114 protein-coding genes, 2 tRNA genes, 3 rRNA genes and 1 riboswitch (2 of these 120 cut by a window edge) are annotated in these 115343 nt (G+C 55.9%); of the genes, 89 read left to right on the top strand and 30 right to left on the bottom strand.

Going from position 1 to position 115343, the window contains the following annotated elements:
* A protein-coding gene (gene eat / locus CPA59_RS20600; RefSeq protein WP_038665023.1) for an ethanolamine permease crosses the window boundary here: on the bottom strand, positions 1–84 show its 5' end (the start). It extends 1284 nt beyond the left edge of the window; 84 of the gene's 1368 nt are visible here — the first part of the coding sequence; the start codon lies at positions 82–84; the stop codon falls past the left edge of the window.
* A gap of 373 nt (positions 85–457) precedes the next feature.
* Between eat and CPA59_RS20595 the strand changes: the two genes are divergently transcribed.
* On the top strand, positions 458–1474 hold the full coding sequence (locus tag CPA59_RS20595; protein WP_049854280.1) for a phosphotransferase enzyme family protein: 1017 nt from the start codon (positions 458–460) through the stop codon (positions 1472–1474).
* Positions 1475–1626: 152 nt separating this feature from the next.
* Positions 1627–2670 (top strand): AraC family transcriptional regulator, encoded by a 1044-nt coding sequence (locus CPA59_RS20590; RefSeq protein WP_038665028.1) that lies wholly within the window; start codon positions 1627–1629, stop codon positions 2668–2670.
* Between the two features lie 69 nt (positions 2671–2739).
* On the opposite strand, the gene CPA59_RS20585 is transcribed toward CPA59_RS20590, so the two are convergent.
* Positions 2740–2958, bottom strand: coding sequence for a protein SlyX (locus tag CPA59_RS20585; RefSeq protein ID WP_038665031.1), 219 nt, complete (start codon positions 2956–2958; stop codon positions 2740–2742).
* 213 nt (positions 2959–3171) lie between these two features.
* Here CPA59_RS20585 and fkpA point away from each other — a divergent pair, with 213 nt between their 5' ends.
* Positions 3172–4032 (top strand): FKBP-type peptidyl-prolyl cis-trans isomerase, encoded by an 861-nt coding sequence (fkpA, locus tag CPA59_RS20580; protein ID WP_038665034.1) that lies wholly within the window; start codon positions 3172–3174, stop codon positions 4030–4032.
* A gap of 144 nt (positions 4033–4176) precedes the next feature.
* Here fkpA and pmrB read toward each other — a convergent pair whose 3' ends face one another.
* The 3 genes from pmrB to eptA are packed head-to-tail and all read right to left on the bottom strand — an operon-like array spanning position 4177 to position 7609.
* Positions 4177–5304: a two-component system sensor histidine kinase PmrB gene (gene pmrB, locus CPA59_RS20575; RefSeq protein ID WP_107760589.1), complete on the bottom strand. Its 1128-nt coding sequence runs from the start codon at positions 5302–5304 to the stop codon at positions 4177–4179.
* On the bottom strand, positions 5301–5969 hold the full coding sequence (pmrA, locus tag CPA59_RS20570) for a two-component system response regulator PmrA (protein WP_038920404.1): 669 nt from the start codon (positions 5967–5969) through the stop codon (positions 5301–5303). Before pmrA ends, pmrB begins: the two co-directional genes overlap by 4 nt.
* Positions 5966–7609: a phosphoethanolamine transferase EptA gene (gene eptA, locus CPA59_RS20565; RefSeq protein ID WP_038920403.1), complete on the bottom strand. Its 1644-nt coding sequence runs from the start codon at positions 7607–7609 to the stop codon at positions 5966–5968. The genes pmrA and eptA overlap by 4 nt, the downstream gene beginning before the upstream one ends.
* 182 nt (positions 7610–7791) lie before the next feature.
* On the opposite strand from eptA, the gene CPA59_RS20560 reads away from it, so the two are divergent.
* The 40 genes from CPA59_RS20560 (at position 7792) to CPA59_RS20365 (ending at position 29785) form a co-directional block, all read left to right on the top strand.
* Positions 7792–8514 carry a transcriptional regulator gene (locus CPA59_RS20560; RefSeq protein WP_013319711.1) on the top strand — a complete coding sequence of 241 codons (723 nt, stop codon included), beginning with the start codon at positions 7792–7794 and terminating at the stop codon, positions 8512–8514.
* Positions 8514–8903: a sulfurtransferase complex subunit TusD gene (gene tusD, locus CPA59_RS20555; protein WP_107760587.1), complete on the top strand. Its 390-nt coding sequence runs from the start codon at positions 8514–8516 to the stop codon at positions 8901–8903. Before CPA59_RS20560 ends, tusD begins: the two co-directional genes overlap by 1 nt.
* Positions 8904–8918: 15 nt before the next feature.
* The gene (tusC, locus tag CPA59_RS20550; protein WP_049854209.1) at positions 8919–9278 is read left to right on the top strand and encodes a sulfurtransferase complex subunit TusC; all 360 of its coding nucleotides are present in this window, start codon (positions 8919–8921) and stop codon (positions 9276–9278) included.
* A gap of 11 nt (positions 9279–9289) precedes the next feature.
* Positions 9290–9577 carry a sulfurtransferase complex subunit TusB gene (tusB, locus tag CPA59_RS20545; RefSeq protein ID WP_038920400.1) on the top strand — a complete coding sequence of 96 codons (288 nt, stop codon included), beginning with the start codon at positions 9290–9292 and terminating at the stop codon, positions 9575–9577.
* Between the two features lie 132 nt (positions 9578–9709).
* Complete coding sequence (gene rpsL, locus CPA59_RS20540) at positions 9710–10084, top strand: 30S ribosomal protein S12 (RefSeq protein WP_012768095.1); 375 nt, start codon at positions 9710–9712, stop codon at positions 10082–10084.
* Between the two features lie 96 nt (positions 10085–10180).
* Positions 10181–10651, top strand: a complete 471-nt coding sequence (gene rpsG, locus CPA59_RS20535; RefSeq protein ID WP_013319707.1) for a 30S ribosomal protein S7 — start codon at positions 10181–10183, stop codon at positions 10649–10651.
* A 92-nt stretch (positions 10652–10743) separates the two neighbouring features.
* Positions 10744–12858 (top strand): elongation factor G, encoded by a 2115-nt coding sequence (gene fusA, locus CPA59_RS20530; RefSeq protein ID WP_038920399.1) that lies wholly within the window; start codon positions 10744–10746, stop codon positions 12856–12858.
* Positions 12859–12929: 71 nt separating this feature from the next.
* On the top strand, positions 12930–14114 hold the full coding sequence (tuf, locus tag CPA59_RS20525; protein ID WP_012882957.1) for an elongation factor Tu: 1185 nt from the start codon (positions 12930–12932) through the stop codon (positions 14112–14114).
* A 128-nt stretch (positions 14115–14242) separates the two neighbouring features.
* Positions 14243–14437 (top strand): bacterioferritin-associated ferredoxin, encoded by a 195-nt coding sequence (gene bfd, locus CPA59_RS20520; RefSeq protein WP_013319705.1) that lies wholly within the window; start codon positions 14243–14245, stop codon positions 14435–14437.
* Positions 14438–14511: 74 nt separating this feature from the next.
* A complete protein-coding gene (bfr, locus tag CPA59_RS20515) occupies positions 14512–14985 on the top strand; it encodes a bacterioferritin (RefSeq protein WP_038920398.1) in 474 nt (157 codons plus the stop codon).
* A gap of 289 nt (positions 14986–15274) precedes the next feature.
* Positions 15275–15586 (top strand): 30S ribosomal protein S10, encoded by a 312-nt coding sequence (gene rpsJ / locus CPA59_RS20510; RefSeq protein WP_001181005.1) that lies wholly within the window; start codon positions 15275–15277, stop codon positions 15584–15586.
* Positions 15587–15618: 32 nt separating this feature from the next.
* Positions 15619–16248, top strand: coding sequence for a 50S ribosomal protein L3 (gene rplC, locus CPA59_RS20505; RefSeq protein ID WP_013319703.1), 630 nt, complete (start codon positions 15619–15621; stop codon positions 16246–16248).
* A 10-nt stretch (positions 16249–16258) separates the two neighbouring features.
* Positions 16259–16864, top strand: a complete 606-nt coding sequence (gene rplD / locus CPA59_RS20500; protein ID WP_013319702.1) for a 50S ribosomal protein L4 — start codon at positions 16259–16261, stop codon at positions 16862–16864.
* Positions 16861–17163: a 50S ribosomal protein L23 gene (rplW, locus tag CPA59_RS20495; RefSeq protein ID WP_009111205.1), complete on the top strand. Its 303-nt coding sequence runs from the start codon at positions 16861–16863 to the stop codon at positions 17161–17163. Before rplD ends, rplW begins: the two co-directional genes overlap by 4 nt.
* 18 nt (positions 17164–17181) lie before the next feature.
* On the top strand, positions 17182–18003 hold the full coding sequence (rplB, locus tag CPA59_RS20490) for a 50S ribosomal protein L2 (protein ID WP_038665071.1): 822 nt from the start codon (positions 17182–17184) through the stop codon (positions 18001–18003).
* A 16-nt stretch (positions 18004–18019) separates the two neighbouring features.
* Positions 18020–18298 carry a 30S ribosomal protein S19 gene (gene rpsS, locus CPA59_RS20485; RefSeq protein WP_012764044.1) on the top strand — a complete coding sequence of 93 codons (279 nt, stop codon included), beginning with the start codon at positions 18020–18022 and terminating at the stop codon, positions 18296–18298.
* Positions 18299–18312: 14 nt separating this feature from the next.
* Positions 18313–18645 carry a 50S ribosomal protein L22 gene (rplV, locus tag CPA59_RS20480; protein ID WP_033570830.1) on the top strand — a complete coding sequence of 111 codons (333 nt, stop codon included), beginning with the start codon at positions 18313–18315 and terminating at the stop codon, positions 18643–18645.
* A gap of 17 nt (positions 18646–18662) precedes the next feature.
* Positions 18663–19364: a 30S ribosomal protein S3 gene (rpsC, locus tag CPA59_RS20475; RefSeq protein ID WP_012768105.1), complete on the top strand. Its 702-nt coding sequence runs from the start codon at positions 18663–18665 to the stop codon at positions 19362–19364.
* Between the two features lie 13 nt (positions 19365–19377).
* Positions 19378–19788, top strand: coding sequence for a 50S ribosomal protein L16 (rplP, locus tag CPA59_RS20470; RefSeq protein ID WP_012768106.1), 411 nt, complete (start codon positions 19378–19380; stop codon positions 19786–19788).
* On the top strand, positions 19788–19979 hold the full coding sequence (rpmC, locus tag CPA59_RS20465) for a 50S ribosomal protein L29 (RefSeq protein ID WP_012764048.1): 192 nt from the start codon (positions 19788–19790) through the stop codon (positions 19977–19979). Before rplP ends, rpmC begins: the two co-directional genes overlap by 1 nt.
* Positions 19979–20233, top strand: a complete 255-nt coding sequence (gene rpsQ, locus CPA59_RS20460; RefSeq protein WP_012768107.1) for a 30S ribosomal protein S17 — start codon at positions 19979–19981, stop codon at positions 20231–20233. The genes rpmC and rpsQ overlap by 1 nt, the downstream gene beginning before the upstream one ends.
* Positions 20234–20398: 165 nt before the next feature.
* Positions 20399–20770: a 50S ribosomal protein L14 gene (rplN, locus tag CPA59_RS20455; RefSeq protein WP_012768108.1), complete on the top strand. Its 372-nt coding sequence runs from the start codon at positions 20399–20401 to the stop codon at positions 20768–20770.
* 10 nt (positions 20771–20780) lie between these two features.
* Positions 20781–21095 carry a 50S ribosomal protein L24 gene (gene rplX / locus CPA59_RS20450; RefSeq protein WP_038665079.1) on the top strand — a complete coding sequence of 105 codons (315 nt, stop codon included), beginning with the start codon at positions 20781–20783 and terminating at the stop codon, positions 21093–21095.
* 14 nt (positions 21096–21109) lie between these two features.
* Entirely contained in the window at positions 21110–21649 is a 540-nt protein-coding gene (gene rplE / locus CPA59_RS20445) for a 50S ribosomal protein L5 (RefSeq protein WP_038665082.1), read from the top strand.
* Between the two features lie 13 nt (positions 21650–21662).
* Positions 21663–21968 (top strand): 30S ribosomal protein S14, encoded by a 306-nt coding sequence (rpsN, locus tag CPA59_RS20440; protein ID WP_012768111.1) that lies wholly within the window; start codon positions 21663–21665, stop codon positions 21966–21968.
* 33 nt (positions 21969–22001) lie between these two features.
* Entirely contained in the window at positions 22002–22394 is a 393-nt protein-coding gene (rpsH, locus tag CPA59_RS20435) for a 30S ribosomal protein S8 (protein WP_012768112.1), read from the top strand.
* Positions 22395–22407: 13 nt separating this feature from the next.
* Positions 22408–22941, top strand: a complete 534-nt coding sequence (gene rplF, locus CPA59_RS20430; RefSeq protein ID WP_012886342.1) for a 50S ribosomal protein L6 — start codon at positions 22408–22410, stop codon at positions 22939–22941.
* Positions 22942–22950: 9 nt separating this feature from the next.
* Positions 22951–23304, top strand: a complete 354-nt coding sequence (rplR, locus tag CPA59_RS20425) for a 50S ribosomal protein L18 (protein ID WP_012768114.1) — start codon at positions 22951–22953, stop codon at positions 23302–23304.
* Positions 23305–23318: 14 nt separating this feature from the next.
* Positions 23319–23819, top strand: a complete 501-nt coding sequence (gene rpsE / locus CPA59_RS20420; RefSeq protein WP_012768115.1) for a 30S ribosomal protein S5 — start codon at positions 23319–23321, stop codon at positions 23817–23819.
* A 6-nt stretch (positions 23820–23825) separates the two neighbouring features.
* The gene (rpmD, locus tag CPA59_RS20415) at positions 23826–24005 is read left to right on the top strand and encodes a 50S ribosomal protein L30 (protein WP_004846568.1); all 180 of its coding nucleotides are present in this window, start codon (positions 23826–23828) and stop codon (positions 24003–24005) included.
* A 3-nt stretch (positions 24006–24008) separates the two neighbouring features.
* Positions 24009–24443 carry a 50S ribosomal protein L15 gene (gene rplO, locus CPA59_RS20410; protein WP_038920397.1) on the top strand — a complete coding sequence of 145 codons (435 nt, stop codon included), beginning with the start codon at positions 24009–24011 and terminating at the stop codon, positions 24441–24443.
* A gap of 7 nt (positions 24444–24450) precedes the next feature.
* Positions 24451–25782 (top strand): preprotein translocase subunit SecY, encoded by a 1332-nt coding sequence (gene secY / locus CPA59_RS20405; RefSeq protein ID WP_013319693.1) that lies wholly within the window; start codon positions 24451–24453, stop codon positions 25780–25782.
* Between the two features lie 34 nt (positions 25783–25816).
* Positions 25817–25933, top strand: coding sequence for a 50S ribosomal protein L36 (gene rpmJ, locus CPA59_RS20400; RefSeq protein ID WP_012768118.1), 117 nt, complete (start codon positions 25817–25819; stop codon positions 25931–25933).
* A gap of 147 nt (positions 25934–26080) precedes the next feature.
* Positions 26081–26437 (top strand): 30S ribosomal protein S13, encoded by a 357-nt coding sequence (gene rpsM, locus CPA59_RS20395; protein WP_012768119.1) that lies wholly within the window; start codon positions 26081–26083, stop codon positions 26435–26437.
* Positions 26438–26453: 16 nt separating this feature from the next.
* Positions 26454–26843, top strand: coding sequence for a 30S ribosomal protein S11 (gene rpsK / locus CPA59_RS20390; RefSeq protein WP_002919257.1), 390 nt, complete (start codon positions 26454–26456; stop codon positions 26841–26843).
* Positions 26844–26873: 30 nt separating this feature from the next.
* Positions 26874–27494, top strand: coding sequence for a 30S ribosomal protein S4 (gene rpsD / locus CPA59_RS20385; RefSeq protein ID WP_013319692.1), 621 nt, complete (start codon positions 26874–26876; stop codon positions 27492–27494).
* 25 nt (positions 27495–27519) lie between these two features.
* Entirely contained in the window at positions 27520–28509 is a 990-nt protein-coding gene (rpoA, locus tag CPA59_RS20380; protein ID WP_012768121.1) for a DNA-directed RNA polymerase subunit alpha, read from the top strand.
* Positions 28510–28549: 40 nt separating this feature from the next.
* Positions 28550–28942, top strand: coding sequence for a 50S ribosomal protein L17 (rplQ, locus tag CPA59_RS20375; RefSeq protein WP_012768122.1), 393 nt, complete (start codon positions 28550–28552; stop codon positions 28940–28942).
* A gap of 129 nt (positions 28943–29071) precedes the next feature.
* Positions 29072–29458, top strand: coding sequence for a DUF1992 domain-containing protein (locus CPA59_RS20370; RefSeq protein WP_038920396.1), 387 nt, complete (start codon positions 29072–29074; stop codon positions 29456–29458).
* 60 nt (positions 29459–29518) lie between these two features.
* A complete protein-coding gene (locus CPA59_RS20365; RefSeq protein ID WP_071605241.1) occupies positions 29519–29785 on the top strand; it encodes an alternative ribosome-rescue factor A in 267 nt (88 codons plus the stop codon).
* On the opposite strand, the gene mscL is transcribed toward CPA59_RS20365, so the two are convergent.
* The 5 genes from mscL to def all read right to left on the bottom strand — a co-directional run bounded on the left by mscL (position 29748) and on the right by def (position 34545).
* Positions 29748–30173 (bottom strand): large-conductance mechanosensitive channel protein MscL, encoded by a 426-nt coding sequence (mscL, locus tag CPA59_RS20360; protein WP_038920395.1) that lies wholly within the window; start codon positions 30171–30173, stop codon positions 29748–29750. The two genes, CPA59_RS20365 and mscL, sit on opposite strands and share 38 nt — an antisense overlap.
* Before the next feature lie 103 nt (positions 30174–30276).
* The gene (gene trkA / locus CPA59_RS20355) at positions 30277–31653 is read right to left on the bottom strand and encodes a Trk system potassium transporter TrkA (RefSeq protein WP_107760585.1); all 1377 of its coding nucleotides are present in this window, start codon (positions 31651–31653) and stop codon (positions 30277–30279) included.
* A 50-nt stretch (positions 31654–31703) separates the two neighbouring features.
* Positions 31704–32999 carry a 16S rRNA (cytosine(967)-C(5))-methyltransferase RsmB gene (rsmB, locus tag CPA59_RS20350; RefSeq protein WP_107760583.1) on the bottom strand — a complete coding sequence of 432 codons (1296 nt, stop codon included), beginning with the start codon at positions 32997–32999 and terminating at the stop codon, positions 31704–31706.
* Between the two features lie 58 nt (positions 33000–33057).
* Positions 33058–33999, bottom strand: a complete 942-nt coding sequence (gene fmt, locus CPA59_RS20345; RefSeq protein ID WP_100850232.1) for a methionyl-tRNA formyltransferase — start codon at positions 33997–33999, stop codon at positions 33058–33060.
* 36 nt (positions 34000–34035) lie between these two features.
* A complete protein-coding gene (def, locus tag CPA59_RS20340) occupies positions 34036–34545 on the bottom strand; it encodes a peptide deformylase (protein WP_038920391.1) in 510 nt (169 codons plus the stop codon).
* Between the two features lie 112 nt (positions 34546–34657).
* Here def and dprA point away from each other — a divergent pair, with 112 nt between their 5' ends.
* Genes dprA through CPA59_RS20310 form a run of 6 tightly spaced genes read left to right on the top strand, consistent with a single transcriptional unit; the run spans position 34658 to position 38490 of the window.
* Positions 34658–35791 (top strand): DNA-protecting protein DprA, encoded by a 1134-nt coding sequence (gene dprA / locus CPA59_RS20335; protein WP_107760914.1) that lies wholly within the window; start codon positions 34658–34660, stop codon positions 35789–35791.
* Positions 35763–36236, top strand: a complete 474-nt coding sequence (locus tag CPA59_RS20330; RefSeq protein WP_038920390.1) for a DUF494 family protein — start codon at positions 35763–35765, stop codon at positions 36234–36236. The genes dprA and CPA59_RS20330 overlap by 29 nt, the downstream gene beginning before the upstream one ends.
* A 19-nt stretch (positions 36237–36255) precedes the next feature.
* Entirely contained in the window at positions 36256–36816 is a 561-nt protein-coding gene (locus CPA59_RS20325; RefSeq protein ID WP_071605240.1) for a type I DNA topoisomerase, read from the top strand.
* On the top strand, positions 36809–37378 hold the full coding sequence (tsaC, locus tag CPA59_RS20320; protein ID WP_107760581.1) for an L-threonylcarbamoyladenylate synthase type 1 TsaC: 570 nt from the start codon (positions 36809–36811) through the stop codon (positions 37376–37378). Before CPA59_RS20325 ends, tsaC begins: the two co-directional genes overlap by 8 nt.
* A gap of 18 nt (positions 37379–37396) precedes the next feature.
* Entirely contained in the window at positions 37397–38224 is an 828-nt protein-coding gene (gene aroE / locus CPA59_RS20315; RefSeq protein ID WP_107760912.1) for a shikimate dehydrogenase, read from the top strand.
* The gene (locus tag CPA59_RS20310) at positions 38221–38490 is read left to right on the top strand and encodes a DUF1488 domain-containing protein (RefSeq protein WP_038920389.1); all 270 of its coding nucleotides are present in this window, start codon (positions 38221–38223) and stop codon (positions 38488–38490) included. The genes aroE and CPA59_RS20310 overlap by 4 nt, the downstream gene beginning before the upstream one ends.
* An 18-nt stretch (positions 38491–38508) precedes the next feature.
* Here the strand turns inward: CPA59_RS20310 and CPA59_RS20305 are convergent, their stop codons facing one another.
* A complete protein-coding gene (locus CPA59_RS20305; RefSeq protein ID WP_038921142.1) occupies positions 38509–39054 on the bottom strand; it encodes a gamma carbonic anhydrase family protein in 546 nt (181 codons plus the stop codon).
* A 465-nt stretch (positions 39055–39519) separates the two neighbouring features.
* On the opposite strand from CPA59_RS20305, the gene CPA59_RS20295 reads away from it, so the two are divergent.
* From CPA59_RS20295 to aceK, 8 genes are all read left to right on the top strand, one after another.
* A 16S ribosomal RNA gene (locus tag CPA59_RS20295) occupies positions 39520–41061 on the top strand.
* 86 nt (positions 41062–41147) lie between these two features.
* Positions 41148–41223: transfer RNA gene (locus tag CPA59_RS20290), tRNA-Glu, on the top strand.
* A 193-nt stretch (positions 41224–41416) separates the two neighbouring features.
* Positions 41417–44321: ribosomal RNA gene (locus CPA59_RS20285) — 23S ribosomal RNA — on the top strand.
* 120 nt (positions 44322–44441) lie between these two features.
* Positions 44442–44557, top strand: a 5S ribosomal RNA gene (rrf, locus tag CPA59_RS20280).
* Together the 16S, 23S and 5S rRNA genes with 1 tRNA gene alongside form the textbook arrangement of a ribosomal RNA operon.
* A gap of 415 nt (positions 44558–44972) precedes the next feature.
* A complete protein-coding gene (metA, locus tag CPA59_RS20275) occupies positions 44973–45902 on the top strand; it encodes a homoserine O-succinyltransferase (protein ID WP_038665129.1) in 930 nt (309 codons plus the stop codon).
* 292 nt (positions 45903–46194) lie between these two features.
* The gene (gene aceB / locus CPA59_RS20270; protein WP_107760579.1) at positions 46195–47793 is read left to right on the top strand and encodes a malate synthase A; all 1599 of its coding nucleotides are present in this window, start codon (positions 46195–46197) and stop codon (positions 47791–47793) included.
* A 23-nt stretch (positions 47794–47816) separates the two neighbouring features.
* Positions 47817–49124 (top strand): isocitrate lyase, encoded by a 1308-nt coding sequence (aceA, locus tag CPA59_RS20265; RefSeq protein ID WP_038920387.1) that lies wholly within the window; start codon positions 47817–47819, stop codon positions 49122–49124.
* Between the two features lie 77 nt (positions 49125–49201).
* On the top strand, positions 49202–50959 hold the full coding sequence (gene aceK, locus CPA59_RS20260; protein WP_049854784.1) for a bifunctional isocitrate dehydrogenase kinase/phosphatase: 1758 nt from the start codon (positions 49202–49204) through the stop codon (positions 50957–50959).
* Positions 50960–50965: 6 nt separating this feature from the next.
* Here aceK and iclR read toward each other — a convergent pair whose 3' ends face one another.
* The gene (iclR, locus tag CPA59_RS20255; protein WP_049854783.1) at positions 50966–51796 is read right to left on the bottom strand and encodes a glyoxylate bypass operon transcriptional repressor IclR; all 831 of its coding nucleotides are present in this window, start codon (positions 51794–51796) and stop codon (positions 50966–50968) included.
* 164 nt (positions 51797–51960) lie between these two features.
* Here iclR and metH point away from each other — a divergent pair, with 164 nt between their 5' ends.
* Genes metH through CPA59_RS20240 form a run of 3 tightly spaced genes read left to right on the top strand, consistent with a single transcriptional unit; the run spans position 51961 to position 57626 of the window.
* Positions 51961–55644 (top strand): methionine synthase, encoded by a 3684-nt coding sequence (metH, locus tag CPA59_RS20250; RefSeq protein WP_038920385.1) that lies wholly within the window; start codon positions 51961–51963, stop codon positions 55642–55644.
* Positions 55645–55681: 37 nt separating this feature from the next.
* Positions 55682–57046: an AAA family ATPase gene (locus CPA59_RS20245; RefSeq protein WP_049854782.1), complete on the top strand. Its 1365-nt coding sequence runs from the start codon at positions 55682–55684 to the stop codon at positions 57044–57046.
* The gene (locus tag CPA59_RS20240; protein ID WP_038920383.1) at positions 57015–57626 is read left to right on the top strand and encodes a hypothetical protein; all 612 of its coding nucleotides are present in this window, start codon (positions 57015–57017) and stop codon (positions 57624–57626) included. Before CPA59_RS20245 ends, CPA59_RS20240 begins: the two co-directional genes overlap by 32 nt.
* 96 nt (positions 57627–57722) lie before the next feature.
* On the opposite strand, the gene CPA59_RS20235 is transcribed toward CPA59_RS20240, so the two are convergent.
* Positions 57723–59177 carry a DASS family sodium-coupled anion symporter gene (locus CPA59_RS20235; protein ID WP_038920382.1) on the bottom strand — a complete coding sequence of 485 codons (1455 nt, stop codon included), beginning with the start codon at positions 59175–59177 and terminating at the stop codon, positions 57723–57725.
* A gap of 299 nt (positions 59178–59476) precedes the next feature.
* On the opposite strand from CPA59_RS20235, the gene CPA59_RS20230 reads away from it, so the two are divergent.
* Positions 59477–61123, top strand: a complete 1647-nt coding sequence (locus CPA59_RS20230; RefSeq protein WP_038920381.1) for a Na/Pi cotransporter family protein — start codon at positions 59477–59479, stop codon at positions 61121–61123.
* Between the two features lie 57 nt (positions 61124–61180).
* Here CPA59_RS20230 and CPA59_RS23235 read toward each other — a convergent pair whose 3' ends face one another.
* Entirely contained in the window at positions 61181–62215 is a 1035-nt protein-coding gene (locus CPA59_RS23235) for a methyl-accepting chemotaxis protein (protein WP_107760577.1), read from the bottom strand.
* Positions 62216–62419: 204 nt separating this feature from the next.
* On the bottom strand, positions 62420–63784 hold the full coding sequence (lysC, locus tag CPA59_RS20220; RefSeq protein ID WP_107760576.1) for a lysine-sensitive aspartokinase 3: 1365 nt from the start codon (positions 63782–63784) through the stop codon (positions 62420–62422).
* 117 nt (positions 63785–63901) lie between these two features.
* Positions 63902–64099, bottom strand: a riboswitch (Lysine riboswitch).
* Positions 64100–64337: 238 nt separating this feature from the next.
* Here lysC and pgi point away from each other — a divergent pair.
* Positions 64338–65987, top strand: coding sequence for a glucose-6-phosphate isomerase (pgi, locus tag CPA59_RS20215; protein ID WP_038920377.1), 1650 nt, complete (start codon positions 64338–64340; stop codon positions 65985–65987).
* 75 nt (positions 65988–66062) lie between these two features.
* Here the strand turns inward: pgi and CPA59_RS20210 are convergent, their stop codons facing one another.
* The gene (locus CPA59_RS20210) at positions 66063–67199 is read right to left on the bottom strand and encodes a glycosyl hydrolase (RefSeq protein ID WP_049854777.1); all 1137 of its coding nucleotides are present in this window, start codon (positions 67197–67199) and stop codon (positions 66063–66065) included.
* A gap of 249 nt (positions 67200–67448) precedes the next feature.
* Here CPA59_RS20210 and CPA59_RS20205 point away from each other — a divergent pair, with 249 nt between their 5' ends.
* Positions 67449–67793, top strand: a complete 345-nt coding sequence (locus CPA59_RS20205; protein ID WP_038920375.1) for a DUF4156 domain-containing protein — start codon at positions 67449–67451, stop codon at positions 67791–67793.
* A gap of 39 nt (positions 67794–67832) precedes the next feature.
* Here CPA59_RS20205 and epmB read toward each other — a convergent pair whose 3' ends face one another.
* Positions 67833–68876 (bottom strand): EF-P beta-lysylation protein EpmB, encoded by a 1044-nt coding sequence (epmB, locus tag CPA59_RS20200; RefSeq protein ID WP_107760574.1) that lies wholly within the window; start codon positions 68874–68876, stop codon positions 67833–67835.
* A gap of 39 nt (positions 68877–68915) precedes the next feature.
* Between epmB and efp the strand changes: the two genes are divergently transcribed.
* Together efp and CPA59_RS20190 are read left to right on the top strand one after the other, a co-directional pair.
* Positions 68916–69482 carry an elongation factor P gene (gene efp, locus CPA59_RS20195; protein ID WP_012768149.1) on the top strand — a complete coding sequence of 189 codons (567 nt, stop codon included), beginning with the start codon at positions 68916–68918 and terminating at the stop codon, positions 69480–69482.
* A gap of 155 nt (positions 69483–69637) precedes the next feature.
* Positions 69638–69991, top strand: a complete 354-nt coding sequence (locus CPA59_RS20190) for a DMT family protein (protein WP_022635071.1) — start codon at positions 69638–69640, stop codon at positions 69989–69991.
* A 168-nt stretch (positions 69992–70159) separates the two neighbouring features.
* On the opposite strand, the gene blc is transcribed toward CPA59_RS20190, so the two are convergent.
* The 5 genes from blc to frdA form a co-directional block, all read right to left on the bottom strand.
* Positions 70160–70708, bottom strand: a complete 549-nt coding sequence (gene blc, locus CPA59_RS20185; RefSeq protein WP_107760571.1) for an outer membrane lipoprotein Blc — start codon at positions 70706–70708, stop codon at positions 70160–70162.
* Positions 70709–70826: 118 nt separating this feature from the next.
* The gene (gene frdD / locus CPA59_RS20180) at positions 70827–71183 is read right to left on the bottom strand and encodes a fumarate reductase subunit FrdD (RefSeq protein WP_049854775.1); all 357 of its coding nucleotides are present in this window, start codon (positions 71181–71183) and stop codon (positions 70827–70829) included.
* 14 nt (positions 71184–71197) lie between these two features.
* Positions 71198–71593, bottom strand: a complete 396-nt coding sequence (frdC, locus tag CPA59_RS20175) for a fumarate reductase subunit FrdC (protein ID WP_100850226.1) — start codon at positions 71591–71593, stop codon at positions 71198–71200.
* A gap of 12 nt (positions 71594–71605) precedes the next feature.
* Positions 71606–72340: a succinate dehydrogenase/fumarate reductase iron-sulfur subunit gene (locus tag CPA59_RS20170; protein WP_038665183.1), complete on the bottom strand. Its 735-nt coding sequence runs from the start codon at positions 72338–72340 to the stop codon at positions 71606–71608.
* Positions 72333–74129: a fumarate reductase (quinol) flavoprotein subunit gene (gene frdA / locus CPA59_RS20165; RefSeq protein ID WP_033568875.1), complete on the bottom strand. Its 1797-nt coding sequence runs from the start codon at positions 74127–74129 to the stop codon at positions 72333–72335. Before frdA ends, CPA59_RS20170 begins: the two co-directional genes overlap by 8 nt.
* A gap of 469 nt (positions 74130–74598) precedes the next feature.
* Here frdA and epmA point away from each other — a divergent pair, with 469 nt between their 5' ends.
* The gene (gene epmA / locus CPA59_RS20160; RefSeq protein WP_038665188.1) at positions 74599–75576 is read left to right on the top strand and encodes an elongation factor P--(R)-beta-lysine ligase; all 978 of its coding nucleotides are present in this window, start codon (positions 74599–74601) and stop codon (positions 75574–75576) included.
* 80 nt (positions 75577–75656) lie between these two features.
* Here the strand turns inward: epmA and mscM are convergent, their stop codons facing one another.
* From mscM to rsgA, 3 genes are all read right to left on the bottom strand, one after another.
* Positions 75657–78980 carry a miniconductance mechanosensitive channel MscM gene (gene mscM / locus CPA59_RS20155; protein WP_107760569.1) on the bottom strand — a complete coding sequence of 1108 codons (3324 nt, stop codon included), beginning with the start codon at positions 78978–78980 and terminating at the stop codon, positions 75657–75659.
* A 29-nt stretch (positions 78981–79009) separates the two neighbouring features.
* Complete coding sequence (asd, locus tag CPA59_RS20150) at positions 79010–79921, bottom strand: archaetidylserine decarboxylase (RefSeq protein WP_038920368.1); 912 nt, start codon at positions 79919–79921, stop codon at positions 79010–79012.
* A 71-nt stretch (positions 79922–79992) separates the two neighbouring features.
* Complete coding sequence (gene rsgA / locus CPA59_RS20145; RefSeq protein WP_049854770.1) at positions 79993–81042, bottom strand: small ribosomal subunit biogenesis GTPase RsgA; 1050 nt, start codon at positions 81040–81042, stop codon at positions 79993–79995.
* 147 nt (positions 81043–81189) lie between these two features.
* Here rsgA and orn point away from each other — a divergent pair, with 147 nt between their 5' ends.
* From orn to CPA59_RS20105, 8 genes are all read left to right on the top strand, one after another.
* Entirely contained in the window at positions 81190–81732 is a 543-nt protein-coding gene (gene orn / locus CPA59_RS20140; protein WP_033112427.1) for an oligoribonuclease, read from the top strand.
* Positions 81733–81911: 179 nt separating this feature from the next.
* Positions 81912–81987: transfer RNA gene (locus CPA59_RS20135), tRNA-Gly, on the top strand.
* Positions 81988–82429: 442 nt separating this feature from the next.
* On the top strand, positions 82430–83965 hold the full coding sequence (locus tag CPA59_RS20130; RefSeq protein WP_159077962.1) for an amino acid adenylation domain-containing protein: 1536 nt from the start codon (positions 82430–82432) through the stop codon (positions 83963–83965).
* A 3-nt stretch (positions 83966–83968) separates the two neighbouring features.
* A complete protein-coding gene (locus CPA59_RS20125; RefSeq protein WP_049842643.1) occupies positions 83969–84235 on the top strand; it encodes an acyl carrier protein in 267 nt (88 codons plus the stop codon).
* A gap of 23 nt (positions 84236–84258) precedes the next feature.
* On the top strand, positions 84259–85206 hold the full coding sequence (locus tag CPA59_RS20120; RefSeq protein ID WP_038920365.1) for a chlorinating enzyme: 948 nt from the start codon (positions 84259–84261) through the stop codon (positions 85204–85206).
* A gap of 14 nt (positions 85207–85220) precedes the next feature.
* Entirely contained in the window at positions 85221–85901 is a 681-nt protein-coding gene (locus CPA59_RS20115; protein ID WP_038920364.1) for a serine-tRNA(Ala) deacylase AlaX, read from the top strand.
* Positions 85894–86814 (top strand): DMT family transporter, encoded by a 921-nt coding sequence (locus CPA59_RS20110; RefSeq protein ID WP_038665208.1) that lies wholly within the window; start codon positions 85894–85896, stop codon positions 86812–86814. The genes CPA59_RS20115 and CPA59_RS20110 overlap by 8 nt, the downstream gene beginning before the upstream one ends.
* The gene (locus CPA59_RS20105) at positions 86807–87535 is read left to right on the top strand and encodes a thioesterase II family protein (RefSeq protein WP_107760565.1); all 729 of its coding nucleotides are present in this window, start codon (positions 86807–86809) and stop codon (positions 87533–87535) included. The genes CPA59_RS20110 and CPA59_RS20105 overlap by 8 nt, the downstream gene beginning before the upstream one ends.
* 39 nt (positions 87536–87574) lie before the next feature.
* Here CPA59_RS20105 and CPA59_RS20100 read toward each other — a convergent pair whose 3' ends face one another.
* The gene (locus CPA59_RS20100) at positions 87575–88147 is read right to left on the bottom strand and encodes a helix-turn-helix domain-containing protein (protein WP_038665214.1); all 573 of its coding nucleotides are present in this window, start codon (positions 88145–88147) and stop codon (positions 87575–87577) included.
* A 153-nt stretch (positions 88148–88300) separates the two neighbouring features.
* Here CPA59_RS20100 and CPA59_RS20095 point away from each other — a divergent pair, with 153 nt between their 5' ends.
* A complete protein-coding gene (locus CPA59_RS20095; RefSeq protein ID WP_107760563.1) occupies positions 88301–88909 on the top strand; it encodes a LysE family translocator in 609 nt (202 codons plus the stop codon).
* Between the two features lie 99 nt (positions 88910–89008).
* On the opposite strand, the gene CPA59_RS22950 is transcribed toward CPA59_RS20095, so the two are convergent.
* Positions 89009–89167, bottom strand: a complete 159-nt coding sequence (locus CPA59_RS22950; protein WP_159077961.1) for a hypothetical protein — start codon at positions 89165–89167, stop codon at positions 89009–89011.
* Between CPA59_RS22950 and CPA59_RS20090 the strand changes: the two genes are divergently transcribed.
* The 7 genes from CPA59_RS20090 to CPA59_RS20060 all read left to right on the top strand — a co-directional run bounded on the left by CPA59_RS20090 (position 89168) and on the right by CPA59_RS20060 (position 103802).
* Complete coding sequence (locus CPA59_RS20090; RefSeq protein ID WP_107760562.1) at positions 89168–90310, top strand: thioredoxin family protein; 1143 nt, start codon at positions 89168–89170, stop codon at positions 90308–90310.
* 429 nt (positions 90311–90739) lie between these two features.
* Positions 90740–91546 (top strand): efflux RND transporter periplasmic adaptor subunit, encoded by an 807-nt coding sequence (locus CPA59_RS20085; RefSeq protein WP_038920360.1) that lies wholly within the window; start codon positions 90740–90742, stop codon positions 91544–91546.
* Positions 91543–92862, top strand: a complete 1320-nt coding sequence (locus CPA59_RS20080; protein ID WP_107760560.1) for an efflux RND transporter periplasmic adaptor subunit — start codon at positions 91543–91545, stop codon at positions 92860–92862. The genes CPA59_RS20085 and CPA59_RS20080 overlap by 4 nt, the downstream gene beginning before the upstream one ends.
* The gene (locus CPA59_RS20075) at positions 92859–94967 is read left to right on the top strand and encodes a biotin/lipoyl-binding protein (RefSeq protein ID WP_107760558.1); all 2109 of its coding nucleotides are present in this window, start codon (positions 92859–92861) and stop codon (positions 94965–94967) included. Before CPA59_RS20080 ends, CPA59_RS20075 begins: the two co-directional genes overlap by 4 nt.
* Positions 94968–95329: 362 nt before the next feature.
* A complete protein-coding gene (locus CPA59_RS20070) occupies positions 95330–96217 on the top strand; it encodes a phage tail protein (RefSeq protein WP_049854750.1) in 888 nt (295 codons plus the stop codon).
* Between the two features lie 107 nt (positions 96218–96324).
* Entirely contained in the window at positions 96325–102204 is a 5880-nt protein-coding gene (locus tag CPA59_RS20065; RefSeq protein WP_174213755.1) for a DUF4347 domain-containing protein, read from the top strand.
* A gap of 89 nt (positions 102205–102293) precedes the next feature.
* Positions 102294–103802: a TolC family protein gene (locus CPA59_RS20060; protein WP_049854748.1), complete on the top strand. Its 1509-nt coding sequence runs from the start codon at positions 102294–102296 to the stop codon at positions 103800–103802.
* A gap of 84 nt (positions 103803–103886) precedes the next feature.
* On the opposite strand, the gene nifJ is transcribed toward CPA59_RS20060, so the two are convergent.
* Positions 103887–107399 (bottom strand): pyruvate:ferredoxin (flavodoxin) oxidoreductase, encoded by a 3513-nt coding sequence (gene nifJ, locus CPA59_RS20055; protein ID WP_107760556.1) that lies wholly within the window; start codon positions 107397–107399, stop codon positions 103887–103889.
* A 574-nt stretch (positions 107400–107973) separates the two neighbouring features.
* Between nifJ and CPA59_RS20050 the strand changes: the two genes are divergently transcribed.
* The 6 genes from CPA59_RS20050 to CPA59_RS20020 all read left to right on the top strand — a co-directional run bounded on the left by CPA59_RS20050 (position 107974) and on the right by CPA59_RS20020 (position 114165).
* Positions 107974–108720, top strand: a complete 747-nt coding sequence (locus CPA59_RS20050; RefSeq protein ID WP_038920353.1) for a hypothetical protein — start codon at positions 107974–107976, stop codon at positions 108718–108720.
* 407 nt (positions 108721–109127) lie between these two features.
* Positions 109128–110009 (top strand): nitrogenase iron protein, encoded by an 882-nt coding sequence (gene nifH / locus CPA59_RS20040; RefSeq protein WP_022635034.1) that lies wholly within the window; start codon positions 109128–109130, stop codon positions 110007–110009.
* A 60-nt stretch (positions 110010–110069) separates the two neighbouring features.
* Positions 110070–111518: a nitrogenase molybdenum-iron protein alpha chain gene (nifD, locus tag CPA59_RS20035; protein WP_038920352.1), complete on the top strand. Its 1449-nt coding sequence runs from the start codon at positions 110070–110072 to the stop codon at positions 111516–111518.
* An 84-nt stretch (positions 111519–111602) separates the two neighbouring features.
* A complete protein-coding gene (gene nifK, locus CPA59_RS20030; RefSeq protein WP_107760552.1) occupies positions 111603–113171 on the top strand; it encodes a nitrogenase molybdenum-iron protein subunit beta in 1569 nt (522 codons plus the stop codon).
* A gap of 100 nt (positions 113172–113271) precedes the next feature.
* The gene (nifT, locus tag CPA59_RS20025; protein WP_033570863.1) at positions 113272–113490 is read left to right on the top strand and encodes a putative nitrogen fixation protein NifT; all 219 of its coding nucleotides are present in this window, start codon (positions 113272–113274) and stop codon (positions 113488–113490) included.
* Positions 113491–113502: 12 nt separating this feature from the next.
* A complete protein-coding gene (locus CPA59_RS20020) occupies positions 113503–114165 on the top strand; it encodes a NifB/NifX family molybdenum-iron cluster-binding protein (protein ID WP_049854745.1) in 663 nt (220 codons plus the stop codon).
* A gap of 101 nt (positions 114166–114266) precedes the next feature.
* Here CPA59_RS20020 and CPA59_RS20015 read toward each other — a convergent pair whose 3' ends face one another.
* A complete protein-coding gene (locus CPA59_RS20015; RefSeq protein ID WP_107760909.1) occupies positions 114267–114629 on the bottom strand; it encodes a hypothetical protein in 363 nt (120 codons plus the stop codon).
* A gap of 104 nt (positions 114630–114733) precedes the next feature.
* Between CPA59_RS20015 and CPA59_RS20010 the strand changes: the two genes are divergently transcribed.
* On the top strand, positions 114734–114922 hold the full coding sequence (locus tag CPA59_RS20010) for a hypothetical protein (RefSeq protein WP_107760550.1): 189 nt from the start codon (positions 114734–114736) through the stop codon (positions 114920–114922).
* Here CPA59_RS20010 and CPA59_RS20005 read toward each other — a convergent pair.
* Positions 114903–115343, bottom strand: the end of a protein-coding gene (locus CPA59_RS20005; RefSeq protein ID WP_038920346.1) for a methyl-accepting chemotaxis protein. 1152 nt of this gene lie beyond the right edge of the window; the window shows 441 of its 1593 coding nt (coding positions 1153–1593); its start codon lies off the right edge, out of view; the stop codon is at positions 114903–114905. The two genes, CPA59_RS20010 and CPA59_RS20005, sit on opposite strands and share 20 nt — an antisense overlap.

Here is a 115343-nt window from a genome sequence, read left to right as displayed (position 1 = left end):
AAAGTACTCGCCGGAAATCACCAGACCGACGGCGATTCCCCACAGATGAAGCGTACCCAGGGTGGGTTTTAACTGCATTGTCATGACGCTCTCCCCTACAAGACGCGGGATGAAAACAGCCGGTTTTCATCACCCCTATTTATAAGAATCAGTTAGTTATAAAAACCATCGGGTTGTAACAACCGTTTGCTGTTGTCTGCGACGGGCACGCCCGCTAGGTCCGCATGTTTCGATAATGCCGCTGACGGTCGGCCGGCGACTTGACATCCGCGCGGAGATTTTTGCGCTCTGCGGTCAAACCGGGGGAATTCGACCGGGAGGTGTCGCGTACGGTCAATTTGCGGCATTGCGACGTCAAGCATCGTAACGGGAGTGATCACATCCTGAGAGCCGATCACCCGGATAGCACCCGGTCTGGCCCTCTTTGGATGAGATAACACGTATGGCAGAACAGGACATGGCAGAGCAGTACATGGCAGAGCAGTACGATACCCTTGATAACACCACCCTGGACCAACTGGCCGCGCTGGCCATGACACGTTACCCACCTGCATTGCAGGGGCAGCTCGCCCTGCTGTGTCGTTCGGAAAACGCCACCTATCGGCTGGTCGCGGGCGGTAAACGTTACGCGATGCGCATTCATCGGCCTGGCTATCATCAGCGCGAGGATATTGCCGGCGAACTGTCCTGGCTGGATGCGTTGCGGGAAGAAGGGATTACGGTGCCGCAGGCGCTGACCGGGCTGGATGGCGAAACGGTGCAAACGGTGACGACGGCGGATGGCACGGTGCGCAATGTGGTGCTGTTTCACTGGATTGAAGGCGAGATGCCAACCACGGCAGTCGATGCCGCCGCCTTTGAACAACTGGGCGTGATCACCGCCCGTTTGCATCAGCACAGTCGCCGCTGGGCGCGTCCGAGCGGCTTTCGTCGTCTGGTCTGGGACCATGACACCATGGTGGGGGCGCACGGTCACTGGGGACGCTGGCAGGACGCGCCCAACCTGAAAGCGGAAGACCACGGCATCATCGAGGAAACGCTGGCGCAGGTGCGCGACGCGCTAACGCACTACGGCAAAGATAGCCAGCGTTATGGCCTGATTCACGCGGATTTGCGCCTGACCAATCTGCTGTTGCTGAACGGCGAAACCCGGGTGATCGATTTTGACGATTGCGGCTTCAGTTGGTATCTGCACGATTTGGCGGCGGCGATCAGTTTCGTGGAGCACCACCCCAGCGCGCCCGCGTGGGTGGAAGGCTGGCTCAGCGGCTATCAGCGCGTCTGTCCGCTTAGCGAGGCGGATCGGGCGGTGATCCCGTCGTTGTTGATCCAGCGTCGTATCCAGTTGATGGCCTGGGCGGGTTCTCATAGCCAAACCGAACAGGCGATCGGCCTGGGAGCGGACTGGAGCGATCACACCGTGCGGTTGTGTCGTCGCTATCTGGACAAGGAAGCGCTGCCGGTCGGCGCCTGAGCCGATCGTCGCGGCAACTGCACCACAACAGCGCACCGTGGGATCGCCGTGGTGCCGCTCTGTCTTACGACGCCAGTTAAATCAGTGGCTTGTGAATGGTATGGAAATTGCAGGTCTATGATATTTCGTCGGTTGTGTGTGAGGCAGGAATCATGGAAACCACGTCTTTTCGGCTGCCGCCGGTCGCCGGGCTGCCCATCGGGCACCGGGGCGTTCTGGCCGCCGCCGCATCGGGCCTGACCGATTTTATCGGTGAAAAAGGCGGTGATGCGGACCGCATTCTGGGCATCAGCGGCATCAACCCCGAACTGCTGGCTTGCCCGACGCTCAGTGTCGGGCTGGTGAATTACTGCCGGGTGCTGGAGGAAGCCGCCCGCTATTCGGATTGCGATAATTTCGGGCTGCATTACGGCCGGCAGTTCAAGCCGCAGGCGCTGGGGTTGATAGGCTATGTTGGGTTATGCAGTGCCACTCTGGAGCAGGCATTGCATAACGTAGTCAATGCCTTTCCCTTTCATCAGCACGATACGCTGATCCGTCTGGTGGACAAGGGCGACTGCTGGCGTTTCGACTATCAGGTGCGTCACGGCGCCATCCTGCACTGCCGTCAGGATGCGGAACTGACGCTGGGGATGATGTTGAACCTGATTCGTCATGCGGCCGGCAAAAACTGGGCGCCGCGGGAAGTGCATTTTGAGCATCCTCGCCCTGAACAGTGGCATGAGCACTGCAAGGCGTTCGACGCGCCGGTTTACTTCGATCAACCGTTCAATTCTCTGCTGATCCCCAAACGCGACCTGATGCGAGCCATGCCGGATCATGATCCGCTGTTGCTGCTGGTGGTGCAGGATTCCCTGCGCCGGCTGAACAGCGACGTTCCCCAGCAGAGCGTGGTGGATATGGCGCGCGCCCGACTGCGTCAGGTGTTGCCGCAAGGCGAGCCGTCGCTGGAAGAGGTGGCGGAAAACATCGGTCTATCGAGCTGGTCGTTGCAGCGGCGGCTGAAAGACGAAGGCATTACTTTCACCCAACTGGTGGAGAAGGTGCGTTGCGAGATGGCGACCCATTATCTGCAGCAGCGTCAGCTGTCGATTTCCGAGATGGCGTTCCTGCTGGGTTACTCTGAGGTCAGCGCTTTCTCCCGCGCGTTCCGTCGCTGGTTCGGCATCAGCCCGCGGCAGTGGCGCAAGGCATAGTCTGTCGCGATCGGCGGGTCACGATGACCGGGTTAAGCGATGACAGGGTTAGGTCATACGACGACTGGGTTAATAGTGCGGCGGCGGCGTCTCTTCCGACTGCGACGCAATCATTGATGGCGATGTCGCCCGCAGTTTTTCGGTCATTAGCCGCAGTTGTTCGCGCAGCCTGACCATTTCCAGTTCGTGCTGCACGACGGTCTGGTTCAATTCTTCAATGGTGACCTCCTGAAAAGCCAGACGACTTTCCAGTAATTCGAGCCGTTGTTCCAGTGCTGACAGTGACATCTTTATTTCCTCCCGTGCAGTGTGCGCAGAGTGTGTCAGAAAGCGGAAAGTTCTGGTAGCAAAACCATACGCCGTCGGGCGTAAATCCTGGCATTCAGAATTTTTCGCTATCCGGTGCGGCGCGTCGTTGTATTGTCTTTGCGCGCAACGTTATAGTAGCTGGCGAAATGTTAATGTTGCCGGGGCATGGTGCTCCGAATGTTGGAGAGATGGATGAAATCACTGTTTAAAGTCACACTGCTGACGGCAGCCATGGGACTGGCGCTGAGTACGGGTGTTATGGCGGCGGACGCGGCCAAGACCACTGATGCCGCGGCGGCAACCTCTGCCCCAGCGGCAGCGGACGCAGCGAAAGCGGCGGCGGGCAAATTCAAGAGCGATGAAGAAGCCGCAGCATACGCACTGGGTGCGTCGCTGGGCCGCTACATGGACAACTCCCTGAAAGAGCAGGAAAAGCTGGGCATCAAACTGGACAAGCAACAGCTGATTCAGGGTGTTCAGGACGCGTTTGCCGACAAGAGCAAGCTGTCTGACGAAGAGATCGAGAAAACCCTGCAGTCGTTTGAAGGCCGTGTGAAAGAAGCCGCTCAGGCCAAAATGCAGCAGGATGCCAAAGACAACGCGGATAAAGGCACCAAATTCCGTGATGCCTTCGTCAAAGAAAAAGGCGTGAAGAAAACTGAGTCCGGCCTGCTCTATCAGGTAGAGAAGGAAGGGACCGGCGCGGCGCCGAAAGACAGCGATACCGTAGTGGTGAACTACAAAGGTACGCTGGTTGACGGTTCCGAGTTCGACAACTCCTACAAGCGCGGCGAACCGCTGTCTTTCCGTCTGGACGGCGTAATCCCGGGCTGGACCGAAGGCCTCAAGCATGTGAAGAAAGGCGGTAAGATCAAGCTGGTCATCCCGCCGGCGCTGGCTTACGGCGAAGCGGGCGTTCCGGGGATCCCGGCTAACTCCACGCTGGTGTTCGAAGTCGAACTGCTGGACATCAAATCGGATGCCGACGCTAAAGGCGCTGCGCCGAAAGCGGAAAAACCGGCTGACGACAAGGCTAAGAAAGCCGCTCAGTAATCGACTGACCGCCGCCGGTGGCGGCGTCGGCACGATGGTGATACCGCCTGCTCATCAGAGCCGGCGGTATTTTTTTGCCCTAACGGGCGGCGGTACTGCGTATGCCCGGCAACTGCATGTTGCGGGTGAACAGGAGCGAACCGGTCAGCCGGCGCCGTCCTCGTAGCAGATGATGCCATTGCTGTGGCGCTTGAAAACGACGCGGGCCTGCGTCCCGGTGCGGTCACGCCGGTTCTCCAGAAAGAACTCGCCGTGGTGCAACTGCACGATGCGGGTCACGATGCTCAGCCCGAGCCCGATACCGCCGTAGCGGGTATCCATACGTACAAACGCCTTGGTCAGTTCTCCCACCTGGGACTCGTTGATTCCCGGCCCCTCGTCCGCGACGACCAGTTCACAGCCGCCGTTGGAATAGTCGGTGATCCTGACGGTAATGGTGCTGTTTTCCGGGCTGTACCGGTAAGCGTTTTCCACCAGATTGCGCAGCAGTAACTGCAGTAGCGTCGCATTGCCCGGTACGGTTCCGGTTTGCGTGTCCGACCGCCAGTCGAGCTGCTGGTGACGTAGGGTCGCCATTTCCTCCAGCTCTTCCTGTTTTGGCGTAATCACATCGTCAACCAGGGACACCGACTCGTAGTGGCCGGCGGCGAGTTCGTTCCCGACCCGAGCCAGCAACAGCAACTGTTCGATGGTTTTAGTCAGATGGTCGACGCGTTTGATTAATGGCTGGCAGTCGATGTGGTGCACTTGCTCGTGCAATTCCAGGCTTAGCCGGATGCCGGCCAGCGGGGTGCGCAACTCATGCGCGACGTTCGAGGCGAAGAGCCGGTCGCGGCGCAGCGATTCGCTAAAGCGCGTAAACAACTGGTTCATGCTGGCGATTACGGCTGCGACTTCGGTGAGATTGCTTTGTTGCTGGAGCGGTTCCAGATTTTCGGCGCTCCGATTTTGCAACTCCTGCTGCAGTTCGGTAAGTGGGCGTGTAAGACGACTGATGGCCTGTGCGCATATTAATAAGGTGGCGGTAACCATGACCAGGCCCGGCAGACTGAGAGCGGCTATCGCTTCATAAATCTCGAACTGGATATCGTCTTCGCGCGATTGCTCGGTCAGCGCCTGATTAACCAGCAGCTGAATTTGCTCCTTACTCTCGTACCATAACCAAAACACGCTGATAAGCTGACAAATCAGCAAGATACAACCAAGCGTCAGGATCAGCTGCTTCCTGATGCTGGTGGTGCGATCCGGAAGAGAACGGGGGATGAGCCTCATGTCTGATCACCCTTGGTCAGCAGATAGCCGAAACCGCGCAGGGTCTTAATCCGATTTTTGCCGATCTTCTGCCGTAGGTTGTGGATATGCACTTCCAGCGAATTGGAGGAGGGGTCGTCGTCCCAGCTGTAAAGGTCCTGATGCAGCACTTCGCGGTGTACCTGTGAACCGGCCTTGAGGATCAGCCGGGACAGAATGGCGAACTCTTTGGGGGTCAGGACGATGGGTTTATCGTCCAGCATGACCTGTTGATTGTTGAGATCGAGCGTGATGTTGTCTACCCGGATCCAGCTGTCGCTGGATCCCTGATGGCGGCGGATCAGCGCGCGGACCCGCGCCTGAAATTCGCTCAGCGCAAAGGGTTTTATCATGTAATCGTCTGCGCCGACGTCCAGCCCGGTAACGCGATCGTCCACCGTGTCGCGGGCGGTCAGGATTAACACCGGTTGCTGGTAGTGGTTCCGCCGCCAGCGGTTTAGCAGGGTGAGGCCATCTTCATCCGGCAACCCCAGATCCAGCACCACCAGGCTGTAGTGGGCGCTGGTGATCAGGGCATCCGCTTCTTTGGCGGTGGAAGCGCAATCGCAGACATACCCTTCGTTGCGCATCGCCTGCAATAATCCTTCCTGTAACAACGTATCATCTTCAACAATCAAAAGTTTCATGAAGTGCCCCGACACGGTTGAAGAATATCAAGCGGCGCCTGATATTCCGCTGTCGCAATGTTAAACATGCCCAGAACGGTATGGAACAGATTGTCCTGGGAAAAACGTTGCTGACCGGCCTGCTTGCGCATGCAACTGTCGTCGATGGAAAACTGTTGCTGATAGCCGCCGGAAAGCCACATCAGCATCGGGATATGAGTTTGTTGTGTGGGCGCGACCGCGTACGGCATGCTGTGCAGGTAAATCCCGTCTTCGCCCAGTGACTCGCCGTGGTCGGAAAGATAAACCAAAGCGGTGTTAAATTTATCCTGATGCCCTTTCAAGACATTAATTGCCTTATCAACAATATAGTCTACGTAGAGAATCGTATTATCGTAAGTATTGATTAATGATTCTCGCGAGCATGTCTGGATCTGATTGGTATCGCAGGTTGGGGTGAATTTTCGAAAGGCGTCGGGATAGCGCTGATAATAGGCCGGCCCGTGGCTGCCCATCGTATGCAGCACAATGATGCCGTCGTTGTTCAACTGATTGATGTAATCTTCGACGCCGCTGAACAATGCTTCGTCATGGCATTCCCCATCAATGCACTGGCCGGGCAGATTCAGCGCGGTGATATCCGTGCTCGGCACGCGATCGCAGGCGCCTTTGCAGCCGCCGTCGTTCTCCTGCCAGCGCACGTTGACGCCGGCGTGCTGCAGCACATCCAGCAATCCTTCCTGATGGGCGGCCAGTTGTTCATCGTAGCCGGCGCGCGGCATGTTGGAGAACATGCAGGGAACGGAAACCCCGGTGGAGGTGCCGCAGGACGCCGTCTGACTGAAATAGATCACATTGTCGTTGGCCAGCCGCGGGTTGGTGGGTTTGCTGTAGCCGCCGAGCGAAAAGTTCTCGGCACGGGAGGTTTCCCCCACCACCAGAATCACCAGATTCTTTTTGGCATCGTCATTCGGCAGCGGCTTTTTATGCGCATCCAGCCCAATTTGCACCAGCGGTAAATTGGCTTGCGCGTGATGACGGTAATAGGAAATGTTGGCGAAAATAATATTGCTGGGGGTCAGCGATTTCACCAGCTCCTTATTATTTCGCATCAGCGAGGCGTAATCCTTATAGAAAAAGGTGGCGACCAGCAGAATGGCGACAATCGACATCAGGATGCTGAAGCAGCGGGAGCCAATCGCTATCCAGCTTATCGGCGTCGGTTTGATTTTAACCCACAGCGCGCCCAGCGCGGGAACAAGGCCCAGCAGCGTCAACCAGAGCAGGTACTGCGGCGTCACCAGCGCCATCGATTCCGCCATGTTGGTTTCAAACACGTTTTGCATCATGGTGCGGTCGATGATGATGCCGTAGTTGATCATGAAATATTGTACCGCCGCGCCGCCCACCAACAGCAGGGCGACCACGCCCTGACGCAGCCAGGAAATCGCCAACAGGGTGAACAAAATATTCAGTACCGCGAAAATGACGACGGGCATGGTGGCCAGGAATAATCCATCCCGCCAGGTGTTGATAGCGACCAGATGCGAAACCTGGCGGTAGTAGGCGATATTTTGTATCAGGGTAATGAAGGCAGCGAACACCAGATTATAGGTAAAGCTGCTCCAGACCGGGCGGGAGAGGCGAGACATTTTAAACATTGCGGATAGCCATCCATGCGGGGAAATATGATGTGTCGCACTCTAAACCGCATAAATTAAATCAACCTTAAGAGAGGTGACGCTGGTCCGGCCATGAAATACAAAGGACGACGCAAGGGTTATTTGATAGACTGATAATCCTGTCAATACGATGATAAATGACGTTGAGGGTGGTGCCTGCCATGTCTACTTCGCTTGTTACTGGCGAATCCAATGACCTTGATTTGCTGGACCAGCGTCCGTTCACGCAGACGGATTATGAAATCCTGAAATCGTATGAAGCAGTGGTCGACGGTCTGGCGATGCTGATCGGCGATCATTGCGAAATCGTGCTGCACTCGCTGGACGACCTGAAATGCTCGGCGGTCCGTATCGCCAATGGCGAGCACACCGGACGGAAAATCGGCTCACCCATTACCGATCTGGCGTTGCGCATGCTGCACGATATGGCAGGCGAAGACAGCAGCGTTTCCAGAGCGTATTTCACCCGCGCCAAAAGCGGCGTATTGATGAAGTCGGTAACCATCGCTATCCGCAACCGCGAACAGCGCGTGATCGGGCTTTTGTGCATCAATATGAATCTCGACGTCCCCTTCTCGCAGATCATGCAAACCTTCATGCCGCCTGAAATCAAGGAAGTGGCATCCTCCGTCAACTTTGCGTCTTCGGTGGATGAGCTGGTGGCGCAGACGCTGGAATTCACCATCGAAGAGGTGAACGCCGATCGCAACGTCTCCAACAATGCCAAGAACCGCCAGATTGTGCTCAATCTCTATGAGAAAGGCATCTTTGATATCAAGGACGCCATCAATCAGGTGGCCGACCGGCTGAATATTTCCAAGCACACCGTCTACCTCTATATCCGTCAGTTCAAGAGCGGCGACTTCAGCGGGCACGATCGTTAATGCTGAGTTACTGCCTGCTGGTGACCGGGCCCGCCTATGGCACGCAGCAAGCCAGCAGCGCGTTTCAGTTCGCGCAGGCTTTGCTGACGCAAGGATATCGGCTGCAGAGCGTTTTCTTCTACCGTGAAGGGGTGTTGAACGCCAACCAGCTTACCGCGCCGGCCAGCGACGAGTTTGATCTGGTGCGGGCCTGGCGGCAACTGGCGCAGATCCATCAGGTGGAACTCAATGTATGCGTGGCGGCGGCGCTGCGTCGCGGCGTGACTGACGCGCAGCAGGCGGAACAGTTACAGCTGGCGGGGGCGAATCTCCAGCCGGGGTTTACCCTGAGCGGATTAGGCGAGCTGTCGCAGTCGGTACTGCGCTGCGATCGCGTCGTTCAGTTTTAGCCGCAGGGGAATAAGATGAAGCGAGTTGCTTTCGTATTTACCCAGGCGCCTCATGGTTCGTCTGCCGGTCGGGAAGGGCTGGACGCCTTGCTGGCGATGTCGGCGCTGACCGAGGATATCGGGGTTTTCTTTATCGCTGACGGCGTGTTCCAGCTTCTCCCAAACCAGCGGCCGGATCTGATCCTGATGCGCAACTATATCGCCACCTTCGGGGTGCTGCCGTTGTATGACGTTGAACGCTGCTATGTCTGCGAGGCGTCAGCGCGTCAGCGCGGGATCCCGGCGGAAACCCGCTGGGTGCTGGATGTGGAGCCGCTGGCGGCCGATGCGCTACGTGCCACGCTGAACACTTACGATACCGTCCTGACCTTTTGACCGGTGACCCCATGCTGCATACTCTGGCTCATTCACCTTACCATACCGACCTGGATGCGCTGCTGCGCAACGTCGGCGACGGCGATGCCATTCTGCTGCTGCAGGACGGCGTGATTGCCGCGCTGGCCGGCACGCCCGGCGGCGAGCGTCTGTTATCCTCCGGCGCGACAGTGCATGCCCTGAAAGAGGATGTTGAGGCTCGGGGCCTGATTGCGCAAATTTCCACCACAATTGTGTTGATTGACTATACTGAATTTGTGCAATTAACTGCCCTGCATTCCCGGCAACTGGCCTGGTAATTTCGCCTTTTTGTATATTTCTTGACTCCTTACCCGGCCAGCCCTAAAATTCTGCGTCCTCATACTTTGCCTCTGTGTTGGTATGGGGTGATTTATTACGTGTTTACGAAGCAAAAACCAGGAGCTTTTTGAATGGCAACAATTAACCAGCTGGTACGCAAACCGCGCTCCCTGAAGGTTGCTAAAAGCAACGTTCCGGCGCTGGAAGCCTGCCCGCAGAAACGTGGCGTATGTACTCGTGTATATACCACCACCCCGAAAAAACCGAACTCCGCACTGCGTAAAGTATGCCGTGTTCGTTTAACTAACGGTTTTGAAGTTACCTCCTATATCGGCGGTGAAGGTCATAACCTGCAGGAACACTCCGTGATCCTGATCCGTGGCGGTCGTGTTAAAGACCTGCCAGGTGTGCGTTACCACACCGTACGCGGCGCGCTGGACTGCTCTGGTGTTAAAGACCGTAAGCAATCCCGTTCCAAATACGGCGTGAAGAAGCCCAAGGCTTAATGGTTCTCCGTTAAGTAAGGCCAAACGTTTTAACTTTAATGTCAAACTAAACTCGTAGAGTTTTGGACAATCCTGAATTAACAACGGAGTATTTCCATGCCACGTCGTCGCGTCATTGGTCAGCGTAAAATTCTGCCGGATCCGAAGTTCGGATCAGAACTGCTGGCTAAATTTGTCAATATCCTGATGGTAGATGGTAAAAAATCTACCGCAGAAGCAATCGTCTATACCGCGCTGGAGACCCTGGCTCAGCGTTCTGGTAAAGACCATCTGGAAGCCTTTGAAGCAGCACTGGACAACGTGCGCCCGACTGTCGAAGTTAAGTCGCGCCGTGTTGGTGGTTCTACTTATCAGGTTCCAGTTGAAGTTCGTCCGGTTCGTCGCAATGCTCTGGCTATGCGTTGGATCGTTGAAGCTGCTCGTAAACGCGGTGATAAATCCATGGCTTTGCGCCTGGCGAACGAACTTTCTGATGCAGCAGACAACAAAGGTACTGCTGTGAAGAAACGTGAAGACGTTCACCGTATGGCTGAAGCCAACAAGGCGTTCGCTCACTACCGCTGGTAATCCCTGCGTAGACGTTAATAACCCGGCGGGCGCTTCAAAGGCTGACCCGCCCGGGTTTACTACTTTGAACGCCCTAGGAATAGAGGAAACAAATGGCTCGTACAACACCCATTGCGCGCTATCGTAACATCGGTATCAGCGCACACATCGACGCCGGTAAGACCACTACTACTGAACGTATTCTGTTCTACACCGGTGTGAACCACAAAATCGGTGAAGTTCATGATGGCGCCGCCACTATGGACTGGATGGAGCAGGAACAGGAGCGTGGTATCACTATTACCTCCGCTGCGACCACTGCCTTCTGGTCCGGTATGGCTAAGCAGTATGAACCGCACCGTATCAACATCATCGACACCCCGGGGCACGTTGACTTCACCATCGAAGTAGAACGTTCCATGCGTGTTCTGGATGGCGCAGTCATGGTTTACTGTGCGGTAGGTGGTGTTCAGCCGCAGTCTGAAACCGTATGGCGCCAGGCAAACAAATATAAAGTTCCGCGTATCGCGTTCGTTAACAAAATGGACCGTATGGGCGCGAACTTCCTGAAAGTTGTTGACCAGATTAAAGTGCGTCTGGGTGCGAACCCGGTTCCGCTGCAGCTGGCGATTGGCGCAGAAGAAAACTTCACCGGTGTTGTTGACCTGGTGAAAATGAAAGCCATCAACTGGAATGATTCTGATCAGGGCGTGACCTTCGTTTACGAAGATATTCCGGCCGACATGCAGGATCTGGCCGACGAATGGCATCAGAACCTGATCGAGTCTGCAGCAGAAGCTTCTGAAGATCTGATGGAAAAATACCTGGGCGGCGAAGAGCTGACCGAGGAAGAAATCAAGAAAGCACTGCGTCAGCGCGTACTGAGCAACGAAATCATTCTGGTTACCTGTGGTTCCGCGTTCAAGAACAAGGGCGTGCAGGCAATGCTGGATGCCGTTGTCGATTACCTGCCGGCACCGACCGACGTACCGGCAATCAACGGTATTCTGGACGACGGTAAAGATACGCCGGCTGAGCGTCACGCTAGCGATGATGAGCCGTTCTCTGCACTGGCGTTCAAAATCGCAACCGACCCGTTTGTGGGTAACCTGACGTTCTTCCGTGTGTACTCCGGCGTGGTTAACTCCGGCGACACCGTGCTGAACTCAGTAAAATCTGAGCGTGAGCGTTTTGGTCGTATCGTTCAGATGCACGCCAACAAACGTGAAGAGATCAAAGAAGTTCGCGCAGGCGACATCGCAGCTGCGATCGGTCTGAAAGACGTGATCACCGGTGACACCCTGTGTGACCCGGAAAACCCGATCATTCTGGAGCGTATGGAATTCCCGGAACCGGTTATCTCCATCGCGGTAGAACCGAAAACCAAAGCCGACCAGGAAAAAATGGGTCTGGCTCTGGGCCGTCTGGCGAAGGAAGACCCGTCTTTCCGCGTATGGACTGACGAAGAATCCAACCAGACCATCATCGCTGGTATGGGTGAACTGCACCTCGACATCATCGTTGACCGTATGAAGCGTGAATTCAACGTGGAAGCGAATGTTGGTAAACCGCAGGTTGCTTACCGCGAAGCGATTCGCGCTAAAGTTACCGATGTTGAAGGTAAACACGCCAAGCAGTCTGGTGGTCGTGGTCAGTACGGTCATGTTGTTATCGACATGTACCCGCTGGAGCCGGGCTCGAATCCGAAAGGCTACGAGTTCGTCAACGATATCAAAGGTGGTGTGATTCCTGGCGAATACATCCCGGCCGTTGATAAAGGCATCCAGGAACAGCTGAAAGCCGGTCCGCTGGCTGGCTTCCCGGTAGTTGATCTCGGCGTGCGTCTGCACTTCGGTTCTTACCATGACGTTGACTCCTCCGAGCTGGCGTTTAAACTGGCCGCTTCTATCGCCTTTAAAGCGGCGTTCAGTAAAGCGAAACCTGTTCTGCTTGAGCCGATCATGAAGGTTGAAGTAGAAACGCCGGAAGAGAACACTGGTGACGTCATCGGTGACCTGAGCCGTCGTCGTGGTATGCTGCGTGGTCAAGAATCCAACGTTACTGGCGTTGTGATTCACGCTGAAGTTCCGCTGTCTGAAATGTTCGGATACGCAACCCAGCTGCGTTCTCTGACCAAAGGTCGTGCTTCTTACTCCATGGAGTTCCTGAAGTACGATGATGCGCCGAACAACGTTGCCCAGGCCGTTATTGAAGCCCGTGGTAAGTAATTCGGGTTTAACAACACATTGATCCCGTGCTCTCTCCGTCAGGGGAGAGCATTTGAGTAAGGAATATAGCCGTGTCTAAAGAAAAATTTGAACGTACAAAACCGCACGTCAACGTCGGTACTATCGGCCACGTTGACCATGGTAAAACTACTCTGACCGCAGCCATCACTACCGTTCTGGCAAAAACCTACGGTGGCCAGGCTCGTGCATTCGACCAGATCGACAACGCGCCGGAAGAAAAAGCGCGTGGTATCACCATCAACACCTCTCACGTTGAATACGATACCCCGACTCGTCACTATGCGCACGTTGACTGCCCGGGACACGCCGACTACGTGAAAAACATGATCACCGGTGCTGCCCAGATGGACGGCGCGATCCTGGTAGTTGCTGCGACTGACGGCCCGATGCCGCAGACTCGTGAGCACATCCTGCTGGGTCGTCAGGTAGGCGTTCCGTACATCATCGTGTTCCTGAACAAATGCGACATGGTTGATGACGAAGAGCTGCTGGAACTGGTTGAGATGGAAGTGCGCGAGCTGCTGTCTCAGTACGACTTCCCGGGCGACGACACGCCGGTTATCCGCGGTTCCGCGCTGAAAGCGCTGGAAGGCGATGCCGAGTGGGAAGCGAAAATCATCGAACTGGCCGAAGCGCTGGACAGCTACATTCCGGAACCGGAGCGTGCGATTGACAAGCCGTTCCTGCTGCCGATCGAAGACGTATTCTCCATCTCCGGCCGTGGTACCGTAGTAACCGGTCGTGTAGAGCGCGGCATCATCAAAGTGGGTGAAGAAGTTGAAATCGTGGGTATCAAAGACACCACGAAAACCACCTGTACTGGTGTTGAAATGTTCCGCAAACTGCTGGACGAAGGCCGTGCGGGCGAGAACGTGGGTGTTCTGCTGCGTGGTACCAAGCGTGATGAAGTTGAGCGTGGTCAGGTTCTGGCCAAGCCGGGTTCAATCAAGCCGCACACTCAGTTCGAATCTGAAGTGTATATCCTGAGCAAAGACGAAGGTGGCCGTCACACGCCGTTCTTCAAAGGCTACCGTCCGCAGTTCTACTTCCGTACAACTGACGTGACAGGCACCATCGAACTGCCGGAAGGCGTAGAAATGGTAATGCCGGGCGACAACATCAAGATGGTCGTAAACCTGATCGCGCCGATCGCGATGGACGACGGTCTGCGTTTCGCTATCCGTGAAGGCGGCCGTACTGTAGGCGCCGGCGTGGTTGCCAAAGTTATCGCTTAATTGCCGATAGCTAAAATGAAGAAAAAGGGTACTTCGGTACCCTTTTTTTATTCTCCAGAGAAGAATTGAAATACAAACCATTCTTATTTACAATGCGTGTAATTGGTTAAAAAATGAGTTATCCGCATATGTATGTCTGTCTGTGCAATGCCGTTTCCGACAAAGTCATTCGACAGGTCGTTCGTCAGCATCAGCCCCAGTCGCTGAAGCAATTGAAGCAGTTTGTGCCGGTTGGGACGGAGTGTGGTAAATGCATCCGTCAGGCCAGGTTGATCCTGGAAGAAGAAACAGCAAAAAATGCGGAATTGTATAAAGTCGCATAAGTGATAAGGGCATTCTTTTGACTCTGTGTTGGTCGCTTCTACACTTTTTAGTACTGGAGCGGAGGAGCTGAGTCATGAAAGGCGATAAAAATGTCATTACACATCTGAACAAACTGTTGGGTAACGAGCTGGTTGCAATCAACCAGTATTTCCTTCATGCCCGCATGTTCAAAAACTGGGGACTCAAACGTCTTAACGATCATGAGTATCATGAGTCGATTGACGAAATGAAACACGCGGATCGTTATATCGAGCGTATCCTTTTTCTGGAAGGTGTCCCTAATCTGCAGGATCTTGGCAAACTCAATATCGGCGAAGACATCGAAGAGATGCTGCGTTCAGACCTGGCGCTGGAACTTGAAGGTGCGAGGGATTTACGCGAGGCGATCTCCTATGCCGACTCGGTGAGGGATTATGTCAGTCGCGATCTGATGATTGAGGTGCTCGCTGATGAAGAAGAGCACATCGACTGGCTGGAAACCGAACTGGAACTGATTGCGCGTCTGGGTATCCAAAACTACCTGCAAACGCAATTGAAAGAAGAGTGATTTTTCCCACCCGACATTCTCTGCGATACGGCTGTTGTTCAGTCGTTAGCTGGTGAATAAAACACCACTTCTAACTTTCGATTGCTTCCTGAGCAAATTTACGTATAATGCGCGGGCTTACCTGAGATGGTAAGCCCGATTCGTATGAATCTGAGGCAGGTACCTGATACCCGCCGAACAATACTCCCGATATGGGGGTTATGTACTGAACGATTACACTCCCCCATCAATCGTAATGGGTGTGAGGAGTAATTATTTCCGTTTATAAAATAATTGGAGCTCTGGTCTCATGCAGAACCAAAGAATCCGTATCCGCCTGAAAGCGTTTGATCATCGTCTGATCGATCAATCAACCGCGGAAATCGTCGAGACTGCCAAGCGCACTGGTGCGCAGGTCCGTGGTCCGATCCCGCTGCCGACCCGCAAAGAGCGCTTTACCGTTCTGATCTCCCCGCACGTTAACAAAGACGCGCGCGATCAGTACGAAATTCGCACTCACAAGCGTCTGGTTGACATCGTTGAGCCAACCGAGAAAACCGTTGATGCTCTGATGCGTCTGGATCTGGCTGCCGGTGTAGACGTGCAGATCAGCCTGGGTTAATCAGGTCATTGAGCGATTGAGAGGTTGAAACAATGATTGGTTTAGTCGGTAAAAAAGTGGGTATGACCCGCATCTTCACTGAAGACGGCGTATCTATCCCCGTAACCGTAATCGAAATTGAAGCAAACCGCGTGACTCAGGTGAAAACCCTGGAGAACGACGGATACAGTGCTGTCCAGGTCACCACCGGCGCTAAAAAAGCTAACCGTGTAACCAAGCCGGAAGCAGGTCACTTCGCTAAGGCCGGCGTAGAAGCTGGTCGCGTTCTGCGTGAATTCCGTCTGGCTGACGGTGAAGAATTCGCTGTAGGACAGGACATTAGCGTTGAAATTTTCGCTGACGTTAAGAAAGTAGACGTTACCGGTACTTCTAAAGGTAAAGGCTTCGCCGGTACCGTTAAGCGCTGGAACTTCCGCACTCAGGACGCTACCCACGGTAACTCCTTGTCTCACCGTGTTCCGGGTTCCATCGGTCAGAACCAGACTCCGGGCAAAGTGTTTAAAGGCAAGAAAATGGCAGGCCAGCTGGGTAATGAGCGCGTAACCGTTCAGAGCCTGGACGTAGTACGTGTTGACGCTGAGCGCAACCTGCTGCTGGTTAAAGGTGCAGTCCCGGGTGCAACCGGTAGCGACCTGATCGTTAAACCGGCTGTGAAGGCGTGAGGAGATAGCAATGGAATTAGTATTGAAAGACGCGCAAAGCGCGCTGACTGTTTCCGAAACTACCTTCGGTCGTGATTTCAACGAAGCGCTGGTTCACCAGGTTGTTGTTGCTTATGCAGCAGGTGCCCGTCAAGGTACTCGCGCTCAGAAGACCCGTGCTGAAGTAACTGGTTCCGGTAAAAAACCGTGGCGTCAGAAAGGCACCGGCCGTGCGCGTTCTGGTTCTATCAAGAGCCCGATTTGGCGTTCCGGTGGCGTGACTTTCGCTGCCAAGCCTCAGGATCACAGCCAGAAAGTAAACAAAAAGATGTACCGCGGCGCGCTGAAAAGCATCCTGTCCGAACTGGTACGTCAGGATCGTCTGATCGTTGTCGAGAAGTTCTCTGTTGAAGCACCGAAAACCAAACTGCTGGCTCAGAAACTGAAAGAACTGGCGCTGGATGACGTGCTGATCATCACTGGTGAACTGGATGAGAACCTGTTCCTGGCCGCTCGTAACCTGTTCAAGGTTGACGTGCGTGACGTGGCAGGCATCGATCCGGTAAGCCTGATCGCCTTCGACAAAGTGGTTATGACTGCTGATGCTGTTAAGCAAGTTGAGGAGATGCTGGCATGATTCGTGAAGAACGTCTGCTGAAGGTGCTGCGCGCACCGCACGTTTCTGAAAAAGCGTCTACTGCGATGGAAAAAAATAACACCATCGTGCTCAAAGTTGCTAAAGACGCGACTAAAGCAGAAATCAAAGCTGCAGTACAGAAACTGTTTGAAGTCGAAGTCAATGACGTCCGCACCCTGGTTGTTAAAGGGAAAGTAAAACGTCACGGACAGCGTATCGGTCGTCGTAGCGACTGGAAAAAAGCTTACGTCACCCTGAAAGAAGGCCAGAATCTGGACTTCATCGGCGGCGCAGAGTAAGTCGGAGGAGTAAAAACAATGGCAGTTGTTAAGTGTAAACCGACATCTCCGGGTCGTCGCCACGTTGTTAAAGTGGTTAACCCTGAGCTGCACAAGGGCAAACCGTATGCCCCGTTGCTGGAAAAAAACAGCAAAACCGGTGGCCGTAACAACAATGGCCGCATCACCACTCGTCACATCGGTGGTGGTCACAAACAGCAGTACCGTATTGTTGACTTCAAACGCAACAAAGACGGTATTCCGGCTGTGGTCGAGCGTCTGGAGTACGATCCGAACCGTTCCGCGAACATCGCGCTGGTTCTGTACAAAGACGGCGAACGCCGTTATATCCTGGCGCCGAAAGGCCTGAAAGCAGGTGACCAGATTCAGTCTGGTGTTGATGCTGCAATCAAAACCGGTAACACCCTGCCGATGCGTAACATCCCGGTGGGTTCAACGGTTCACAACGTAGAAATGAAACCGGGTAAAGGCGGCCAGCTGGCTCGCTCCGCTGGTGCCTACGTTCAGATCGTTGCCCGTGAAGGTGCTTACGTTACCCTGCGTCTGCGTTCCGGCGAAATGCGTAAAGTCGAATCCGACTGCCGCGCAACGCTGGGCGAAGTCGGCAACGCTGAGCACATGCTGCGCGTTCTGGGTAAAGCTGGTGCTGCACGCTGGCGTGGCGTTCGTCCGACCGTTCGCGGTACGGCGATGAACCCGGTTGACCACCCGCACGGTGGTGGTGAAGGTCGTAACTTTGGTAAGCACCCGGTTACTCCGTGGGGCATTCAGACCAAAGGTAAGAAGACCCGCAGCAACAAACGTACTGATAAATTTATCGTACGCCGCCGTACTAAATAATTTTAGAGGATAAACCATGCCACGTTCTCTCAAGAAAGGTCCATTTATCGACCTGCACTTGCTGAAGAAGGTAGAGAAAGCGGTGGAAAGCGGTGACAAGAAGCCCCTGCGCACCTGGTCCCGTCGCTCAACGATCTTTCCAAACATGATCGGTTTGACCATCGCTGTCCATAATGGTCGTCAGCACGTTCCGGTATTCATCTCTGACGAGATGGTCGGACACAAGCTGGGTGAATTCGCGCCGACTCGTACTTACCGCGGCCACGCGGCTGATAAAAAAGCCAAGAAGAAATAAGGTAGGAGGAAGAGATGGAAACTATCGCTAAACATCTTCATGCTCGTTCTTCTGCTCAAAAGGTTCGCCTGGTGGCTGACCTGATTCGCGGTAAGAAAGTGTCGCAAGCTCTGGATATTCTGACCTACACCAACAAGAAAGCTGCTGGTCTGGTCAAAAAAGTACTGGAGTCTGCCATTGCTAACGCAGAACACAACGATGGCGCTGACATTGACGATCTGAAAGTTGCGAAAATCTTCGTAGACGAAGGCCCGAGCATGAAACGCATTATGCCGCGTGCTAAAGGTCGTGCGGATCGCATCCTGAAGCGTACCAGCCACATCACTGTGGTTGTGTCCGATCGCTGAGACTCTGGAGACTAGCAATGGGTCAGAAAGTACATCCTAATGGTATTCGCCTGGGTATTGTCAAAACTTGGAACTCTACCTGGTATGCAAATACCAAAGAATTCGCTGACAACCTGGACAGCGATTTTAAAGTTCGTCAGTACCTGAACAAGGAACTGGAGAAGGCCTCCGTTTCTCGCATCGTTATCGAGCGTCCGGCTAAAAGCATTCGTGTGACCATTCACACTGCTCGCCCGGGCATCGTTATCGGCAAGAAAGGTGAAGACGTTGAAAAACTGCGTAAGGGCGTAGCGGATATCGCTGGCGTACCGGCGCAGATCAACATCGCTGAAGTTCGTAAGCCTGAACTGGACGCAAAACTGGTTGCCGACAGCATCACTTCTCAGCTGGAGCGTCGTGTGATGTTCCGCCGCGCGATGAAGCGTGCTGTTCAGAACGCCATGCGTCTGGGCGCTAAAGGTATCAAAGTTGAAGTCAGCGGTCGTCTGGGCGGCGCTGAAATCGCACGTACCGAATGGTACCGCGAAGGTCGTGTTCCGCTGCACACGCTGCGTGCTGACATTGACTACAACACCTCCGAAGCGCACACCACTTACGGTGTCATCGGTGTGAAAGTGTGGATCTTCAAAGGTGAGATCCTGGGTGGTATGGCTGCCGTTGAACAACCGGAAAAACCGGCTGCTCAACCGAAAAAGCAGCAGCGTAAAGGCCGCAAGTAAGGAGAGTCGCTGAATGTTACAACCAAAGCGTACAAAATTCCGTAAAGTGCACAAAGGCCGCAACCGTGGTCTGGCTGCTGGTACGGATGTGAGCTTCGGCACTTTCGGTCTGAAAGCTGTTGGCCGCGGTCGCCTGACTGCTCGTCAAATCGAAGCTGCTCGTCGTGCTATGACTCGTGCTGTTAAGCGTCAAGGTAAGATCTGGATCCGTGTATTCCCGGATAAACCGATCACTGAGAAACCGCTTGAAGTGCGTATGGGTAAAGGTAAAGGTAACGTGGAGTATTGGGTTGCCTTGATTCAGCCAGGTAAAGTCCTGTACGAAATGGACGGGGTGCCGGAAGAGTTAGCCCGCGAGGCATTCGAACTGGCAGCAGCGAAACTGCCGATCAAAACCACCTTTGTAACTAAGACGGTGATGTAATGAAAGCAAAAGAGCTGCGTGAAAAGAGCGTTGAAGAGCTGAATACCGAACTGCTCGGACTGCTGCGTGAACAGTTCAATCTGCGCATGCAAGCTGCCAGCGGTCAGCTGCAACAAACTCACCTGTTGAAGCAAGTGCGTCGTAATGTCGCACGCGTTAAGACTTTACTGACTGAGAAGGCGGGTGCGTAATGACCGATAAAATCCGTACTCTGCAAGGTCGTGTCGTTAGTGACAAAATGCAGAAATCTGCTGTTGTCGCTATTGAGCGTTTCGTGAAACACCCGATCTACGGTAAATTCATCAAACGCACGACCAAGCTGCACGTGCATGACGAGAACAACGAATGTGGAATTGGCGACGTGGTTGAAATCCGCGAATGCCGTCCGCTGTCCAAGACCAAATCCTGGACCTTGGTTCGCGTTGTAGAGAAAGCGATTCTGTAATAGAGTATTGCTCTTCTCTTGATAATAAACGGCTCTGTAAAGGGCCGTTTATTTTTTCTACCCACAGTCGATAAGTGGTGTTATAATGCTGCGCCCTCGATTCTGGGGTATTAATGACCCGCAAGGGTTCGAAAAGTAGTAGTTGACATTAGCGGAGCACTAAACATGATCCAAGAACAGACTATGCTGAATGTGGCCGATAACTCCGGTGCACGTCGCGTAATGTGTATCAAGGTTCTGGGTGGCTCGCACCGTCGCTACGCAGGCGTCGGCGACATCATCAAAATTACCATTAAGGAAGCAATTCCCCGCGGTAAGGTGAAAAAAGGCGATGTACTGAAGGCGGTAGTGGTGCGCACCAAGAAGGGTGTTCGTCGCCCTGACGGTTCTGTCGTTCGCTTCGATGGTAATGCATGCGTTATTCTGAACAATAACAGCGAGCAACCTATCGGTACGCGTATTTTTGGGCCGGTAACTCGTGAACTGCGTACTGAAAAGTTCATGAAAATTATCTCTCTGGCACCAGAAGTACTCTAAGGAGCGAATCATGGCAGCGAAAATCCGTCGTGATGACGAAGTTATCGTGCTGACCGGCAAAGATAAAGGTAAGCGCGGTAAAGTTAAGAACGTCCTGACTTCTGGTAAGGTCGTTGTTGAAGGTATCAACCTGGTTAAAAAACATCAGAAGCCGGTTCCGGCGCTGAATCAACCAGGCGGAATCGTTGAAAAAGAAGCTGCTATCCAGGTTTCTAACGTTGCAATCTTCAATGCGGCCACCGGCAAGGCGGATCGTGTAGGCTTTAGATTCGAAGACGGCAAAAAAGTCCGTTTCTTCAAGTCTAACAGCGAAATTATCAAGTAATTTGGAGTAGTACGATGGCGAAACTGCATGATTACTACAAAGACGAAGTGGTTAGCAAACTGATGACTCAGTTCAGCTACAATTCTGTCATGCAAGTCCCTCGGGTCGAGAAGATCACCCTGAACATGGGTGTTGGTGAAGCGATCGCTGACAAGAAGCTGCTGGATAACGCCGCAGCTGATCTGACAGCTATCTCCGGTCAAAAACCGTTGATCACCAAAGCACGCAAATCTGTTGCAGGCTTCAAAATCCGCCAGGGCTATCCGATCGGCTGTAAAGTAACTCTGCGTGGCGAACGCATGTGGGAGTTCTTTGAGCGTCTGATTTCCATTGCTGTACCGCGTATCCGCGACTTCCGCGGTCTGTCTTCGAAATCATTCGATGGACGTGGTAACTACAGCATGGGTGTGCGTGAGCAGATCATCTTCCCGGAAATCGACTATGACAAGGTCGATCGCGTTCGTGGTTTGGACATTACCATTACCACCACTGCGAAAACCGATGATGAAGGCCGTGCGCTGTTGGCCGCCTTTAACTTCCCGTTCCGCAAGTAAGGTAGGGTTACTAATGGCTAAGCAATCCATGAAAGCACGCGAAGTTAAACGCGTGAAATTAGCTGATAAATTCTTCGCCAAGCGCGTTGAGCTGAAAGCTATCATCTCCAATGTGAACTCATCCGACGAAGATCGTTGGGATGCTGTTCTCAAGCTGCAGACTCTGCCGCGTGATTCCAGCCCGTCCCGTCAGCGTAACCGCTGCCGCCAGACAGGTCGTCCGCACGCTTTCCTGCGGAAGTTCGGGTTGAGCCGTATCAAGGTCCGTGAAGCCGCCATGCGCGGTGAAATTCCGGGTCTGAAAAAGGCTAGCTGGTAATTGTCACCAATTGAATCACGGGAGTAAAGACAGATGAGCATGCAAGATCCGATCGCGGATATGCTGACCCGTATCCGTAACGGTCAAGCCGCGAACAAAGTTGCGGTCACCATGCCTTCCTCCAAGCTGAAAGTGGCAATTGCCAACGTGCTGAAGGAAGAAGGTTTTATTGAAGATTTTAAAGTTGAAGGCGACACCAAGCCTGAACTGGAACTGACTCTTAAGTATTTCCAGGGTAAGGCAGTGGTAGAGAGCATTCAGCGTATCAGCCGTCCTGGTCTGCGCATCTATAAACGCAAAGATGAGCTGCCGAAAGTTATGGCCGGTTTAGGTATCGCAGTTGTTTCTACCTCTAAAGGTGTGATGACTGATCGTGCAGCTCGCCAGGCTGGTCTTGGTGGCGAGATTATCTGCTACGTAGCTTAATCGGGAGGGAAGAATGTCTCGTGTTGCAAAAGCACCCGTCGTCATTCCTGCCGGCGTAGAGGTAAAACTCAACGGTCAGGATATTTCGATCAAGGGTAAAAACGGCGAGTTGGTTCGTGAGATCAATGCCGCTGTCGAAGTTAAACAAGCTGATAACGTGCTGACTTTCGCCCCGCGCGAAGGTTTTGCCGATGGCTGGGCTCAGGCCGGGACTACTCGCGCTCTGTTGAACAGCATGGTTATCGGTGTTACCGAAGGCTTCACCAAAAAGCTGCAATTGGTAGGTGTAGGTTATCGTGCAGCCGTGAAAGGTAATGTGGTGAATTTGGCCCTGGGCTTCTCTCACCCGATCGATCACGAACTGCCTGCAGGCATTACTGCTGAATGTCCGTCTCAGACTGAAATCGTACTGAAAGGTGCGGATAAACAGCTGATCGGTCAGGTAGCGGCTGACCTGCGTGCTTACCGTCGTCCTGAGCCTTACAAAGGCAAAGGTGTCCGTTACGCCGATGAAGTCGTGCGTACCAAAGAGGCTAAGAAGAAGTAAGGTAACACTATGGATAAGAAATCAGCTCGTATCCGTCGTGCAACCCGCGCACGTCGCAAAATCCGTGAATTGGGTGCGACTCGTCTGGTGGTACATCGTACCCCCCGCCATATTTATGCGCAGGTTATCGCACCGAACGGTTCTGAAGTCCTGGTAGCCGCTTCTACTGTAGAAAAAGCTATCGCTGAGCAACTGAAGTATACCGGTAACAAAGACGCGGCCGCAGCTGTTGGTAAAGCTGTTGCTGAACGCGCTCTGGAAAAAGGCATCAAGGGTGTGGCCTTTGACCGTTCCGGGTTCCAATATCATGGTCGAGTCCAGGCACTGGCAGATGCTGCCCGTGAAGCTGGCCTTCAGTTCTAAGGTAGAGGTGTAAGATGGCTCACATCGAAAAACAAGCTGGCGAACTGCAGGAAAAGCTGATCGCGGTAAATCGCGTATCTAAAACCGTTAAGGGTGGTCGTATTTTCTCCTTCACAGCACTGACTGTGGTAGGTGATGGTAACGGTCGCGTAGGTTTTGGTTACGGTAAAGCTCGCGAAGTTCCGGCAGCGATCCAGAAAGCGATGGAAAAAGCCCGTCGCAATATGATGAATGTCGCGCTGAACAACGGCACTCTGCAGCACCCGGTTAAAGGTGCACACACAGGTTCTCGTGTGTTCATGCAGCCAGCTTCCGAAGGTACCGGTATCATCGCCGGTGGTGCAATGCGCGCCGTTCTGGAAGTTGCAGGGGTTCACAACGTATTGGCTAAGGCCTATGGTTCCACAAACCCGATTAACGTGGTTCGTGCAACTATTGATGGTCTGGCTAACATGAAGTCCCCGGAAATGGTCGCTGCCAAGCGTGGTAAATCCGTTGAAGACATTCTGGGGTAATTGACCATGGCAAAGACTATTAAAATTACTCAAACCCGTAGTGCAATCGGTCGTCTGCCGAAACACAAGGCAACGCTGCTTGGCCTGGGTCTGCGTCGTATTGGTCATACCGTTGAGCGTGAGGATACTCCTGCTGTTCGCGGTATGGTCAACGCGGTTTCCTACATGGTTAAAGTGGAGGAGTAACAGATGCGTTTGAATACTCTGTCTCCGGCCGAAGGTGCCAAACACGCGCCGAAGCGCTTAGGTCGCGGTATCGGTTCCGGCCTCGGTAAGACTGGTGGTCGCGGCGTCAAAGGTCAGAACTCTCGTTCTGGCGGTGGCGTACGTCGTGGCTTCGAAGGCGGTCAGATGCCTTTGTATCGTCGTCTGCCGAAGTTCGGCTTCACTTCTCGCAAAGCGATGATTACAGCGGAAATCCGTCTGTCTGATCTGGCGCGTGTAGAAGGCGATGTTGTTGATCTGAATACGCTGAAAGCTGCTAACGTCATCGGCGTTCAGATTGAATTCGCGAAAGTGATTCTGTCTGGCGAAGTTGCACGTCCGGTAACGATTCGTGGTCTGCGCGTCACCAAAGGCGCTCGTGCTGCTATCGAAGCTGCTGGCGGCAAAATTGAGGAATAAGTAGCAGATGGCTAAACAACCAGGATTAGATTTTCAAAGTGCTAAAGGCGGAGTTGGCGAACTGAAACGCAGACTGTTGTTTGTTATCGGTGCGTTGATTGTTTTCCGTATTGGCTCTTTTATTCCGATTCCTGGTATTGATGCCACTGTGCTTGCCAAATTGCTCGAACAACAGCGCGGCACCATCATTGAAATGTTTAACATGTTCTCTGGTGGTGCTCTCAGCCGTGCTTCGATTTTCGCTCTGGGGATCATGCCGTATATTTCGGCATCCATCATCATTCAGTTGTTGACGGTGGTTCACCCGGCTCTGGCGGAAATTAAGAAGGAAGGGGAGGCTGGCCGACGTAAAATCAGTCAGTACACCCGTTACGGCACTTTGGTGTTGGCAATATTTCAGTCAATCGGTATTGCTACCGGTTTGCCGAATATGCCTGGAATGCAAGGTCTGGTGATTAATCCGGGCTTTGCATTTTATTTCACCGCTGTTGTCAGTCTGGTTACCGGGACAATGTTCCTGATGTGGCTGGGCGAGCAGATTACTGAACGGGGTATCGGCAACGGTATCTCGATTATAATCTTTGCCGGTATTGTTGCGGGATTACCGCCGGCCATTGGCCATACTATCGAGCAAGCGCGGCAAGGCGATCTGCACTTCCTCCTGTTGCTGTTGGTTGCAGTGCTGGTATTCGCAGTAACGTTTTTTGTGGTGTTTATTGAGCGTGGTCAGCGTCGTATCGTTGTTAACTACGCCAAACGTCAGCAAGGACGTCGCGTATACGCAGCACAGAGTACGCATTTACCGCTGAAAGTGAATATGGCAGGGGTTATCCCGGCTATCTTCGCTTCCAGTATTATCCTGTTCCCTGCAACCATTGCATCTTGGTTCGGGGGCGGTACTGGTTGGAACTGGCTGACAACTATTTCGCTGTATCTGCAGCCTGGGCAACCGCTTTATGTGTTACTCTATGCATCTGCAATCATCTTCTTCTGTTTCTTCTACACTGCGTTGGTGTTCAACCCGCGTGAAACAGCAGATAACCTGAAGAAGTCCGGTGCATTCGTGCCAGGAATTCGTCCGGGAGAGCAAACGGCGAAGTATATTGATAAAGTGATGACCCGCCTGACTCTGGTCGGTGCGATGTACATTACTTTTATCTGCCTCATCCCGGAGTTCATGCGTGACGCAATGAAAGTGCCGTTCTACTTCGGTGGTACGTCATTATTGATCGTTGTTGTTGTGATTATGGACTTTATGGCTCAAGTGCAAACCTTGCTGATGTCAAGTCAGTACGAGTCTGCATTGAAGAAGGCAAACCTGAAAGGCTATAGCCGCTAATTAGGTTTAGCTTGAGAAGTTACGGAGAGTAAAAATGAAAGTTCGTGCTTCCGTCAAGAAATTATGTCGTAACTGTAAGATCGTTAAGCGTAACGGCATCGTTCGCGTCATCTGCAGCGCCGAACCGAAGCATAAACAGCGCCAAGGCTGATTATCTCGCATATTTTTCTTGCAAAGTTGGATTGAGCTGGCTAGATTAGCCAGCCAATCTTTTGTATGTAACTGCAATATCCATTTGAGTATCCTGAAAACGGGCTTTTCAGTATGGTATTGCTTTATAAAATTGTAGGAGTGCATAGTGGCCCGTATAGCAGGCATTAACATTCCTGATCATAAACATACCGTAATTGCATTAACTGCTATTTACGGCATCGGCAAAACCCGTTCCAAATCCATCTGTGCTGCAACGGGTATTGCTGAAGATGTTAAGATCAGTGAGCTGTCTGAAGAGCAAATCGATAAGCTGCGTGACGAAGTAGCCAAGTTTGTTGTAGAAGGCGATCTGCGTCGTGAGATCACCCTGAGCATCAAGCGTCTGATGGACCTTGGTACTTACCGTGGTTTGCGTCACCGTCGTGGTCTGCCGGTTCGCGGTCAGCGTACCAAGACTAACGCCCGTACCCGTAAGGGTCCGCGCAAACCGATCAAGAAATAATCGGGGTGATTGAATAATGGCAAAGGCACCTATTCGTGCACGTAAGCGTGTAAGAAAGCAAGTCTCTGACGGTGTGGCTCATATCCATGCTTCTTTCAACAACACCATCGTTACTATTACCGATCGTCAGGGTAATGCGTTGGGTTGGGCAACTGCCGGTGGTTCCGGTTTCCGTGGTTCTCGTAAATCCACTCCGTTCGCCGCTCAGGTAGCAGCAGAGCGCTGCGCTGAAGCTGTGAAAGAGTACGGTATCAAGAATCTGGAAGTTATGGTTAAAGGACCTGGTCCGGGCCGTGAGTCTACTATCCGCGCACTGAACGCGGCTGGTTTCCGCATCACTAACATTACTGATGTGACTCCGATCCCTCATAACGGTTGTCGTCCGCCGAAAAAGCGTCGCGTGTAACGCCGCTTTTAGGATTGCTGGAGAAAGAAAATGGCAAGATATTTGGGTCCTAAGCTCAAGCTGAGCCGTCGTGAAGGCACCGACCTGTTTCTAAAGTCTGGTGTTCGCGCGATCGATTCCAAGTGTAAAATTGAACAAGCTCCTGGTCAGCACGGTGCGCGTAAACCGCGTCTGTCTGACTATGGTGTGCAGTTGCGTGAAAAGCAGAAAGTTCGCCGTATCTACGGTGTTCTGGAGCGCCAGTTCCGTAACTACTACAAAGAAGCCGCTCGCCTGAAAGGCAATACAGGTGCAAACCTGTTGCAGTTGCTGGAAGGTCGTCTGGACAACGTTGTTTACCGTATGGGCTTCGGCGCGACTCGTGCAGAATCTCGTCAGCTGGTAAGTCACAAGGCTGTCATGGTAAATGGTCGCGTTGTTAACATCGCTTCTTATCAGGTATCTCCGAATGACGTAGTCAGCATCCGCGAGAAAGCGAAAAAGCAGTCTCGTGTTAAGGCCGCTCTGGAGCTGGCTGAACAGCGTGAAAAGCCAACTTGGCTGGAAGTTGATGCTGCCAAGATGGAAGGTGTGTTCAAGCGTATTCCTGAACGTACCGATCTGTCTGCGGACATTAATGAACACCTGATCGTCGAGCTTTACTCCAAGTAAAGCTTAGTACCAAAGAGAGGACACAATGCAGGGTTCTGTGACAGAGTTTCTAAAACCGCGCCTGGTAGATATCGAGCAAGTCAGTTCGACGCACGCCAAGGTGACCCTTGAGCCGTTAGAGCGGGGCTTCGGCCATACTCTTGGTAACGCACTGCGCCGTATTCTGCTTTCATCCATGCCTGGTTGCGCGGTGACCGAGGTTGAGATTGATGGTGTACTGCACGAGTACAGCACCAAAGAAGGCGTACAGGAAGATATCCTGGAAATCCTGCTCAACCTGAAAGGGCTGGCGGTGAGAGTTCAAGGCAAAGATGAAGTTATTCTTACCCTGAATAAATCTGGCATTGGCCCTGTGACTGCAGCCGACATCACCCACGACGGTGATGTCGAAATCGTCAAGCCACAGCATGTGATCTGCCATCTGACCGATGAGAACGCATCTATCAATATGCGTATCAAAGTTCAGCGTGGTCGCGGTTATGTGCCGGCGTCTGCCCGTATTCATACGGAAGAAGATGAGCGCCCGATCGGTCGCCTGTTAGTCGACGCTTGCTACAGCCCTGTTGAGCGTATCGCTTACAATGTTGAAGCAGCTCGTGTTGAACAGCGTACCGACCTGGACAAGCTGGTTATCGAGATGGAAACCAATGGCACGATCGATCCTGAAGAGGCGATCCGCCGTGCGGCGACCATTCTGGCTGAACAATTGGAAGCTTTCGTTGACTTGCGTGATGTACGTCAGCCGGAAGTGAAAGAAGAGAAACCAGAATTCGATCCGATCCTGCTGCGCCCTGTTGACGATCTTGAATTGACTGTCCGCTCTGCTAACTGCCTTAAGGCAGAAGCTATCCACTACATCGGTGATCTGGTACAGCGTACCGAGGTTGAACTGCTTAAAACGCCTAACCTGGGTAAAAAATCTCTTACTGAGATTAAAGACGTGCTGGCTTCTCGTGGTCTGTCTCTGGGCATGCGCCTGGAAAACTGGCCGCCGGCAAGCATTGCTGATGAGTAACCGGATCACAGGTTAAGGTTTTACTGAGAAGGATAAGGTCATGCGCCATCGTAAGAGTGGTCGTCAACTGAACCGTAACAGCAGCCATCGCCAGGCTATGTTCCGCAACATGGCTGGTTCTTTGGTTCGTCATGAGATTATCAAGACGACCCTGCCGAAAGCGAAAGAGCTGCGTCGTGTTGTTGAACCGCTGATTACTCTTGCCAAGACCGACAGCGTTGCTAATCGTCGTCTGGCATTCGCCCGTACTCGTGATAACGAGATCGTGGCTAAACTGTTTAATGAACTGGGCCCGCGTTTCGCGAGCCGCGCCGGTGGTTACACTCGTATTCTGAAGTGTGGCTTCCGTGCTGGTGACAATGCGCCGATGGCATACATCGAGCTCGTTGATCGCGCAGTTTCTCAGACAGAAGAAGTTGCTGCTGCAGAGTAATTTGCACTAGCGTAAAAAAGCCGGGGAAACCCGGTTTTTTTACGTCCTCATTAAACCCCGCCTTGTTGCTGTTCGAACTCTCTTCAATTTACTATCATGTGGATGAAAGATCGTGCGGGAGGCTGTTTTATGTTCCCTATTGATGAATGGGCCGAGCGCCATATCATTGAGGCGCAAAAGCGTGGGGAGTTAGACCATTTGCCAGGCAGCGGTAAGCCGCTTCAGTTGGATGACAATAGCGCTGTTCCTGTTGAACTACGCAGCGCATACCATCTGATGAAGAATGGCGGTTTTTTGCCGCCGGAACTATCCGATCGCAAAGAAGCGCTGACATTGGTAAATTTACTGCGCGCGGCTGACCCAGCATCAGCAGACTATACCGATTTATCCCGGCGGCTCAAGGCGCTAGAGTTACGCCTGCAGCTGTCAGGAATGAATACCGATTTTCTGAAAGGGTCTTATCAGCATGCATTAGGCATGCGATTGGAGAAGAATATCTCCGTTAAAGATGACTGAACCGCTTGTTATAACAGGCAATTTACGTTGAATATAACATCCATCGAATGAGGTAGATTTATGTCACATTATCGCCATACTAAAGGGCAGATAAAAGATAACGCACTTGAGGCGCTGCTCCATGACCCTCTGTTTCACCAGCGTGTTGAGCAGAATACAAAAGGTAAAGGGAGCTATCGCAGGAAAGAGAAACATCAAAAAGCACAGGGTAAGAACTGGGAGGCCAGTGGTAAGAAAACAATGCTTTTACCACTGGCCTTCTGGCATGTTGATTCTGCCGTTAAGACAATTATGCGTTTTTGGAATGGTTATCGGCCTGTTGTTTGAGTAAATCTCGGATCTCTGTCAGTAATTTTTCTTCTGCGCTGATCTTGGGCGGCGCATTGGGTTCTTCCTGTTGGGTACGACGTAATTTATTCATGAGCTTGATGGCCATAAAAATGGCAAATGCAACGATGATAAAATCAAAAATATTCTGAATGAATACGCCGTAATTAATACTGACTGCGGCTATATTGCCTTGCGCCTCTCGCAAAACCCAATGAAACTGTTTGAAATCGACGCCGCCGATCAAGAGTCCCAGTGGTGGCATGATAATGTCCGATACCAACGACGATACGATTTTTCCGAATGCGGCGCCGATAATGACCCCGACAGCCAGGTCAACCACGTTGCCGCGCATGGCGAATTCACGAAACTCTTTTATAAAGCTCATAACACTCTCCCCGATAAAACCTTTTTTAATTTTAACAAGCGATGGAAAATTTACCAAAAAGGGATATTTCAGGGCGCGCAGGATAAAACGCCCTGAGGAAAGGTTAGAGGAAGAATGGGCTGGGCTGGAATAAACGCTCGACGTCGGACACATATTTCTTGTCAGTCAAAAACATAATGACATGGTCACCCTGTTCTATTTGCAAATTGTTATTGGCAATGATGACGTCGTTGCCGCGCACAATTGCACCGATAATTGTTCCTGGCGGCAGTTTGATATCGGCGATCATGCGGCCGACTACTTTCGATGTGCCTTCATCACCATGTGCAATTGCTTCAATCGCTTCTGCAACACCGCGTCGCAGCGACGATACACTGACGATATCCGCTTTACGCACATGTCCCAGCAATGCGGAAATGGTGGCCTGTTGTGGCGAAATAGCAACATCAATGACACTGCCCTGCACCAGGTCGACATAGGCCCGGCGCTGGATCAGGACCATCGCTTTTTTGGCACCCATCCGTTTTGCCAGCATGGCTGACATGATATTCGCTTCATCATCGTTGGTGATGGCGATGAATACATCAATCTGTTCAACGTGCTCCTGAGCCAGTAACTCCTGGTCAGAAGCATCGCCGTGAAAGACGATAGTGTGTTGTAAGCGCTCCGCTAACTCAGCGGCTCGCAGCGCGTCGCGCTCTATTAGCTTGACGCTATAATCCTTTTCGAGTCTGAGGGCCAGGCCAGCGCCCACATTTCCGCCCCCAACAATCATGATGCGCTTATAGGGCTTCTCCAGCCGCTGCATCTCACTCATCACCGCCCGAATATGCTGTGAGGCGGCGATAAAGAACACTTCATCGCCGGCTTCAATCACGGTTGAGCCTTGAGGACGAATCGGCCGGTCATGGCGGAAAATGGCTGCGACTCGCGTTTCTATGTGAGGCATATGGTCGCGCATCGTTGCAATCGCATTACCCACCAACGGCCCGCCATAGTATGCATTTACTGCGGCAATACTGACTTTCCCCTCTGCGAAATTGACTACCTGCAATGCGCCCGGATACTCGATCAATTTATAAATATTGTCGATAACCAGTTGTTCCGGCGAAATAAGGTGATCAATCGGGACGGCTTCCGCCTGAAACAATTGCTCAGATTCACGGATATACTCCGATGAGCGGATACGCGCGATGCGGTTGGGAGTATTGAACAGGGAGTAAGCGACCTGACAGGCGATCATGTTGGTTTCGTCGGAATTGGTTACGGCGATCAACATATCTGCATCTTCAGCGCCGGCTTCGCGCAATATGCGCGGATGAGAGGCATAGCCAGTCACCACGCGCAGATCGAATTTGTCCTGAAGCTGGCGTAGCCGGGTCGTATTGGTGTCCACAACGGTAATATCATTGTTTTCGCCTGACAGATTTTCTGCCAGCGTTCCGCCAACCTGACCTGCACCAAGAATAATTATCTTCATCGTGATTTCTGCCGTGTCTGTTCCTGTCGGGGCTTATCAACCGGTTAGAGCTATTGCCCGTTTTTTACCAGCTTCGCATAAAAGAAACCATCGCCATCTTCCGCCGCGGGTAATTTCTGAATCCCAGGGTGCTGCGGGCTACCGGTATCAACCAATGCGGCATCAGGATGGCGTTGCAGAAATGCGGCCACTTGCTGGTGGTTTTCCTCCGGTAGTATAGAGCAGGTGGCGTACACCAGCGTGCCGCCATTTTTCAGCTGTGGCCAGATAGCTTCCAGAATTGCCTGTTGCATAGCAGCCAGTTCGGCGATATCGCTATCGCGGCGCAACCACTTGATATCCGGGTGACGGCGAATGACGCCGGTCGCGGAGCAAGGAGCATCCAGCAAAATACGATCAAAGCGCTTGTCCCCACACCATGCTGTTGGTGTTCGGCCATCTCCACATTTGACCTCGGCGTGTTGACCAAGGCGTTGCAAATTCTCTCTGACCCGCTTCAGCCGTTGTTCATCCACGTCAACGGCAAGTACATGAGCATGAGGAGCGGCTTCAAGTATATGTGTTGTCTTGCCGCCAGGCGCGGCGCACAGATCGAGAATATCTTCGTGGTCTTGCGGCGACAACCAGTGGATACAGCCTTGTGCCGACGCGTCCTGTACGGTGACCCAGCCCTGTTCGAACCCCGGTAACTGATTGACGGCGCAGGGTGTCCCCAGTCGAATGGCATCCGCATAGAAAGGGTGAGGATAAGCTTCTATCTCTTTTTCCTGCAGTAACGTCAGATAGGCTGCCTGAGTATGATGCTGCCGGTTGACCCGTAACCACATGGGAGGATGCTGATTGTTCGCCTCGACGATGCGCTCCCATTGCTCGGGATAGGCCTTTTTCAGTCGTTGCAACAACCACTCGGGGTGCGCATAGCGCGCCGGATTGTTCTGCAACCGTTGCTGCAATTCGTCCTGCTGACGCTGGAACTGGCGTAATACGCCATTGATTAATCCTTTCAACTGAGGCCGTTTCAGGGCAACCGCGCCGTTAACCGTTTCCGCCAGCGCGGCATGGGGAGGAATGCGAGTGTGGATGAGCTGATAGATACCTACCATCAACAGATAATGCAGTACCTTCTGCTTGCCGGTAAGCGGTTTGGCCATCAGTTGACGAAGATACCAATCCAGCTGTGGTAATACGCGTAATACGCCAAAGCAGATCTCCTGCAGCAGGCCGCGATCCTTCTCACTGATGTCTCGCTGGAGCGTAGGGAGCAGGTGGCTGAGTGATTGCCCTTGTTCGACAACCTGGACAAGAGCAGTGGCGGCAATGCTACGAAGATTATATGTGCTTTTCATCGGTTCAGAACGGGTAGGAGAATGTCAGTGGTACCGACATAAGGTCGGTACCGTGGTATCAGGCCAGTGTGTGGCCCGGGGTGAACCATTCGCGGCGAGAGTTAAGCAAATCCTGTGCTGACATGGCTTTTTTGCCCGAGGGTTGCAGGATCTGAATATTTAATACGCCGTCAGCGGTAGCAATCCGGATGCCGTCTTTGTCGGCAGCAAGTATGGTTCCCGGCTGTTGCTGATGCGAGGCGTCCAGCGCCTCGGCTTTCCAGACTTTTACCGGTCGTTCCTCAATCAGAAAATAGCTGACTGGCCACGGATTGAAGGCACGGATGCAGCGTTCCAGCTGTTTTGCCGACAATTGCCAGTCCAGACGCGCCTCTTCCTTGCTCAGTTTTTCTGCATAGGTTGCCAGGCTGTCGTCCTGTGCTTCGGCGGTCACCTGAGAGGCGGACAATTGCGCCAGTGTATCCATTAATCCCTGAGGACCCAGCTTTGCCAGCTTGTCATACAGTGTGGCGCTGGTGTCATCCGGCAGAATCGGGCATTCGATTTTGTGAAGCATGGCGCCAGTATCCAGCCCGGCGTCCATCTGCATGATCGTGACTCCCGTCTGTGCATCGCCAGCCCAGAGCGCGCGCTGTATCGGCGCCGCTCCACGCCAGCGCGGCAGCAGCGAACCATGCACATTGATGCACCCCAGGCGAGGCATATCCAGTACGGCTTGCGGCAGGATGAGGCCATAGGCAACCACAACCATTACATCAGCGCCCAGTTCCGCCACCAGTTGTTGATTCTCAACAGGGCGTAATGATTTGGGTTGGAATACCGGAATACCATGCTGTTCAGCCAGCACTTTAACCGGGCTGGGCGTCAGCTTGTTGCCGCGGCCTGCCGGGCGGTCCGGTTGGGTGAACACACCGACAACCTCATGCTCTGACGATAGCAGCGCTGCAAGATGCTGTGCGGCGAAATCAGGCGTTCCTGCGAAAATAATGCGTAATGACACGTGGTTTCCTGCCTGGAAATAGGTTTACGGGACTGCTTATGCCTTGCTGTTTTGTCTGGCCAATTTTTCCAGCTTCTGGCGGATGCGTTGGCGCTTCAGCGGCGACAGGTAGTCGATAAACAGTTTGCCGACCAGGTGATCCATTTCATGCTGAATGCAAATCGCCAGCAAGCCGTCGGCTTCCAACTCAAACGGGTTACCTTCGCGATCCAGCGCGCGCACTTTGACGTGTTCTGCCCGCGGAACCAGCGCGCGAGTTTCAGGAATGGACAAACAGCCTTCTTCAATTCCGGTATCACCAGATTTCTCCAGCAGTTCCGGGTTGATCAAGACCAGTCGTTGATCCCGTTCTTCTGAAACATCGATCACGATGATGCGCTGATGGATATCAACTTGCGTGGCCGCGAGGCCAATGCCTTCTTCCTCGTACATGGTATCGAACATATCGTCCACGATACGCTGAATCTCTGCATTAACTTCTTTTACCGGCTGCGCCTTAATGCGAAGCCGCTCATCGGGGAAATGTAATACTTGCAACACTGACATATATGTTTAGATCTGTATTCAGGTGGTTAGAATGCTCCAGTCTTTATTGTAGACATTTCCGAGGGTGATTGACAGCATCACGGCCATGGCACAGCAGGATGCGGAGTGGGATATGACGGATATGGAAATCTGGTTGCGTCTGGCGTCGGTTAAGGGCCTTGGCGCCAAAAGGTGCGCCGCATTGTTCGGTCAATTGCAGGCCGAAAACTCGTATCCGGCGGGATATCTGAAATCGCTTGGCCTAACGGAAAGTCAGACCGAGCAGTTTCTCGCTCTGAGCGATCTGGATATCCAGAATACAGTGCATTGGCTGGAAACGCCGGATCATCACCTGGTGACATTCAACAGCGCCGATTATCCCCCTTTGCTCAGTAACATTGCTTCGCCTCCGGTATGTTTGTATGTCGCCGGAGATGTTGGCGTACTGTCATCTCCGCAGATTGCGGTGATTGGCAGTCGCAACAATAGCGCTTACGGCGAACAGTGGGGGCATGTCTTCAGCCAGCAACTCAGTCTGAATCATCTGACCATAACCAGCGGGCTTGCTGTGGGGATCGATGGTATTGCCCATCAGGCCGCCCTGCAGGCGGGAGGGAAAACCATTGCGGTATTGGGGAGCGGATTAAACCAGCTTTATCCGCGCCGGCATCTGACGCTGGCGGATGCAATTGTGCAGCAGCGTGGGGCTCTGGTGTCTGAGTTTCCTCTGAATACTCGGCCGTTGCCGGTGAATTTCCCTCGCCGCAATCGCATCATCAGCGGATTAAGCCTGGGCGTTCTGGTGGTGGAGGCATCGATGCGTAGTGGCTCGCTGGTGACGGCGCGTTATGCGTTGGAACAAAATCGCGAGGTATTCGCTCTGCCCGGTCCGATTGGCAATCCGATGACGGAAGGTAATCACTGGCTAATACAGCAAGGGGCCAGCCTGGTTATCCAACCTCAGGACATTTTTGAACAACTCCATAATGGACTGCGCTGGTTTGCCGATATTCCTAGTGAGGGCGTTCCGGGAATTATTTGTGCGACGGAAGACGAACTGGAATTGCCATTTGCTGATGTGTTGGCTACCGTAGGAGATGAGGTTACACCTGTTGACGTTGTCGCTGAACGTGCCGGCCAACCTGTGCCAGAGGTGGTGATTAAGTTACTGGATCTGGAGTTAGCAGGGTGGATCGCAGCTGTACCCGGCGGCTATGTCCGTATAAGGAGGGCAGGCCATGTTCGACGTACTAATGTACTTGTTTGAAACTTACATCCACAATGAAACCGAAATGCGTGTCGATCAGGATACGTTGACTGATGACCTCACCCGCGCGGGATTTGATCGTGACGATATCTACAGCGCGCTGGACTGGCTTGAAAAACTAGCCGACTTGCAGGAAGGGCAAACCCCGCCACTGGCGTTGGCCAGCGACCCTCTGGCGTTGCGCATTTACACCGCTGAAGAGGAACAACGTCTGGATGTGGATTGTCGCGGCTTTCTGCTGTTTCTTGAGCAGATTAAAGTGCTCAATCTGGAAACCCGCGAGATGGTCATTGATCGGGTGATGGCGCTTGAAACGCAGGATTTTGACCTGGAAGATCTAAAATGGGTCATTCTGATGGTGCTGTTCAATGTGCCAGGTTGCGAAAATGCTTATCAGCAAATGGAAGATTTACTCTTTGAAGCCAATGAAGGGTATTTGCAGTAGTCGGGAATCAAAGTAAATCATGGCTAAAACCATACTTATTGCTGAAAAGCCGCAGCAGGTGTGCCCTGAATGTGGGGCCGTGTTGGTTATCCGTTCCGGGCAGCACGGCCCGTTTCTTGGTTGTTCCCGTTATCCTGAATGCCATTATATTCGACCGCTTAAAGCCTATGCTGATGGGCATGTGGTGAAAGTGCTGGATGGGCAGCATTGCCCTCGTTGCCAGTCGGCGCTGGTGCTGCGTCAGGGGCGTTATGGCATGTTCATCTGTTGCAGTAACTATCCTGAATGCGAGCATACGGAAGCCATCGATCGCCCGGATGAAACGACCCTGACATGTCCCCAGTGCCATGACGGCCGATTGCTTCAGCGTAAATCTCGTTATGGCAAGACGTTTCACTCCTGCGAACGTTATCCTGCCTGTCAATTCACGCTGAATCACAAGCCGATCGCGGGGGAATGCGAATACTGCCATTACCCGTTATTGATAGAGAAGAAAACTGCGCAGGGCGTAAGACGCTTTTGTGCCAGTAAATTGTGTGGAAAGCCGGTATCGGCTGAAGAAAGTCATTGTGATGAGTAATTTAAATTCTGAAGATTTAGCACCGTTGTTACAGCAACTGCGGGAAGAAAATGTGATCGCCTACCCAACGGAGGCTGTATTTGGGCTTGGGTGTGATCCCGACAGTGAAACGGCGGTAGAACGTTTGTTGGCGTTGAAACAACGCCCACGTGAAAAAGGGCTGATCCTGATTGCGGCGGATTTTCAGCAACTGGAACCTTATGTCGACATGTCGGCCTTGTCGAACATTCAGCGCCAGACCATCTTTGCCTCCTGGCCCGGGCCGGTTACCTGGGTGCTTCCGGCCAAAACGGTAACGCCGGATTGGCTGACCGGGCGGTTCACCTCACTGGCGGTGCGAGTGAGCGATCACCCGCTGGTTAAGCTGCTGTGTCTGGCGTTCGGAAAGCCGCTGGTTTCTACCAGTGCAAATCTGAGCGGCCAGCCGCCGTGTCGTACAGTCAGTGAAGTGGTGGCGCAGTTTGGCGAGCGTTTTCCTGTCCTGAATGGAGAGGTTGGCGGCCGCCTGAATCCATCGGAAATTCGTGATGCCTTGACGGGAGAAATGTTGCGTCAGGGGTAGCAAGTATTGGAGAACAAGGTGTCCGTGAGTCAATCTTTTGCGGTTTTTGGTCATCCTATTGCGCACAGCAAATCGCCGCGCATTCATGCGTTATTTGCCGAGCAGACGGGGATCTCGCTGACCTACGAGCGAATACTGGCGCCGTTGGATGGTTTTGAGGACAGCCTGAACGCGTTTTTTCAACATGGAGCATGCGGCGCCAATGTGACGGCTCCGTTCAAGGAACGCGCATGTGCGGCTATGGATGAGTTGAGCGAACGTGCTCGTTCCGCTGGCGCCGTCAATACGATCCAAAGGAAAGGCGATGGTTCGCTTTATGGCGACAATACTGACGGTATTGGTCTGCTGAGTGATTTGCAGCAGCATGAATTTATCCAGCCTCATAATCGGGTGTTGCTGGTGGGGGCGGGGGGCGCAGCACGCGGCGTTATTCAGCCTTTGCTGGCGTACGGATGCGAGTTAATTATCGCTAACCGCACATTTGCCAGAGCTGATGCACTGGCTGAACATTTCAGCCGCTATGGTCAGGTGAGCGCGTTGCCGATGGAAAAGTTGGGTAGTCATCATTTTGATTTGATTATCAATGCTACCTCATCGGGGGTAGCGGGCGATGTTCCTGATCTGCCAGCCTCTCTAATTTCTCCTGATGTGTGTTGCTATGACATGTTTTATCAGTCGGAACCGACCCCTTTTTTGACGTGGTGCATCCGGCAGGGGGCACAACGTTATGTTGACGGAATGGGGATGCTGGTCTGGCAGGCGGCGCATGCGTTCAATTTGTGGCATGGCGTCATGCCGGATGTCGTACCGGTAATTCATAAAATGAAACAGGAACTGGGAACATGAATCAGGCGATTCAGTTTCCAGATCGGGAATGGTGGAGTGATCATGATGGGGCGATCATTTTTCCGGCCCTGGTCGGCGGGTTCCAGCGCGAGTGCGTGATTAGACGATATGTTCTGCTGGAACGCTATGGTGATGTGCAGCCGGAACAGTGGCTGTCACTGTTCCGTGAACATCGCTGGGATTGGGAAGATGAGTTTGAACGCTTGATTCGTGATGATGAATACGACGAGCAAGGGCGCTTTCTGTTTAGTGATGAAATTCATTGATGAAAAGCGCCAATTGCTTCACTGGTGTGATTGGCTTAGATATTCGTCTTTCCAGCGCACATAGTTATTGGATGAATAAAGCAGCCCTTCCAGTTCCTGCTCTGTCAGTGGGCGAACCTTTTTAGCTGGACTACCAAGATAAAGGTAACCTTTCTCCAGCGTCTTTCCCGGTGAAACCAGACTACCCGCACCAATGATGACGTCATCTTCAACGGTGACGCCATCAAGAAGAATTGAACCCATGCCCACCAGAACACGATTGCCGATCGTGCAACCATGCAGCATGGCTTTGTGCCCGACGGTAACGTCTTCCCCAATAATTAATGGATTTCCATTCACGTTTTTTTCCGAACAGTGGGTTACGTGCAAGACGCTGCCATCCTGAATATTGGAGCGGGACCCAATCCGGATGAAGTTGACATCACCCCGGATGACCACTAATGGCCAGATGCTCACATCATCCGCCAGTGTGACCTCCCCGATAACTACACTGGAAGGATCCACCATGACGTTTTTACCGATAACCGGCAGCGCTCCTTTAAACGGGCGTAATGCCTCGGACATATGCCGCATCTCCTAAAGTTAATATTACGGATCCCGGATCCTTGGTTGGATCCGGCTTTATTGCTCAGAAAATAGCGTTGCCTGCACAATAACTCAACGTAAGGGTGGAAAAATGCGCGAACGGAAAAAAAGATTGAGAAAGTGGTTGTGTAACCCGTTCGGATCCCTATAATGCGCATCCACTGACACGGCAACGGCGATGAGCCGGCGCGGTGTGAGGCAGAGAAAGCGAGAAAAAAGTCGTTGACTCTGAATGAGGAAAGCGTAGTATACGCCACCTCGCGACAGCAGGCTGCAAGCCGGTCGCACTGCTCTTTAACAATCAATCAGACAATCTGTGTGGGCACTCGCAGGACGCTTCACTAAAATATTTGTGAAAAGTCTTGAAGAGTGACAACAGTTAATTCATACGAACTAACAGTAAATTCTTTGAGCACGTTTTCTTCGGAAAACACATCAAACTTTAAATTGAAGAGTTTGATCATGGCTCAGATTGAACGCTGGCGGCAGGCCTAACACATGCAAGTCGAGCGGCAGCGGGGGGAAGCTTGCTTCCCCGCCGGCGAGCGGCGGACGGGTGAGTAATGTCTGGGGATCTGCCTGATGGAGGGGGATAACTACTGGAAACGGTAGCTAATACCGCATAACGTCGCAAGACCAAAGTGGGGGACCTTCGGGCCTCACGCCATCGGATGAACCCAGATGGGATTAGCTAGTAGGTGGGGTAACGGCTCACCTAGGCGACGATCCCTAGCTGGTCTGAGAGGATGACCAGCCACACTGGAACTGAGACACGGTCCAGACTCCTACGGGAGGCAGCAGTGGGGAATATTGCACAATGGGGGAAACCCTGATGCAGCCATGCCGCGTGTGTGAAGAAGGCCTTCGGGTTGTAAAGCACTTTCAGCGGGGAGGAAGGCGACAAGGTTAATAACCTTGTCGATTGACGTTACCCGCAGAAGAAGCACCGGCTAACTCCGTGCCAGCAGCCGCGGTAATACGGAGGGTGCAAGCGTTAATCGGAATGACTGGGCGTAAAGCGCACGCAGGCGGTCTGTTAAGTTGGATGTGAAATCCCCGGGCTTAACCTGGGAACTGCATTCAAAACTGACAGGCTAGAGTCTCGTAGAGGGGGGTAGAATTCCAGGTGTAGCGGTGAAATGCGTAGAGATCTGGAGGAATACCGGTGGCGAAGGCGGCCCCCTGGACGAAGACTGACGCTCAGGTGCGAAAGCGTGGGGAGCAAACAGGATTAGATACCCTGGTAGTCCACGCTGTAAACGATGTCGATTTGGAGGTTGTGCCCTTGAGGCGTGGCTTCCGGAGCTAACGCGTTAAATCGACCGCCTGGGGAGTACGGCCGCAAGGTTAAAACTCAAATGAATTGACGGGGGCCCGCACAAGCGGTGGAGCATGTGGTTTAATTCGATGCAACGCGAAGAACCTTACCTACTCTTGACATCCAGCGAAGACTGCAGAGATGCGGTCGTGCCTTCGGGAACGCTGAGACAGGTGCTGCATGGCTGTCGTCAGCTCGTGTTGTGAAATGTTGGGTTAAGTCCCGCAACGAGCGCAACCCTTATCCTCTGTTGCCAGCACTACGGGTGGGAACTCAGGGGAGACTGCCGGTGATAAACCGGAGGAAGGTGGGGATGACGTCAAGTCATCATGGCCCTTACGAGTAGGGCTACACACGTGCTACAATGGCGTATACAAAGAGAAGCGACCTCGCGAGAGCAAGCGGACCTCATAAAGTACGTCGTAGTCCGGATTGGAGTCTGCAACTCGACTCCATGAAGTCGGAATCGCTAGTAATCGTAGATCAGAATGCTACGGTGAATACGTTCCCGGGCCTTGTACACACCGCCCGTCACACCATGGGAGTGGGTTGCAAAAGAAGTAGGTAGCTTAACCTTCGGGAGGGCGCTTACCACTTTGTGATTCATGACTGGGGTGAAGTCGTAACAAGGTAACCGTAGGGGAACCTGCGGTTGGATCACCTCCTTACCGAGCTGAAGTGCCTGCGTGGTGTCCACACAGATTGTCTGATGATAAGAAAGAGTCAAAAGCGTCTTGCGAAGCTGACAAGTGATGTCCCCTTCGTCTAGAGGCCCAGGACACCGCCCTTTCACGGCGGTAACAGGGGTTCGAATCCCCTAGGGGACGCCAATATGACTGACAGTGGGTGAAAGGCACGGTCAACGCTAACCTAAAACTGATTAGTGATAGTCAGGTTTATGTTATCTGCTCTTTAACAATCCGGAACAAGCTGAAAATTTGAAACGACGGCATATGAGTGTGAATTCATGTGTTGTTCGAGTCTCTCAATATACCCGCATCCCGAGACACTTTCGGGTTGTGAGGTTAAGCGACTAAGCGTACACGGTGGATGCCTAGGCAGTCAGAGGCGATGAAGGGCGTGCTAATCTGCGAAAAGCGTCGGCAAGGTGATATGAACCGTTATACCCGACGATACCCGAATGGGGAAACCCAGTGTGACTCGTCACACTATCATTAACTGAATCCATAGGTTAATGAGGCGAACCGGGGGAACTGAAACATCTCAGTACCCCGAGGAAAAGAAATCAACCGAGATTCCCCCAGTAGCGGCGAGCGAACGGGGAGCAGCCCAGAACCTGAATCGGCTTGTGTGTCAGTGGAAGCGTCTGGAAAGTCGCACGATACAGGGTGAAAGTCCCGTACACGAAGATGCACAGGCCGTGAGTTCGATGAGTAGGGCGGGACACGTGGTATCCTGTCTGAACATGGGGGGACCATCCTCCAAGGCTAAATACTCCTGACTGACCGATAGTGAACCAGTACCGTGAGGGAAAGGCGAAAAGAACCCCGGCGAGGGGAGTGAAATAGAACCTGAAACCGTGTACGTACAAGCAGTGGGAGCACCTTTTAGGTGTGACTGCGTACCTTTTGTATAATGGGTCAGCGACTTATATTCTGTAGCAAGGTTAACCGCATAGGGGAGCCGCAGGGAAACCGAGTCTTAACTGGGCGTTAAGTTGCAGGGTATAGACCCGAAACCCGGTGATCTAGCCATGGGCAGGTTGAAGGTTGGGTAACACTAACTGGAGGACCGAACCGACTAATGTTGAAAAATTAGCGGATGACTTGTGGCTGGGGGTGAAAGGCCAATCAAACCGGGAGATAGCTGGTTCTCCCCGAAAGCTATTTAGGTAGCGCCTCGTGAATTCATCTCCGGGGGTAGAGCACTGTTTCGGCTAGGGGCCATCCCGGCTTACCAACCCGATGCAAACTGCGAATACCGGAGAATGTTATCACGGGAGACACACGGCGGGTGCTAACGTCCGTCGTGAAGAGGGAAACAACCCAGACCGCCAGCTAAGGTCCCAAAGTCATGGTTAAGTGGGAAACGATGTGGGAAGGCCCAGACAGCCAGGATGTTGGCTTAGAAGCAGCCATCATTTAAAGAAAGCGTAATAGCTCACTGGTCGAGTCGGCCTGCGCGGAAGATGTAACGGGGCTAAAACCATGCACCGAAGCTGCGGCAGCGACGCTTAGGCGTTGTTGGGTAGGGGAGCGTTCTGTAAGCCGTTGAAGGTGGACTGTGAGGTCTGCTGGAGGTATCAGAAGTGCGAATGCTGACATAAGTAACGATAATGCGGGTGAAAAACCCGCACGCCGGAAGACCAAGGGTTCCTGTCCAACGTTAATCGGGGCAGGGTGAGTCGACCCCTAAGGCGAGGCTGAAAAGCGTAGTCGATGGGAAACAGGTTAATATTCCTGTACTTGGTGTTACTGCGAAGGGGGGACGGAGAAGGCTATGTCATCCGGGCGACGGTTGTCCCGGTTTAAGCGTGCAGGTGGGTGGACCAGGCAAATCCGGTCTGCCGTAACACTGAGGCGTGATGACGAGGTACTACGGTACTGAAGTGACAGATGCCCTGCTTCCAGGAAAAGCCTCTAAGCATCAGGTAACATTGAATCGTACCCCAAACCGACACAGGTGGTCAGGTAGAGAATACTCAGGCGCTTGAGAGAACTCGGGTGAAGGAACTAGGCAAAATGGTGCCGTAACTTCGGGAGAAGGCACGCTGGGCATGGTGAAGTCCCTTGCGGATGGAGCTGAGCCCAGTCGCAGATACCAGCTGGCTGCAACTGTTTAATAAAAACACAGCACTGTGCAAACACGAAAGTGGACGTATACGGTGTGACGCCTGCCCGGTGCCGGAAGGTTAATTGATGGGGTTATCCGTAAGGAGAAGCTCTTGATCGAAGCCCCGGTAAACGGCGGCCGTAACTATAACGGTCCTAAGGTAGCGAAATTCCTTGTCGGGTAAGTTCCGACCTGCACGAATGGCGTAATGATGGCCAGGCTGTCTCCACCCGAGACTCAGTGAAATTGAACTCGCTGTGAAGATGCAGTGTACCCGCGGCAAGACGGAAAGACCCCGTGAACCTTTACTATAGCTTGACACTGAACCTTGAGCCTTGATGTGTAGGATAGGTGGGAGGCTTTGAAGTGTGGACGCCAGTCTGCATGGAGCCAACCTTGAAATACCACCCTTTAATGTTTGATGTTCTAACGTGGACCCGTGAACCGGGTTGCGGACAGTGTCTGGTGGGTAGTTTGACTGGGGCGGTCTCCTCCCAAAGAGTAACGGAGGAGCACGAAGGTTAGCTAATCCTGGTCGGACATCAGGAGGTTAGTGCAAAGGCATAAGCTAGCTTGACTGCGAGAGTGACGGCTCGAGCAGGTGCGAAAGCAGGTCTTAGTGATCCGGTGGTTCTGAATGGAAGGGCCATCGCTCAACGGATAAAAGGTACTCCGGGGATAACAGGCTGATACCGCCCAAGAGTTCATATCGACGGCGGTGTTTGGCACCTCGATGTCGGCTCATCACATCCTGGGGCTGAAGTAGGTCCCAAGGGTATGGCTGTTCGCCATTTAAAGTGGTACGCGAGCTGGGTTTAGAACGTCGTGAGACAGTTCGGTCCCTATCTGCCGTGGGCGCTGGAAGATTGAGGGGGGTTGCTCCTAGTACGAGAGGACCGGAGTGAACGCACCACTGGTGTTCGGGTTGTGATGCCAATTGCATTGCCCGGTAGCTAAGTGCGGAAGAGATAACCGCTGAAAGCATCTAAGCGGGAAACTTGCCCCGAGATGAGTCTTCCCTGGGAACTTGATTCCCCTGAAGGGACGTTCGAGACGAGGACGTTGATAGGCTGGGTGTGTAAGCGTAGCGATACGTTGAGCTAACCAGTACTAATGACCCGGGAGGCTTAACCTTACAACACCGAAGGTGTTTTGGTGAGAGAGACGAGAAAGAATTTGGCTTGTTCGACGGATGGATTCTGATGGTTGTGCGGCGCGGTAGCGTGGGCATGACGGTTGGAATGAAAAGAATTTGCCTGGCGGCGAGAGCGCGGTGGTCCCACCTGACCCCATGCCGAACTCAGAAGTGAAACGCCGTAGCGCCGATGGTAGTGTGGGGTCTCCCCATGCGAGAGTAGGGAACTGCCAGGCATCACATAAGGAACCCCCGGTTATGCCGGGGGTTTTTTGCTTTGGGGCGTGGTGGCAGAACCGAGTGCCAGGGCGGAGATGGCCGGCGGCCCGGTGTTTTTTACTACCCTACCGCCTTGTCCTTTTCCTGATCTTTTGAACGCTGTCTGATATTTTTTTCACTTTTCTGCAATACCTTCTCTTTATCTCTCCCTCTCCATGGTTCTCATTACTCTGCATCAGCAGAGGAACCGTCTCGCTTTGCGTCATACTGTGTAATTCTTATGCTAAAAATAGATATATAAATCTGATTTCTGATGAAAGATTTTCAACCAGAAGGTTATGTACTCGACATTGCTCTGGAAAGTCGTTATCTTCGGCAGCCTAGAAGGCTAAACGTATAAACGTATAAACGTATGCAGTGAGGTGTAAGGTTATGCCAATCCGGGTTCCTGATGAGTTGCCAGCTGTCAGCTTCTTGCGCAATGAAAACGTCTTTGTAATGCCGTCTTCCCGAGCTAGAACGCAGGAAATTCGTCCGTTGAAGGTGTTGGTGCTTAACCTGATGCCAAAGAAAATCGAAACGGAGAATCAGTTCCTGCGGCTCCTGTCGAATTCGCCACTGCAGGTGGATATTCAGTTGTTGCGCATCGATAGCCGGGAATCGAAGAACACGCCTACGGAGCACCTCAATAACTTCTACTGCGACTTTGAAGATATCGAGCACGAGAATTTTGACGGTTTGATCGTGACCGGCGCGCCGCTGGGGCTGGTGGATTTTTGCGATGTGGTGTACTGGCCGCAGATCGAGCGGGTGGTGAACTGGGCCAAAGAGCATGTCACTTCTACACTGTTTGTGTGTTGGGCGGTTCAGGCGGCGTTGAATGTGCTGTACGGCATCCCCAAGCTGACCCGTGACGTGAAATTATCCGGCGTGTATTCACACCATACGTTGCAACCGCATGCCCTGTTGACGCGCGGTTTTGACGAAACCTTTCTGGCACCACATTCCCGCTATGCGGATTTTCCTTCCGACGTGATTCGTGAGCACACCGATCTGGATATTCTGGTGGAGTCTGAGGAAGCCGGTGCCTACCTGTTTGCCAGTAAGGATAAGCGGCTGGCGTTTGTGACCGGGCACCCGGAGTACGATGCGCTGACATTATCGAGCGAGTATTTCCGTGACTACGATGCCGGCCTTAATCCAGTAATCCCGGTGAACTATTTTCCGGGGGATAACCCCCAGAAAACGCCGCGGGCGACCTGGCGTAGCCACGGCCATCTGCTGTTTTCCAACTGGCTGAATTACTACGTTTACCAGATCACGCCGTTCGATTTGCGTCATATGAATCCTACGCTGGATTGACGCTTTCCTCTCATTCTCTCCCGTCAGGCGCCTCATGGCGCCTTTTCTTTTTCCTGCTCAAGCGATCTCAGATTTCCTCCACTTACTATTCATGGAATGCATTTCTCTATTACGTATAACTTTAATTTTAAATTAATCATATGCTTGAATTGAATTTAAATTAAAAATGGAAATTGTTTTTGATTTTTAATTTTATTGAATTAGGCTTAGTTCTGTTGGCTGAAAAATGTTCGGAATGAGTTCGCAGATTGAACAGCCGATAAGGCGAGGACAACGGAATAGGAACGACGACATGACACAACAGACGATAAGCAGGGAACTGGTGTTCACCACCGCATTTGGTGAGGCAGAACGACAGATTCTGACGGCTGAGGCGGTGGATTTCCTCACCGCGTTGGTCAGCCGGTTCACTCCGCAGCGCAACCGTTTACTGGCTGAGCGCCAGGCGGTGCAGGCAAGAATTGATAACGGTGAATTACCCGGTTTCATTTCGGAAATGGATTCCATAAGTGAATCCGACTGGAAGATTCGTGGTATTCCTGCTGACCTGCTGGATCGCCGGGTAGAGATTACCGGCCCGGTGGAACGAAAAATGGTGATTAACGCCCTGAATGCCAACGTGAAAGTCTTTATGGCGGACTTTGAAGATTCGCTGGCGCCCAGTTGGCCGAAAGTGATTGAAGGGCAAATCAACTTGCGGGATGCGGTGCGCGGCGCCATCACCTACACCAGCGAGGCGGGAAAGATTTATCAGCTCAAGCCTGACCCGGCGGTGCTGATTTGTCGGGTGCGTGGCCTGCACCTGCCGGAAAAACACGTGTTGTGGAATGATGAACCCATCCCCGGCAGTCTGTTCGATTTTGCGCTCTATTTTTTCCATAACTACCGCCAGTTGCTGGCAAAAGGCAGCGGCCCCTATTTCTACCTGCCGAAAACCCAATCCTGGCAGGAGGCCGCCTGGTGGAGCGAGGTGTTCAGCTATACCGAAGAACGTTTTGGCCTGACGCGCGGCACTATCAAAGCCACCATCTTGATTGAAACCCTGCCTGCCGTGTTCCAGATGGACGAAATTCTCTATCACCTGCGCGACCACATTGTCGGGCTGAACTGCGGCCGTTGGGACTACATTTTCAGCTACATCAAGACGTTGAAAAATCACCCGGACCGGGTATTGCCGGACCGGCAATCAGTCACGATGGACAAACCGTTCCTGAACGCTTACTCGCGTTTGCTGATCAAAACCTGTCACCGGCGCGGCGCGTTTGCGATGGGCGGGATGGCCGCGTTCATTCCCAGCAAAGACGCGGAGCGCAACGCCTGGGTGCAGGAAAAAGTCAGGCAGGACAAGGAGCTGGAGGCTCGTAATGGTCATGACGGCACCTGGATCGCCCATCCCGGTCTTGCCGACACGGTGATGCCGGTATTCAATCGCCTGCTGGGCGATCGTCCCAATCAACTGGATGTGCTGCGTGAAGACGATGCGCCGGTGACCGCCGACGAACTGCTGGCGCCTTGTCCGGGGGAGCGTACCGAAGCCGGCATGCGCGCCAATATCCGCGTCGCGGTGCAATACATCGAAGCCTGGATTTCCGGCAACGGTTGTGTGCCGATTTACGGACTGATGGAGGATGCCGCCACCGCCGAGATCTCCCGTACCTCCATCTGGCAGTGGATTCACCACGGCAAAACCCTCAGTGACGGCAGGGTGGTGACCAAGTCGTTGTTTCGCCAGATGCTGGCGGAAGAGATGCAGGTTATCCGCGGCGAGCTGGGCGACGCCCGTTTCGACGACGGCCGTTTCGATGACGCCGGCCGTTTGATGGAACGCATCACCACGCAGGACGCATTAATCGATTTTCTCACCTTACCCGGTTACGACTTACTTGATTAATCCTGTTTAAAAAAGGAATCGCTATGAGCACCTCTCGTACCCAACAAATCGAGCAACTGGAACAAGAGTGGAACACGCCGCGCTGGAAAGGCATTACCCGCCCGTACCGCGCCGAGGATGTGGTGAATCTGCGCGGGTCGGTGAACCCCGCCTGTACGCTGGCGCAACTGGGCGCGGAAAAGCTGTGGAAGCTGTTGAACGGTAAGTCGCGTAAAGGCTACGTCAACTGCCTCGGCGCGTTGACCGGCGGGCAGGCGTTGCAGCAGGCGAAAGCCGGGCTGGAGGCGATATATCTGTCCGGCTGGCAGGTGGCGGCGGATGCCAACCTGGCCGCCAGCATGTACCCGGACCAGTCGCTCTACCCGTCCAACTCGGTGCCGTCGGTGGTGCAGCGTATCAACAACACCTTCCGGCGCGCGGATCAAATCCAGTGGGCCAACGGCATCGGGCAGGATGACCCGCGTTATACCGACTACTTTTTGCCGATCGTCGCCGATGCGGAAGCCGGTTTCGGCGGGGTGCTGAATGCGTTTGAACTGATGAAATCGATGATTGAAGCGGGCGCCGCCGCGGTCCATTTTGAAGACCAACTGGCGTCGGTGAAGAAGTGCGGCCATATGGGCGGCAAGGTGCTGGTGCCGACGCAGGAAGCGGTGCAGAAACTGGTGGCGGCCCGGCTGGCGGCGGATGTGCTGGGCGTGCCGACATTGCTGGTGGCGCGTACCGACGCCGACGCGGCCGATTTGCTGACCTCGGATTGTGATGATTACGACCGGGACTTCGTCACCGGCGAACGCACGGTGGAAGGGTTTTACCGCACCCGCGCCGGGGTGGAACAGGCGATCAGCCGCGGGCTGGCGTATGCCCCTTACGCCGACCTGGTGTGGTGTGAAACCTCAACGCCCGACCTGGCGCTGGCGCGGCGTTTCGCCGAGGCGATTCACACCCGTTTCCCCGGCAAACTGCTGGCCTACAACTGTTCGCCGTCGTTCAACTGGAAGAAGAATCTGGACGATCGCACCATCGCCCGTTTTCAGGATGAACTGTCGGAGATGGGGTACAAATACCAGTTCATCACGCTGGCGGGTATCCATAGCATGTGGTTCAACATGTTCGACCTGGCGCATGCCTATGCGCAGGGCGAAGGCATGAAGCACTACGTGGAGAAAGTACAGCAGCCGGAATTTGCGGCCATTAAACAAGGGTACACCTTCTCGTCTCACCAGCAGGAAGTGGGCACCGGTTATTTCGACAAGGTGACCACCCTGATTCAGGGCGGCGCGTCGTCCGTCACCGCGCTGACCGGTTCGACGGAAGAACAGCAGTTCTGAACCGGAAGATCGCACCATCGCGGCCAGCCTGATGCTGGCCGCGTGTCGTTACATCGATGGCGTCAGAGGAGAGGTGGATGAGTCGAGGTCGGGAACAACTGGTGGCGCAGACTATTCTGCAAGGGTTCGATGCGCAGTATGGCCGGTTTCTGGAAGTGACTGCCGGCGCACAGCAGCGCTTCGAGCAGGCGGACTGGCATGCGGTGCAGCAGGCGATGAAGCAGCGTATCCAGCTCTATGACCATCATGTCGGGCTGGTGGTGGAGCAACTGGGCTGCATCACCGACCGGCAGTGTTACGACGCGGCGTTCGTCGCGCGGGTCAAACAGATTTATACCGCGCTGTTGCCGGACTATCCGCGCTTCGAAATCGCGGAGAGCTTTTTCAACTCAGTGTATTGCCGGCTGTTTCATCACCGTGAACTGACGCCGGACAAACTGTTCGTGTTCAGTTCGCAGCCGGCACGGCGTTTTCAGGAAATTCCGCGTCCGCTGGCTCGTACTTACCAGCCCGACAACGGCTGGCCCGCGATGCTGGAAGCGGTGCTGACCGCTTTGCCGCTGCGGTTGCAGTGGGAAGACCTGACGCGAGACATCGGCTATGTGGTGCGGTCGCTGCGGGAAGCGTTCCCGGCGGCGTCGCTGGCAAACGCTTCGCTACAGGTGGCGAACGAGCTGTTTTACCGCAACAAAGCGGCCTGGCTGGTGGGGAAACTGCGTTTGCCGGGCGGCGTGTTTCCGTTTTTGCTGCCGATTCACCACAACGAGCGCGGCGCGCTGTTTATCGATACCTGCCTGACCCGCCATGCGGACGCCAGTATTGTGTTTGGTTTCGCCCGTTCCTACTTTATGGTTTACGCACCGCTGCCGTCGGCGCTGGTGGCCTGGCTGCGGGAGATTTTGCCGGGTAAAACCACCGCGGAGTTGTATCTGGCGATCGGCTGTCAGAAACACAGCAAGACCGAATATTACCGCGAGTACCTCGATTTCATCGCCAGTACGCAGGAGCCGTTCATTACCGCGCCGGGGGTAAAAGGAATGGTGATGCTGGTGTTCACGCTGCCGACTTTCGACCGGGTGTTCAAGGTGATCAAAGATCGGTTTGCACCGCAAAAAGAGGTCAGCGAAGCGCGGGTGCGGGAGTGTTACCGGCTGGTGAAGGAACACGACCGCGTCGGACGTATGGCGGACACTCAGGAGTATGAAAATTTCGTGCTGGAGAAAGCGCGCATCAGCCCGGAACTGCTGGCGGAATTATGGCGGGAAGTGCCGGACAAACTGGAAGACCTGGGCGACCGGCTGGTGATTCGCCATCTGTACATGGAGCGTCGCATGACGCCGCTGAATCTCTACCTGGAACAGGTCAACGGTCAGGCGCTGCGCGATGTGATTGAGGAGTACGGCAACGCCATCCGGCAACTGGCGGCGGCCAATATCTTTCCCGGCGATATGCTGTTCAAGAACTTCGGCGTCACCCGCCACGGCCGGGTAGTGTTTTATGACTACGACGAAATCTGCTATATGACCGAGGTGAATTTCCGCGACATTCCGCCGCCTCGCGATCCGGCGGACGAACTGGCGGCCGAACCCTGGTACAGCGTCGGGCCGAATGATGTGTTTCCGGAAGAGTTTCGCCAGTTTCTGTGCAGCGATCGCCGCTTGCTGCCGCTGTTTGAAGAGCTGCACGGCGATCTGTTTCGGGCTGAATACTGGCGGGCGTTGCAGCAGCGGATTCGCGACGGTCACATCGAAGATGTCTACGCTTACCGGCGCAGAAAACGCTTCAGCTTACGTTATGCCGACCCGGTAACGTCAGCGGACGCGCTGACGTTATAACGCCGGTCAGCGCGCGCCGCCGTACTGATAGGTGATCTCTTTCGCCGCCTTGATCACCAGCGCGCCCAGTTCGGTGATGCGATCATCGGTGATGCGGGATACCGGCCCGGAAATGGAGATAGCGGCAAACGCTTCGTGGTGTTCGTCGAGAATGCAGGCGGCGACACAGCGCAAGCCCAGCGCGTGTTCCTCATCGTCCAGCGCGTAGCCCTGCCGGCGAATGCTGATCAGGTTCTCCTTCAGCGTCTGGGCGCTGAGGGTGTGCGGGGTATAGCTGTGCAGCCCTTTGCGGTGCAGCAGCTGGGTGATTTTGTCGTCCGGCAGCATGGCGAGGAACGCTTTGCCGGCGCCGGACGCGTGCATCGGCAGTTTGCCGCCGATCGGCGCGGACATGCGCATCAGCGCGGTACACTGCACCTGATCGATGATAATGGCCTGATAATCACTCTGATCCAGCACCGCCAGATTCACCGTTTCACCAGAACTCTCCATCAACTGACGCAACATCGGGTGCACCAGACTGAGCAGATTACGGCTTTGCAGAAAGCTGCTGCCGACGATAAACGCATGGGTACCGATGGTCCACAATCCCAAATCGCCGACCTGGCGCACAAATCCCTGCTGCTGCATGGTGGTCAACAACCGATGGGTCGTGGAGTTGGGCAGGCCCGCCTGCTGGGCCAGGTCGGTCAGCGCGATGCTGCCGTTGGCTTTGGCGATGTATTCCAGCAGCGTCAGACCACGGGTCAACGACTGCACCTGTCCGGCAGGTTGAGCGGGGCTGGCGGCGGCAGCGCGGGGTTTTTTGCCGCGTTTGGCGGGTTCGGGTGGCGTCATCGTCGATTTCCTTTTTCATATCATGGAATCGATTTTCGTTTTTTTAGCGCAGAATGCAACCGTCTTGTCAGGCGGTTTTATCAACCGCGTACTGCGCTGGCGCGGCGGGCTGTTGTGCTAGGATAAAGGTTCGCACAGACGAGGGTGATAACGAGAATAAAATGATGGCAAATCGGTTACAGGCATTACAGCAGCAGCTGGCGCAACGCATTATGATTCTGGACGGCGGCATGGGCACCATGATCCAGAGCTACCGCCTGCAGGAAGAAGATTACCGCGGCGAACGTTTTGCCGACTGGCAGTGCGACCTGAAAGGCAATAACGACTTGCTGGTGCTGAGTAAACCGGAGGTGATCACCGCCATTCATAACGATTATCTGGCGGCGGGCGCGGATATTCTGGAAACCAACACCTTCAACGCCACCCGCATCGCCATGGCCGACTACGAGATGGAAGCGCTGTCGGCGGAAATCAATACCGTCGCCGCCCGGCTGGCGCGGGCCTGTGCCGACGAGTGGACGGCGCGTACGCCGGAGCGCCCACGCTATGTCGCCGGGGTGCTGGGGCCGACCAACCGCACCGCGTCGATCTCGCCGGACGTCAATGACCCGGCGTACCGTAATGTTAGCTTCGACCAACTGGTGGAAGCATACCGCGAATCGACCCGCGCGCTGGTTGAAGGCGGCGTTGATATCATCCTGATCGAAACCATTTTCGACACCCTGAACGCCAAAGCCGCCATTTTTGCGGTAGAAACCGAATTCGAAGCGCTGGGCGTCACGCTGCCGGTGATGATCTCCGGCACCATTACCGATGCCTCCGGCCGTACTCTGTCCGGCCAGACTACCGAAGCGTTTTATAACTCGCTACGTCACGCCCGGCCGCTGTCGTTCGGTCTTAACTGTGCGCTGGGACCGGACGAACTGCGTCAGTACGTGGCGGAACTGTCGCGCATCGCCGAGTGCTATGTGACCGCACACCCCAACGCCGGCTTGCCGAATGCCTTCGGCGAATACGATCTGGATGCGGACGAGATGGCGCGCCAGATTGGCGAGTGGGCGCAGTCCGGCTTCCTGAACATTATCGGCGGATGCTGCGGCACCACGCCTGAGCATATCGCCGCGATGGTTAAGGCCGTCGACGGCGTGGCGCCGCGCGCGTTGCCGACGCTGCCGGTGGCCTGCCGCCTGTCCGGGCTGGAGCCGCTGAACATCGGCGACGACACGCTGTTCGTTAACGTCGGCGAACGCACCAACGTCACCGGTTCCGCTAAATTCAAGCGCCTGATTAAAGAAGAAAAGTACAACGAGGCGCTGGACGTAGCGCGTCAGCAGGTGGAAAGCGGCGCGCAGATCATCGACATCAACATGGACGAGGGCATGCTCAACGCCGAAGCGGCGATGGTGCGTTTCCTTAACCTGATCGCCGGCGAACCGGATATCGCCCGGGTGCCGATCATGATCGACTCCTCCAAGTGGGACGTGGTGGAAGCCGGGCTGAAGTGCATTCAGGGCAAAGGTATCGTCAACTCGATTTCGATGAAAGAAGGCGTGGAGGCCTTTGTGCATCACGCCCGGCTGGTGCGCCGTTACGGCGCCGCCGTGGTGGTGATGGCGTTTGATGAAGTGGGGCAGGCGGATACCCGCGCGCGCAAGATTGAGATTTGCCGCCGCGCCTACCAGATCCTGACCGAAGAAGTCGGTTTCCCGTCGGAAGACATCATTTTCGACCCGAACATTTTTGCCGTCGCTACCGGCATTGATGAGCACAACAATTATGCGGTGGACTTTATCGAGGCCTGCGCCGACATCAAAGCCCAACTGCCGCACGCGCTGATTTCCGGCGGCGTGTCCAACGTGTCGTTCTCGTTTCGCGGCAACGAGCCGGTGCGCGAGGCGATTCACGCCGTGTTCCTGTATTACGCCATCCGCAACGGCATGGACATGGGCATCGTCAACGCCGGTCAGTTGGCGATCTACGATGATTTACCCGCCGAGCTGCGCGATGCGGTGGAAGACGTGATTCTCAACCGGCGCGACGACGGCACCGAACGGCTGCTGGCGATTGCCGAGAAATATCGCGGTAGTAAGTCCGACGACGACAGCAACAAAGGCGAGGCCGAATGGCGCGGCTGGCCGGTGAGAAAACGGCTGGAATACGCGCTGGTCAAAGGCATCACCGAGTTTATCGAGCAGGACACCGAAGAGGCGCGGGCGCAGTCGACTCGCCCTATCGAAGTGATCGAGGGGCCGCTGATGGACGGCATGAACGTGGTCGGCGACCTGTTCGGCGCCGGCAAAATGTTCCTGCCGCAGGTGGTGAAGTCGGCGCGAGTGATGAAACAGGCGGTGGCGTATCTGGAACCGTTCATTCAGGCCAGCAAAGAGCAGGGCTCCAGCGCCGGCAAGATCCTGCTGGCGACGGTGAAGGGCGACGTACACGACATCGGCAAGAACATCGTCGGCGTGGTATTGCAGTGCAACAACTATGAAATTATCGATCTGGGCGTGATGGTGCCGACCGACAAGATCCTCAAAACCGCGCGCGAGGAGAACGTCGATATCATCGGCCTGTCGGGGCTGATTACCCCGTCGCTGGATGAAATGGTCAACGTCGCCAAAGAGATGGAGCGCCAGGGCTTTACGCTGCCGTTGCTGATCGGCGGCGCCACCACTTCCAAGGCGCACACCGCGGTGAAGATCGAACAGAACTACAGCGGCCCGACGGTATACGTGCAGAATGCGTCGCGCTCGGTGGGCGTGGTGTCGGCGCTGCTGTCGGACAGCCAGCGCGACGACTTTGTGGCGCGCATTCGTAAGGAATACGAAACGGTGCGCATTCAGCATGGTCGCAAAAAACCGCGCACGCCGCCGGTGGCGTTGGGCGTGGCGCGCGACAACGCCATGCCGATCGACTGGGAAAGCTATACGCCGCCGGTGGCGCATCGCCTCGGCGTACAGCCGGTTTCCGCCGGCATCGAGACATTGCGTAACTACATCGACTGGACGCCATTCTTTATGACCTGGTCGCTGGCGGGCAAATACCCCAACATTCTTGAAGACGAAGTGGTGGGTGAGGAGGCCAAACGCCTGTTTGCCGATGCCAACGCCATGCTGGATACCCTGTCGGCCAGCGGCACCTTGAACCCGCGCGGGGTGGTGGGGCTGTTCCCGGCCAACCGGGTGGGCGATGACATCGAAATCTATACCGACGAGCGTCGTACCGAGGTGCTGACCGTCAGCCATCATCTGCGCCAGCAAACCGAAAAGACCGATTTTCCCAACTACTGTCTGGCGGATTTTGTCGCGCCGAAAACCAGCGGCAAGCCGGATTATTTCGGCGCGTTCGCGGTGACCGGCGGGCTGGAAGAGGACGAGCTGGCGGCGCAGTGGGAAGCGCAGCACGACGACTACAACAAGATCATGCTCAAAGCGCTGGCGGACCGGCTGGCGGAAGCGTTCGCCGAATACCTGCACGAGCGGGTGCGCAAGGTCCACTGGGGCTATGCGCCGAACGAGAACCTCGGCAATGACGAGCTGATCCGCGAGAACTATCAGGGCATCCGACCGGCGCCGGGTTACCCGGCCTGTCCGGACCACACCGAAAAAGCGACCATCTGGCAACTGCTGGATGTGGACAATACCGTCGGCATGAAACTCACCGAGTCCTACGCCATGTGGCCGGGCGCGTCGGTGTCCGGCTGGTACTTCAGCCACCCGGACAGCAAGTATTTCGCCGTGGCGCAAATTCAGCGCGACCAGGTGGAAGACTACGCCGCTCGTAAATCGTTGCCGATCGACGAGGTGGAGCGCTGGCTGGCGCCGAATCTGGGGTATGATGCGGATTGATATAAAAGTTATTCATGAAACGGAATAAGGTGGTGAGATGATCCATGAACTTAGCCTTGCCAATGTTGGGCCCGCCAGCACCATGCATCTCACATTTGGCAATCGGCTCAACCTGTTAACCGGCGATAATGGTCTGGGAAAGAGTTTTTTACTGGATATTATTTGGTGGGCGCTGACTCGCCGATGGCCCGCAGAGGTGAATCCTAAACTGGCCGCTGGCAAAAAAGCGCTCCCTGCGTTCGGCCTGGCAGGTGAAGAGGCAAGTATTGCTTTTTCATTTGCCGGTAAGGTCAAGACTGAACGTTATGAAAGCCATTACGAGAGTACCTATGCCCGACGTGAGCAGAGCTGGACTGGCCGTGCCGGTCGGCCGACCAACCCTGGACTGGTGCTGTATGCGATGGCGGATGGCAGCTTTGCGGTGTGGGATCCGCACCGTAATTACTGGCGCACGCAGGATGGCATTGATGTGCAGGAGCGGGTTCCGGCCTATGTGTTAAACCCGACTGAAGTGTGGGATGGTTTGCCGGGTGACGAACGCTCCTGGCTCTGTAACGGGTTGATCCGTGATATTGCCAGTTGGCAAAAAGAGAAAGGCGCGGCGTTCAAACATCTTAATGCCGTGCTGAAGGTGCTTTCCCCCTCGATAACCGAAGTGCTCTCGCTGGGGGAACTGACCCGCATCAGTCTGGATGACGTACGTGAAATACCGACCCTCAGGATGCCTTACCAAAAAGATGTGCCTGTGCTCCATGCGTCTTCGGGAATGCGGCGTATTCTGGCGCTGGCTTATTTTTTGGTATGGGCCTGGGAGGAACACCAGCGAGCCGCCAGTATTGTGGGGGAAGACGTCAGCCCTCAGATTACGTTCCTGATTGATGAAGTTGAGTCTCATCTTCATCCCAGTTGGCAGCGCAGTATTGTTCCCGCTTTGCTGAAAGTGATGGGAAAGCTGAACGCCAAAGCACAGGTGCAGTTGATCACTACCACGCATTCTCCGCTGGTGATGACCTCGGTAGAGCCATTATTTGATGGCTCACGAGATGCATGGTTTGATCTGGATTTTCTAAACGGTGCGGTGGTGCTGGAGCGGCGTGAATTTGAAAAACACGGTGATGTGACCAACTGGCTGACGAGCGAGGCGTTCGATTTAAAAAGTGGCAGACCGCTGGAGTATGAGCGACTGGTTGAGGACGCGGCAAAGCTGCTGAATAAGTCTGATGCATCGGAAAAGGAGCTGGACGCGATGTATCAGCAGTTGCTGGCGGCTCTCGATGTTAAAGATGAGTTCCTGTTTCGCTGGCGGTTTATCCGTGGAAAAAAAGCAAACCCGGAGCAAAATAATAAGAAGATAAAAAAAGGACGCAAAGATGATTCCGGTGGTGTTACAGGCGGAGCCTGATGATTTTGATGTCGAAGTGCGTCAGAGAGGGCATAACTGGTTGAGTAAAAAGGGTATTGCTCTTAATGCACCACCGCCGAAGGCTTCGGATTTACCGAACTATTGGACGCACAGCAATTATTCGCTTTGGGAATCTTATTGCGGTGTCTGCGCCTATCTGGCGATTTATTTTGAGTGGGTGACAGGGGCATCTTCTACCGACCATTTCGTCGCTAAATCCCATAATGCCGGTGACGCCTATGAATGGAACAATTATCGCCTAAGTTCATTGGGGCCAAATCGTAACAAGAATGACTTCGATGACGTCTTGGATCCAATCAGTTTGCAGCCGGATACCTTTGTAATTAATTTCCTGTCGGGTGAGATTAGCCCTAATTATGCGTTATATCCTAACGGTTCGCCGTATGCCACGCAGGCAGAATCGACAATATCCCGGCTTAGGCTCGATAGTCAGGAGCATCGACGGATGCGTACACGCCATTTTGAGAAATATATCAACGGGGATTGGTCGCTTAATAGCCTGAAAGATGACTCCCCTTTCGTGTATGCCGAGATTGTGCGCCAGGGGCTGACTCGTTAATCATCGCCAGCCTGTCATATTCGTTTCGAGTCATCAGAGGCTAAAAAAACACAGGCCGGGTTACCCCGGCCTGTGTTTTTTTGATGCCTGCTTGGCTTAGTAAAGCCCGATCACCTTCCACCACAACAGACCGGCGGACATGAAGATCGCCTGATTGATCAGGCTGATGACAAAGCCGGTACGCCACCAGACGGCGGTGGGCACGTAGCCGGCGCCGAACAGAATCGGGCCGCGGGCGTGGGTGTACTGGGTCAGCGAGCAGTACAGGCTGCTGGTGAACGCCAGCATCAGCGCCATCGGCGCCGCCGGGATGTGCAGGTTAATGCCCACGCCGAGGAACACCGCGTACAACGCCGCGATTTGGGCGTTGCCGCTGGCGAAGAAGTAATGGGTGTAGAAGTAGGCGGCGTTGAGCAACAGCAACACCAGTACCCAACTGGTGTCCTGCATCAGGTGACCGATGCTGCTGCCGATCAGGTCGCCAAACCAGGTAGTGAAACCCAGTTTCTTCAACTGGTTAGCCATCATCAGCAGCGCGGCGAACCAGATCAGCGTATCCCATGCGCCTTTCTCGCTCTTGATGTCTTCCCAGCTTAATACGCCGGTCAACAGCAGGAAGGAGAGGCCGACAAAAGAGGCGGTGGTGGCGTCAACGCCCAGCAGATCGCCGAAAATCCACAGCACCAGCAGAATTACCACGGTGGCCGCCATCAGCCATTCGCCGCGCGACATGCGCCCCATTTTTTCCAGTTCGGTAATTGCCAGTTTCGGCGCGTCCGGCGTATGACGGATTTCCGGTTTTGCCAGCACATAAACGCACAGCGGCACCAGAAGTAGAGAAATCACGCAAGGTACGACCGCTGCGACAAACCAACTGCCCCAGGTGATGGTGACGCCGGCGTTGGCCGCCAGTTTCACCGCCAGCAGGTTACCGGTGTAGCCGGTCATGAACAGCGCGGCGGTGACGTCGTTGACGTTGCCGATACAGGTCACCAGAAAGGTGCCGATCTTGCTGCGGGAGGCGTCTTCCGGTTTGGAGTCGAAGCTGCGCGCCAGCGAGTCGGCAATCGGGTAAATCACCCCGCCGCAGCGGGCGGTGTTGCTGGGCATGGCGGGCGACAGCACCAGGTCGGCGAACGCCAGACCGTAAGCCAGCCCTAGCGTGCGTTTACCCAACAGGCGGATCATTTGTAAGGCGATGCGACGGCCCAACCCGGTTTTGATAAAACCGCGGGCAATCATGAATGCTACTACAATCAACCAGATCAGCGAACTGTTGAGGTCGCTCAACGCGGTCTGGATGGAGGCGCTGGCGCTGGTGTCGCCGGCGGCGTAGGTGAGGGCGAACAGCGTAATGCTGATGATACCGATGGCGCCGATCGGCAGCACGTTCGCCACGATGCTGATGATGGTGGCGACGAACAGTACGGCGGAGTGCCAGGCGGCGGGTTTCAGCCCGGCTGGGGGCGTCAGTTGCCAGAAAAAGGCGGCCACAATCATGATGATAAGCAGCGCCAGCCAGTTCAGGCCATATGCGGTTTTTGTCTTCATCCGTATATCCTTAGCTCAGGTCTGAAGAGGGTGCCGTCGCCGGTGTCGGGCGAAGCGGCTGATGGAAGAAGCATAACGCCAGAAACGTGCCGCGTGGGGGGAAATACGCCCTGTTATTGATTTAGGCCGTGATTTTAAAAAAATTACGCTTATTTACACCCGTTGACCCACTCAAGAACGGATAAGATGTCAGTAAGATGTCAGAATTAAGACCGGGCGCAAGTGGGGAGTACACCGGGCTTGTGGGCGGGAATGCCATTTTTTTCCATAACTATTTTGACTAAGGGAGGCCCAGTTCCGTGTTGACGCTGCTGCATTTATTGTCCGCCATCGCGCTGCTGGTCTGGGGGACGCATATTGTTCGTACCGGGATTATGCGGGTGTACGGCGCCCGTCTGCGGCGAACGATCAGCGATAGCGTAAGCCGTAAGCCGCTGGCCTTTCTCGCCGGCATCGGTGTGACCGCGCTGGTGCAGAGCAGCAACGCCACCGCGCTGCTCACGATCTCTTTTGTCTCGCAAGGGTTGATTGCGCTGGCGCCGGCGCTGGTGATTATTCTGGGCGCGGATGTCGGCACCGCGCTGATGGTGCGAGTCCTGACGTTTGATCTCTCCTGGCTGTCGCCGTTACTGATTTTCCTCGGGGTTATCTTTTTCCTCAGTTGCAAGCAGACCCGCGTCGGACAGTTGGGGCGGATTGCCATCGGTCTGGGGCTGATTCTGCTGGCGCTGGAATTGATTGTGGAATCGGCGACGCCGATCACCCAGACCGCCGGGGTTAAGGTGCTGTTTTCCTCGCTGACTGGCGATGTGATGCTGGATGCGCTGGTCGGGGCGGTGTTCGCCATTGTGAGTTATTCCAGCCTGGCGGCGGTGCTGCTGACCGCCACCCTGACCGCCAGCCATGTGATTTCCCTGGATGTGGCGTTGTGTCTGGTGATCGGTGCCAATCTGGGCAGCGGCATTCTGGCGCTGGCGAACGCCAGCGCACAAGGCCCGGCGGCGCGGCAGGTGGCGCTGGGGAGCATGTTCTTCAAACTGATTGGCTGTATGCCGGCGCTGCCGGCGATAGGTTATCTGGCGGATTGGATGGAGGCGGTGCCGTTGCCGGATGAGGAACGGGTGATTTATTTCCACCTGTTTTACAACCTGGCGCGCTGTCTGCTGTTGTTGCCATTTGCCGGGCGAATGGCGGAGCTGTGCGGCAATCTGGTGCGGGTTGAACCGGATCTCGATCCGCGGTTGCGACCCCGCCATCTGGATGTCAGCGCGTTGGATACACCGACGCTGGCGCTGGCTAACGCGGCGCGGGAGACGCTGCGCATCGGCGATGTGATCGAACAGATGCTGAAAATGTTTCAGGGCGCGCTGCGGGGCGACCGCCAGCAGGTGCGAGAGATCCGTAGACTGGATGACGACGTGGACGTGCTCTACAACGCCATCAAGCTCTATCTGGCGCAGATTGAAAAGGCCGGGTTGCATGAACGTGATTCCCGGCGCTGGGCGGAGGTGATTGAGATGGCGCTCAATCTGGAACAGGCCGGCGATATCATCGAGCGGGTGGTTTGCGATCTTGACGCGCATGCGCCAGATGGGCTGCGCGGTTTTTCGACCGCCGGGCGCGACGAGCTTAATGCGTTGTACGAACAACTGTTGAACAACCTGCGACTGGGGATGTCGGTGTTCCTGTCGTCGGATGTGACCAGCGCCAGACGGCTGCGCCGCGCCAAACACCGTTTTCGTATTCTGAACCGGCGCTACTCCCACGCGCATGTCGACAGGTTGCATCATCAGAATGTGCAGAGTCTGGAAACCAGTTCGCTGCATCTCGGGTTGCTGGGCGATATGAACCGACTGAATTCGTTGTTTTGCGCGGTCGCCTACAACGTGCTGATGGTGACGGAAGAAGAGGACGAAGGGCGGGAAGAGTCCTCGGTTTCCATGTAAGCCATGCTAAGAGCCGGGCGGCGGCGATGCGTTTCGCCGCTGCCCGGCGGTTCATGCCTATACGTCCGTTCGCTGTTCGATCACGCCGTACCAGCCCAGGCCCTGATAGCTTTCGTAACCCGGCGTCAGCGCAAAAGACAGGGTTCGGCCGTCGGTTTTATAGTACCCGGCCGCCTTTCCTTCAGTCCGTAACGGAAAGTGTTCTCCCAGCGGGGTCGCGTCATCGGAACTGGCGATGACGCGCGACGCGGAATCCACAATCAGACAGCGCGTATGCCGCCACTCCTGAGCCGTCAGGCGCACATTTCGAACCACCGTCGTGGCCTGCGGCGCCCAGTCGAAGAAAATCAGCAATACGCCAACCGGGCGGCCATGCTCGTCGCCGTTCTCACGAATCGCCGTGGCGTAGGTCGCTACCGCCGCATTACGTAGCAGCGCGATTTTCTGGATATCCGCCGCCACATAGTCCGTGCCGTTTTTCGTCGCTTTCGCCTGCCGGAAAATAGGCAGGTCGGAGACGTTGCGGCCGGTGACGTCGTAATCCTGCCCACGTCCGTTCGCCAGCACCGTACCGTTCAGGTCGGTAATCCACAGGTCCAGATAAACGGTATAGCTCGACAGAATGACCGATAGCCGATGCGAAGCGTACTGCTTTTCGGCCTGCCCCGGATGAGCGGCGCAGGCGACCACCGCGGTGTCCGTCGCCCACCAGCGCACGTCGCAGGAGCGCTCGTACAGGTTGCGATCGATGATGTCGATCATGTTCAGCGCCTGATCGACGTGGCGCCCGCTTTCATGCTCGTGCAGCCGGGAAATCATGTTGTCGCCCAGTTCTGTCAGCTTTGACAGCGGTCCCGCCAGTTCCTGATTGAGGTCGGTGGTGATTTGGTTAATCAGCGACGCTACGTGTTTAACCTGGCTGGCGACCACCGCAAATCCTCTTCCCGCCTCTCCGGCGCGAGCCGCCTCAATCAAGGCATTCAGGGCAAGAAATGTGGTTTCCCGGTTGATGTGGTCGATATCGGCAATCTTGTTATTGGCGATTTTTCGTATGTGATGACTGAGCTCTACAATTTCACGAGGATTTGCCATGCGTTCACCGCGCTCCCTTTTCCATCCCGCCTTGATGTTTAAACATCGTGTTTTCCGCTGCGGCAGGCTCTGTCGTTTATCCTTTTTTATTGGCTGGGATCATGGAGGCGGCGGCGCTGGCGGACCGCAGGCATAAAAAAATCCGAAACCCGTCTGGGGTTTCGGATTTGCCTGCCGTGGTGGCTTGCGGCCATTTATTTCGCGTTATTCGAACAGATTGCGGTGCAGCGTCTGGACCACCTGTTCGGCATCGCTGGACGGCACCAGGAAGCACAGGTTATGGCTGCTGGCGCCGTAACAGATGAGGCGGATGTTGAATGGTTCCAGCACCCCGAACACCTCTTTACCGACGCCGCAGGCTTGCGACAGCTTGTTGCCGATCAGCGCCACCAGCGACATGTTCTCTTCCACTTCCACCCGGCACAGCGAGGACAGTTCGGTCAGCAGCGCGCTGGACAGCAGGCTGTCGCCGGTCGAGGTAGAGCCGGTGGTGTCCAGCGTCAGCGCCACGTTGACTTCAGAGGTGGTGATCAGGTCCACCGAAATATTGTGGCGGGCCAGAATGCTGAACACTTCCGCCAGAAAACCGCGCGCGTGCAGCATGTTGAGGCTGTGCAGGGTCAGCAGCGTCTGCTTACGGCGCAGCGCCAGCGCGCGGAACAGCGGCGGATTGTCGGTCTTGTTGCACACCAACGTGCCGCCGGCCGCCGGGTCTTTGCTGGAGCCGACGAACACCGGAATGTCGCTGCGCACGGCGGGCAGCAGCGTGGCCGGGTGCAGCACCTTGGCGCCGAAAGTCGCCATTTCGGCCGCTTCTTCAAAGGTAATCTGGTCGATGCGGTGTGCGGACGGCACCACGCGCGGGTCGGTGGTGTAGATGCCGGGAACGTCGGTCCAGATGTCGATGCGGCCGGCGTTCAGCGCTTCGCCCAGCAGGGCGGCGGTGTAATCGCTGCCGCCGCGGCCCAGCGTGGTGGTGCGGCCTTTGGCTTCGCTGCCGATGAAGCCCTGGGTGATGACTAGCCCCTGCGCCAGACGCGGCGCAAGCTGGCTGCGGGTCAGTTCGCCCAGCGCGTCGCAGTCTGGTTCGGCGCGGCCGAAGCGGTCGTTGGTGCGCATGATTTTACGCACGTCGAACCATTCGGCGGCGACGTTGCGCTCGCGCAAAATTTCCACAAACAGCAGGGTGGACATCAGTTCGCCGTGGCTGACCAGCTCATCGGTTAGGGCGTTGGACGTCGCCAGCGCCGCCGCTTCCGACAGGCGGGCCACGTTGTCCAGCATGCGGTCGATCTCTTCACGGATGACGGCCGGCTGGCCCAGCCGGTTGAGAATGGCGTGTTGGATCTGGCGGATTTTTTCCAGATGTTCGGCGCGTTCGACCGGCGGCAAACCTTCCGCCAGCGCCACCAGCAGGTTGGTCACGCCGGCGGAGGCGGACAGCACCACCACCCGTACCTGCGCGTCGGACAGCACGATGTCGGCGCTGCGGTTCATGGCGTCGAAATCAGCGACGCTGGTGCCGCCGAATTTGGCGATAATCAGTGAGTTATCAGTGTTAGCAGACATTCAAAAACCTCGTGTCAGGGGCGTCATTGTCGTCGTCGACAACAGCATTCCATCGTTAAGCCTTGGCACAAGGGAAGAGCGGTAAGCAGGGGGCAAGCGTAGGTTACTGGCTACGGCACACCCAGAAGCGCTCCACCTTGCTGATCGTTCCGCCTTGCGGAGCGATGCGGGTGACAACCCAGGGGATTCAGCCCCTGCGGTCGGCAGCGTAAACACCGTAGGTTACGTCTGTCTCGGCGCCGCTCCCCCTCTGGTATCCTCATCGGATACGGTTCCTCCGATACCTTGCCTGGGCGGCGCTCCTCTTCTGGCTTGCGCAACGGGTGCGCAAGTAGGCTTTTACAAATAGCGGGTAACGCGGCGGCTGTCAATCAACATTGCTGTTGATCAACATTGGTCAGGGGCGCGCCATTTCGCAAGAAAAGGGCTTCCCCGCACGGCGTTAAGGGATACAATCGGGAAAAAGCGGGCAGGATTTCCCGCCCGGCGACCGACTTGTTTTCAAACCTATTTGTTCTCAAACCGACTTGTTCTCAAACCGAAGAGTAGTGTGATGAAAAATATCAACCCGACGCAGACTGCCGCCTGGCAGGCATTGCAGCAGCATTTTGCCGCGATGAAAGAGGTGCAGATCAGCGATCTGTTCGCGCAGGATCCCGAGCGTTTCTCTCACTTTTCCGCCACGTTCGGCGACCTGATGCTGGTGGATTATTCCAAGAACCGCATCACCGCCGACACGCTGGAAAAACTGCAGGCGCTGGCGCGTGAAACCGATCTGTCCGCTGCCATCAAGTCGATGTTTTCCGGCGAGAAGATCAACCGCACCGAAGCGCGCGCCGTACTGCATGTCGCGTTGCGCAACCGCAGCAACACGCCGATCGTGGTCGACGGCAAGGATGTGATGCCGGAAGTGAACGCCGTGCTGCAAAAGATGAAGCAGTTCAGCGAACGCGTGATCGGCGGCGAGTGGAAAGGCTATACCGGCAAGGCGATCACCGACGTGGTGAACATCGGCATCGGCGGGTCCGACCTGGGGCCGTTCATGGTGACCGAGGCGCTGCGCCCGTATAAAAATCACCTTAATATGCACTTCGTTTCCAACGTCGACGGCACCCACATCGCCGAAACCCTCAAACGCGTCAACCCGGAAACCACGCTGTTCCTGGTGGCCTCCAAGACGTTCACCACGCAGGAAACCATGACCAACGCCCACAGCGCGCGCGACTGGTTCCTGAAGGCTGCCGGCGATGAAAAACATGTCGCCAAGCACTTCGCGGCGCTGTCCACCAACGCCAAAGCCGTCGGCGAATTCGGTATCGACACCGACAACATGTTCGAATTCTGGGACTGGGTCGGCGGCCGTTATTCGCTGTGGTCCGCCATCGGCCTGTCGATCGTGCTGTCCATCGGCTTCGACAACTTCGAGCAGTTGCTGAGCGGCGCGCACGCTATGGACCAGCATTTCGCCACCACCCCGGCCGAGAAAAACCTGCCGGTGCTGTTGGCGCTGATCGGCATCTGGTACAACAACTTTTTTGGCGCGGAAACTGAAGCGATTCTGCCGTACGATCAGTACATGCATCGCTTTGCGGCCTACTTCCAGCAGGGCAACATGGAGTCCAACGGTAAGTACGTCGATCGCAACGGCAACCCGGTGGATTACCAGACCGGACCGATCATCTGGGGCGAACCGGGCACCAACGGTCAGCACGCGTTTTACCAGTTGATCCATCAGGGTACCAAGCTGGTGCCGTGCGACTTCATCGCGCCGGCGCTCACCCATAACGCACTGAGCGACCACCACAACAAGCTGCTGTCGAACTTCTTCGCTCAGACCGAGGCGCTGGCGTTCGGTAAATCCCGCGAGGTGGTGGAAGCGGAGTTTGCGGCGGCCGGCAAATCCGCCAAAGACGTCGAGCACGTGGCGCCGTTCAAAGTGTTTGAAGGCAACCGTCCGACCAACTCCATCCTGCTGCGGGAAATCACCCCGTACAGCCTGGGGGCGCTGATCGCGCTTTACGAGCACAAGATCTTCACCCAGGGCGCGATCCTGAACATCTTCACTTTCGACCAGTGGGGCGTGGAGCTGGGCAAACAGCTGGCTAACCGTATCCTGCCGGAACTGCAGGATGACAGCGCCGTCAGCAGCCACGACAGTTCTACCAACGGGCTGATCAACCGCTTCAAACAGTGGCGTGCGTAATGACGGCGCAGGCGCTCAATAACAACAGGCCCCGATTTCGGGGCCTGTTTTTTATGGCATTGGTTTTTTATAGCATCAGTTGGCTTCGACGATCGGCGTCAACTGGCTGCCGTTCCAGATGCCGCCCCGGTTGACGACGCTACTGTCGTTGTAGGCGGCGGAGGCATTCAGATTTTTCACCGGACTCCAGACGTTATTCCAGGGCAGGAAGTAGACGGTTTTGGGGAAATTGCTTTTGATGATGCTGACCAGACGGGCGTAATCAAACTGCTGGTTGGTGGTGGACGGGCCGACCTCGGTTAAGGCGAACGGCTTGTTCAACCGCAACATCTCGTCGTAACCGCTGAGATTGGCCGGGTTGTCCAGATACATATCCAGCCCGGCGATATCCACGTAAGCGTCGCCAGGGTAGAACCCGGTCTTGTCCTGGCGGTTGGCGTCCGGCGCGTACACCCACAGCAGGTTGTTCAGCCCTTTGGTCTGGGTGAAATAGGTGTAGATGTCGCGGTACAGACGGATATACAGGTTCATACGCGTGGTGTCATGGGTGTTGTAGCCGGTGGCGCCCCACCAGAACCACTCGCCGTTCATTTCATGCAGCGGGCGGTACAGCACTACCACGCCTTGCTGTTGCAACTGCATGAGCCCGGCCGCCACCTTGTCCAGAATAGCCAACCAACGGGTGCGCTCCGGCGTTCCTGATTGCAGCACAGCGGCCAGTTGCTCGTTGCTGACCGCTTTTTTCAGCCCGCCTTCGCCGGTGCCGGGATCGTTGCCGGCAAATACCGGGTTGGGCAGATGATGGCTGATTTGCACCAGACCGCCTTTTTTCCAGTAATCGATCAGTGTGCTGTTGCAGCTGTAATCCACCAGATCCGCCTCGTTACCCGCGGAGGTTCGGTCCCAGCCGCGCGCGTAGTCGCAGGCGTAGATGGCCGGATACTGACCGGTACGGGCGGCGATGTTCTCTGCTTCGGCTAGCGAGAAGGCGTCATCGCCGCCGATATTGGCGTAGCCGCCAAATGCGCCGGAGAGCAGGCGGGAATCGCTGCGATTCGGCAGGTGCGCCATCCAGTTGTAGATGGCGCGGGTCGTCGCCATCGCGTTGGGAGTGACTGGTGACACGGTATGGGCGCCGACCTGGCTGATTGTGGCGGTCATCAGACAGGCGGCAAGTGATATCTGGCGAAATAGCTGATACGTCCTTTTCATGCGATATATCCTGTTGGTGAAGGGAAAAGCCTCGGTTGCAACGAATGCCCCGAGGCAGAGCGCGACAATGCTGTGCCCGCCGATGTGAAGCCGGGCGTGATCACAGTCATGGCAACAGAAATTGTTGTCGTTTATCCGGTAATTGCCACCCCGATGGTGGTAACATGAGCCTGTTTTGGCATAAGTTTTCGATTGTCGGGTCGGGGTAGCCCGGCTTCGACCAGTGTATCGACTATCACGGAGAGAAGCATGCGGACTCGTATTCTGATGGGATTGGCTGCTGTCGCCTTGCTGGCGGGATGCAGCACCACCAACGAACTCAGTGCTGCCGGTCAGGCGGTGCGTTTTACCGACAGTAAACCAGCGGCGCAATGCCAGCTGTTGGGCAATATTACTGGCACGCAATCCAACTGGTTGTCGGGCGGCGGTGATGAAGGCAGCTCAATGCGCGGCGCGGCGAATGACCTGCGCAACAGGGCGGCGGAGATGGGCGGCAACGTGATTTACGGCGCGACTACGCCGAGCCAGACGTTCCTGTCCAGCTTCGCGCCGCTGGACAGCAAGATGCAGGGTCAGGTTTATAAGTGCCCCTGATGTCGAAGGCCGCCAGCGTCGCGTGACGCTGGCGGTGCCTCAGTTCTGATTTTCCTGTTGTTGCGGCATACCGATATCCAGCAGCGTCTTGCTGGCTTCGCCGCCGATTTCCCGCGTCAGGCTCGGCACCAGATAGCCTGATACCCGCGTCATCAATTCCCTGATCAAGGTTCGCGCTTCGTCGTCCGGCACCAAAAAGTGCGCCGCGCCCTGTACTTTATCCAGCACATGCAGGTAATAGGGCAGAATACCGGCGTCGAACAACGCGTTGCTGAGTGCCGCCAGCGTGTCGGCGTTATCGTTGACGCCGCGCAGCAGTACGCTTTGATTGAGCAGCGTCACGCCCGCCCGGCGCAAACGTGCCATACTGTCGGTGAATTCCGCGTCGATTTCGTTGGCGTGGTTGATGTGGGTCACCAGCACCACGCGCAGCGACGAGCGCGCCAGCCGCTGGCAGAGTTCGTGGGTGATGCGCGCCGGAATCACCACCGGCAGGCGGGTGTGGATGCGTAACCGTTTCAGGTGGGGAATCTGTTCCAGTTCGGTCAGCAGCCAGTCCAGTTCGTGATCCTTGGCCATCAGCGGGTCGCCGCCGGAAAAGATGATTTCGTCCAGTTGCGGGTGCCGGCGGATATACTCCAGCGCCTGGCGCCAGTTGGCTTTGTTGCCCTGATTATCCTGGTAGGGAAAATGGCGGCGGAAGCAGTAACGGCAGTTGACCGCACACCCGCCTTTCACCAGCAGCAGCGCGCGATTGCGGTATTTGTGCAGCAGTCCGGGCACCACGCTGTGCTGTTCGTCCAGCGGGTCGTGGCTGAAGCCGGGGGTGGTGATGAACTCGTCCTGCGCGGTCAGCACCTGCAACAACAGCGGATCGCGCGCATCGCCGGGCCGCATGCGCGCGGCAAACGCGCGCGGCACCCGCAGTGGGAAAAGTTTGCGGGCATCGCGCCCGGCGGTCAGTTGCGGATGGTTATCCAGCGCCAGAAGTCGCAGCAATTCATCAGGATCGGTAATAACGTCGGTGAGTTGCTGCAACCAATCTTCTCGGGAAGGTATATTTAGGGTTACAATGTGTGCCATTTTTTTGGCTAAGTACCAGTATTAATGTAGAGGGCCATTATGGCGACTTATTTTAGCAACGATTTCCGCTCCGGTCTTAAAATCATGTTCGAAGGCGAGCCGTATGCCATCGAATCCAGTGAATTTGTGAAACCGGGTAAAGGCCAGGCTTTTGCTCGCGTCAAAATGCGTCGTCTGTTGACGGGGTCCCGCGTTGAGAAAACCTTCAAGTCTACCGACTCGGCTGAAGGCGCTGACGTGATGGATACCAACATGAACTACCTGTATAACGACGGTGAGTTCTTCCATTTCATGCATCCTGAAACCTTTGAACAGCATCAGGTTGAAGCGAAAACCGTGGGTGATTCTGCTAAGTGGTTGCAGGATAACGCCGAATGTATCGTTACCCTGTGGGACGGTCGGCCGATCGCCGTTCAGCCGCCGAACTTTATCGAAGCTGAAATCACCGAAACCGATCCAGGCCTGAAAGGCGATACCGCCGGTACTGGCGGCAAGCCGGCTACCCTGTCCACCGGCGCCGTGGTAAAAGTGCCGTTGTTCGTGCAGATCGGCGAAGTGATCAAGGTTGACACCCGCTCCGGCGAATACGTCTCCCGCGTGAAGTAATCTTCCCGGCGCGTAAACTGCCCGTCGGGCGGTTTACGCGTTGCTTTGCCTTTGATATCCCGCCTGAAAAATTCTCTCACACACGCCGAGCGTTGCCTGATGGTATTTTGCGCCGCCTAACGTAATAATGCCGCGTCTTGGTTAAGGAGAGTGCTATGTCCCCACTAATTATCACGGTTTTCATGCTGACCCTCAGTAATGTATTCATGACCTTTGCCTGGTATGGGCATCTTCGCTATTTCAGCGGCCGTACCTGGATGGTGGCGGCGTTGGTCAGTTGGGGGATCGCACTGTTTGAATACCTGTTGCAGGTGCCGGCCAACCGTATCGGTTATCAGGTGGCGTCTGCCGGGCAACTGAAAATTCTGCAGGAAGTGATCAGCCTGTCAGTCTTTATTCCCTTTTCGATAATTATTCTCAAAGAGCCATTCCGTACCGACTATATTTGGGCCGGGCTGTGTCTGCTGGGCGCGGTATTCTTTATGTTCCGCGATAAAATTATGGGTTGACCCATCGCGTAACGATATTTCGTAAAAACAGTCGGCGCGATCGCCGGCTGAAAATAAGCCGGACGAATTGGCCTGTTATTGCAGGAAATAACAATATCAAAACGCTGTTTTATTTATTTCCTGTGTTGTTTCGGTCAGCCTGATTATTTCCCTGAACCGGCGAGTGGATTAACCCAGAGAATGCTTTAACCCAGAGAATGGTTTAACCCAGATTAAGCTGTCCGTCTGGAATCCATTGCGTTGAGCGGTCGCCAGCAGCGCCTGCCTGACGAGCGGAGGGATTTCAGGCGTGCGGGACAGAATCCACAAATAATCGCGGTTTGGGCCGCATACCAACGCGTAGCGATAGTCGCTGTCCAGCGCAATCACGTTGTAGCCGCCGTAAAACGGGCCGAAGAACGACACTTTCAGCGCGGCGCGTTGCGGCGAGCCGGTGAAGTAGCCCTTACCGATACTTTCGCGCCAGACCCGCTTAACCGGGTCGAAACCGCGGTTAACCACGGTGATGCCGCCGTCCTCGCGCGGGCTGTAAGTGGCGGTGACCTGCTCCAGACCACGCTCGAAACGGTGGTCCAGTCGGGCGATTTCATACCAGGTTCCCATATAGCGGGAAGGCTCGAAGTTGTCCACGATCTGAACGCCCTGTGGCGTTGTGGTACTGCATGCGGTCGTAAACAGTGCGATAAACGATGTCAGCAATAAGCGCCAGTGCTTCATGCGCGGCTTCCTGTGCCTTTTGGTTTGAACATGGTTTAACAGTAGGAAGCGGGAAGCGAAGATGCAATAAAAAACGGCCCGCATAGTGCGAGCCGTGAGACATGGCGAGGCGGCGGTTTTACAGCGTAACCACACCAATGATAGTGACGACCGACAGGATCGCCGCCAGACCGTAGAACACCCATTTGCCGGCCGGCACATGGATTTTCAGGTCATGCATGGCGTGATGGATACGGTGCAGGCCGCACCACAGCGGCAGCACGATCATCAGCAGCAGGAACGCGCGGCCAATCAGGCTGTGGCTGAACGCGGCGATGCGATCGTAGGTCAGCGCCTGCGGGAACAGACCAAGCGGCAGCAGAACCCCGACCAGCAGGATGATAACCGGCGCGAAAATGGCGCTCCACATGCCGCCGGCGCCGAACAGGCCCCAGAACGGCGGTTCGTCGGAACGTTTGGGTTGTTGATTAATCACGAGATTCCTCCTGTTCAGAACAGCAAGGCGATGGCCAGCACCGCCAGCGTGACAACGACGGTGACTGCCCACAGTCCTTTAACCACTGGCTCCGGCCCCATTTTTTCATCTTTTACGATGATAATGCTCGCCTTGGGCGCCAGATCGAACCAGGTCTTGGTGTGCAACACCGCCGCCAGCAAGGCGATGATGTTGAGCAACAGTACCAGCGGGTTTTGCAGGAAGCTGACAAACTGGCTCCAGCCTTCCGGACCGGCTTTGAGCGAAAACACGCCATGCAGCAGCACGATGCTGAACCAGACGGCGGGTACCGCGGTGCCTTCGCGCAGCATATAGAAACGGTAGAAACCGAGCTTCTGCCACCAGGTGGGCGTCATGCCACGGACATACGCTTTACGTTTGGTGATCATTTGTTGCCTCCCTTATTGTGGTCTCAGCATGGCGATCATGAAGTCTTTGGCGCTTTCCACCTTACCCTGCTGGATAGCCGCCGCCGGATCGACGTGCTTCGGACACACTTCGGAGCAGTAACCCACGAAAGTACAGGACCAGACGCCGTTGTCGCTGTTCAGTTGCGCCATACGCTCTTTCTTGCCGTGGTCGCGGTTGTCCAGGTTGTAACGGTGCGCCAGCGTGATGGCAGCGGGACCGATGAACTCCGGATTCAGGCCGAACTGCGGACAGGCGGCGTAGCACAGCCCGCAGTTGATGCAACCGGAGAACTGGTGGTATTTCGCCATCTGGGCCGGCGTCTGCTTGTTCGGTCCCTGGTCCGGCGTGCGGTTGTTGCCGATGATGTACGGCTTAATCGCTTCCAGACTTTCGATGAAGTGGGTCATGTCCACCACCAGATCGCGTTCGATCGGGAAGTTGCCCAGCGCTTCGACCTTCATGCCGCCGGTGTACTCACGCAGGAAGGTTTTACAGGCCAGCTTCGGCACGTTGTTGACCATCATGCCGCAGGAGCCGCAAATCGCCATGCGGCAGGACCAGCGGTAGGACAGGTCCGGCGCCAGGTTGTCCTTGATGTAGCCCAGCGCGTCCAGCAGCGAGGTTTCGCGGGTATACGGCACCTCGTAAGTTTCGAAGTGCGGGGCGTTGTCCTGCTCCGGGTTATAGCGCATGACTTCCATTTTCAGGGTTTGCATATCAGCCATTCGCTTGCTCCTTCTTGTTTTTCTCCTGAGCTTCCGCTTCGGCGCCGTAAACGCGTTTCGCCGGCGGCAGCTTGGTGATCTTCACATCGCTGTATTCCAGGCGGGGCGCGCCTTCCGGGTTATAAAACGCCAGCGTGTGCTTCAGGAAATTGACGTCGTCGCGTTCGGTGCAGCCTTCATCCAAACGCTGGTGCGCGCCGCGGGACTCTTTGCGGTTGATGGCGGAATGCGCCATACACTCGGCAACGTCCAGGCTGTGGCCCAGTTCGATGGTGTAGAGCAGATCGGTGTTGAACACGCTGGAATGGTCGGTGATCTTCACGCGCTTGAAGCGTTCTTTCAGTTCCGCCAGTTTGTCGACGGTTTTCTGCATCAGGTCGGTGGTGCGGTAGATGCCGCAGCCTTCTTCCATCGACAGCCCCATTTCGTCGCGGATTTTGGCCCAGCTTTCGGTGCCTTCCTGCTTCATCAACGCGTGCAGGCGCTGTTCCACGTCTTTGGCCTGCGCATCCAGCGCGCTGGCGTTGGCCGGCGCTGCCGCCTGCGAGCGTTCCACCGCTTTTTCACCGGCGACGCGGCCGAAGACCACCAGTTCCGCCAGTGAGTTGGAACCGAGACGGTTGGCGCCGTGCAGACCGACGGACGAACATTCGCCGACGGCGAACAGGCCCTGAATACGGGTTTCACACTGCTGGTCGGTTTCGATGCCGCCCATGGTGTAGTGCGCGGTGGGGCGAATCGGAATCGGCTCTTTCACCGGGTCGACGCCGACGTAGGCTTTTGCCAGTTCGCAAATGAACGGCAGGCGTTCTTTCAGTTTCTTCTCGCCCAGATGACGCAGGTCGAGGTAGACGACGTCGCCCAGCGGGGTGGACACGGTGCGTCCGGCGCGCCATTCGTGCCAGAAGGCCTGCGAAACTTTGTCGCGCGGACCCAGCTCCATGTATTTGTTTTTCGGCTCGCCCAGCGGCGTTTCCGGCCCGAGGCCGTAGTCCTGCAGGTAGCGGTAGCCGTCTTTGTTGACCATGATGCCGCCTTCGCCGCGGCAGCCTTCGGTCATCAGGATACCGGAGCCCGGCAGGCCGGTGGGGTGGTACTGTACGAATTCCATGTCGCGCAGCGGTACGCCGTGACGGAAGGCCATGCCCATACCGTCGCCGGTAACGATGCCGCCGTTGGTGTTGTAGCGATAGACGCGGCCGGCGCCGCCGGTAGCCATCACGATGGCGTTGGCGCGAATCTGAATCAGCGACCCTTCCATCATGTTGATGGCGACGACCCCACGGGCATGCCCGTCATCCACCAGGATATCCAGCACGAAGTGCTCGTCGAAGCGCTGAATCTGCGGGTATTTCAGCGAAGTCTGGAACAGGGTGTGCAGCATGTGGAAGCCGGTTTTATCCGCGGCGAACCAGGTGCGTTCGATCTTCATCCCGCCGAAGCGGCGCACGTTGACCGAACCGTCCGGTTTGCGGCTCCACGGGCAGCCCCATTGTTCAAGCTGGGTCATTTCACGCGGGCAATGCTGCACGAAGTGATCCACCACGTCCTGTTCACACAACCAGTCTCCCCCGGCCACGGTATCGTGGAAGTGGAAGTCGAAGCTATCGTGATCCTGTGTGACTGCCGCCGATCCCCCTTCGGCAGCCACGGTGTGGCTGCGCATCGGGTAGACTTTGGAAATCAGCGCAATCTTGAGTTGGGGATTTGCTTCTGCTGCGGCGATCGCCGCCCGTAAACCTGCTCCCCCGGCCCCGATAATGGCCAAATCGGCATTAAAGGTTTGCACTGCATGCCTCCAGTTACTTAAGTTAAATAAATTAAATTAAGAAAATAATATGAAATTAAGTTTAGCCACTTATTTTCCGTTTTAATTTCCAAGACATTAAATCGAGTGAAAAAATATCCGGTCAAACAGTACTGAGAGATTAAATCACCCTTTTTTTGTATGGAAATGATTATAGCGATTTGTAGATGACTGAAATTTGATGTGATCCAGCATTTTGCTGTTTTTTAATATCTATACGGACATATTCCGGAAAATGTGATTTATCCGCAAATAGCACTTTCATACCCCAAATAATTTGAGTTGCAGCAAGAGGGCCGCCGGGTGAATCTCCGGGAGTCTGGATTAGGCGGCGCCTGGTAATTATGAATATAGGTAAGCCAAATAGAGAAAAACCCTTCGCGGGATAAATTTGTCTGGCTGTGGTGATGCGGGTAGACTGCACCTCCAGTTTGAGTGTGGAGTGGAAATCATGAGCGAAACGGCAAGTTGGCAGCCCAGCGCCCCTGTCGCCAATCTGTTGAAGCGGGCGTCGATAATGAAAGAAATCCGGCGTTTCTTCTCAGACCGCGGCGTGCTGGAAGTGGAAACGCCGGCCATGAGCCAGGCGACGGTGACGGATGTGCATCTGTTCCCGTTCCAGACCCACTTTGTCGGCCCCGGCGCCGCCGATGGCATGGCGCTGTATCTGATGACCAGCCCGGAATACCACATGAAACGCCTGCTGGCGGCGGGCAGCGGGCCGATTTACCAACTGTGCCGCAGTTTCCGCAACGAAGAATCCGGCCGTTATCACAACCCTGAGTTCACCATGCTGGAGTGGTATCGCCCGCACTATGACATGTACCGGCTGATGAACGAAATGGATGACCTGCTGCAACAGGTGCTGGAGTGCGACAGCGCGGAGATGCTTTCCTATCAGCAGGCGTTCCAGCGTCATCTGGAAGTGGATCCGTTGTCGGCGGACAAGGCGCAGCTGCGTGAAGCGGCGGAGAAAATCGGCGTGGGGGATGTCGCCAACCGGGAAGAGGATCGCGACACCCTGCTGCAACTGCTGTTCGCGTTTGGCGTGGAGCCGCAAATCGGCCGCGACAAACCGGCGTTTGTCTACCATTTCCCGGCAACGCAGGCGGCGCTGGCGGAAATCAGCACCGAGGATCACCGGGTGGCGGAGCGTTTCGAGGTCTATTACAAAGGCATCGAACTGGCTAACGGTTTTTGCGAACTGACTGACAGCAAAGAGCAGCGTCAGCGTTTCGAGCAGGATAACCGTAAACGCGCGGCGCGCGGCCTGCCGATGCAGCCGATCGACGAAAACCTGCTGGCGGCGCTGGAAGCCGGTATCCCGCCGTGTTCCGGCGTGGCGCTGGGCGTTGATCGTCTGGTGATGATGGCGCTGAATGCCGAGTCTATCGGCGAGGTGATGGCGTTTACGGTGGATCGCGCCTGACGCCGCTTTTCCTTTATTATTCAGTCTGACTGAAAACCACGGAAGCCATCGCTTACCGTGGTTTTCTTTTTGCAGAGGGGTTACAGCCCGCCAGCAGTGCGGGTTGAGGTGGCGGCGTTACGCCCGACGATCTGCACCGAATCCATTTGTACCTGGAACGGCGGGAACGGCATCACCAGATGGTGTTCGCGGTAGCTTTCCAGAATCAGCTGGTGCAGTTCGTGGCGCAGCGGCATGCGGTGGCCCATTTCCGCGGCGAAGATACGCAGTTCGAAAATCTGGATGCCCTGACGCAGGTCTACCAGAAATACTTCCGGCGGCGGGTTATCCAGCACCAGCGAGCAGCGTTTCACCGCGCCCAGCAGCAGCGTGGTGACCTCCTGCGTACTGGCGTCGGCGGGCGCCGGGATGGTCAGCACTACGCGGGTGACCGAATCGGACAGCGACCAGTTGATGAACTGCTCGGTGATGAACGCCTTGTTGGGCACGATGATCTCTTTGCGATCCCAGTCGGAAATCGTGGTGGCGCGGGTATTGATGCGCATCACGCTGCCGGTCAGATCGCGGATGGTCACGGTATCGCCGATGCGGATCGGTTTTTCGAACAGGATGATCAGGCCGGAGATGAAGTTGGCGAAGATCTCCTGTAAGCCGAACCCCAGCCCCACGCCGAGTGCCGCCACCAGCCACTGTAATTTTGACCATTCGATGCCGATCAGCGAGAACCCCATCAGCCCGCCCACCAGCATCAGCAGGTATTTGCTGACGGTGATAATGGCGTAGCCGGTGCCGGGCGACAGCTCGATATGCTGCAGCACCGCCAGCTCCAGTAGTGCGGGCAGGTTGCGTACCAGCTGCGCGGTGATGACAAACACCAGCAGCGCGATCAACACCGAGCCGAGGGTAATCGGCTGTATGCTCTCTACGCCTTTCACCGTGCTGGTGACGTCCCACAGGCTGATATTTTCCATAAACGCGAAAGCGGAATGGATTTCCGACCACAGCGCAATCACCGACACCAGCGCAATCAGCGTCAGGATGGAGCGCACCAGTTTCAGCGAGCGGGCGCTGATGGCATCCAGATCCACCACCGGTTCTTCCACCACGTCGACGCCGGCTTCGTGCGACGACGGGTTGGTGTCTTCCTCGCCGCGGGCGCGTTGCGCCAGCATGTCCGCCCGGCGCTGTCTGGCGCGGTCAAAGGCGATGCGGCGGCGTTGAATCCACATCCAGCGGCGAATGATGTGATAAATCACCAGCAGGAAGAACCAGATGGCGACCGAGGTTTCCAGCCGCGCCAGCAGCGCCTGCGAGGTGGTCAGGTAGCCCAGACAGGATGCCAGCGCGGCAATCAGCGGGATGCAGATCATCAGATTCCACATCGCGCGGTTCACCGGGTTTTCGCCGGATCCTTCCTTATCCAGATACAACGGAATACCGGCGCGTTTCAGGCTGGTGGTTACCAGACTGAGCGCCATACACAGCAGAATAAAGCACAACCGCCCCAGCGTGCTGGAAAACTCCCGGTCGTTGAGGTTATCAAAGGTGATCAGCGCCATTACCAGCGGCACGATAAAGCCGATGGACAGGCGGTAGTAACGCATGGCGCGCGCCACCTGTTTCGGCGACCAGCCGAAATGCACGATGAACAGCCCCTGACGGTGGGAAAACGCGGCACAGACCATCACCACCCACATCAGCGGCACCGTGGCGGTAACGCTATCGCCGATCGCCACCGCCACCGGGTAGGGCCAGGCGTTTTGCAGGCCATAACCGAGCGCGGCCCACAGCACCGGCAGCGGCATCGCCACCATCACCGACCAGAACACGGTACGCAGCGTCAGCATGAAATAGTCGAGGGTGACTTTGCCCACCCGGCTGCTGGCGCGCTCCAGAAAAGCATGATAATGACGACGCGAGCTGATGCTGAGTCCGACCAGCAGCAACGCGCCCAGCAGCGGCAACAGCGTGCTCTGGCTGGTCGCCATCATCAGCATCGCGCCGCTAAGTTGGGTAAAGGTATCCAGCGACAGCAGGCGCGACAGGTCGCGCAGCAGGTTGAGCGGGTAGGCGAAACCGATCGGGTCGACATCCGCCACCCAGAACAGATAGCGATGCGCCGCATCGCGGATCTCGGTCAGCGCGTCCTCCAGCTGGCTGCTGGCGACTTTCAGCTTGGTCAGTTCCAGAATCTGAGTGTCGCAACCGGAAATCAGCGACGTGAGCAGATCGCGCTGGGTGCGTTGCTGATCGTTGACGATCTTTTGCTGGGCGGCGGTTAACGGGGTGCCGTCGTCCTGCCGGGCGGGTTCGCCGGCCGCCGACAGTTTGTTGAGCAGGTCTTCGTAATGCAGACGCTGGGCGCGCAGTTGCGCCATGTCGCCGTCCAGTTGTTGAGGCTTGGGCATTTCCGGCAGTCGCGCCACCTGCGCGCGCAGGGTTTCCCCCAGCGCCGGCGACGAGCCGAGCCACTGCGCCTGTTCGCGCAGCGTGCTCAGCGCCTGACGTACCTGTAGCGTTTGGGCGGCGGTCTGGCGCTGACGGGCGGCGATCTGATCCATGCGCTGCGCCTGCTGGTTGAGCGCCACGGAGAGTTCGCGGTTGGTTTGCAGCAGGCCGGCGACCGCCGCAGGCAGTTGGCCTTCCTGTTCCGCCAGTTGCTCGGTACGCTCCAGCGCCTGCTCCGCCTCGCGCTGGCGCAAGGTGTTCAGCGTGCTGCGCAACAGCTGCAGTTGATTGTCCAGCCGGTCGCGCCGCTTTTTGTAGACATCCGCCTGCAGGCGCGACAGTTCCTGACGGTTGCTGGCGGAAAGCTGCGCCAGCTCCAGCTCTTCCACCCTGCTTTTACGCAGCGCCGCTTCGGCCTGCAATGCGGCCAACTGAGCCTGTCCGAGCGCGGTGGTCGGGTTGCCCAGCGCCTGCAGACGCCGTTCGACTTCGCTCAGCGCGCGGTTGGCTTCGGTTTGCTGTTGCGGCAGTTGGGCCAGCGAATCGCTGATTTCCCGCTGGCGGTCCTGTTCCTGCTGCAACTGGCGGCCTTGCTCCAGCAACTGGCTGCTGAACTGGACAATCTGTTGTTCCAGCTCGTTGACCGATGTCGTTTTCGGCGGCGCGGCCGGTTTGGCGTTTTCGGCATCCAACTGCTGGCGCAGTTCGCGGGTCAATTTGGGAAAGTCGTCAATCGCGCGCTGGTACTGGTCGGCACGCTGGCGGGTGTCCCGGCGTTCGTCCAGCAGCCGCAGCGCCGACTGTAACTCTTTGACGATATCGGCCTGCGCCGGGGTGTTCTTGTTGGCTTCCGCCTGTTGCAGCTCCTGCTTCAGTTGCGTTTCGTCAGGCAACTGGGCGGCCAGCGACGTGGTTGATAACAGGCATCCCAACAGGAAAATCAGAATCAGACGCACGGCTGGCCTCCTCAGGCGGGTTGATGGGGTCAGGGGGTATCGCTGTCGTTGGCGGCATTCATGCGCGCCAAAACGTCCTCATCCAGCGCTTCGGCCATGGCTTCACCCATGCGAGTGGCGCTTTGGCTGGCCAGTCCGGGCATCAATTGCACCCGGTCTTTCGCAAACAGGTTAATCACCGTGGAGCCGAGTTTGAAGCGGCCCATCTCGTCGCCTTTCTCCAAAATTACCGCGCCTTCGCCTTCCATCGGATAGGCCCAGCGTTTGATGATGCCTTCGCGCGGAGGGGTTACCACCCCCGCCCAGACGGTTTCGATGCTGCCGACGATGGTGGCGCCGACCAGAATCTGCACCATCGGACCGAACGGCGTATCGAACAGGCAGATCACGCGTTCGTTGCGGGCAAACAGGTTCGGTACGTTGGCGGCGGTCAGTGGATTGACCGAAAACAGGTCGCCCGGCACGTAAATCATATCGCGCAAAATGCCGTCGCACGGCATGTGGACGCGGTGGTAATCGCGCGGGGAGAGATAGGTGGTGACAAACAGACCGTCACGGAACAGGTCGGCGATAATGTAGTTGCCGGCCAGCAGCGCTTCGAGCGTGTAGTCGTGCTGTTTGGCCTGCAGGATCCGGTCGTCGTCAATGGTGCCCAGTTGAGAGATGGCGCCGTCGGCAGGGAACACCAGCCGGTTCGGCAGCGGGTCTACCGGGCGGATGCCAGGCTTCAGCGGGCGCACAAAGAAGTCGTTGAACGAGCGGTAGGATGCGGTATCCGGTTGCTGCGCTTCCTGCATGTTGACTTTGTAGATGCGGGCAAACAGGTCAATCACCAGTTTGGTGAGCATGCCGGCCTGACGGTCGGCTCCCCAACCAGCCAGTTGCGTCAGCCAAACCTTCGGGAGCAGATGTTGTAGAGCAATCTTGATTCTGTCCAGCACAGTGAGCCTCGTCGTTTTTTTAAGGGTACGCCGTAAAAAGGGGCGCATTGTAGCGGTGGATACGATAAATGTCAGTTATCCGGAGCAGAAAAGGATTTACGCGTTTTTACCTGCGCCATGCTCTCAAGGATACGGTGATAATTGTCGAAACGCTCTGGTGCTATCTCCCCGCGCTCCAGCGCGGCGCGAATGGCGCAGCCGGGGTCGGTGTCGTGTTTGCAGTCGCGGAATTTGCAACTGCCCAGGTATTCGCGGAACTCGATAAAACCGCGCGTCACCTGTTCCGGATCCAGATGCCACAGCCCGAATTCGCGCACGCCCGGCGAGTCGATGACATCGCCGCCGTGCGGGAAATGGTACAGACGAGCGGCGGTGGTGGTGTGCTGGCCCAGTCCGGAAGCGTCGGATACGTCGTTGACCAGAATTTGGGCGTCGTCAGGGTAGAGCAGTGCGTTGAGCAGGCTCGATTTACCGACGCCGGACTGCCCGGCAAAGATGCTGACGCGGCCGGTTAGCGCGGCTTCCAGCTCGGCGACGCCCTGCTGGGTGTGGCTGGACATCATCAACACCCGGTAGTGCAGCGCGCGATAGATATCCATCACCTCTTCCACAAACGCCCGGCCTTCGTCATCCAGCAGATCGGTTTTGTTGAGCACGATCAGCGGCTCGATTTCCAGCGTTTCGCAGGCCACCAGATAACGATCGATAATATTGAGCGACAGCTCCGGCAGAATGGCGGAGACAATCACAATCTGATCGATGTTGGCGGCAATGGGTTTGAGACCGTCATAGTAGTCCGGGCGGGTCAACACCGACTGGCGCGGATGCACCGCCTCGACGATGCCGCTGATGCCGGCCAGCGTTTCGTTGCCGGCGCGCCAGACCACCCGATCGCCGGTGACCAGCGAGTGGATGGTTCGGCGAATGTTGCAGCGGTGCAGCTCGCCGTTCGGCGCTTCCACATCGGCGTGCATGCCGAAACGACTGATGATGACGCCTTCCTGCGGTTCGCTCAGTTGGCTGTCATCCCACTCGACCTTGCTGTCGGCATGTTTCAGGCGGCGCTGATGGTTGGCGCTGACCCGCCGTTGCTGACCTTTTGACAGTTTCTTTTTACTCACGCAGTCTCTCTTGGTTCGGCGCTTATCGCCGGTGGCGATGGAAGCGACTATAATACACGCTATTTTATTTTAATTAACCGCCGCCAGCGGGCCTGTCAGCCTGCCGCCGGCGAAATTTTCAGCAACGGCGACACGGGAAAGGCGACGATGGTAAATGAAAACAACCTGATCTGGATCGATTTGGAAATGACGGGGCTGGATCCCGAGCGGGATCGGATCATCGAGATCGCAACACTGGTGACCGATGCCAACCTGAACGTACTGGCGGAAGGCCCGACGCTGGCGGTGCATCAGCCGGACAGCCAACTGGCGCTGATGGATGACTGGAACGTGCGCACCCACACCGCCAGCGGGCTGGTGGATCGGGTCAAAGCCAGCGCCTTTGACGAAGGCGCCGCGGAACGGGAAACCATCGCATTCCTGCAGCAGTGGGTGCCGGCGGGCAAATCGCCGATTTGCGGCAACAGCATCGGGCAGGATCGCCGCTTTCTGTTCCGTTACATGCCGGAACTGGAAGCTTACTTCCACTATCGTTATCTGGACGTCAGCACGCTCAAGGAACTGGCGCGCCGCTGGAAGCCGGAGATGCTGGCCGGATTCAAAAAGCGCAACACCCATCAGGCGCTGGACGATATCCGCGAATCGGTAGCGGAACTGGCTTACTACCGTGAGCACTTTATCCAGCTGTAACGGCATCCTCCACGAGGAAACCAGGAAAATCGCCCGGTTCTGCGGGCATTTTCAGCGTGTTGGTGATTTTGTCGGCACTTGAACGACATTTTTCGTCAGGGGGGTTGCGGGAAAAAACGTTTCTCGTATAATGCGCTCCCCGTAACGACAGAAAGTAGTGCGACGTTACGCCACACCCTGCGGGAATAGCTCAGTTGGTAGAGCACGACCTTGCCAAGGTCGGGGTCGCGAGTTCGAGTCTCGTTTCCCGCTCCAAATTCAGTTGTGCAGATGAACGTCTGCATGATGCAGAAAACCACCGAAAGGTGGTTTTTTTGTTTCTGCCGTTCGTTATAGCAAACCCGGCGACTGATTCTTACCAACACGATTTTCCCACCGCTTTTTCCCACGAGCGGGTCTTCCCTGATTCCTGTCCTCGCCCTTCCTGCAATCGGCGTGTCAGCAGCGTGCCTGACGGGGAAACCCCGACATCCGCGTTCTCCCCTTATTCGCTTTACACCGCTTTGATAAGAAAACCATTGCGAACTGACAAGGTGCGGTGTGGCATGCCTGACGTCGGGCGGTTCGATTAACAGCGTATAAAAATGACTTCTTAATAAAAAAATCAGCATATAAAAAACGCTTGTTCGTTTTAGTGGTATTGTATAGTCTTTAAAAAAACAAATGTGATGCCAATGTGAACGAAAAGGAGGATGGTGTGAACGCTAAGCCCTCATCCACGCAGCCGAGAAGGACACTCTTAGGGTGCTTTCTGGCAGCGGCGGAAAAGTATCCCGACCGCATCGCCGTCAAAGATCGCGAAACACGTCTCACCTACCAGGCCATGAAGGGCTTGATCCTCAATATCGCCAGCGCGTTGCGTGAATTGCAGGTGGTGCCGGGTAACCGCGTCGCCGTCGAACTTACCCCTTCCAAAGAGCTGATCGCGGCATTGCTCGCCGTGCAATATGTCGGGGCTGCTTATGTTCCTCTGGATAAGAAGGCGCCGCTGGAAAGAAACCAACTGATCGTGAATGACGCCAGGCCCGCTTTGATTATTTCCGATAGCGACATGACTCCTCATCGGGATGTCAAAAATGTGCACATACAGGCTTTGACGTCTGCTTCTGCTTCATCCGACATATACGATCAGTCACGGCTCGAAAACACGGCTTATATCATCTACACCTCAGGTACCACAGGAAAACCCAAAGGTGTGCCGATTACCCACGGCAATCTTGAAGCATTATTTTCCGCTACCGCCGCTATTTATAATTTCAGCCAACAAGACGCAACGCTGTTGTATCACTCCTATGCATTTGACTTTTCAGTATGGGAAATATGGTCGGTTCTGGGTTATGGCGGAAAGTTGGTTATACCTGACGATGAAACCAGAATTGTTCCGGATGCTCTGGCCAGACTAATTAAAGAAGAAAATATTACGTTATTAAATCAAACACCCACCGCATTTTCTGTGAATGCCGATAAACTCTGCCAATTTAAACCAGACGAACTCTCGCTACGTTGCATTATTTTTGGTGGGGAACGATTGAATTTCCAAACGCTGAAACGTTGGCATAATCATTTTGGATTACATTCCCCCATGCTGGTGAATATGTACGGCATCACCGAAACGACGGTGCATACCAGTTGGCACATTGTCAGCGACGCCGATTTAATCAACCCCGACTCCAATATTGGGCGAGTGCTGCCAGATTTTCATTACATTATTAGACCTATCGGAAACGAGCTTTCCGCAGAGGAAGGTGGTGAGCTTCTGTTATCCGGTCCACAGGTTACTCATGGATACCTGAATATAAACAACGACGAAAGCCGAAAATTTATCTGGCTGGAAACAGAGGGTGTATCGCGAAGATATTATTGTTCCGGTGACGTGGTAAAGCATAACCATGACGGTGAACTGCTCTATCTTGGTCGATGCGACGACCAGGTGAAAATCAATGGATTCAGGATTGAAACTGGCGAAATCGAATCTGTCCTGGCACAGATAGACGACATTGACGACATCTCAGTGCTGGCGGCAAAGACCGAAATGCATGGTCATCACTTGATCTGTTTCTTTACCACTTCATCGAAGATTGCAGAAGGTGATGTAAAGGAGAAGTTGAAGTCTCTGGCCCGACTCGCTTTGCCTGTATATATGCGTCCGATGCGTTACAGGCGAGTCGACGTGATGCCAAAAACGGTAAACGGAAAGGTTGATAAAAAATTAATTTTGCATTCAATGGAGTAAATCATGACTGTCACTGATGCTTTAAATTCCCAAGACCATATCCAGAATAAAACAGCCCAGAAGGAAAAAGCACTAGAGCAATATTTACTGTGGCTGAGCGATATCCTGGAGCAGTCGGTTAAACCCGGCGATAACTTTCTCGACGCAGGCGGTCACTCGATGATTGCTATTTCGTTAAATGAAAGGGTTAAAAAAGAATTCGGACTTACGCTATCAATGGAGCGTTTATATAACACGACATTAAAAGACGTTTTCTTTGCAGCCAAATAGTTCCCTAACAGAGGATATGTAAAATGAGTAAGACATTACACCTGACAGAAGAACAATTGGATGGCTTTCATCGCAACGGTTATATCGGCCCGTTAACTATTTATACTCCGGATGAAATGAATGAAATCTGGAATAAAGTGCGTCGCCAATTACCTGACCGGAGTAATGCCGCCTATCCATCCGACTCCTACAGCGCGGCGACAAACATCTCCAATTATGATCGTCATCTGGATGTTGAACTCCTTAGCCGGCATATTACCAATCCACGTATCGTCGCCCCTGTTTCCGATATTCTGGGCAAGGATGTGCTGTGCTGGCGGACCGAGTTTTTCCCAAAATATCCGGGGGATGAGGGGACTGACTGGCATCAGGCCGACACCTTCGCCAACGCCAGCGGCAAGCCGCAGATTCTATGGCCCGGCGAAACGGAAGATCGCTTCGGCAAGGGAACGCTTACCGTCTGGACGGCCTTTACCGACGCCACGATTGAAAATGGCTGTCTTGAAATCATGCCCGGCACGCACCACAAGATGAATTACGACGAAACCAAGTCGATGGCATATCAGACAGATATTATCAATAACCGCGCGAAAGAGGGTAAAAGCCGGGGGTTCTTTGGCTATGACTACCGTGAACTGCAAATCGAGCCGGACTGGAAACCAGACGAAAGCAAAGCGGTTCCATTGGTAATGAAGGCGGGCCAATGCGTGATCTTTTGGTCCACGCTGATGCACGCTTCCTATCCCAACTCGTCCAAAAAAGACTTCCGTATGGGGTTTGCCACGCGCTATGCGCCAAGCGTTGTCGATATCTATCCCGATACCGACGTCGTGCAGGAGTACGGCGGCAGTATTCCGCTCGATAAGTTTGGGTGCGTTATTGTTTCAGGCCGGAGCCTCAACGGAAGAAACCGTATCGCTTCAAATAACCTGCTCGGGCAACCCTTCACTCCCCTGACTGAAACCCTATAAAAAGGAGCCCCCAAATGATTCAAATTCAACGCTATCTGGATGATACCTACTGCTTTTCTGCAACAAGCGAGGTCATTGCCGCCGGCACTGATGAGTTTGGAACATGGCTAGCCCTGAAGGAGAACATTTTTCACCCGCAGGGCGGGGGGCAGCCCGCAGATACGGGGTGGGTCAATGACATCCCCGTTAGCGTCCGCAAAGATGCGTCCGGTCTGGTGGTCGTTTATCCGCAATCTCCACTCAAGTCCGCTGAGTCGGACCTGTTGGAGTCCAGGTTATCCGCGTCCGAACGTATGCGAAATGCTGCGTTGCATACCGCCGGGCATTTGCTGAACTGGGAAATGCGTCGGTATGGATGGATGGCGACTGCCGGGCATCATTTCCCCGGGGAGTCTCGCGTCGTCTTTTCCCCTATGGGTTCCAGCGCGGTACTGGTTGATCGCTTGCCGCTTGAGGATATCGAAGCCGGCATCTGCTCACGTCTGAGGGATGGCGGCGAGGTCAAGATATGGCTGGAGGGGGATACCCGCTACTCTCTGATTCACGATACCGAAGCGATGCCTTGTGGCGGAACGCACGTGGATAACCTCAGTAAGATCGCCGATTTCTCGATCAAATCGGCCAAATTCAAGAAAAACCAGCTGCGTATCAGTTATGACGCCAGCCATACCGCCCCGAGGAATGACAATGTCTAATGAGACGACCCTGCAACTTTCACGCTCACGACTGTATCTGGTGGATTTGGGATTACTGGCGGTCGCCCTGTCATGGGGCGCAAGTTACTCATTGATGCAGATGATCATTCATGCGGGGGTGGCTGTTCCTTTGTTCCTGATGCTGCGCTTTGCCCTGGCTGTTCCTTTTATGTTCATTGGCACTCGCATCCGCTTGCGCGATTTTACACGCGGCGAAGTCGTTAATGGTGTGATTTTCGGTGCCTTGCTCTACGCCATTTTGACGCTCGAAACGCTTGGCGTGAAGCATACTACCGCTGCCAATGCGGGTTTTCTGATTGCACTGTCGGTGGTTCTGGTTCCTTTTTATGAACGGGTGCTGGGCAAGCGCAGACAGAGCAAGCTCATCTATTTTACCTGTTTCCTGTCATTGGCTGGCGGTGGGTTGATAAGCTTTTCCAATGGTGGGCAAGTCGGCTTCAACCTCGGTGACTGGCTTGTGCTGCTGGCGGCATTAATTCGCGGATTCCAGATATTCATGTTTGGCAGGCAGACGGCCGGCAAACCCTATTCGCTGATCAATATCACGCTGGTCGAACTGCTGACCGTCGCCGTGCTTGGCTTGTCGTTTGTCTATGTTTCCGATCCGGAGTCTATGCGTACTATCCCCAGTATTTCCCTTGATATCTGGGGCTATATTCTCTTTCTGAGCCTGCTGGCGACGGCATTTGCATTCCTGATGCAACTCTATGCGGCGAAGCTCACCAGTCCGACTCGGGTTGGGCTCATTTTGTCGCTGGAGCCCGCTTTTGCCGCATTTTTTGCTGTCTCCATTATGGGCGAGGTGATTGGGGTCTGGCAGGGCATCGGTGGAGCAGTCATCGTTTTTGCTGCGTTGGTAGGGCGTGTGCTTGAGGGTAAACGCTATGAATGAGCCCCAGCATCACATGGTTCTGTTTCATCATGCCGGCGGTAACGCCTCGGCTATGAACGCGATTGCCCGGCGTTTTTCGCCACAGTTCGACACCATGCTGATGGAAATGCCGGGGCGCGGCCGGCGCCGTCAGGAAGAACTGATGCGTGACGCCGGGCGTATCGTGGATGACTTTGCCTCGCGCATTCCCCCTCAGGGCCGGCTCATCCTGGTTGGACACAGCCTGGGCGCCTATATGGCCTATTTGCTGGCCGGCTACTGCCGGAGCAGAACGCCGGATCGGGATATCGTACTGGTGGCGATGTCTAACGACCCTATCCATTGCCGCAGGCGCTTTCCGTGGCAGGAGCTTAACCCGGAGTCGCAGCAAGCGATATGGCATTTTGCGACCCAACTCGGGGAGCTTCCTGACTGGTTGACGCAGGATGATGTGCTGCGCCAGCAGTTCATTCAGGTGCTGGCTGCCGATTTGGACGTTGCCAATTCCATTCAGCCTGAAAGCACTTGTTCACTGGAAGATGTGCCGTTGTTAGTGATCTACGGAGAGGACGACCCGTATCTTCCCTTTGCTCCTTCCCGCTGGTGTGAATGTACCAGCGGCATCTATCGTATGGAGAGTGTGCCGGGAGGGCATTTTATTCAATCGGAGCAGGAGCAAGATATTTACGACATCATTCTTCGCTTTATTTCAGATGTCGATACGAAAGGAAAGGATAGCTGAAGAATATATGTCAATTGGGGGCGGCGGCGCCCCGTTTGACTAAACCTGAATAGCGTTAGACATGACCACGGTCGCACTGACCGCACTATCTGTGCATATATAAGAGTGAGTGATGTTTCCGGAAAAACAGTAAAAATCGCCCGCTTTAAGCACGATGCTTTCGTCATCGGCAAGCTTGAGCATTAATGAGCCTGAATGCACCAGAATATGCTCGTGTGTTCCAGATGCATGTGGCGGGCTATTGATAATGACGCCGGGGTTCATTTGCAAATGCCATATTTCAGCGATATTGCCCAGCCCAATACGGAATTTCATCTTTTGGGCGTATTCCCCTTGCATTGGAATACTTTTTTCCATGTAAGGATAAGCGCTGGTATTAACGGCAAGCAGATCGCTTAGAGGAACTCGCAGGGCGCTGGCAATCGCATCCAACGTATCGACTCGTGGGTTCGAGTGACCAGACTCTAGCTTGGACAACGCGGCTTTTGACACGCCTGATAACCTGGAAAGATCATTAAGAGAAATATTTCTGGTCATTCTTAATTGTTTGATTTTGTTTCCAATATTAATGGATGTTGTTTCTGCTTTATCGTGATGTTGGGACGTGTTCATCAACAAACCAAATGAGTTATCAGACAAGGCGCCCAGTCTAGCAGATCCAGATAGAAAGGTGATTGTTTTGTTTAGGAGCGGACTATATCGGTATACCGAACCCGGAACGATACCCAGATCAAACACTGTTGGCTTAATTGAGGTAATATCAACATGATTCATGAAAATGAATACATAAAAGTTATATTCTATATCGCATTATTTCTGAGCATTCCGGGGCCGACCAACACTTTGCTTCTTTGTTCTGGTTATACCCACGGTTTTATTAAAAGCATAAAACTGATTTTATCAGAATGGCTCGGATATCTATTGGCAGTCTCTGCATGGGGGCTGTTGTTTACTTATTTGGCACAACATGGAAATCTGGTGCTGAGCGTCATTAAATTGTTCTCGGCCTGTTATGTCGTCTATTTGGCGATAAAAGTGTGGCGGTTTTCGCTTCATCAAATTAGCGGCAATATCACTTTCGGCACGGTCTTTATCACGACCTTACTCAACCCCAAGGCCTTTTTATTCGCCGATTCCATCATTCCTCCGTCGGCTTTCATATATCAAGACAGTTATATTCAAGCGATGTTCGCTCTGCTGTTGGCATTGCTTCCCATTTCTTTTATATGGACCTACGCCGGCACGCTGATTAGTCTCAACGACGCTTTAAGTCAGCGCAGGCTAAAGCCAACGCTGTTTTATCGCGGCGCTTCGCTCGTCATCTCTCTTTTCGCTGCGTCGATGTTTTATAAATCGGCGTCAACGATGTTTTAGTGCAAGGATCGCAGCAGCCCATTATTGCGCTGTTGTCGATCGCCACGACAAATTCATAATCGGGTCTTTGCCTCTCATCGGGTTTAACAAAAGCATTAATCAACAAGGCAGCACCGACAACCCCATGGCGGCCATAGCGGTAATATCGGCCTGCAAATCAGCGGACTGTTCCGGATACGTGATGCCGATAGCGGGCGGCAAGCGGTGATTCAAGCCCAAAACACGCTCGACCTGATTGACGGCACTGATGGCGGTCATATGGGTCTGACCCAGCGTGTCTTTAACCAGAATTCTTTGTGTACCGGTATTTTCCTCTATTTCCACGATGAATTCGTGCGAGGCGCCCGGCCCCGGTTTATTCCCACGTTGCTGCTGTTTAAGCATGGGAAGCTGGCCTCGCGGCAAATGGGCGCCCTAACGCTATCGGAGCTTAAGCAATGGCTACAGTCTGAGGGCATCGTTCTGGAAAACCTGCCGGCCGCATCGCTTCGAACCGACGCGCCCTGGCCTGCGTTTTACGGTGACCCGCCATTACACGCCTTTCTGGCGCAGCGGCTGAGACAGCATGCCGCCGCAGGGGCGGTGGTGCGCGCTTCCACACCGTATTGGGCGGACGAGCGCGGGACGATTTCCGCCACGCTGGCGCACCATGAATCCATGACGGTGTTTGAGCGTGTGACCGGACTGCCGACCGCTTTCGCCGTGATTCTGGAGTCGGCGCCGTTCCTGACGCCGGAACAGGCCGAGGCACTGTTTGAGGTGTTGACGCCGGACAAGGACATCTGGGCGGTGCCGCTGCAATGGGTGCGCTTTTTGTTGATCGATGCCTGCCAGCCCTGGTCTGACTGGCTGCGGGCGCCGCAGTTGGATGCCTTGCGTAAACAGTGGCTGGCGCTGACCGACCGCTATTTATCGGGACAGGCGGTGTCGGAACGCGACTGGGAGCCTTTCCGGCAATATACCTCCGCCTGGAAAGCCGAACAGGACGCGACGCAAGAGCTTGAGAATGCGCTGGTCGATATCCTCGCCGCATTGTCGCCTGCCCCTGTCGCGGCTTCGGAAACATGGCAAACGCTACGGGATCCCATCAATGTCATTTTGTGGCAAATCGCGCAAATTGACGCGGGCTGGACGCCGGCGGAACGGGCCATGCCGGCAAAACGCGACCTCTGGTTCAAAGCGCAGGAAGACTTGATGTCTGATCAGGCGCCGACTAACGAGAAGTTCAACGCATGGCAGACGAAATGGCAGGAGGAAAACGCTGATTTCGCCGCCAAAGATGAGGCGTTTTATCAAACGGTTGATGCCCGGCTTGCCGTGCTGGAACAACCGCTGCAAGCACACTTGTTGACGCTGTTACGCCAGTCGCCGCGTTTTTTGCCGCCTGAAGATCTCGACTGATTTTTCTCATCTCACGCGTTTTACTCTTGGGGAATGCGGCCTCTCATTGCTGAGAGGACCGCATAAAAGAGGAGGCGGCCTGATTGCTTTATCACTAATTTTTTTTACACGCTAACGTGTGTGAGCGCCGTGGAGCGATACCTTCATTAGTCGGTGACTGGGGTGAGCGAGGGCAGCCAACGCAGCGGTAACTTGAAGTATGATGGATATATGCCGTGATACCCGCGTCATAAACGTGTGACGGAAATAATCGACAGAACCGCGACCGATGGCGTTCAATGTGCCCTCGGTCGTTTTGTTTGCCCTGATGACTGATTTGATTCGCGTCTGATGGACGGACGGCGGATATATTTCTGTGGCTCAGCGATTCAGAGCCGATAACCTGTTAATAATTAAATTTATGCTACAACGAGATTAAGGCAGGCTGGTGTGAATAATTTCAGCAAATTCATGTTTTGTGATGCGTTGAAGGTGTTGGTTTTCTGTACTGCGGGATTCAGTGGAGCGAGCCAGGCCAGCGCTCCCGAACTTTCCCCGCTTCCCACTAGCGCGGGTCAGCCGCTTGCGACGGCAGACAATCAGGCGCGTGGGATGCTGGTGGCGGTGGATCAGGCGACGATTTCCAGCGATCTGGCCGGGCGCATTGTGGAAATGCCGTTCAGGGAAGGGGAGTCATTCAAAAAAGGCGACCTGCTGGCGCGTTTTGACTGTGCCATCTATCAGGCGCAGTTGGCGGCGTCTCAGGCGGCGATGCGCGCGGCGGAAGCGGAACTGAGCCAGAACCAGCAACTGGCGCAACTGAAGTCGGTGGGAAAGCACGCGGTATCCTTGTCCGCCGCGCGTCTGGCGCAATCGCAGGCGGAAAGCCAGGTTTACCAGATTCAGGTTAATCGTTGCCGTATTCTGGCGCCGTTCGACGGTCAGGTGGTTAAGCGGCGCGCTCAGGCTTATGAAAGCGTCGCGCCGGGCGCGCCGGTGCTGGATATCGTCAACAACCGCCATCTGGAGATTAATCTGCTGGTGCCGTCCCGCTGGCTGTCGATGTTGAAACCCGGGCTGACCTTTACGTTTACGCCCGATGAAACCGGCACGCCGCTGCAGGCCAGCGTATCCAGACTGGGGGCGCGTATTGATGAAAGCAGCCAGACTCTCAGCCTGACCGGCGTCATCGAAACCAAAGACACTGCGTTGATGGCAGGAATGAGTGGCACAGCACATTTTCCGGAGAAACCGTGAGCAATACGCCCCCTGTTTCCGGCGAACGTATCTTCGCCCGCTTTCTGGACATCGAACGTCAGGCGCGCTCGGCGAACACGACCGAAGCGCTGGCTTATTGCATCGTTAACGACAGCCAGACGCTGTTTGGGTTTCGCCACGCCGCGCTGGTGATCAACGGCACGGTGCGGGCGGTGACTGGCGTGACTCAGCCGGCGCCGCATGCGCCCTTTGTCGCGTTTATCGAGCGAGCCGGCGCGCAGTTGCAGAACGCTCGGCAGCATGAGCAGTGTGCGGTGGTAACCGCAGCGTCGCTGGATCAACAAAGCCGTAATGACTGGCTGGCGTTGTCGGCGCCCGAAGTGCTGTGGGCGCCGCTGCAAGACCGTCAGGGACGCACATTTGGCGGCATCTGGTATGCCCGCGAGCAGCCCTGGCAGAGCGCCGAGCAATTGCTGGCGGAACAACTGGCTCATGCGTTTAGTCATGCCTGGCTGGCGCTGGAGCCGCAACCGGTCTGGCGGCGCACCCGCTGGCGGTGGAAACTGGCTATTCCCTGCCTGCTGCTCGTCGGGTGCCTGTTCATCCCGGTGCGTCAGTCAGTGCTTGCTCCGGCAGAGGTGATTCCGTTCAACGGGCGAGTAGTCGCCGCGCCGCTGGATGGCGTGATTCAGGCGTTTGCCGTTCAACCAAACCAGAGCGTGCGCAAGGGCGACCTGCTGGTGCGCTTTGACGATACCACCCTGAAAGCGCAGGCGGATGTTGCCGAACGGGCGTTGAATGTGGCGGAAGCGGAGTACCGCGCCAATTCGCAACGCGCTTTTCAGGACGCCGATTCCAAGGCGAAGCTGGATTTTCTGGCCGCACAGGTGGCGCAAAAGCGCGCCGAGCGTGATTACGCCAATGCCTTGTTGAGTCGCGCTGAAATTCGAGCAGAACGCGACGGCATCGCGGTGTTTGCCGAGGCCGAACGCTGGACCGGTAAACCGGTCCGTACCGGTGAACGATTGATGGAATTAGCCGATCCGGCATCGGTATCGCTGCGCATCGAACTGGATGTCGGCGATGCCATTCGACTGGAGCCGGATGCGCCGATCACCCTGTTTCTCGATAGCGATCCGGTGACGCCGCATGGCGCCCTGCTGGATCGCGTCGCTTACGAGTCGGAACAGACCCCGGCGGGCAACCTGGCTTACCGGCTGGATGCGCGTTTCACCGGCGAGCCGCCGCGCATCGGGCTACGCGGCACCGCTAAAGTTTCCGGCGAATATGTGCCGCTGGCGGTGTATCTGTTCCGGCGGCCGCTCGCCGTGTTGCGTCAATCGGTCGGTCTATGAGTGGTTTTCTGCCCGAACTGAGAACCGACCTGCAACTGGTGGAGTCCGCCACCGGTCTGGACGGCGCGCCGCAGTGGGTGCTGGCCGACCCGGTCACCGGGCGCTACTTTAAACTGGCACCGTCGGCGATCCGTCTGTTGCGGCACTGGTCGCTGCGCCATCCCAAATGGGTGCTGGACGCCGCCAACCGCGAGCCCGGTTTGCCCTTGCAGGATAAAGAACTGGAACAACTGCTGCGGTTTCTGCGTAACCACGATCTGATTGCCGCCAGCGACCCGCTGCAACGGCAAGGCTATGCCATCAAGGCTGCGGCATTGCGGATCAGTCTGTGGAAAACCCTGCTGCATCAGTATCTGTTTTTCCGGATTCCATTATGGCGTCCGGACCCGGTGCTCAGCCGTTGCTGGCCCTGGCTGCAACGTTACGGCCGGCCGTTTCTGCGGATCGCGTTACCGCTAATACTGCTGCTGGGGGGATTTTTAGTCAGCCGGGACTGGGTCCGTTATATCCACTCTTTTCCCCATCTGTTCAGCCTGCAAGGGGCGGCCGCCTTCGGTGTGGCGCTGGTCGGCGCCAAATTCATCCATGAGCTGGGGCATGCTTTTATGGCTAAACGCGCCGGTTGCCGGGTGCAAAACATGGGGGTGGCCTTTATCGTGCTGTTCCCGCTGTTTTATACCGATGTCAGCGACGCCTGGAAGCTCCGGGACCGCCACGCCCGGCTACTGATCAGCGCGGGCGGTATTCTGGCGGAGCTGATGCTGGCATGCGTCGCCCTGCTGGCGTGGTCGCTGCTGCCTGACGGACCGATACGCACCGCTGCTTTCATGCTTTCCAGCGTAACCTGGATAACCACGCTGGCGGTTAACCTCAACCCGTTGATGCGTTTTGACGGGTACTTTCTGCTGAGCGACTTTTGGCGGGTGGAAAACCTGCAGGAGCGCGCGTATGCCCTGTGTCGCTGGCGGCTGCGCGAAGCGCTGTTCGGCTACGGCCGCCCGGCGCCGCAAACCTGGTCGCCCGCGATGCAACGCAAACTGCTGATCTGGGGATACGCCTCGTGGATATGGCGTTTCTTTCTGTTTTTCGGCATTGCGCTGGTGGTGTATCACTTTTTTATCAAGGTGGTCGGCATCGTCCTGATGCTGGTGGAAATTGGTTGGTTTATCGCGCTTCCAGTGGTTAAGGAAGCGCATATCTGGTGGTCCATGCGTAAAACTGCTCATCCTGTCAGCCTGTGGCGTTCGGGGTTGATTTTGGCGGCTGTGCTGCTGTTTCTGCTGTTTCCCTGGCGCGGCAGCGTCCGTATTCCGGCGGTGCTGGAGGCTGAAAACGTCAGCGTGCTTTACGCGCCCATTGCCGCACAGGTTAAAGCCTTGCATGTAACGGACGGCCAGCAGGTGAAAGCCGGCGAGGTGTTGCTGGAACTGACGTCGTCCGATCTGGATTATCGCATCAACATTGAACGCCAGCAGATTGCGGTGTTGCAGCAAAAACGGCAGCGGGGCGCCGGGCGTCAGGAAACCGCCAGCGAAACCCAGGTGCTTGACAGGCAACTGGCCGAATCGTTGGCTCGTTATCGGGGACTGGATGCGCAGCGTCAGCGGTTGTCGATCACGGCGCCGCAGGCAGGGAAAATCAGAGATGTGGCGCGGGATATGACCGCAGGCCGCTGGCTGACCACCGACATGCCTTTGTTACGTGTCGTCGAGCAGGGGAGCGGAAAAGTACAAGGGTATTTGCCCGAAGACACGCTGAAACGGGCTCAGGTGGGCATGACCGGTGATTTTATCGCGGATGACCCGGCTTATCCCCACATTGCGGTGCAGTTGAAAGACATCGCGCCAACCGGCGTGGCCTGGCTACAGCAAGAGATGCTGGCGTCCGATCGCCACGGCCCTATCGCCGTGCGCCGGGATCGGGACCATAACCCCCAACCGGTGCAGGCGCAGTATGGCGTCCGTTTTACGGTGCAGGACGGGCGGTTTTCGCCGCCGCAACAGCCGCTACGGGGCAGCGTCATTCTTGAAGGAGAAAAAGAATCCATCCTCGGTGCGGTATGGCGTCGGGTGGCGGCGCTGGGGATCCGGGAAAGCGGTTTCTGATGCGAATACGCCGGGAGGCTTCAGGGGATGTTCGTCATATTGGCTGTGGCCGTAAGGCGTTTGTCATCGTTATAAGGTGAGGATTCGCTGTGATATGGCTCCGAACGGGTGCGGCCACACTATCTTATTCTAATTAAAACAAAAAAAATTGTTTTTTCTATTTATTTCATTTGAATGAAAAATGTAAAGTAGTGTTGTTTTTTTGTAGGGAATTTTTCTCTGGCTGAGCTATATTCCAGAGTAGTCATACAGATTTTACAGCGTCACCGTAGTCTTGTTATTTGATTTTCAATCCAAATTATAATGCTGGCTATTAATAACGTTAATTTATTAAACCAACTATTCCTCCAGGAGGGATGTGTATGAGGCATATTCAGCGTTTATTTGTAAAATCAGCCATCACTACTGCTATTGCCGTGAGCGCTTTTCTGCCCCAAAGTGCGGCAGCTTGTAATGACGAAGCCTACACCGGCACCGTGTGTTCTTTTGCCATGTCTTTTTGCCCGCGCGGCTGGCTTCCGGCCAACGGTCAGACTGTCCCTATCAATAGCTATCAGGCGTTGTACTCCCTGCTGGGATTCCAGTTCGGCGGCAACGGCTCAACCACCTTCGGGATACCTGATTTGCGTGGACGCTCGGCAGTCGGAACGGGTACCGGGCTCGGGTTACAGACCGTCACCCTCGGGCAGAAAATCGGTAATCCGGCGGTGAATGTTACCGTGCCTTTACCCGCGCATAACCACATCGCGGCCTTTACCGCAACCACCTCTACGACCACGGTAACGGTGCCGGAAAAAACCGGTACCGGGCTAACGGTAAGCGGCCAGACCATCACCAATACGCACAGCCTGACGGCAGCGACTTCCGGCCTGCTGAAGATTGCCGGGGGGGCGACTGTCGCCGGTAGCGCGCCGCTACCCACCAATGGCGCGATACTGGCCAAACCCGCGTTGGGGGCACCTAATATTTATAATCCTACGGCGGCTGCCGATACTACTATCGGGCCTAGCCAGACGCTTACCGGCCCGGTGAGCGGCACCATTACCTCGTCTATTAGCGGCGGTACGGTAACGGGTACGCCAACGATTCCGTCGTTCCCGATAACGATACCGACAGTCACTGGCGGAACAGTGGCGGTAAGCGTGACAGGGGTAGCGCAGCCGGTGGTTAACGTGGCGACCCAGTCGCCTTCGCAAGGGCTGACTGTTTGCATTATGGCCAATGGACTGTATCCACCGCGTCCTGATTGATGACTAACAGGATGGTTCGCGGGGCAATTATCTGAAAAAACAGACCAGTTCGGCATAACGCGGGCTGGTCTGTGTTGTAAATAAATCACATCCTGAAAGGTATCCTTATGTTGTGGCGTCATTGGCTGGGTAAAAAAAGTCGTCAGGTTTCACAGGGCGCTGAGTTCAACGCGGAATCGCCTCTGGGGGTCATGCTGGAAGCGCGAATGCTGTTTGATGGCGCGGTGGCTGCCACTGTTGAACAGACTGCCGCCACTCAAAATACGGCTACGCAAACCGCGACAACCGATACCGCGTCGCATGCCGACAGCAGTCAATCTGACCAAAAAGCGACTGAGGCGACCAGCCACAATACCGATACCCAGGATTCGACGACTTCGGCAGACAGCAGCGTTGCGGTTGCTGGCAGCGCCACGCATAAAGAAGTGGTGTTTATTGACACCTCGGTGGCGGATTACCAGCAGTTGGCCAGCGGTGTGAAAGACGGGGTTGAGGTGGTGCTGCTGGATGCCGGCAAGGATGGATTAAGCCAGATAGCGCAATGGGCGCAAACGCATACCGGTTATGAAGCCATCCATATCATCAGCAATGGTGGCGAAGGCAGCCTGACGCTGGGGAGCGTCACGTTGACCGACAGTATGCTTGCCAGCAGACGCGCCGACCTGACGACCATCGGCCAGGCGTTGAGCGACTCCGGCGATATTCTGCTTTATGGCTGTAATGTGGCGGAAGGAACCAATGGGCAGGCTTTCATCAGCGATCTGGCCGCACTAACCGGGGCCGATGTGGCGGCGTCTACCGATCTGACCGGGTCGGCGACGTTGAACGGCGACTGGGTGTTGGAAGCGCAAGTAGGCGAGATAAACACCGACATCGCGCTAACGGCGGCTACGCAGAGCGAATATACCCGCGTGCTGGATACCTTTACTTTTGAAGCCGGTTCCAGCGGCGGTAGCGGTAATAACCAGACCTGGCAGGAAGGGACGCACACCCTGCATTTCGATTTTGTCGGTAACGTGCTGGCTGGGTTAAACAGCGATGGCAATACCATGATATACGACGTGCAAACGGATGGTTCCAGCTCGTCAAATTCGCTGACTTTCACCATCAGCATTCCCGGCTATATTTTTGACTTGTCTTCACTGGATATGTTGAATGCCGATGGCGTCGGGAACATGAACTACACGGTTTCATCCAGTAAATCGACCAGTGGGGACAATAAGAGCGGGGTACTGACATTTCCCGGGGCGGTGTCTTATACCACGGTCAGCGGCTTTAACAGCAATTTTGTCGGCGTGTCCTCAATTACCATTACTACCTCGGGTACCAACGAGTACTACCTGGATAACCTGGTGTTAAACAATATTCGGGCCGCGTCTTCGGTAGATGCGACATCGACCGTGACTGCCGGGCCGGCCAGCGAAGCGACGACATTCTCCACCACCGCCACCTCTGCGGCCAGCGCCGCCTCGCTGCTGGACTTCACCATTACCGACCCCGGTACGTCGGATGGTTCGGCCACCACCGTCAGCGCTTTTTACGCCAATGTCAGCGGGACGGCGACGTCATCGGAACTGAGCCAGATGCGGTTTCTGCTCAGCGGCCCGGATGCCACCAACGTAGTTGGTACGTACGACAGCAGCACCGGCAGAATCACGTTTTCCGGGCTCAGCCTGTCGATTGCCAATAGCAGCAGCGAAACTTACACCATCAAGGCGTATTACAACGACAACACCGGCAGTAACGACATTACGGATCACCACACGGTGGTGCTGTCGGTGAATGCCAGCAGCTTCACTACCGGGTCAGGCAGTTCCACCTTTGCCGGCAGCCAGGCCAATGTGACCAACGGCAGCGGCGCCAGCATTGATGTGGCGGCAACCAAACTGATTTACAGCCAGTCGCCGTCCACCGCGGTGGTCAGCGGCATTAACTTTACCACCCAGCCTGTCGTGATCGCCGTTGACGATCGCGGCAATATCGATACTGATTTCAGCGGCACCGTCACGCTGAGCGAAAATGGCAGCGGCTCGCTGACCGGCACCACGTCGGTGGCGGCATCAAGCGGTATCGCTACCTTCAGCGGCGTGAAATACACCTCGGCCAGCGACGCCGACGCCAACTTTGTGCTTACCGCCGCATCTGGCAGCCTGGTCAGCGCCGCCTCGGCGTCAATTGATCCGGATGTGGTCGCAACAAGGCTGGTTTTTTCCACCCAGCCGGTGCCCGTCACCATTCAGAATGGGCAAAGCACCAGTTTCAGCACGGTGCCGGTCGTGCAGGCGGTAGATGCCAATGGCATGGTGGATCAGGATTACACCACCAATATCGTGCTCTCGGTGACCGATCCTAACGACGGCACCGTTGACGGCACCGTCAACAGCCTGTCGGTCACCTCCGGCGATCAGGACGCCAGCGGCACGACGGTGACGCTGACGCCCTCCGGTGGTATTGCCACCTACACCGGCCTCATTATCCAGTACACCAACAGCGGCAGCACCAATACGCTGGCGCTGCGGGCTACCTCGGGCGGCCTGACGGCGAGCAACAGCTCGTCGATAACCTCGACCTCCAATACCGCGCCGGTATTCAGCAACCTGAACGGCGGAGCCACCTATACCGAAAATGGCAGCGCGGTGGTGATAGACAGCGATGTCACGGTCGCTGACACCGAGCTGGATGCGCTTAACACCGGACTTGGCAACTATAACGGCGCGTCGATTACCATCGCCCGCAACGGCGGAGCCAGCAGTAATGATATCTTCGGCAACAGCGGCTTGCTGGGGATGCTGACGCAAGGACAAAACTTCACGTACAACGGCACGACGGTGGGCAGCGTCACCACCAATTCGAACGGTACGCTGGCGCTGACGTTCAACATCAACGCGACCTCGGTCATCGTCGATGCCGTGCTGCAATCCCTGACCTATGCCAACAGTTCCGACAATCCGCCGACCAGCGTAACCCTGAACTGGACCTTCAATGACGGTTCGCTAAACAGCGCCGGCAGCAATCAGGCGGTGCTCACTATTACGCCGGTCAACGATGCGCCGACTTTATCCAGCGGCGCCACGGTTACGCTGACCACCACGACGGAAGACGTCACCTCGTCGTCCACGGCGGTGTCGTCGTTGTTGAGTGCTACAGGTTACGCGGATGTGGACAGCGGCGCCGTCAGCGGTATCGCGCTGACGGCGCTGACCGGCAACGGGACGTGGCAATACTCGACGGACAGCGGGAGCAACTGGTTCAGCGTCGGCACGGTATCCAGCTCGTCGGCGCTGCTGCTCAGTTCGACGGCGCAGATCCGCTATGTGCCGGACAGCGCCAATGGCGAAACCGCCACCTTCAGTTTCAGAGCCTGGGATCAAACCAGCGGTACGGCGACAGTAGGTGCCAGCAAGGGGCTGGCGGATACCTCGACTACCGGCGGCAGCAGCGCGTTCTCTAGCAACAGCGCGCAGGCGTCACTGGCCGTGAGCAACGTCAACGATGCGCCGACTTTATCCAGCGGCGCCACGGTTACGCTGACCACCACGACGGAAGACGCCGCTTCGTCGTCCACGACGGTATCGTCGCTGCTGAGCTCTGCAGGTTACGCGGATGTGGACAGCGGCGCCGTCAGCGGTATCGCGCTGACGGCGCTGACCGGCAACGGGGCGTGGCAATATTCGACGGACAGCGGGAGCAACTGGTTCAGCGTCGGCACGGTATCCAGCTCGTCGGCGCTGCTGCTCAGTTCGACGGCGCAGATCCGCTATATGCCGGACAGCGCCAATGGCGAAACCGCCACCTTCAGTTTCAGAGCCTGGGATCAAACCAGCGGCACGGCGACGGCGGGCGCGAGCAAGGGGCTGGCGAATACCTCGACCACCGGCGGCAGCAGCGCATTCTCCGCCAACAGCGCGCAGGCGTCACTGGCAGTGAGCAACGTCAACGATGCGCCGACCTTATCCAGCGGCGTGACCGTTGCACTGACGCCGACGACCGAAGACGTGACATCTGCCGCGACCACTGTGTCGTCGTTGCTCGGCAATGCCGGCTATGGCGACGTAGACAGCGGAGCCTCCAGCGGTATCGCCATTACCTCGACGGTGGGGAATGGCGGCTGGCAATACTCCACCGACAGCGGAGCCAACTGGTTTAATGTCGGTACGGTATCGGGGTCATCTGCCCTGTTGCTTGGTTCGACGGCGCAGATTCGCTATATGCCGGACCGCGCCAACGGCGAAACCGCAACGTTAGGTTTCAGAGCCTGGGATCAAACCAGCGGCACGGCGACGGCGGGTGCCAGCAAGGGCCTGGCGGATACCTCGACCTCCGGCGGCAGCAGCGCGTTCTCTACCAATAGTGCGCAGGCGTCGCTGGCGGTGACCAGCGTGAATGATGCGCCGACCGTCGGCAGCACTGTCAGTGGTCAAAGCGCGACGAAAGATACGGTGTTCAGTTTCACGGTGCCAGCCGGTACGTTTATTGACGTCGACAGCAGCGACACGCTGACGTTGAGCGCGACGCTGGCGGATGGTTCACCGCTGCCGGTCTGGCTGGCTTTCAACCCGTCGACGCGCACCTTCTCGGGCACGCCGGGCAACAGCGATGTGGGCAACCTGACCATCCGGATAACCGCGACCGACAGCAGCAATGCCTCGGTCAGCACCACCTTCGGGTTAACGGTTAACAACAGTAATCTTCCGCCGGTCGTTTCCCTACCCGTGGCCGACCAGACCATCGCGCAAAACGGCAGCTTCAGCTTTGCCGTACCGGCCGGCACTTTTACCGATCCCGATGTCGGCGACACGCTGACGTTAAGAGCGACGCAGGCGGATGGTTCGGCGCTGCCGGGCTGGCTGGCTTTCAACCCGTCGACGCGCACCTTCTCGGGCACGCCGGGTAACGGCGATGTGGGCAACCTGACCATTCGGGTGACGGCGACCGACAGCGGCAATGCCTCGGTCAGCACCACCTTCGGGCTGGCCGTCACCAACGTCAACGATGCGCCCGTGGTGTCCGGCTCGCTGAATGCTCAAACGGCGACACAAAACGGTGGCTTCAGCTTTACCGTACCGGCCGGTATTTTCACCGATCCCGATACCGGCGATACGCTGACGTTGAGCGCGACGCAGGCGGATGGTTCGGCGCTGCCGGGCTGGCTGGCTTTCAATCCGCCGACGCGCACCTTCTCAGGCACGCCGGGCAACGGCGATGTGGGTAACCTGACCATTCGGGTAACGGCGACCGACAGCGGTAATGCCTCGGTCAGCACCACCTTTGGGCTTGTCGTCACCGGCAGCAGTGTGGATAACAGCAATAATGTGGATAACGGCAATAGTGTGGATAACGGCGACCCGGAATTCAGGGTCAACGGCGTGGGGTCGATGCCGACTAACGCTGCGCCGGTGCCGATGATTACGGTGGCGCCCAATGCGCCGATCACGTTAGGCGCATTATTTGCCCCGACGCCGCTCGGCTCACTGAATACCGGCGTAACGACAGACAACACGACGGCAACGTCAACGATCTTTCAGGCGTCCCAGAATACGCAGCAAACCGGTAGCGCGCCGGTCAGTCAGATCGCCGGTGCCTTCGGGCAGGGCGCTGTTTCCGGCGGCGCCAACCGGTTTGAAAGTTCGCTGGGGTCATTCCCCAGTTTCAATACCGGCGGCGCGCTGGGCGGAAGCTCTTCGCTGGCAGGCGTGTTTTCAGGGATCAACCTGCCTTCCTTGTCGCCGATGGCGGTGTTCTCCGGCGGTAGCTGGCGTGACATTAGCGTCAACGCAGGCAACACCGGAAATGAGGCGCGGCTTACGACGCCATCCGGCGGCATGGCGATGGAGTTCGCCCCCGGCCTGGAGCGTCAGTTGCGGCACATTGGGGACATGGAATCGCAACGTTTGGCCGCCATTGAACAGGCGTTGCTCGATATGGGGCAGTTCAATAGCGTTCAGGCCGATCGCGGTCAGAGCAGTAACGATAGACAGCAAGGATAAACGCGGTCTTGGGACAAGGCATTCGTGGCAATAGCAGTAGTGATGACAATAGCAGCCGAAAAATAACAACAAAGGTCAGGAGTGAAATCGTGTCAAAGGGTCGGAAACTTTTCAGTCTCAGCCTCATCGTCATGACGATGAGCGGTTGTGCCGTCACCAGTCAGCCTATTTCGAAAGAACAAAGCGAGCAACGTATCCAGCTGGATAAGGTCGCCATGTTCAGCAAACAGGAGCCGGTAACGGCGCCCATTACCTTGTACGATGCGATGGCGAGGGCGCTTAAATACAACCTGGAAGCCCGGCTTAAGGTGATGGAGCAGGCGTTGTCGCAACAGCAACTGGAGCTGGCGCGCTATGACATGCTGCCCCAGATGGCGATGTCGGCGGGCTATGTCGGGCGCAGCAACACCAGCGCGTCCAGTAGCCGCAGCATCGAAACCGGGCGGCAATCGCTGGAGCCTTCCACCTCGCTGGAACGCGACCGCGACGTTGCCGACCTGACGATGGTGTGGAACGTGCTGGATTTCGGCGTCAGTTATGTCAGCGCCAAACAAAAGGCCGATCAGCGCTGGATCGCCGACGAGCGTAAGCGCAAGGTCGTCCATACCATTATTCAGGACGTGCGCTCGGCGTACTGGCGGGCGGTAGCGGCAGAGCGCCTGCTGGGGCGGATTGATAGCCTGATCGATCGGGTGAATCAGGCGCGCGAAGCCAGTGAGCACATGAGTACGCAGCAGGTCGGCGATCCGGTTGAAGCGCTCAGTTATCGCCGTGCGCTGATTGACGCGGTGCGCCAATTGGAAGAACAACGCCGGGCATTGTCGCTGGCGAAGACCGAACTGGCGACGTTGATGAATCTGCCGCTGGATACCCCGTATACGCTGGCGTTGCCGAACAGTAACGACATGCCGGTGCCGCAATTAAACGTCGACTTCAATACCCTGGAACAGACCGCGCTGCTTAGCCGTCCGGAACTGAAGGAGCAGGATTATCAGGTGCGCGTTCACGCAGCTGAAACCCGTAAATCTCTGCTGCGCATGTTGCCGGGGCTGGAGGTCAGCGCGGGCGGCCACTACGACAGCAACTCGTTCATGGTTAACCAGAGCTGGGCCGACGTCGGCGTGAAGGTGACCTGGAACCTGTTTAATCTGCTGTCCGGACCGGCGGCGTATAAGACCGCTCAGGCCAATGAAAAGGTGTCGGAAGTGCAGCGTCAGGCAATGTCGCTGGCCGTTATGGCACAGTTGTATATCGCCCGCGCCAACTTCAACGAAGCGGTGCGCCAGTATAAAACCAGTGTGGAACTGCGCGATCTCGACGGCCAGATTGCCGAACAACTGCGCAATCGCTATAAGGCCAACAGCATCGGCGAACTGCAATTGATTCAAGGCGAACTGAACGCCCTGAATGCTAATCTGCGTCAGGATCTGGCCTACGCGGAATTGCGCAATACCTACGGCCAAATTCTCTCGACCGTTGGGTTGGATTTGCTGCCGAAAACGCTGCCTTCCGACCGGCTGGCGGATATCAGTCAGGCGCTGCGCCAGTCTGAAACCAACTGGCAGCAAGGGAAGATCGGCGCGTTGCAGTCATTCTGATTCCCCGGTGATTAAGATGGCGCCTGCAACGCAGGCGCCAGAGCAACGGCTATCCTTGCCTGACAATCATAGGCGCTGGCAGCATTACCCCTCCGCCAGACGTTTGTACCGCTCGAAACGCTCTCTGGCGTCCTGTTCGGTTTTGGCGAACAACTGACTCGCCTGCTCCGGGTACTGGCGCCGTAACGCGCTATAGCGCACTTCTCCCATCAAAAAGTCCTGGAAATCGGCTTCCGGTTCGTCGGAGTCCAGCGTGAACGGGTTTTTGCCCGCCGCCTGCAACTGCGGGTTAAAGCGATACAGGTTCCAGTATCCTGCTTCCACCGCCTTCTTGGTTTCACGCTGGCTGCATCCCATGCCGGCTTTCAGGCCGTGATTGATACAGGCGGCGTAGGCGATGACCAGCGACGGGCCGGGGTGGGCCTCCGCTTCGGCGATGGCGCGCAGCGTTTGCGCCTTGTCCGCGCCCATCGCTACCTGCGCCACGTACACGTAGCCGTAGCTCATTGCCATCAGGCCGAGGTCTTTCTTGCGGGTGCGCTTGCCTTCGGCGGCGAATTTCGCCATCGCCGCCGCCGGGGTGGATTTGGACGACTGGCCGCCGGTGTTGGAATACACCTCGGTGTCGAACACCAGCACGTTGATGTCTTCGCCGGAAGCCAGCACGTGGTCCAGCCCGCCGAAGCCGATGTCATAGGCCCAGCCGTCGCCGCCGAAAATCCATTGCGACCGTTTGGCGAGGTAATCCCGGTTCTGATAGAGACGGTTGAGCACCGGATCGTCGCCTTTTTCATGCTCCAGCAGGGTGATTAACCGATCGGCCCGTTCGCGGGTGTCGTCGCCGCGGTCTTTCAGTTCCAGCCACAGGTTGAGCGCGTCGGCCAGCGCCGGGCTGAGCGGTTGCATCAACGCCGTCGCGGCGTCGCCGGCCAGCTGTTCGCGGATGGCGTTGCCGCCCAGCAGCATTCCCAATCCGAATTCGGCGTTGTCCTCAAACAGCGAGTTGGCCCAGGCGGGGCCGTGTCCGCGGTGGTTGGCGGCGTAAGGGATGGACGGCGCGCTGGCGCCCCAGATGGAGGAGCAACCGGTGGCGTTGGCGATCAGCATGCGGTCGCCAAACAGCTGGGTAATCAAGCGGGCGTAAGGGGTTTCGCCGCATCCGGCGCAGGCGCCGGAGAACTCCAGCAGCGGCGTCTCGAACTGGCTGCCCTTGACGGTGGTTTTGCTGAACGGGTTGGCTTTGGGCGGCAGGCCGAGCACCTGTTCCCACAGCGCGATTTTGGGCTGCTGCGACGTCAACGGCTGCATGGTCAACGATTTACCGCGCGACGGGCAGATATCCACGCAGTTGCCGCAGCCGGAGCAGTCCAGCGGCGACACCGCCAGATGGTAATGCAGCGTTTTAGCGCCGGTGGCCGGTTTACTGAGCAGGGTGTCGGGCGCCAGCGCCCGCTCTTCTTCGGTCAGCAGCGCCGGGCGGATGGCGGCGTGCGGGCAGATAAACGCGCACTGGTTGCACTGGGTACAGCCTTCCGGTTGCCAGGCGGGCACGCTGATGGCGATGCCGCGTTTCTCAAACGCCGCGGTACCGAGCGGAAAGGTGCCGTCTTCCATGCCGGTAAAGGCGCTGACCGGCAAGTTATCGCCCTCCTGCCGGTTCATCGGCGTCAGAATACGCCGGATAAAATCGGGCTGGGTGTCGTCGAGGGTCGCAACAGGTTCCGGCAGGTCGGCCCACTCGCTCGGGATGCGCACCTGAACCGGCGCCTGCATGCCCTGATCGATGGCGGACTGATTCATCTCCACCACGCTCTGGCCCTTCTTGCCGTAGGACAGGGCGACCGCGCTTTTCAGGTAATCGGCGGCGGTATCGGCGGGAATAATCCCGGTCAGTTTGAAGAATGCCGCCTGCATGATCATGTTGAAGCGGCCGCCCAGCCCGAGCTGTCGGGCGATGTCCACCGCGTTGACCACATAGAAGCGAATCTGGTTGCGCGCCAGATAGCGTTTCATCGCCGCCGGCAACGCCGCTTCCAGCTCCGTCGGGTTCCAGGTGCAATTGAGCAGGAAAATGCCGCCGGGTTTCAGCCCCGCCAGCAGGTCGTATTTATCGACGTAGGATTGCTGCGAACAGGCGATAAAGTCGGCGTTGCGGATCAGGTACGGCGAGGTAATCGGCTGGGAGCCGAAACGCAGGTGCGACACGGTAATCCCGCCGGATTTTTTCGAGTCGTAAGAGAAATAGGCCTGCGCGTACATCGGCGTCTGATCGCCGATGATCTTGATGGCGCTTTTATTGGCGCCGACCGTACCGTCGGAACCGAGTCCCCAGAACTTGCAGGCGGTGGTGCCCGCAGGCGCGGTATCGATGTCATCGACCGGCAGCGGCAGCGAGCTGTGGGTGACATCGTCCACGATGCCGACGGTAAAACCATCCTGCGGCATGGGCTGCAGCAGGTTATTGAAAACTGCGGCGATGTGCGCCGGTGCGATATCTTTGCCGCCCAGCGCATAGCGGCCGCCGACGATCAGCGGCCGGGTATCGTGATTGTAGAAGGCGTTTTTTACGTCCAGATACAGCGGCTCGGCCTGCGCGCCCGGTTCTTTGGTGCGGTCCAGCACCGCGATGCGCTGCACCGTGGGCGGGATGGCGGCAAAAAAATGCGTCAGCGAAAACGGGCGGTACAGGTGCACGGTCAGCAGCCCGACCTGTTCGCCGCGCTGGTTGAGGTAATCGACGGTTTCCTGAATGGTTTCGCACACCGACCCCATCGCGATAATCAGGCGTTCGGCGTCCGGCGCGCCGTAATAGTTGAACAGGTGGTATTCGCGGCCGGTGAGCCGGCTGATGTGCGCCATCGTCTCCTCCACCAGTTCCGGCAGCGCCTGATAGAAACGGTTAACCGATTCCCGCTCCTGAAAGTAGATATCCGGGTTTTGCGCGGTGCCGCGCGCCACCGGGTGGTCCGGATGCAGGGCGCCGCGGCGAAAGCGCTCCACCGCCTGCCGGTCCAGCAGCGCATCCAGTTCGTCGTACTCCAGCAGTTCGATCTTCTGGATCTCGTGGGAGGTACGAAAACCATCGAAGAAGTTGATGAACGGCACCCGGCCTTTGATCGCCGCCAGATGCGCTACGGCGGACAGGTCCATCACCTGTTGTACGCTGCTCTCCGCCAGCATGGCGCAGCCGGTTTGCCGCACCGCCATCACGTCCTGGTGGTCGCCGAAAATATTGAGCGAGCTGGTGGCCAGCGCGCGGGCACTGACGTGGAACACCGCCGGCAATAGCTCGCCGGCGATTTTGTAGAGGTTGGGGATCATCAGCAACAACCCCTGCGACGCGGTATAGGTGGTGGTGAGCGCGCCGGCCTGCAACGAACCGTGCACCGCCGCCGCCGCTCCGGCTTCCGACTGCATTTCCACCATTCTGACCGGCTGGCCGAACAGATTCTTTTTGCCCTGCGCCGCCCATTCATCCACGTTTTCAGCCATTGGCGTGGAGGGGGTGATGGGATAGATTGCCGCCACCTCGGTAAAGGCGTACGAGATATACGCCGCCGCGGCGTTGCCATCCATTGTTTTCATCTTTCTTGCCATGTACGGGTTCCTCTCTGTGGTGTCGAAGGCCGCCAGCTACGCTTTGCCGGCTGACGCACCGTCATGGGCTGACCTAGCACGGCTTATGCCAGTTAGCGCCTGATACAGAAAAGGCAGAAAATTTAAATGGTTACGATGGCTGCTGCTGCGGCTGTGGCGATGCGGCGCCGGTGTGATTGAGCGGAACAAGACACGGACTGCGACATCCTGTCGGCCTGCCAACAAAGTGTTGTGCCGCGTCCCGCACTTGTGGCTACTGTTGCCGGGCGTCAGACGAGGGCGGCGCGCATAATAGAGTCGCCGCCATCAAATTTGTGGCCTGATAATAAGAAATACGCTTTTGAATTATTTTATTCTAAATAATATGCGTGGATGTTTTAAAAATATCTCTATATATCAATGGTGATGGATTATGCGATGAATTAAGTAATTCAATTGGCATTAATGGATTAGTATTGACGAAAATATCATATTCTATTTTCTTGAGAGGAAAATATTCACTGCCTACAGTTATCAGACGGCGGTGATATTACCGCTTTCACTCCAATATATTATTCATTAAGAGGAACGGAATATGGCTATTGCAGTTGAAACCCTGAATGCGGTGCAGTTGAAAAAAAGTATTGATGACGGCAGCCGTACCACATTAGGTACGGGGGATGCAGTGACATTCACGAATTTACCCAATCAGCCGGTTGCCATTGTGGCGTATAACAATACCGGGAATACAACCAGTTTTAATGTGGTATATAACAATCAGGCCCCGACCAGTTATCAGATTGATTCCGTACAGTCCCAGGGTTTTTCTCTCGGGCTGGCTTATCTCATCAATCCCGGCGTGACCCATGCCAGCGAGATCACGGTTTCCGTACCGAAAACGGAACAGCAGGGATCGTCCATTGATGTCTATGCGGTCAGTCTCTATTTTCCGCTGGGTAAAATCCAGAATCAGGAAATTCCGCTGGATGGGCGTGCCGTACACTTTAACGGTTATTCCCGCTCGTACGCCACCCCGCCGCTGGCCTGGTATGCACTGACCGTTCAATCCGGTAATACCGGGCAGGTGGGGCTGTATTTCTCCGGCAATCGTATTGATGTTATTGCGGTTAATACGCCAAATGAAATCAAGGAGGTATTAAGAACCAAAGTGATTGCCACCTCCGGCAGCGGTATTGCCAGCGCGGATTTTGATATTCTGGTGAATCCGGGGAATTCTTATACCAAGAATTTTTACGGTGTTTCGAGCCAACTGGTTTATTCACCGATATCCGCGGCTAATACCACCCAGGATGGCTCCATCTCTATACAGAAAATTTCATAACGATGGTTTTTTTCTGAAAAGATAATTCAGAATCATAGATAAAATATGTATAAATGTATTCTTCAATAATAACCACGTTTGGATAACATACGTGGTTTTTTTATTTTTCTTTTCATTCATCTTCTTTATCACATCGACTATGGCGGCGTTTAAGAAAACGTACCGTATTCCGATTGCATGCCGGTTGGCGGCGCTGCCGGCCGCATACCGCATTCAGACGCTATCCTGATTGTCCCTTTTCCAACAATTGGTCTGCCGATTGTCTTGTCTCTGTGCCGCCGTGGCGGCTGACGTTTTATAAAAATCAAAGTAAATCAATGAATTGATGGATATGGCCCGGCTGGTACGTTCCCTGCACTCCTCATGGGGTGTGCAACAAGCATTCAACCCGAACAGGAGAAGCAATCATGGCAATGCGTCAATGCGCCATCTATGGCAAGGGCGGTATTGGTAAATCCACCACCACCCAGAATCTGGTCGCCGCGCTGGCGGAGATGGGGAAGAAGGTGATGATCGTCGGCTGCGACCCGAAGGCGGACTCCACTCGCCTGATCCTGCACGCCAAGGCCCAGAACACCATCATGGAAATGGCGGCGGAAGTCGGCTCGGTGGAAGACCTCGAATTGGAGGACGTGCTGCAAATCGGCTACGGCGGCGTGCGCTGCGCTGAATCCGGCGGTCCGGAGCCGGGCGTGGGCTGTGCCGGTCGCGGCGTCATCACCGCCATTAACTTCCTCGAAGAGGAGGGCGCGTATGAAGAGGACATCGACTTCGTGTTCTACGACGTACTGGGCGACGTGGTGTGCGGCGGCTTCGCCATGCCGATCCGCGAGAACAAGGCGCAGGAAATCTACATCGTCTGCTCCGGCGAGATGATGGCGATGTACGCCGCCAACAACATTTCCAAAGGCATCGTCAAATACGCCAAATCCGGCAAGGTGCGCCTGGGCGGGTTGATTTGCAACTCCCGTCAGACCGACCGGGAAGATGAGTTGATCATTGCGCTGGCGGAAAAACTCGGTACCCAGATGATTCACTTCGTGCCGCGCGACAACATCGTGCAGCGCGCCGAAATCCGCCGCATGACGGTGATCGAATACGACCCCAAATGCAATCAGGCCGATGAGTACCGCACGCTGGCGGGCAAGATCGTCAACAACACCAAAATGGTGGTGCCCACGCCGGTGACGATGGACGAACTGGAAGCGTTGCTGATGGAGTTCGGCATCATGGAAGAAGAAGACACCAGCATCATCGGCAAGACCGCCGCCGAAGAGAATGCCGCCTGATGAACCCTGTGCCGGCGGCCGCGGGGGCGGGCGTCTGGCGATGAATAAAGGAAAGCCGGAATGACAAACGCAACGAGTGAACGCAATCAGGCGATCATCCAGGAAGTGCTGGAGGTCTTCCCTGAAAAAGCGCGCAAAGAGCGCAAAAAACACATGATGGTGACCGACCCGGCGATGGACAGCGTGGGCAAATGCATCGTGTCCAACCGCAAATCCCAGCCGGGGGTGATGACCGTTCGCGGCTGCGCCTACGCCGGTTCCAAAGGCGTAGTGTTCGGCCCGATCAAGGACATGGCCCATATTTCCCACGGGCCGATCGGCTGCGGGCAGTATTCCCGCGCCGGACGCCGCAATTACTACACCGGCGTCAGCGGCGTGAACAGTTTCGGTACCCTGAATTTCACCTCTGATTTTCAGGAAAAAGACATCGTGTTCGGCGGCGATAAAAAACTCACCAAACTGATTGAGGAACTGGAACAGCTGTTCCCGCTGACCAAGGGCATTTCCATTCAGTCGGAGTGCCCGGTGGGGCTGATCGGCGACGACATCGAAGCGGTCGCCAACGCCAGCCGCAAAGCCATCGGCAAACCGGTGGTGCCGGTACGCTGTGAAGGGTTTCGCGGCGTGTCGCAATCGCTCGGGCACCACATCGCCAACGACGTGATCCGCGACTGGGTGCTGGATAACCGCGACGGCAAACCGTTCGAATCCACGCCGTACGACGTGGCGATCATCGGCGACTACAACATCGGCGGCGACGCCTGGGCCTCGCGCATTCTGCTGGAAGAAATGGGGCTGCGGGTGGTGGCGCAGTGGTCCGGCGACGGCACGCTGGTGGAGATGGAAAACACCCCGCATGTGAAGCTGAATCTGGTGCATTGCTACCGGTCGATGAACTACATCTCGCGTCACATGGAGGAAAAACACGGCATTCCGTGGATGGAATACAACTTCTTCGGTCCCACCAAAATCGCCGAGTCGCTGCGCAAAATCGCCGCGCAGTTCGATGAAACCATCCAGAAAAACGCCGAGGCGGTGATCGCCCGCTATCAGGCCCAAACCGACGCGGTAATCGCCAAATACCGCCCGCGGCTGGAAGGGCGCAAGGTGCTGCTGTACCTCGGCGGGCTGCGGCCGCGCCACATCATCGGCGCGTATGAAGACCTCGGCATGGAGATCATCGGCACCGGTTATGAATTCGGTCATAACGACGATTACGACCGCACCTTGCCGGAGCTGAAGGAAGGCACGCTGATGTTCGACGACGCCAGCAGCTACGAGCTGGAAGCTTTCGTCAAGGCGCTGAAACCGGACCTGATCGGCTCCGGCATCAAGGAAAAGTACATCTTCCAGAAAATGGGGGTGCCGTTCCGTCAGATGCACTCCTGGGATTACTCCGGTCCGTACCACGGCTATGACGGCTTCGCCATCTTCGCCCGCGATATGGACATGACGCTCAATAACCCCAGCTGGAGCGAATTAACCGCCCCGTGGCTGAAGTCCGCCTGATGATTATTTATCAACGATGATTGTTTATAAAACCAGCCTGATATCCCGTCAGTTCACCGATTAGTGGCGCGGGAGGAGAACACCATGAGTCAAACTGCTGAAAAAACCCAGCCCTGCTACCCGTTGTTCGAGCAGGAGGAATACCAGACGCTGTTTCGCAACAAGCGCGGTATGGAGGAAGCCCACGACGAACAGCGCGTGCGCGACGTCTTCGAGTGGACCACCACTCAAGAGTACCAGGAACTGAATTTCCAGCGCGAAGCGCTGACCATCGACCCGGCGAAAGCCTGCCAGCCGCTGGGCGCGGTGCTGTGCGCGCTCGGGTTTGCCAATACCCTGCCTTACGTACACGGTTCGCAGGGGTGCGTGGCCTATTTTCGTACCTACTTCAATCGTCACTTTAAAGAGCCGATCGCCTGCGTTTCCGACTCGATGACCGAAGATGCCGCGGTATTCGGCGGCAATAACAATATGAACAGCGGCTTGCAGAACGCCAGCGCGTTGTACCAGCCGGAAATGATCGCCGTCTCCACCACCTGCATGGCGGAGGTGATCGGCGATGACTTACAGGCCTTTATCGCCAACGCCAGGAAAGATGGATTTGTCGCCGCGGACATGCCGATTCCATACGCCCACACCCCGAGTTTTATCGGCAGCCACATCACCGGCTGGGACAACATGTTCGAAGGTTTCGCCCGCACTTTCACCACCGGCGAAGGGAAAAACCATCAGCCCGGCTCGCTGGCGCGGCTGAATCTGGTTACCGGGTTTGAAACCTACCTCGGCAACTACCGGGTGATAAAACGGATGATGGCGCAGATGGAAGTGCCGTGCAGCCTGTTGTCGGATCCGTCCGAGGTGCTGGATACCCCGGCCGACGGTCACTACCGTATGTACGCCGGCGGCACCAGCCAGCAGGAGATGCGCGACGCGCCGAACGCCATCGATACGCTGCTGCTGCAGCCGTGGCATCTGGTGAAGACCAAAAAAATGGTGCACGACGAATGGGGCCAGCCCGCCACCGAGGTGCCGGTGCCGATCGGCCTGGCCGCCACCGACAAACTACTGATGACGGTCAGCGAACTGACCGGTAAACCGATTGGCGAGGCGCTAACGCTGGAGCGCGGCCGGCTGGTGGACATGATGCTCGACTCCCACACCTGGCTGCACGGCAAGCGCTTCGGCCTGTACGGCGATCCGGATTTTGTCATGGGGTTAACCCAGTTTCTGCTGGAGCTGGGCTGCGAACCGACGGTGATCCTGTGCCACAACGGCAGCAAACGCTGGCAAAAGGCGATGAAGAAACTACTGGAAGCGTCGCCCTATGGTCAGGACAGCGAGGTGTACATCAACTGCGACCTGTGGCACTTCCGCTCGCTGATGTTTACCAACAAACCGGATTTCATGATCGGCAACTCCTACGGCAAGTTCATTCAGCGCGACACGCTGGCGAAGGGCGAACAGTTTGAAGTGCCGTTGATCAGGCTCGGCTTCCCGCTGTTCGACCGTCACCACCTGCATCGCCAGACCACCTGGGGTTACGAGGGAGCGATGTCGATCCTCACCACGCTGGTGAATGCGGTGCTGGAGAAACTGGATCACGACACCATGACGCTCGGCAAGACCGATTACAACTTCGATCTGATCCGCTGAGGTGGCGGCGTTTCCCTGTGAACAGGGAGGGCTGCAACCTTCTTCCACTATCAGGCGCCCGGCGTTGTTCGGGCTGTCCTGTTCCGTTAAGGAGAAACCGATGCCGGTGGTGATTTTTCGTGAGCGCAATGCGCAGCTGTACTGCTACGTCGCCAAGCTGGACCTGGAAGCCAAAGTAACGGGCATGGAGTTTGATCGGCACGATTACTGGGGCGGGCGCGTCGAGCTGGAAGGCGGTAAGTGTTATTACGTCAATCCTCAGGACGCGAAACCCGTGTTCCCGGTCAGCCTGCGGGCCAGCCGTGCCGAGCTTGGATAAGGAGAAAGGAGCATGTCTGATGATGATGTGTTGTTCTGGCGCCTGTTCGCGCTGATCCAGTGCCTGCCGGAGCTGCCGCCGCCACGGCTGCTGGGCTGGCTTGGCGACGGCGATGAAGCGTCGCTGGATGCGGACCGGCTGGCGTCGCTGACGCAGGCGGAACTGGCGGCGCGTTTCCCGATTGATGCCGACGCCATGACCCCGGCGCGTTGGCGCTCGGTGATGGACTGCCTGCGCGGCGCGCTGCCGCCGCACCTGGCTGTCGCGGCGCCTTCCCGACGCAGGCCGCAACTGCTGGCGGCGTTCGCCTCGCAGGATGGGCTGACCATTAACGGCCATTTCGGTCAGTGTCGGCTGTTTTTTATCTACGCGTTCGATCAGGACGGTTCCTGGCTGCACGACCTGCGCCGCTATCAGCCTGCCGGCGGCGAGCAGGAAGGCAATGAAGTGCGTTCGGCGCTGCTGAACGACTGCCACTTGCTGTTCTGCGAGGCGATTGGCGGCCCGGCGGCGGCGCGCATCATTCGCCACAACATCCACCCAGTCAAGGTCGCGCCCGGCACCCGGATTCAACCCCAGCGCGACGCGCTGCAAACCCTGCTGGCCGGCACGCTGCCGCCGTGGCTCGCCAAGCGGCTGGAAAAGGGCAACCCGCTGGAGGATAGGGTGTTTTGAGAATGGCGGCCTGTCGGTTTTATTCGTCAGACAGGCTGCCAAACGTGTTCTGCGAGGCTGATTTGCCAGTCACGCCTTCATAGGATGCGGCGGCTTGACGCTCACTCCACCGTTATGCTCTCTCCATCCTGATGCGTGATCCGCAGTCGGGTGCCGGCGATCGCCGTTTGCACCGCCTGACGGATGGTCATCGTGCCGATAACCGGGTGAGGGCGCACCGCGCCGGTTTTGCTGGTGTCGGTGATGATGCCGCAGCCGGTGGCGTGGGCGATCTGCTGGGCGGTTTCGTCGAAGCGATCGAAACGGATGTCGTAGGTGCCGACTTTGTCGCATTGGCCGTAGGGCACCGGCTGGTTGGCCGGCGGCGTATCGGCGCCGCTATCAGGCCATTCCGACGTGCGGGGGCAGCTGGACAACAGCAACGTACCGCATAACAAAAATGTCCCGGATAACAACGATCTCATAGGGATAATGCCGGTTCGGACAGGCTTGAGCGCCATGATGCCTCCTGATAAAGCCGTTGCGGGTAAGAGGTAGCCTTCTTCAACGTTGGGCGGTGTCACGCCTTATGGCGGGACACCGTCTATTATCGTCGCTGGATGTAAAAGATCGCGTGCCGGGTGTAACAAGCGCGCTGATTGGTGTGAGCGGCTGTTTCTGCCTGCGCAATATTGGGAAAAATCAGCCCGCCGTTGATGGCGGGCTGACCAAGGGGCGGCGGTTGCTGCCGGAAAGCATCAACGCGGCGCGGCGATAGCCAGCGGGTTACTGTCGTTCAGATTGAAAAACGTCATGGTGTCGTCCAGATTTTTCGCCTGTTCGTGCAGCGAGGAACTGGCGGAGGCGGACTCTTCGACCAGCGCCGCGTTTTGCTGGGAGGATTGCTCAAGCAGGGTGATGGCGGTGTTAACCTGTTCGATGCCTTTGGCTTGCTCTGATGAGGCCATCGAGATATCCGCCATGAATTCATTCACGCGTTTGATCTCGTCCATCAGCCGCGCCATATCCTGGGTGGAGAGCGACGCGACTTTTTCGCCCTGGGCGATTTCATTGGCCGTTTTTTCGATCAACTCTTTGATTTCGCGTGCAGATCCGGCGCTGCGCTGCGCCAGACTGCGTACTTCAGACGCCACGACCGCAAAGCCTTTACCGGCTTCGCCCGCGCGGGCGGCTTCCAC

Origin of the sequence: Dickeya sp. Secpp 1600, from assembly GCF_003049805.1 — a bacterium.
GTDB classification, from domain to species: Bacteria; Pseudomonadota; Gammaproteobacteria; order Enterobacterales; family Enterobacteriaceae; genus Dickeya; species Dickeya fangzhongdai.
This window is presented reverse-complemented; position numbering and strand designations above follow the sequence as displayed.

Bases quoted from the DNA above. Each gene is read 5' to 3' on its own strand.
- CPA59_RS20595 (WP_049854280.1), top strand. From the start codon at position 458: ATGGCAGAGCAGTACATGGCAGAGCAGTACGATACCCTTGATAACACC.
- CPA59_RS20590 (WP_038665028.1), top strand. From the start codon at position 1,627: ATGGAAACCACGTCTTTTCGGCTGCCGCCGGTCGCCGGGCTGCCCATC.
- CPA59_RS20585 (WP_038665031.1), bottom strand. From the start codon at position 2,958: ATGTCACTGTCAGCACTGGAACAACGGCTCGAATTACTGGAAAGTCGT.
- fkpA (WP_038665034.1), top strand. From the start codon at position 3,172: ATGAAATCACTGTTTAAAGTCACACTGCTGACGGCAGCCATGGGACTG.
- pmrB (WP_107760589.1), bottom strand. From the start codon at position 5,304: ATGAGGCTCATCCCCCGTTCTCTTCCGGATCGCACCACCAGCATCAGG.
- pmrA (WP_038920404.1), bottom strand. From the start codon at position 5,969: ATGAAACTTTTGATTGTTGAAGATGATACGTTGTTACAGGAAGGATTA.
- eptA (WP_038920403.1), bottom strand. From the start codon at position 7,609: ATGTTTAAAATGTCTCGCCTCTCCCGCCCGGTCTGGAGCAGCTTTACC.
- CPA59_RS20560 (WP_013319711.1), top strand. From the start codon at position 7,792: ATGTCTACTTCGCTTGTTACTGGCGAATCCAATGACCTTGATTTGCTG.
- tusD (WP_107760587.1), top strand. From the start codon at position 8,514: ATGCTGAGTTACTGCCTGCTGGTGACCGGGCCCGCCTATGGCACGCAG.
- tusC (WP_049854209.1), top strand. From the start codon at position 8,919: ATGAAGCGAGTTGCTTTCGTATTTACCCAGGCGCCTCATGGTTCGTCT.
- tusB (WP_038920400.1), top strand. From the start codon at position 9,290: ATGCTGCATACTCTGGCTCATTCACCTTACCATACCGACCTGGATGCG.
- rpsL (WP_012768095.1), top strand. From the start codon at position 9,710: ATGGCAACAATTAACCAGCTGGTACGCAAACCGCGCTCCCTGAAGGTT.
- rpsG (WP_013319707.1), top strand. From the start codon at position 10,181: ATGCCACGTCGTCGCGTCATTGGTCAGCGTAAAATTCTGCCGGATCCG.
- fusA (WP_038920399.1), top strand. From the start codon at position 10,744: ATGGCTCGTACAACACCCATTGCGCGCTATCGTAACATCGGTATCAGC.
- bfd (WP_013319705.1), top strand. From the start codon at position 14,243: ATGTATGTCTGTCTGTGCAATGCCGTTTCCGACAAAGTCATTCGACAG.
- bfr (WP_038920398.1), top strand. From the start codon at position 14,512: ATGAAAGGCGATAAAAATGTCATTACACATCTGAACAAACTGTTGGGT.
- rpsJ (WP_001181005.1), top strand. From the start codon at position 15,275: ATGCAGAACCAAAGAATCCGTATCCGCCTGAAAGCGTTTGATCATCGT.
- rplC (WP_013319703.1), top strand. From the start codon at position 15,619: ATGATTGGTTTAGTCGGTAAAAAAGTGGGTATGACCCGCATCTTCACT.
- rplD (WP_013319702.1), top strand. From the start codon at position 16,259: ATGGAATTAGTATTGAAAGACGCGCAAAGCGCGCTGACTGTTTCCGAA.
- rplW (WP_009111205.1), top strand. From the start codon at position 16,861: ATGATTCGTGAAGAACGTCTGCTGAAGGTGCTGCGCGCACCGCACGTT.
- rplB (WP_038665071.1), top strand. From the start codon at position 17,182: ATGGCAGTTGTTAAGTGTAAACCGACATCTCCGGGTCGTCGCCACGTT.
- rpsS (WP_012764044.1), top strand. From the start codon at position 18,020: ATGCCACGTTCTCTCAAGAAAGGTCCATTTATCGACCTGCACTTGCTG.
- rplV (WP_033570830.1), top strand. From the start codon at position 18,313: ATGGAAACTATCGCTAAACATCTTCATGCTCGTTCTTCTGCTCAAAAG.
- rpsC (WP_012768105.1), top strand. From the start codon at position 18,663: ATGGGTCAGAAAGTACATCCTAATGGTATTCGCCTGGGTATTGTCAAA.
- rplP (WP_012768106.1), top strand. From the start codon at position 19,378: ATGTTACAACCAAAGCGTACAAAATTCCGTAAAGTGCACAAAGGCCGC.
- rpmC (WP_012764048.1), top strand. From the start codon at position 19,788: ATGAAAGCAAAAGAGCTGCGTGAAAAGAGCGTTGAAGAGCTGAATACC.
- rpsQ (WP_012768107.1), top strand. From the start codon at position 19,979: ATGACCGATAAAATCCGTACTCTGCAAGGTCGTGTCGTTAGTGACAAA.
- rplN (WP_012768108.1), top strand. From the start codon at position 20,399: ATGATCCAAGAACAGACTATGCTGAATGTGGCCGATAACTCCGGTGCA.
- rplX (WP_038665079.1), top strand. From the start codon at position 20,781: ATGGCAGCGAAAATCCGTCGTGATGACGAAGTTATCGTGCTGACCGGC.
- rplE (WP_038665082.1), top strand. From the start codon at position 21,110: ATGGCGAAACTGCATGATTACTACAAAGACGAAGTGGTTAGCAAACTG.
- rpsN (WP_012768111.1), top strand. From the start codon at position 21,663: ATGGCTAAGCAATCCATGAAAGCACGCGAAGTTAAACGCGTGAAATTA.
- rpsH (WP_012768112.1), top strand. From the start codon at position 22,002: ATGAGCATGCAAGATCCGATCGCGGATATGCTGACCCGTATCCGTAAC.
- rplF (WP_012886342.1), top strand. From the start codon at position 22,408: ATGTCTCGTGTTGCAAAAGCACCCGTCGTCATTCCTGCCGGCGTAGAG.
- rplR (WP_012768114.1), top strand. From the start codon at position 22,951: ATGGATAAGAAATCAGCTCGTATCCGTCGTGCAACCCGCGCACGTCGC.
- rpsE (WP_012768115.1), top strand. From the start codon at position 23,319: ATGGCTCACATCGAAAAACAAGCTGGCGAACTGCAGGAAAAGCTGATC.
- rpmD (WP_004846568.1), top strand. From the start codon at position 23,826: ATGGCAAAGACTATTAAAATTACTCAAACCCGTAGTGCAATCGGTCGT.
- rplO (WP_038920397.1), top strand. From the start codon at position 24,009: ATGCGTTTGAATACTCTGTCTCCGGCCGAAGGTGCCAAACACGCGCCG.
- secY (WP_013319693.1), top strand. From the start codon at position 24,451: ATGGCTAAACAACCAGGATTAGATTTTCAAAGTGCTAAAGGCGGAGTT.
- rpmJ (WP_012768118.1), top strand. From the start codon at position 25,817: ATGAAAGTTCGTGCTTCCGTCAAGAAATTATGTCGTAACTGTAAGATC.
- rpsK (WP_002919257.1), top strand. From the start codon at position 26,454: ATGGCAAAGGCACCTATTCGTGCACGTAAGCGTGTAAGAAAGCAAGTC.
- rpsD (WP_013319692.1), top strand. From the start codon at position 26,874: ATGGCAAGATATTTGGGTCCTAAGCTCAAGCTGAGCCGTCGTGAAGGC.
- rpoA (WP_012768121.1), top strand. From the start codon at position 27,520: ATGCAGGGTTCTGTGACAGAGTTTCTAAAACCGCGCCTGGTAGATATC.
- rplQ (WP_012768122.1), top strand. From the start codon at position 28,550: ATGCGCCATCGTAAGAGTGGTCGTCAACTGAACCGTAACAGCAGCCAT.
- CPA59_RS20370 (WP_038920396.1), top strand. From the start codon at position 29,072: ATGTTCCCTATTGATGAATGGGCCGAGCGCCATATCATTGAGGCGCAA.
- CPA59_RS20365 (WP_071605241.1), top strand. From the start codon at position 29,519: ATGTCACATTATCGCCATACTAAAGGGCAGATAAAAGATAACGCACTT.
- mscL (WP_038920395.1), bottom strand. From the start codon at position 30,173: ATGAGCTTTATAAAAGAGTTTCGTGAATTCGCCATGCGCGGCAACGTG.
- trkA (WP_107760585.1), bottom strand. From the start codon at position 31,653: ATGAAGATAATTATTCTTGGTGCAGGTCAGGTTGGCGGAACGCTGGCA.
- rsmB (WP_107760583.1), bottom strand. From the start codon at position 32,999: ATGAAAAGCACATATAATCTTCGTAGCATTGCCGCCACTGCTCTTGTC.
- def (WP_038920391.1), bottom strand. From the start codon at position 34,545: ATGTCAGTGTTGCAAGTATTACATTTCCCCGATGAGCGGCTTCGCATT.
- dprA (WP_107760914.1), top strand. From the start codon at position 34,658: ATGACGGATATGGAAATCTGGTTGCGTCTGGCGTCGGTTAAGGGCCTT.
- CPA59_RS20330 (WP_038920390.1), top strand. From the start codon at position 35,763: ATGTTCGACGTACTAATGTACTTGTTTGAAACTTACATCCACAATGAA.
- CPA59_RS20325 (WP_071605240.1), top strand. From the start codon at position 36,256: ATGGCTAAAACCATACTTATTGCTGAAAAGCCGCAGCAGGTGTGCCCT.
- tsaC (WP_107760581.1), top strand. From the start codon at position 36,809: ATGAGTAATTTAAATTCTGAAGATTTAGCACCGTTGTTACAGCAACTG.
- CPA59_RS20310 (WP_038920389.1), top strand. From the start codon at position 38,221: ATGAATCAGGCGATTCAGTTTCCAGATCGGGAATGGTGGAGTGATCAT.
- CPA59_RS20305 (WP_038921142.1), bottom strand. From the start codon at position 39,054: ATGTCCGAGGCATTACGCCCGTTTAAAGGAGCGCTGCCGGTTATCGGT.
- metA (WP_038665129.1), top strand. From the start codon at position 44,973: ATGCCAATCCGGGTTCCTGATGAGTTGCCAGCTGTCAGCTTCTTGCGC.
- aceB (WP_107760579.1), top strand. From the start codon at position 46,195: ATGACACAACAGACGATAAGCAGGGAACTGGTGTTCACCACCGCATTT.
- aceA (WP_038920387.1), top strand. From the start codon at position 47,817: ATGAGCACCTCTCGTACCCAACAAATCGAGCAACTGGAACAAGAGTGG.
- aceK (WP_049854784.1), top strand. From the start codon at position 49,202: ATGAGTCGAGGTCGGGAACAACTGGTGGCGCAGACTATTCTGCAAGGG.
- iclR (WP_049854783.1), bottom strand. From the start codon at position 51,796: ATGACGCCACCCGAACCCGCCAAACGCGGCAAAAAACCCCGCGCTGCC.
- metH (WP_038920385.1), top strand. From the start codon at position 51,961: ATGGCAAATCGGTTACAGGCATTACAGCAGCAGCTGGCGCAACGCATT.
- CPA59_RS20245 (WP_049854782.1), top strand. From the start codon at position 55,682: ATGATCCATGAACTTAGCCTTGCCAATGTTGGGCCCGCCAGCACCATG.
- CPA59_RS20240 (WP_038920383.1), top strand. From the start codon at position 57,015: ATGATTCCGGTGGTGTTACAGGCGGAGCCTGATGATTTTGATGTCGAA.
- CPA59_RS20235 (WP_038920382.1), bottom strand. From the start codon at position 59,177: ATGAAGACAAAAACCGCATATGGCCTGAACTGGCTGGCGCTGCTTATC.
- CPA59_RS23235 (WP_107760577.1), bottom strand. From the start codon at position 62,215: ATGGCAAATCCTCGTGAAATTGTAGAGCTCAGTCATCACATACGAAAA.
- lysC (WP_107760576.1), bottom strand. From the start codon at position 63,784: ATGTCTGCTAACACTGATAACTCACTGATTATCGCCAAATTCGGCGGC.
- pgi (WP_038920377.1), top strand. From the start codon at position 64,338: ATGAAAAATATCAACCCGACGCAGACTGCCGCCTGGCAGGCATTGCAG.
- CPA59_RS20210 (WP_049854777.1), bottom strand. From the start codon at position 67,199: ATGAAAAGGACGTATCAGCTATTTCGCCAGATATCACTTGCCGCCTGT.
- CPA59_RS20205 (WP_038920375.1), top strand. From the start codon at position 67,449: ATGCGGACTCGTATTCTGATGGGATTGGCTGCTGTCGCCTTGCTGGCG.
- epmB (WP_107760574.1), bottom strand. From the start codon at position 68,876: ATGGCACACATTGTAACCCTAAATATACCTTCCCGAGAAGATTGGTTG.
- efp (WP_012768149.1), top strand. From the start codon at position 68,916: ATGGCGACTTATTTTAGCAACGATTTCCGCTCCGGTCTTAAAATCATG.
- CPA59_RS20190 (WP_022635071.1), top strand. From the start codon at position 69,638: ATGTCCCCACTAATTATCACGGTTTTCATGCTGACCCTCAGTAATGTA.
- blc (WP_107760571.1), bottom strand. From the start codon at position 70,708: ATGAAGCACTGGCGCTTATTGCTGACATCGTTTATCGCACTGTTTACG.
- frdC (WP_100850226.1), bottom strand. From the start codon at position 71,593: ATGATCACCAAACGTAAAGCGTATGTCCGTGGCATGACGCCCACCTGG.
- CPA59_RS20170 (WP_038665183.1), bottom strand. From the start codon at position 72,340: ATGGCTGATATGCAAACCCTGAAAATGGAAGTCATGCGCTATAACCCG.
- epmA (WP_038665188.1), top strand. From the start codon at position 74,599: ATGAGCGAAACGGCAAGTTGGCAGCCCAGCGCCCCTGTCGCCAATCTG.
- orn (WP_033112427.1), top strand. From the start codon at position 81,190: ATGGTAAATGAAAACAACCTGATCTGGATCGATTTGGAAATGACGGGG.
- CPA59_RS20125 (WP_049842643.1), top strand. From the start codon at position 83,969: ATGACTGTCACTGATGCTTTAAATTCCCAAGACCATATCCAGAATAAA.
- CPA59_RS20120 (WP_038920365.1), top strand. From the start codon at position 84,259: ATGAGTAAGACATTACACCTGACAGAAGAACAATTGGATGGCTTTCAT.
- CPA59_RS20115 (WP_038920364.1), top strand. From the start codon at position 85,221: ATGATTCAAATTCAACGCTATCTGGATGATACCTACTGCTTTTCTGCA.
- CPA59_RS20110 (WP_038665208.1), top strand. From the start codon at position 85,894: ATGTCTAATGAGACGACCCTGCAACTTTCACGCTCACGACTGTATCTG.
- CPA59_RS20105 (WP_107760565.1), top strand. From the start codon at position 86,807: ATGAATGAGCCCCAGCATCACATGGTTCTGTTTCATCATGCCGGCGGT.
- CPA59_RS20100 (WP_038665214.1), bottom strand. From the start codon at position 88,147: ATGAACACGTCCCAACATCACGATAAAGCAGAAACAACATCCATTAAT.
- CPA59_RS20095 (WP_107760563.1), top strand. From the start codon at position 88,301: ATGATTCATGAAAATGAATACATAAAAGTTATATTCTATATCGCATTA.
- CPA59_RS22950 (WP_159077961.1), bottom strand. From the start codon at position 89,167: ATGACCGCCATCAGTGCCGTCAATCAGGTCGAGCGTGTTTTGGGCTTG.
- CPA59_RS20090 (WP_107760562.1), top strand. From the start codon at position 89,168: ATGGGTCTGACCCAGCGTGTCTTTAACCAGAATTCTTTGTGTACCGGT.
- CPA59_RS20075 (WP_107760558.1), top strand. From the start codon at position 92,859: ATGAGTGGTTTTCTGCCCGAACTGAGAACCGACCTGCAACTGGTGGAG.
- CPA59_RS20070 (WP_049854750.1), top strand. From the start codon at position 95,330: ATGAGGCATATTCAGCGTTTATTTGTAAAATCAGCCATCACTACTGCT.
- CPA59_RS20065 (WP_174213755.1), top strand. From the start codon at position 96,325: ATGTTGTGGCGTCATTGGCTGGGTAAAAAAAGTCGTCAGGTTTCACAG.
- nifJ (WP_107760556.1), bottom strand. From the start codon at position 107,399: ATGGCAAGAAAGATGAAAACAATGGATGGCAACGCCGCGGCGGCGTAT.
- CPA59_RS20050 (WP_038920353.1), top strand. From the start codon at position 107,974: ATGGCTATTGCAGTTGAAACCCTGAATGCGGTGCAGTTGAAAAAAAGT.
- nifH (WP_022635034.1), top strand. From the start codon at position 109,128: ATGGCAATGCGTCAATGCGCCATCTATGGCAAGGGCGGTATTGGTAAA.
- nifD (WP_038920352.1), top strand. From the start codon at position 110,070: ATGACAAACGCAACGAGTGAACGCAATCAGGCGATCATCCAGGAAGTG.
- nifK (WP_107760552.1), top strand. From the start codon at position 111,603: ATGAGTCAAACTGCTGAAAAAACCCAGCCCTGCTACCCGTTGTTCGAG.
- nifT (WP_033570863.1), top strand. From the start codon at position 113,272: ATGCCGGTGGTGATTTTTCGTGAGCGCAATGCGCAGCTGTACTGCTAC.
- CPA59_RS20020 (WP_049854745.1), top strand. From the start codon at position 113,503: ATGTCTGATGATGATGTGTTGTTCTGGCGCCTGTTCGCGCTGATCCAG.
- CPA59_RS20015 (WP_107760909.1), bottom strand. From the start codon at position 114,629: ATGAGATCGTTGTTATCCGGGACATTTTTGTTATGCGGTACGTTGCTG.
- CPA59_RS20010 (WP_107760550.1), top strand. From the start codon at position 114,734: ATGGCGGGACACCGTCTATTATCGTCGCTGGATGTAAAAGATCGCGTG.